We start from the raw sequence: 114732 nt of genomic DNA, 5'->3' as shown, positions 1-114732 counted from the left end.
CCTGACCGCGAATGAGAACTACGTGGGCGACCACAAGCCCGAGGTTGCCGAGATCACCGTGAGGTTCATCACGGATCCGCTCGCGGCAGTCCAGGCGCTCCAGAACGGTGAGGTCCAGGTCATCTCGCCCCAGGCGACGGCTGACGTGTCGGATGCGCTTGCTGCACTTGATGTGACCGTGATCGGTGGCTACGAGGGTACCTACGAGCACATCGACCTCCAGTTCGACCAGTCGAAGAGCGGGCACTTCAACAACCCCCTCATCCGCGAGGCGTTCATGAAGGTCATCCCGCGCCAGGAAATCGTCGACAAGCTCATCGTGCCGATCCAGGCCGACGCTGTCACTCGCGACTCGCAGGTCTTCCTGCCGGGTGCAGAGGGATACGACGAATCAGTCGCAGCGAACGGCTCCGCAGACTACGCGGAGGTCGACATCGCGGGCGCCACGGCGCTTCTCGCCGAAGCCGGCGTGACCAACCCCGAGGTCTGCATGCTCTTCTCGTCGACGAACCCTCGCCGTGCGAACGAGTTCCTGCTGATCCAGCAGTCTGCTGCTCAGGCTGGCTTCAACGTCACAGACTGCTCCAGCCCCGACTGGGGAGGCCTGCTGGGCACCCCTGGTGCTTACGACGCATCGCTGTTCGGATGGCAGTCGACGAGCCTTGGTGTGACCAACGGCCCGCCCCCCACCTTCAACTCGAAGGGCATCAACAACCTCAACTTCTACAGCAACCCCGAAATGGACAAGCTGACAGACGAGTTGGGCAAGGAATTCGACCTGGACGCTCAGATCGAGATCCAGAAGGAGATCGACAAGCTGCTGTGGGAAGACTTCTACGGCGTCACGATCTTCCAGTTCCCGGCGGTGACCGCGTTCGACCAGACGAAGATCGCGAACATCGCTCCGTCGACGCTCTCGCCGACGATCTTCTGGAACATTTGGGAATGGAGCCCGGTCAGCGAATAATCGAGAAGATTCGATTACTCACTACCGCTAGCTAATTCTGGGCGCTGGGACCGCGAGGTCCCAGCGCCCGCCATTCTGGAAGATGCAGTAAGGCAGGTCACGCTCGTGGCAACATTCATCGTCAGACGCCTCATCGCGTCGATTTTCATTCTTCTCGCAGCCACGTACCTCATGTACATCCTGACGGCGTTGTCAGGCGATCCCCTCGAGGATCTGCGAGTCAGCACCGCGCCGAACAAAGCGCAACTCATCGAGGCCAGAACAGAGCTGCTCAACCTCGATGTTCCGCCATTCCTCCGGTACTTCATCTGGCTCGCGGGAGTCGGAAAGTGCTTCATCGGCCAGTGCGACCTCGGTGTCACAGTGCAGAACCAGCCGGTGACGGTGCTCCTCGCGCAGGCAGCCGGCTCGACGCTGCAACTCGTGACGATCGCGAGCATCGTCGCGATCATCCTGGGCATCACGGTCGGCATCACGACCGCGCTTCGCCAGTACAGCGGATACGACTACGGCGTGACCTTCATCTCGTTCCTGTTCTTCTCACTGCCGATCTTCTGGGTCGCCGTGCTCCTGAAGCAGTACATCGCCATCGGGTTCAACGATTTCCTCGCTGATCCGAAGATCGAATACTGGATCATCCCGATCATCGCGGTGATCTCCGGGCTGATCTGGATGTCGATCATTCCGCGGAAGGGGCTGCAGAAGCTGCTGACCTTCGGTATCGCCGCGGTCGCGACCGCGGGCATCCTGTTCTACATGGACGTGACGGACTGGTTCTCGACACCCCACATCGGATTCGTCGGCATCATCATCTCGTCGGTCGGAATCGCCTTCGGCGTGACTCTGATCTCTACGGGCCTGAAACGCAGGAGGGCGCTGTACGCCTCCCTGACTGTCGCCGCCGTGGGTATCGCGATCTACTTCCCGTTCCTCTATGGATTCTCGTTCGGCCTCGAACTCTGGGGGCTCGTGCTCATCGCGCTGCTCACCATCGGGGTCAGTTTTGGAATCGGCTGGCTGTTCGGGGGCACGGACCGACTGCCGGTCGCGCGCACTGCCGCAATCACCGGATTCCTCGTGGCCGGGCTCATCGCTCTGGACCGGTTCATGTTCGTCTGGAACCAGTACGCGAACTCGGACAGGATCAAGGGGCGCCCGATCGCGACGGTCGGATCATCCACCCCCGGGCTCGAAGGGTCGCTCTGGGTCCAGGGCGTCGACCTGTTCACCCACCTGCTGCTGCCCACCATCGCCCTGATCCTGATCTCCTTTGCGAGCTACACGCGATACTCGCGAGCGAGTCTTCTCGAAGTGATGAACCAGGACTACATCCGCACGGCCAGGGCGAAAGGGCTCACCGAGCGCACCGTCGTGGTCCGCCACGCCTTCCGTAACGCGCTCATCCCGATCGCCACGATCGTCGCATTCGACATCGGAGGCATCATCGGCGGAGCAGTGATCACAGAGAGAGTGTTCGGCTTCGTCGGAATGGGGCAACTGTTCCAGAACGGCCTCGACAAGGTCGATCCGAACCCCGTGATGGCCTTCTTCCTCGTGACCGGCGGGCTCGCGATCCTGTTCAACCTGCTCGCAGACCTCGTGTATGCGGGGCTCGACCCACGAATCCGGGTGTCCTGATGACGAACCTCGAACCTCCGGTGCAGCGGCCCGGCCATAACACGCCCGGCGTGACCGACGACGAATCCTCCATCGAGCTGAAAGACATCGCAGGGCTCAGCCAGGGCCAGATCGTCCGCAAGCGGTTCTTCCGTCATCGCGGAGCCCTCGTCGCCATGGTCGTCCTGTTGTTCATCATCCTGTTGGCCTTCACCTCGGTCGGTCCGCAGTTCGGCGACTTTAAGCCGGGTGGATGGTGGCAGTACACCTGGAACATCGCTGTCACGGTCGAGAACGGCGGCCGGCCCACCTTCTCCCTCTTCCCGTTCACGTTCGGGAACCACCCGTTCGGCCAGGACGAGGTGGGCCGCGACATCTTCGCCGTCGTCATGCGAGGCACCCAACAGTCGCTCATGATCATGGTGATCGTCGGCGGCATCGCCACCATCATCGGCACCGTCGTCGGAGCCGTCTCCGGCTTCTACCGCGGCGCGACCGACGCGGTGCTGATGCGCTTCACCGACATCATCATCACCATCCCCGTGATCGTGATCGGTGCCGTTCTCGGTCGCCGCTTCGGCATCGCGGGGGCGCCCGTCCTGGCGCTGATCCTCGGCCTCGTGCTCTGGACGGGGCTTGCGCGACTGGTGCGCGGCGAGTTCCTGTCCCTGCGTGAGCGTGAGTTCGTGGATGCTGCCCGCGTGGCTGGAGCTCGCGATGCGCGCATCATCTTCCGCCACATCCTGCCCAATGCCATCGGCGTCATCATCGTAAACTCGACGCTGCTGATGGCGGCGGCGATCCTGATCGAAACCGGACTCAGCTTTCTCGGCTACGGCGTGCAGGCGCCCGACACCTCGCTCGGCAAGATCATCAGCGAGAACCAGGCCGCCTTCTCGACGCGACCGTGGCTGTTCTGGTGGCCCGGCCTCTTCATCATCGCCATCGCGCTGTGCATCAACTTCATCGGCGACGGACTCCGCGACGCCTTCGACCCGCGCCAGCGTCGCATGCCCACCGACAGGGCGCTCGCGAAGGCGAAGCGCGTCGGTCCCGGTGGCGGAAAGCCTGACGTCGTTCCGGCTGCTGCCGGCGACCTCGACCGCGCCGCGACTATCGTGTCGTCTCGAGGCGCGGGGATGCAGGGAGACGGCGGAGTGGGCCCCGTCCGCGGCTATGACGCCGATAAACCCGACACCAACGACCGACCCAGACTGGGCGATAACTGATGCGCGCTCTAGAGCACGATGCCCAGGATCGTCGCGATCGTCAGCGTGCCCAGCGCGATGATCGTCGGCCAGTGGATGTCGCGGCGAAGGCTGCCGGCTTCGACGCCGGCGTCGAGCAGGCCGTCGTCACGCAGCTCCTCCCAGTGTCGGCGGATGACAAAAGCCGCGGCACCGCTTCCCGTGGAGAGAAGGTCGCCGGGCCGCACCGCTCCCATCCCGTTGGACGCGAGCCGCGCATCCGAACTCGCGGCATTATGCGAGGCGTAGCGGTTCGGCGCGGGGCTGGCCCAGACCGAGATCGTCCCGCCGGTCGTGTAGAGCGTGAGAGCGTATTTCGTGTCGATGCGCTGGATCGCCGGCCACGGCACCGTGATGGTGCTGAAAACGTTGCGCACGGTGATGGCGTGCTCTTCTACCCGCAGGCTGGGGCTCCAGAACAGCGCGAACACGACGGCCACCAGCAGGAGCATGCCCCATCCGTAACGCACGAGGCCAGCGGGATCGCCCCCGATGATGAAGCCAGCGATGCCGGACACAGCGATGATCGCCACAACGACACCCAACACTCGACCGAAGACGGGGCGGAAGGTGGTCGGGGCGAATCGCATGCTCCCAGCTTCGCAGATCCCACGTCGACACCAGCAGGGAAGGTCAGCTGATGGCCACGATGACTCCATCCACCGGCACCGCCGAAACAGTGCTCGAGGTCAGCGGCCTCGGCGTCGACTTCTGGGTCGACGGCACGTTCTATCCCGCCGCCATCGACCTCGACTACTCGGTCAAGCGGGGTGAGGTGCTCGCCATCGTCGGCGAGTCGGGTTCGGGCAAGAGCTCCAGCTCGATGGCGCTTCTCGGACTTCTCCCGGCCAACGCGAAAGTGTCGGGGTCGATCAAGCTCCTCGGCAGGGAATTGCAGGGCATCCCCGAGCGCGAGCTCCGGCAGGTGCGAGGCAACCAGGTCGCCGTGATCTTCCAGGAGCCGATGACGGCGCTGAACCCGGTCTACACGATCGGTTTTCAGATCATGGAGGCCCTGCGCTCCCACTTCGACCTGACTCCTACCGAGGCGAAGGAACGGGCGATCGACCTTCTCACCAAGGTCGAGATGCCGGATCCGCCGACCTCCTTCAATAAGTACCCCCACCAGTTGTCCGGTGGCCAGCGCCAGCGAGCCATGATCGCCCAGTCGATCTCGTGCGATCCCGTGCTGCTGATCGCCGACGAGCCGACCACCGCGCTCGACGTGACAGTGCAGGCCGAGATCCTCGATCTGCTGCGCAGCCTGCGCACGCGACTCGACAGTGCGATCATCCTGATCACTCACGACATGGGCGTCGTGGCCGACCTCGCCGACCACATCATGGTCATGAAGGATGGGCTCGCCGTCGAGACCGGCACCGTCATCGACGTGTTCACCCGGCCGACCGCCGAGTACACCAAATCGCTGCTCGCGGCCGTGCCCCATCTGGGCGCGGCAACAGTCGAGACCTCCCTGCGCGTCACCGAGGCCCGCACCGATACCCGCGCGGCCGTGCTGAAATTCGAGAACGTCTCCATCGAATACCCCAAGCGCGGCCGGGTTCCGGCATTCCGGGCCGCCGAGAACATCAACCTCGAAGTCTTCCCGGGCGAAATCGTCGGGCTCGTGGGGGAGTCAGGGTCGGGCAAGACAACCCTCGGGCGCGCATCGGTCGGGCTGCTTCCCATCGCGGAGGGAACGCTGACGGTCGTCGGTTATGACATCTCCAACGCGAACCAGAAAGACTTGCGTCCGCTTCGCCAGAAGACGGGAATCGTCTTCCAGGACCCGGGATCGAGCCTCAATCCCCGGATGCCCATCGGCCAGTCGATCGGTGAGCCGCTGTTGCTCGCGGGCGAGGCCAAAGGCAAAGACCTCGACCGCCGGGTGCAGGAGCTGCTGACCTCCGTCGAACTCCCCACCAGCTACCGCAACCGCTACCCGCACGAGTTGAGCGGCGGCCAGCGCCAGCGCGTGGGCATCGCCAGGGCGCTCGCGCTGACCCCGAAACTGCTCGTCGCCGACGAACCGACGAGCGCGCTCGACGTCTCTGTGCAGGCTCGCTTCCTGGACCTGCTGCAGGAGCTCCAGCAACAACTCCAGTTCGCCTGCCTCTTCGTCAGCCACGACCTCGCTGTGGTGGATATCCTCGCGCACAGGATTGCGGTCATGCATCGCGGTAGACTAGTGGAGCAGGGAACTCGAGATGAGATCCTGCGACACCCCAAAGACCCCTACACACAGCGACTCATCGCTGCCGTGCCGTTGCCGGATCCGCTCGCTCAGCGTGAGCGGCGTGAGACCCGCGCAGCCTCCAAGGCCACAGAAGGCCAGAACTAAGAAGGAACACGTTTATGGCAATCGCCACACGCTCAGACCTGCGCAACGTGGCGATTGTCGCCCACGTCGACCACGGAAAGACCACCCTCGTCGACGCGATGCTGAGGCAGACCAACTCGTTCGCCGCGCACGCCCACCTCGAAGAGCGCGCGATGGACTCCAACGACCTCGAACGCGAAAAGGGCATCACGATCCTCGCCAAGAACACGGCGATCTCGTACAACGGCATCCATGCTGCTGCCAACGGCGACGGCGGACCGATCATCATCAACGTGATCGACACCCCGGGCCACGCCGACTTCGGTGGAGAGGTTGAGCGCGGCCTGTCCATGGTCGACGGCGTCGTGCTGCTCGTCGACGCCAGCGAGGGACCGCTGCCGCAGACGCGCTTCGTGCTGCGGAAGGCCCTCGAGGCCAAGCTTCCGGTCATCCTGCTCGTCAACAAAACCGACCGCCCCGATGCGCGCATCGACGAGGTCGTCACCGAGAGCCAGGACCTGCTCCTCGGTCTCGCGAGCGACATGCACGACGACTTCCCCGACCTCGACCTGGATGCCGTACTCGACGTTCCCGTCGTCTACGCTTCCGGCCGCAACGGTGCAGCAAGCTGGAACCGCCCCGAGAACGGCACACTGCCGGACAACGACGATCTCGAACCGCTGTTCGATGCCATCATCAAGCACATTCCGGCTCCGACCTACGACGACGAGCACCCCCTCCAGGCTCACGTCACCAACCTCGACGCTTCGCCGTTCCTCGGCCGGCTCGCCCTGCTGCGTGTCTTCAACGGCACCATCAAGAAGGGCCAGACCGTCGCCTGGGTCAAGCACGATGGCAGCGTTCACAACGTGCGCGTCACCGAGCTGCTCATCACGAAGGCACTCGACCGCTTCCCGACGGAGTCCGCTGGCCCCGGTGACATCGTCGCCGTCGCGGGCTTCGAAGACATCACCATCGGTGAGACCCTCGCCGATCCGGATGACGTGCGCCCGTTGCCGACCATCACGGTCGACGACCCCGCCATCTCGATGACCATCGGAACCAACACGTCCCCGATCATCGGCAAGGTCAAGGGCCATAAGCTCACCGCTCGCATGGTCAAGGACCGCCTCGACCGCGAACTCGTCGGTAACGTCTCCATCAAGCTCGTCGATATCGGTCGCCCCGATGCCTGGGAGATCCAGGGCCGTGGAGAGCTAGCGCTCGCCATCCTGGTGGAGCAGATGCGTCGCGAAGGCTACGAGCTGACCGTCGGCAAGCCGCAGGTCGTCACGAAGCACATCGACGGAAAGCTCAACGAGCCCTTCGAGCACCTCACCATCGACTCGCCGGAAGAGCACCTCGGCGCGATCACGCAGCTGCTCGCGTCCCGCAAGGGCCGCATGGAGACCATGCAGAACCACGGCACAGGCTGGGTTCGCATGGAGTTCATCGTTCCGTCGCGCGGCCTCATCGGATTCCGCACGGAGTTCCTGACGATCACCCGCGGTACCGGTATCGCGAACGCGATCTCGCACGGCTACGAGCCGTGGGCCGGCGCCATCGAGACCCGCACCAACGGCTCGATCGTCGCAGACCGTTCAGGTGTCGCCACTCCGTTCGCCATGACGGCACTGCAGGAGCGCATGTCGTTCTTCGTGGAGCCGACCCAGGAGGTCTACGAGGGAATGGTCGTCGGCGAGAACTCGCGCGCAGACGACATGGACGTGAACATCACCAAGGAGAAGCAGCTCACCAACATGCGCCAGTCGACGTCTGACACGTTCGAGCGCATGACCCCGTCGCGCAAGCTCACGCTCGAGGAATGCCTCGAGTTCGCCCGTGAAGACGAGTGCGTCGAGGTTACCCCCGAGGTGATCCGTATCCGCAAGGTCGAGCTCGACTCGAACGCTCGCGCTCGTGCGTACTCGCAGCGCAAGAAGCAGAACGCGTAACAACCTTTCATCGAAAGCTCGCCCAGCGCAGCCGCGCCGGGCGAGCTTTCGTGGTTTCCCGGCAAAACCGAGCATTCCCGTGGAGCCTCGAGCGCGCTACGATGTGCCCGTGAAGCTCTCCAGCGTGCGCGCACCCCTTGCCGTCATCGTCGTGCTCGCGCTGGCCCCTGTGCTCGCGGGCTGCTCCCTCAATCCCGTCGAATCGATCATCGAACAGGCAACGGGCGGTGACGTCGACCTCGGCGGGGCATCCATGCCGAAGGACTTCCCGAGCGACGTGCCCGTCGTCGACGGCGAGATCCAGTTCGGCGCAGGCTTCAAGACCGGTGACGACCAGGTCTGGAACGTCACGATCAAGGCCACCGATCCCGCCATCTTCGACACAGTCGCGGCCCAGCTGACCGACGCCGGGTTCACCTCGAGCGAGGTCGCCGGTGGCACCACCGAGACCGGATCCCTCGGCACCTTCACGAACGACAAGTACACGATCGCCGTGGTCGTGACCACGGAAGGCGGCGTCACCGTCAACTACACGGTCACCACGATCGCCGTCGCCCCGTAGCTCGCCCTGCGGGCCGCACCGCAGCAGCTCGTCTCTCGCAGCTGTCGCCCGTGTTCATAACTCCTGCGATTCGCGGCGCCCGTCGCGTCATAGCCCCAAGGCGGTGCGGATCTGCTGCGTTGCTCGACACACTTTGCAGGAGTTATGAACACGGGGCGGCGGCAGGGCGCGGCGGCGGGTGCAGCGGAAGGGTGCAGCGGAAGGGTGCGGCGGAAGGGTGCGGCGGCGGGGCGGCGGCAGTGCGCGGTGTCAGCCGAAGAGGCTGGCGCCGACGTAGCTTCCGGATGCCGCGCCCGGCGGTATCGCGAAGACGCCAGAGCTGACGTGCTTGATGTACTCGTTGAGCGCATCACGGCTCAGGCTCGACTGGACGTCGATGAACTGCTGCGGCGAGCGCTGGAACGAGATGAAGAAGAGTCCGGCATCCAGCCGCCCCAGCTCGTCATTGCCGTCGACGAAGTTGTAGCCGCGCCGGAGCAGTTGCGAGCCCTTCGTCATCGAGGAGTGCGCGAGCCTGACGTGCGCGTTCGACGCGATGAGCGGCTGGTCAGTGGCGCCGGTGGCCTCGAGGTCGATCGGCGAGAACTCGGTTCCGCCGGAGAGCGGGGCGCCCTGGCCCTTGCTGCGGCCGATGACCTGCTCCTGCTCGCCGAGCATGACCCGGTCCCAGGCCTCGATGATCATGCGGACCTTTCGGGTGACGAGGTAGCTGCCGCCGGCGAGCCAGGCCGCATCGTCGTTGCCGACCCAGACCTGGTCATTGACCGTCGACGGGTCTTCGGCCTTGATGTTGGCGGTTCCGTCCTTGAACCCGAAGAGGTTGCGCGGCGTCACCTGCGACGTGGAGGTTGACGACGTGCGGCCGAAGCCCAGTTGCGACCAGCGGATGGAGGCGCGACCGAACGCGATGCGCGTGAGGTTCCGGATGGCGTGCACCGCCACCTGCGGGTCGTCGGCGCAGGCCTGGATGCAGAGGTCGCCGCCGCCGTTTTCGGGCTTGAGCGCGTCCCCGGTAAATCGGGGGAGGTTAGTCAGGAGCGCTGGCTTCCTGCTGGCGATTCCGAAACGGTCGACGCCGTCGTCGGTGACGAAGAGGGTGGGGCCGAATCCGAACGTGATCGTCAGTCCACTGGCCGGCAGGTCGAGCGCTTCGCCGGTGTCGTCCGGCGGCGCCAACGGTGAGCCATTCACGGCACCGGATGCCGAGACATCCTGCCCCTGGGTCATGCGGGACGCCGCGAACGACCAGTCTTTCAACAACGCGACGAGGTCGCCCCGTGACGTGCCCGCTGAGAGGTCGAATGCCGCAAAATGGAGCCTGTCCTGGGCGGGAGTCGTGATGCCGGCCTGGTGCTCACCGAAGAACGGATACGTGGTCGAGACCCCGGCGGTGTTGGTCGCGCCCGCGCCGGTCACCACGGCGCCGACGGATGCCCCGCCGACAGCCACCCCGGCGACACCGGCTCCCGCCAGCCCGAAAAGCCCGCGGCGAGAGATCCCGGGGTGCGCGGACTCCGGCGATGCCGATGGGGTGATCTTCTTGCTCATGGGATTCTCGGAGTACGGAAGTCAGCCGGCGATGCCGAGCACGGTGTGGGTGAGCCTGGACAGCGGTTCGGCCAGCGCGTTGACTTGGTCGGAGATGGCTTTGCGCTCAGCATCCGACACGGTGTCGTAGCTCGTGAATCCGGATTCGATGCTGCCGTAAGTGCCGAGCAGCGCCTTCAGTGCGGTGAATTCGGTCTCGATGTCCTCGGCCAGCTCGGCACCCTCGGCGCTACTGGCGCTCGCAATGCCCTTGACCGTCACGAAGGCCACCTCCGCTCCCTCGACGTTTCCGTACACGTCGAAGAGGTCGGTATGCGACCACCAGTCCTCCTCGCCGGAGATCTTGCCGACCGCGACCTCGTCGAGCAGCGCGATGGCACCGTTGCTGATGTCCGCCAGGCTCACCGAGAAGTCATCGGCGTTGACGAGGTCTGACAACTCGCGCACGTTCTTGACGAGTCCGTCGGCGAACTGCTGGCGTTCATCCGGTGTGGATGGTGCCCAGTCGATGAGGGCGGACTGGCCATCGGAGTTGAGGTCTGACTCGCCCGGTGCCCACAGGTCTTTCTCCATGCGGTGGAAGCCGGTCCAGTCGATGCCCTCGGCGACGGCATCCACTTCGCGGTAATCGATTTGTGGATCGAGGTCACCGAAGGCCTCAGCCGTCGGCTCGATGCGCTCGTAGGAGAGGCGGGCCGTCGCGAAGAGGGACCTGGCGGTCTCGTCGTCGCCGGCGGCGTACGCATCAGCGAAAGCGGTGACTCGGGGCGTGAGTTCGGCGACCTGCTGCTGGATGTACGCGATGTAGTTCGTGACGGCCTGCTCCGACTGCGCCTGTTCGGCCTCGGTGCCGAGCGCTGCCTCCCCGGTCACGGTGAATTCGGCCAGCCCGATGGGGGAACCCACCTTCTCGAACCTGCACGCGGTGAAGTAGGTGCCGGGGTCGAGCTGGGCGACGAGGGAGACGGTCTGGCCGGGGGTGATGTTTTCCTTCTCCCCGACGATGCGCAGCTTGTCTTCGGCGTAGATGTAGAACTCGTTGACTCCGGTGCCCGCGTTGGTGATCGAGAACGGCACGGCTCCGGCAGCCGCGGTGGCTCCGGAGACGACGCACGTGTCGTCGGTGACATCCACCGTGAGGGCCGTCGCGGATGCCGCATTATTGGGCACGCAACCGGCCAGGGCCAGCACGAGGGCGGTGGCTCCGGCGGCGCCGATGAGTAGTCGTTGGGGCATGGCTGCGCTCCTGGGTCTGGGGTGTTCGAACACGGAAAGGGAGAGGGTCGTCAGGCGCGGCTGGGCGCGGGGACGACAGTGGTTTGGGGGCTGGGGCCAGTTGCGGCTGGGCCAGCGGCGGCTGCGCCGGCGGCGGCTGCGCCGGCGGCGACGGGGGCCGGTGTCGCTCGACCACCGCCGACCCTGCGCAGGAACAGCGGGGTGACCACGCCGACATAGGCGAGCCAGACCACGAGTCGCGCCCAGGTGGGTTCTGGCGTGAAATTGAAGAGGCCGCCGAGCACCGTGCCGTACCAGCTGGTCGGCGGGATGACCGTGGCGAGGCTGAACGCGATCTGGTTGTTGCCGGGGATCACACCGGCCTCCTGCAGGTCACCGACGCCGTAGGCGAGCACCCCGGCGGCCACGACGATCAGGAACAGGCCGGTCCAGGTGAAGAAGCGGGAGAGGTTGATGCGGACGAGCCCGCGGAAGATCAGGTAGGCGATGACGACAGACACGAGGATGCCGACGATCGCCGCCGTCGTGCCGAGCGCTGCGTTCGAGCCCGAGTTCACGCTGGCCCAGATGAACAGCGCCGTCTCGACGCCTTCGCGGGCGACGCTGACGAAGCCGACCACGACGATGCCGAGCCCAGCGCCCATGACGGCCGCGTCGAGCTTCGACTGCAGCTCGCCCTTGAGGTTGCGGGCGTGCGTGCCCATCCAGAAGATCATCCAGGTGACCAGGGCGACGGCGAGAATCGACAGGCTGCCCCCGAGGATCTCCTGCCCCTGGAAGCTCAGCCCATACGGCCCCCAGGTCAGGATCGCGCCGGTCAGCAGTGAGATCGCGATGGCGGCTCCGATGCCCATCCACAGTCGCGGCAGCACGTCGCGGCGACTGATCTTGTTGAGATAGGCGACGAGGATGCCGACGATGAGACCGGCCTCGAGGCCTTCGCGAAGGCCGATGAGGAAGTTGGAGAGCACAGGAAGCTTTCGATTCGAGAGTGTTGGTAAGGCTTACCTAACCAATGAGACGATACCCGCCTGTGCGTATCCTGTCTAGTCGGATGAATGAGCCTGTCTGGTTCGAGGAAAAAGGGGGACGCATGACTGAGCGTGTGCTGTTCGTGCATGCCCACCCGGATGACGAGACGATCGCTACGGGGGCCGCGATCGCCACTCTCATCGAGCGGGGAGCCATCGTGACGGTGCTCACCTGTACGCGCGGGGAACTGGGCGAGGTCATCCCGGCGGAACTTCGGCACCTCTCCGGAGTCGGGCTGGCATCGGAGCGTGAGCGCGAGCTCCGGGAGGCACTGGCCGCCCTCGGCGTCACCGATCACCTGTTCCTGGGGCTCGATGGCGCGCGGTGGGAGGGGCGGCCTCCTCGTCGCTACCTCGACTCCGGCATGCAGTGGGGGCCGAACGGCGCGCAAGCGCTCCAGCCGATGCATCCGGAATCCCTGTCCGCGGCCGAGTTGGGCGATGTCGCCGCAGACATCGCGACCGTGATCATCGACCGGGAGCCCGACGTCGTGGTGAGTTATGCCGCTGACGGCGGCTACGGGCATCCTGACCATGTGCGGGCCCACGATGCGACCCGTGCCGCCGCGGAAGTCGTGCGCGTGCCGTTCTATGTGGTCGACAGCCCGGGTTCGAAACCGGGACCGTTCCGGGTGGATGCCGAGCCCGTGCTCGAGCGGAAGCGCGCAGCTCTCGCGGCCCACCGCACCCAGGTCACGCTCGACGGCGATACGTTCTCACTCTCGTCCGGCGCCGCCCGCCCGATCGCGCAGGCGGAGACGTACACGAGGGTGCACCCCGCGGGAGTCTCAGGATTCCACGACCAGAGTCTCGTGAGCCGTGTGGCTGCGCTCGTGGTGGCGACGCTGCTCGGTGCTTTCGCCGGGGTGACGCTGACCGCGGCTCACCAGGCGACGATCGCCGTGGGCCCGCTGACCGTTCCGTGGGGTGTCGTCACGGCCGTCATCGTGACCGCCGCGATCCTCGTCGGGCTCCGCGTCGTGTTCGAGACCCGCATCGTCGCTGGGTGCGCCGCTATCGGCCTGCTCGGGGCCTCGGCGCTTCTCGCGATCCAGACTTCCGGCGGCAGCGTTCTCGTGCCTGCCAACCCGGCGGGATACACCTGGACGTACGCTCCGGTGATCATCGCCGCGATCGTGCTGGCGTGGCCGCGGTTCACGCGACCGGTTCCCAGCCTGAGACCCGGTAATATTGGATCCTCTGCTTCGAAAGGTTCCGATCTCCTGTGACGTACGTCATCGCCCAGCCCTGCGTCGATCTCAAGGACCGCGCCTGCATCGACGAGTGCCCGGTCGACTGCATCTACGAAGGTGACCGGATGCTGTACATCCATCCGGACGAATGCGTCGACTGCGGCGCCTGCGAACCGGTCTGCCCGGTCGAGGCGATCTACTACGAAGACGACCTCCCCGATAAGTGGGCTGCGTACTACAAGGCCAACGTCGAATTCTTCGACGACGTCGGCTCGCCCGGCGGAGCAGCCAAGGTCGGCGTCATCCACAAAGATCACGAACTCATCTCAGCACTGCCCGAAGGCGGCGGCTCGTCAGAATGAGCCTCGCGCTCCCCGACTTCCCCTGGGATTCCCTCGCGCCATACATCGAGCGTGCGAAAGCGCACCCGGGCGGAATGGTCGACCTGTCGATCGGTTCCCCGGTGGATGCCACGCCCGCTGTGGTTCGGGACGCCCTCGCGGCAGCGACCGACGCGCACGCCTACCCGCAGACGATGGGAACGCCCGCGCTTCGTGAAGCGATCGTGGAGTGGTTCGAGCGCCGCAGGGGAGTGAGCGGCCTGAGCGTCGACAACGTGCTGCCGACAATCGGCTCCAAGGAGCTGATCGCGCTCATGCCGATGCTGCTCGGGCTCGGCAAAGGCGACGTCGTCGTGCAGCCAGCGATCGCCTATCCCACGTACGCCATCGGAGCCGCTGTCGTCGGAGCGACGGTCGTGGCGTCGGACGACCCCGCGGAATGGCCGGAGAACACGAAGCTCATCTGGGTGAACAGCCCGGGCAACCCCGACGGCCGGGTGCTGTCGGTCGATGAGTTGCGCGCGGCCGTCAGCCGGGCGCGCGAACTGGGTGCGGTGATCGCCGGCGACGAGTGTTACGCCGAGCTGAGCTGGGAGACCGACTCGAGCACGCCATCCATCCTCGACCCACGGGTGATCGGTGACGATCGCTCCAACGTGCTCGCCGTCTACTCCCTGAGCAAGCAGTCCAACCTCGCCGGCTACCGCGCTGCTTTTGCCGCCGGTTGCAGCAGGATCATCGGGGAACTGCTCGCCGTGCGCAAACATCTCGGACTGATCCCGCCTGCGCCGGTGCAGCAGGCCATGATCGCCGCCCTCGCAGACGAGGAGCACGTGGCAGCGCAACGGGAGCTGTACCGGGCCCGCCGCGCGCGACTCCGTCCGGCTGTCGAGGCCGCCGGCTGGACGGTCGACCACAGCGAGGGCGGGCTGTACCTCTGGGTGACGAAGGGACAGGATTCCTGGGCATCCGTCGCCGAATTCGCCGAGCTAGGCATTCTGGTCGCCCCGGGTTCCTTCTACAACGAGGCTCCGGCGAAGCACGTGCGCATTGCCCTGACGGCAACGGATGCGGACATCGATACCGCCGTCGCGCGACTCGCTCTGTAGAACTTCTCTAAGCCACAGCGGCATCCTTTGGCCATGTGACAGTGGTCGGGGCTGCACCCTAAGCTGTAGAGGTGAATGCAGCCTCCCCAGACCCCGAGAAGGCCACCCTCCATTTTCCGGGCGGGAGTGCCGAGTTCCCGGTGATCCGCGGCACGGATGGCCATGACTCGATCGACATCTCCACGTTCATGAAGCAGACGGGGTACACGGCCCTCGACCAGGGTTTTGTGAATACCGCGTCGACGCGAAGCGCCATCACCTACATCGACGGCGATAAGGGCATCCTGCGCTATCGCGGTTATGCCATCGAGGACGTCGCCAAGAACTCAACGTATCTCGAGGTTGCGTGGCTGCTGATTTATGGCGAGCTGCCGACGGCCGACCAGCTCGGTGAGTTCGACGAGAAGGTGCGCCGCCACACTCTCCTGCACGAAGACCTGCGCCGCTTCTTCGACGCGCTTCCCCATAACGCCCACCCCATGTCTGTGCTCTCGAGCGCGGTGTCTGCGCTATCGACCTACTACGAAGACTCGCTCAACGTGCGCGATCCGGAGCAGGTCGAGATTTCGACGATCAGGCTGCTGGCGAAGCTGCCGGTGATCGCGGCCTATGCGCACAAGAAGAGCCTCGGCCAGGCGTTCCTCTACCCGGACAACAGCCTCAGCTTCGTGGACAACTTCCTCAAGCTGAACTTCGGCAACCACGCCGAGCCGTACGAGGTCAACCCTGTGCTGTCCAAGGCGCTCGACCGGCTGCTGATCCTTCACGAAGACCACGAGCAGAACGCGTCGACCTCGACCGTGCGACTCGTCGGTTCGACCGAGGCCAACATCTTCGCCTCGATCTCTGCCGGGATCAACGCACTCTATGGCCCGCTCCACGGTGGCGCGAACGAGGCTGTGCTCAAGATGCTCGCCGAGATCAAGGCCTCGGGCGAGGGCGTCGAGAAGTTCGTCGAACGCGTCAAGAACAAGGAAGACGGCATCCGCCTCATGGGCTTCGGCCACCGCGTGTACAAGAGCTTCGACCCGCGGGCGACGCTCGTGAAAGAGAGTGCCGACGAGGTGCTCGCCGCCCTCGGCGTGAAGGACGACCTCCTCGACATCGCCAAGGAACTCGAAGCCGTCGCGCTCGCCGACGACTACTTCATCGAGCGCAAGCTCTACCCGAACGTCGACTTCTACACCGGCGTCATCTACAAGGCGATGGGATTCCCGTCCCGCATGTTCACTGTGCTGTTCGCCATCGGTCGACTTCCCGGCTGGATCGCGAACTGGCGCGAGATGAACGAAGACCCGATGACGAAGATCGGCCGCCCCCAGCAGTTGTATACGGGCTCCGAGGTCAGGAACTGGCCGCAGCGCTAGTCGATGGGGGTGGCGTGCAGCTCTGCGTCCCGGAAGATCACGGTCAGCTGGCCGGTGCGATCCGGTGAGCAGCGCATGCCGAGCGTGAGTTCGGGCAGCTCGAAGTTCGCGTCGAACGCGAGGGTCGTCCATGTGCCGGCTTCGGCGCGCGTACGGCTCGCCTCGAAGAAGTCCAGCCGCCCGCTGGTATCCACCATGCCGCACCGGATGCCCGTCGACACGCCATTCGGAACGACGAGCACATCCACCGAATAACCGACCGCCGTGTGGCCCCCGTTGATCGTGAGATTCGTGACCCGGATGTCGCTGTCTGAGGTGTAGAAACCCGAGAACGTCTGCTCGCCGGGGTTGGCGCCGACGAACAGCAGTCGACCGAGCATCGCCACTGCCACGACCGCCGCCACCGCGGCGACCAGCAGCAGCGCCTGGCGAACCCTCATGGATGAACGCTACCCGTCCCTCGGGATGGTGGGCGCCACATCACACCTCACGGCACACCTCACGGCGGCGACCTGCGGGCTCCCGGTAGGAGGCAACAGGCTCCCCGGTAGGAGGCAACGGGTGCTCCCCTCGAAGAACGTATGGCACGACGCCATACGTCGAGTAAGTGCGGCCCTACCTTCCGAAACGACGGAGAAACTGGGTGCCGCGGGCCGCCGTGCCGCGGAACTTGGCCGCCGGGCATCCGGATCTCCGTCGATTCGGGAGGGGCGGAGAGGCGGAGAGGCGGAAGGCGGAAGGCCGCGGTCAGGCGTGCAGGGAGGTGTTGAGCTCGACGCCCTTGCCGGAGCGGGTGAGCACCTCGACCGCACCCGTCACCGAGTTGCGCCGGAACAGCAGCCCCGGCATCCCGCTCAGCTCGACGGCCTTGACCGTCGCCCCGTCGGCGAGGATGACCTTGGTGCCAGCTGTCACGTACAGCCCGGCCTCGACGACCGTGTCGTCTCCGATCGAGATGCCGACACCCGAGTTGGCGCCGAGCAGCGCGCGGGCCCCGATCGAGACGCGCTCTGTTCCGCCGCCGGAGAGGGTGCCCATGATGGATGCCCCGCCGCCGATATCCGCTCCGTCGCCGACCACGACGCCCTGTGAGATGCGGCCCTCGACCATGGAGGTGCCGAGGGTGCCCGCATTGAAGTTCACGAATCCTTCGTGCATGACCGTGGTACCGGGGGAGAGGTGGGCGCCGAGTCGCACGCGGGAAGCATCGGCGATGCGCACGCGAGTGGGTGACACGTAGTCGAGCAGTCGTGGGAACTTGTCGATGCCGGTGGCGGCGATCCCCGCCCGCTGCAGTCGGGGGCGCAGCCGGTCGAAATCGTCGGGATGCACGGGGCCGGCGTTGGTCCACACCACGATCGGCAGGTGCCCGAAGAGTCCGTCGAGGTTGATCGTGTTGGGCTGCACGAGCAGGTGGCTGAGCAGGTGCAGTCGCAGGTAGGCGTCTTCCGTGGAGGCCGGTGCGGCATCCAGATCGATCTCGACGGTGCGGAAGTCGATGGTCACATTGCGACGCTCGTCTGCGCTCTCGAGGTCTTCGAATTCGGCCGGAGCGATGTAGGGATCGGTGCCGTCTGGCAGTGCGCCGAGGGCGGGCCTGGGGAACCAGGTGTCGAGAACGGTTCCGTCTCCGGCAACGGTGGCAAGCCCGTAGCCCCATGCAGCGCGCGAAGTCATGCCTCAAGAGTACTTAAACTGGTCGGGTGACTGACACCGATCGTGCCATCCCCTTTCTCGACCTGACCGCAACCTCGGTCGAGCTCACTCGCCAGTTGTGCGACATCGAGTCGGTCTCGGGCGACGAGAAGCTCATCGCCGATGCGATCATGGCCGCGCTCGCCGGGTGCGAGCACCTCGAACTGGTGCGGGATGGCGACGCCATCGTGGCGCGGACCACACTCGGTCGCGGCCGCCGCGTCGTGATCGCCGGCCACATCGACACCGTTCCGATCAACGACAACCTGCCTGTGGTCGAGCAGGACGGTTACCTCGTTGGTCGCGGCACCGTCGACATGAAGGGCGGAGTTGCCGTCGCCCTCAAGCTGGCGGCCGAGCTCTCGGCGCCTCCCGTCGACCTCACGTGGATCTGGTACGACCACGAGGAGGTCGACAGCGCCCTGAACGGTCTCGGCCGGCTCGCACGCACGCGACCCGAGCTGCTCGAGGGTGACTTCGCGATTCTGGGTGAGCCCACCAGCGCGAAGATCGAGGGTGGATGCAACGGCACGGCCCGCGCGAACATCACGCTGCGCGGCCTGCGTGCGCACTCTGCGCGCTCATGGGTGGGCCACAACGCCATTCACGACGCCGCACCCGTGCTCGCGATCCTCGCGGCGTACGAGCCAGCCCAGCTGGAGGTGGACGGGCTGGTCTACCGTGAAGGCCTGAACGCTGTCGGCATCACCGGTGGCGTGGCGGGCAACGTCATCCCCGACCTCACGGTCATCAGCATCAACTATCGGTTCGCGCCGAGCCGCAGCGCCGCCGATGCCGAGGCTCACCTGCGGGAGGTCTTCGCGGGTTTCGAGATCGAGGTCACCGATATGGCCGAGGGCGCTCGCCCCGGGCTCGATGCTCCGCTGGCCCGCGACTTCCTCGCAGCGGTCGGGGGAGAGGCCGCTCCGAAGTACGGCTGGACCGACGTCGCACGCTTCTCCGCCCTCGGCATCCCCGCCGTGAACTACGGCCCGGGGGATCCCCTGAAAGCACACGCCGACGACGAACGCGTCGCGGTGGGCGAGATCCTGGAGTGCGAGCGGGGGCTGCGGGCGTGGCTGAGCGCTCCGTAGCACTGGCCGTCCGCTACCGGTTCACCCCGTGGTGGGTGAAGGTCATCGTGATCTTTGCCGCGTCGAGGGTTGTGACCACGGCCATCATGCTGTCGTTCGCCGGGCGGCAGGATGCGAACCCGTGGACGGGTCCGAAGCCAAGCTACTTCGACTTTGCCGCGATCTGGGACGGGCACTGGTACTACATCATCAGTGCCGTGGGATATCCGTGGACGCTCCCGATGACCGCCGACGGCCGCGTTGCCGAGAACGCCTGGGCCTTCATGCCCGCGTATCCGGCGGTCGTCAGGTTCTTCATGCAGCTGACCGGCCAGGGCTTCCCCGTCGTCGCCGTCTGCGTCTCTGTCGCGTTCTCCCTCGCGGCCGCGCTCATGTTCTACAAGCTCATGCACCTGGTGCTGCCCGGCGGCACGGCCCTGTTCGCCGTGGTGCTGTTCTGCGTTGCCCCGCTGTCGCCGATCCTGCAGGTGTCGTATGCGGAGTCGATGCACCTGCTGCTGCTCACCCTCGCGCTGTACCTGCTGGTGCAGCGCCGGTACTGGATGCTCATCCCCGTGGTCGCCGTCATGTCGCTGACCCGCCCCAGTGGCCTCGCGTTCGCGCTGACGATGCTGCTGCACGTCGGGTACCGGTGGTGGATGCAGCGACCCTCCGCACGCAACAGGGAGGAGTTCGCGCTGCGCGACCGCGTGGCATCCATCAGCGTCGGGTTGTTCAGCGCGTTCAGCGGAGTCGCCTGGCTGCTCATCGCATGGGCCGTCACGGGGTCGATGACGGCCTACACCGACACTGAGCTCGGGTGGCGCGCGGCCTACATCGGCTACGGCGAACTGGTGCCATTCACCGCCTGGGTGAGCGCCACGGAATTCTGGGCGCCCTGGTTCAGGATGCCTCAACCGGTGTTGCTCGTGCTGCTCGTGATCGTCGTCGCCGGGTTCTTCGCCGCGCTGCTGTCACCGTGGGCGCGCCGCATCGGCGTCGACCTGCGCTTCTGGATCGCGAGCTACGCCCTGTACCTGCTGGCCGTGTTCTTTCCGCAGTCGAGCCTGTTCCGCCTGCTGATGCCGCTGTTTCCCGCGCTGGGTGTGCTCGCGCTGCCGAAGTCGATCACCTATCGCGTGTTGCTGGTGGCGCTCTGCGTCGTGGGCCAGTGGGCGTGGGTGCAGTTCGGCTGGTGGGTCGACGGCGAGGACTGGACGCCGCCCTAACCCAGCGGCGGCCCTCGTTTTCTCGATACGCGAGGAATGAACGATAATAGAAGACGTATTCTTCGTGAAAGGGGAACCAATATGGCAGCCATGAAACCGAGGACCGGTGACGGGCCAATGGAGGCTGTCAAAGAAGGTCGCCTCATCATCGTTCGCGTTCCACTCGAGGGTGGGGGGCGACTTGTCGTCTCCGTCAACGATGCCGAGGCTAAAGAACTTCATGACGCGCTTGCCGGAGTAGTCGCGCCCGTCTGATTTACCACGGTCTACACAGACTACGTCGGGCGTCGCTTTCGGGCGGCGCCCGATTTTCACGCCCCGAAGCGGCTATTGTCCAGCCGCGTGCGCCTCAGTCGGTGAGTTTGGTGAGCTGGAGCAGGCCGTCACCCACGGGCGACAACGCCCCGATGACGTCGTCGGAACCGGCGATCTCGTTGAGCAGGAACCTGAAGTTCGCCACGACGTCGTCACGCTGGGCGGGATCCGCGACGCGGCCCTTCCAGAGCGCGTGCGCAACCACGACGGTCCCGCCGCGGCGGGCCAGTCGCAGGCCGTGCTCGACGTACTCGACCACGGACTGCGGGTCGCCGTCGATGAAGACCAGGTCGTAGCTGCCCTCGTTCATGCGGGGAAGCACGTCCAGCGCCCTGCCACAGATGAGCCGGATGCGGTTGGCCGGGATCCCAGCGTCACCGAAAGCCCTGCGCGCCTGCTGCTGGTAGTCGAGTTCGGAGTCGATGGTCGTGAGAACGGCCTCGGGTGCCCCGTGCATCAGCCACATGCTGCTGACGCCGAGTCCGGTGCCGATTTCGATCATGTTGGTGGGGGCGGTAGCAGCCGCGATCACGGCGAGTTGCGCACCCATCGACGGGGTGATCGGCTCGATTCCGAGTTCGAGGGAATGCAGTCGCGCCGCGAGCACATCTGGTCGCTCGACGGCAAACTCCTCGGCGAATTTCCAGCTCAACAACTTGTCTGACACGGGGTGCTCCTCACTGGGCCAACTCTAGGGTTACTCGCGACCGACTGCGGGTATCCTGAGCGAGTGTCCTTCGGTCTCACTTTCGAAAAACTTCTCGTGATTGGGATCATCGCTGTCTTCCTGCTCGGACCGGAGCGGCTGCCCTACTACGCGTCCCAACTCGCGAGGCTCGTGAAGTCGATCAGGGGAATGGCGGATGGCGCGAAGGAGCGCATGCGCGAAGAGATGGGCCCCGACTTCGACGACATCGACTGGAAGAAGATGGACCCGCGGCAGTACGACCCGCGCCGCATCATCCGGGAGGCCCTGCTCGAAGGTCCGGATGAGCCCGCGAAGCCAGCCGCCGTCGTGCGACCTCCCGCCGAATCAGCGTACGCCCAGCGGCAGCGGATGCTCAGGGAGAACCTGCCGACCCCGCACGACACTGAGTCGACCTAGCGCTGACGTCCAGGGGTGGGATGGCTCAGCGCACTGCGGCAAGGGCGGATCGACGTCCAATCGCAAGCCACGCCGCCGGCCCGACGACCGGCACGAAAATGGTCACGAGCGTCCAGATCAGGGCCTGCGTCGACGTCAGGCGGCTGGCAGTTCGAGCCACCGAGACAAGCGCTATGACGTGCAGGGCGATCAACAGAACGCTCACTGTGGCCCACGCGATGTCGAAACCGACGGGAAGGATGGGATTCACTGGCTCGACCATGTCGTCAGCCTAGGGTGGGGTTCTACGAGTGGCCATGCTTTGCGATCGCGCGGAGCTGCAGACGACCGCCTGAAACCGCTCATGGGTTACGAGGCATCTCACGTGCAGGTCATTTGCGCGTGCTCGTCGCCGGTTAATTGCGTCGAATCGTGAAATATGGCGCTTCAGTTGTCGCGCTGGAGAGAACCGGTGCGCTAGACCCTGCTTCGGGCACGGGAAACCTGCGATGACGACTCGTGGCGGGCCGAGCGCCTGGTGATGGCGGTGTCCGGAGGTTCCGCAAGTTGGCGCCGTAGAGCGACGCGCGCCCGAGCGATACGGCTGCGTGCCGTGGCGGGCTGGATGCGAAGAAGGATGGCCGCTTCGGCGAGCGTGAAGCCGTCCCAGTAGACAAGCCTGATGAGCTCCCGATCCTTGGGGGCAAGGGTCTCGATTGCATCGCGGACACTCTCGATGTCAGGCTGCTCGTTCGCCCACACGGAGATTTCCGCGAGACTTTCGCGCAACCTGTCAGTGAGTGAGTTCCGTCGTCGACGGGATCGCCAGTGGGTGGAGAGCACGCGGCGACCGACGCCATAAAGCCACATCCGGGCCTCGACGCTGTCGGACGGGATCGACTGGTGTCGGCGCCATGCGACGAGCAGCGTCTCGCTGACGAGGTCGGCAGCATCCTGAGTGTTGTCGACGCGTCTCGCGAAATACTGCAGCAGTCGCGACGATTCGAGCGTCACGAGGGCCTCGAGTCGAGCACCTGAGGTGTCGGTACTCAATGCAGGTCCCCGGTGCAGCTCGAGTCCGAGGCGGCCACCACGTCGTTCGCGGGGAGTAGCTCGGCAGGGACACTCCCTACGGTGAACTCGTCCGACGCGGCGAACCACTCCCAGCTCTCGCGTTCGACGGTGGAGTCGAAGCTGAGATCGTCGATGTTGGCGGCGAGAGATGCCGCGAGAGCATGGTCGTAGATGCGTTGGCCGACACCGTCCCAGTCGGTGGCCTGCAGATACGCGCGGAGCTCAGGGTCAGGTACCTCGAGATAGATGACACACTCGAAAGACTGGCCTGCGTCGGTCGTATAGGCAACAGGGACCAGAACGTCAGGCTGGACCGACGTCATCCACGCGGCCGCTGCTCCGGTCAAAGCGAGGGCACCGAGTGCTATCAGGGGGACGAAATTCTTTACCTGCTGCCGGGAGCGGTGGCTTTCGCGCTTCGCCTGCTGCGAAACCGCGAGCAGGCTATGCCGTACGCTGGCGTCCCCTTCCAGCGTGGTCTTGCCCGCAATGGTGAGCATGCGGTCGAACGATTCGTGGTTCATGACGGGTCCCATCTTGAAGTGTTGTTTTCCTGGTCATGACCGGCACACCGCAATCTGTTGCATCGTCTGTGACGCACGCCGATCGGGTTCTCATGACCGTAGACGTATGCGGTGTCTCCTGCGCATCGACGGCCGGGTGCGCCTGTGTTGCATCCCATGTGTTCGGCACTCTTTGATTTCGAGACACTTCAGCGGCACGACAAGGAACGTCATGCGGGCGCCCAAGCACCTGAATCGCCAAAAGCTACATCTTTTCGAGTGGGACGATCTCAACGGTTTCGCCAGCATTGGGGTTGCGTCCAAGCAACCGAATGAGCCCAGTTGTTCGCGGGCTCTGGAACCAGCGTTCTGGTTCCTCGTTCATCTCCACAAATACCTCGAAACGGCGTCCGGCCGCGTGCTCGTCCACCCACCGGAGTAATTCGGTGATGTTCTCAGCCTCTGTGAGGACGTAGGCGTTCAGATTCCACGCCTGCTCGGGTGAGAGTCGTTGCCAGAAGTTCACACGATAGGCAGGCAAGTCAATGGAGTCGCGCGGCGCGGCATGCACTGTTTCTGTTGCTCGCATGCTCAGTACTCTACGAGCCAGGGTCATTAGCAGGGGGACGATTTGCGGGATATTCGGACACGTCCGAAGACCAGACAGTTGGTGGAACGCGACCGACGAACCTTTCCGTCCCTTAACGGGTCAGGGTGTCTTTCCCCTTACCCGCTCTGCTAACCGTTTGATCGTGACCATCGCGTCTGACCACGTGGAGCGCATGTCGTCGGCCCACTCGTCGGGCATCTCGAGCTCGACGACGAGTGTCGTCACCCCGTCGGTCTCGCTGAATGAATAGCTCTCGTTCATCCCGACGGCGGGCCCATCACGGTTCTCGACGTTATTCTCAATCTCCCCGAGATAGCGGATCGACACGAACTCGTGGAGCCGATTCGTCACTATGGTGCCGAAAAGGCCACTCACCGTGCCATCGTCGTTCGGGCCGACGAAGCGGATGTCGTCGCCCGCGTTCCAGCCGCCCTCGTAGGTTGATCCCTCCTGGAAGGCACCTGTCCATTCGCGGTAGGTGTCCAGGTCGAGCATGATGTTCCAGACGTGCTGCGCGGGAGCGTCAACATCGACTCTCAATCGAAGATTCTCCATGCTTGCCTGTATAACCGAGACACATGGGTGGCGCAAGACCGCCCACCGAGCTAGTTCGTCGACACACTGCGTAACCCGGCGGCGTGGACGAGCAGATAACAGCGCCCGTACCCCGGCGCCGTTATGGTCCGACCGCCGCACCGACGAAGGGCCGCAGATGATCTAACGTCGAGGTCACTCACGAGACCTGAGCAAAGAGTTCACTCGTGTGTCGTCGTTCGATCCCCTCTGATGCGAACCTCCTCCCGGAGTATCGGTTCGCTGGCTAACGCTGCAAGTGCAAACCATGTGGGGGCATGGGGCAACAATGGTCGAAGCAGGATGATCGCGTTCGTCGCAGTAATGAAGCCGCCCCACAGAGGTGACTCAGAACGGGGCGCTCAACCATGAATCTCACCATGTCAATCCGGGTGAGCGTCAACGGCGTCATGCAGGCCAACGGAGCCAATAATGACAAGCTCGACCCCGGATTTATACGCGGCGGTTGGTCTCGGGGCAAGCCCGATCAGCAAGCCGCGGAATACATCGCCTCGACATGGGAGCGCGCGGACGCGTTCCTGCTCGGCCAAAGAACTTGCGGACTTTTCGAGGGATATTGGGGTGGTCAGGCCGACAACTCGAATCCGTTCGCGGGCGTGACGAATCCTCGGCCAAAGTACGTCGTGTCCCAGACGCTCAGCGAGCCGATATGGGAGAATACGACGGACATCTCAGAGAATATCTCGGGTGGCGTCAAGAACCTGAAGGCGCATCCCGGCGGCGAACTGGTGGTCGTGGGCAGCGGTGTGCTGGCGCGCTGGCTACTCGAAAAAGAGCTCGTCGACAAGCTCGACCTCATCGTGTTCCCCGTCATCGTAGGAGACGGCGTTCGGCTTTTCCCGCAGCAGGGCAAAGACTTCGGCCTCGACCTAGTCGAAACGCGAGCGTTCCCGACCGGAATACTTGCCCACACCTACCGACTTACCGGCCGCCCCGACTACGCCTGAGAGAATCGCGCAATCCACTATGTCGTCAAGATGATCGACCATCGGAGCGGATCGGGAACCGCCGCAGAATTGGCTGTGATCGTCGACTTCAACGAGAAGCTGGTCGCCGGCGCCCGTTCGGTGTTCGCCGACCAGTTGAGACCGCGGTCAGCGAACAATATCCTTCACTTGGACTGGCAGATCATCGGGTTCGTCGACAAGCCAACCTGATGCCCCTTTTCTCACGGAAATGATTCCGGGATCCGCCTAAACACCGCCGTGGTGGTGGGCGTCACCGATGCGGCGTGCATGACATGGTCGAATGATGGCCCGGTGTCGGTACCATTTGCGGCACCGTTTCCGTCATCCCGCACGGATCGCGTATCGCCCGGTCATCTCGTCGCCGTTGCGACCGCACCTGACGGTAGAAGCGCCGTTGTCTGGCGATGGTTCGACGTGGTGATCCTTGGCGGCGGAGATCCAGACTCTGTTCGCCTCTGGGAGCCAGGTCACGGTGCTGTCACCGCCCGCCAGAACGATCATCACCAGCTTCGCACCCCCGGCAGCCGCGCCTACGCCTTCGCCGGTCTCCAAGGTGACGAATGGTTGGTCGCGGGCCAGGTCGTCGATGATCCGAGCGAAGCGGAAGCCGAGCTTGATAAGGTTCGTGCGCTTTACGATGAGAACGAGATGTGGTCCTCAGTGTTCAGCGGGACCGTGTAACTCTGGACTTGTTTTGCGCACAATTGTTCGTCGGACCGACGATGACCTCCTTCGGATGACCTCAATGTGCGTCGACGTGCTTCTCGCCGGGCTTCTCTTCGATGAGCTGAATAAGTTTGGCTACGTCGAAGTCGGTGCTCCAGCCTTCTCGTATCCGTACAGTTGCGAGGTGTCTCATCGCGCCCACGCGGGTGAAGGTCCAGCCTGGTTGTGTTGACTCGCATGGGTTACGACACATGTAGGTTACGAGACACTGTGATGCCGCAGATCGCGCGAAAACCTCGCCGACTGATGTCGAGATCCCCGTTTCGGTTCCGTGTCTTATCTGAAGCGGCCAGAATGGGCCGTACCGAATGGGAGGCTCTCATGGCCAAATATCTGATGCTCAAGCACTACCGGGGCGGACGTCCCTCGGTGAACTCTGTCGCGATGGATCAGCTCACCCCGGACGAGTGGGCCGCGCACGTGCAGTACATGAAAGACATGGAGAAGCGGCTCATCGCGTCGGGTGAGATGGTCTCGTCGGAGGGCCTCTCGATAGATGGCGAGTGGATTCGCTTCGATGGCGAGGGGCGCCCACCCGTTGTCGACGGTCCTTTCGCCGAGACAAAAGACCTCATCGCGGGTTGGATGATGGTCGAGGTCGACTCCTACGAACGGGCTGTGGAGCTCGCCTCCGAACTGTCTGCTGCGCCATGGGCGGGTGGCACACCTCTGGGCGAGTGGCTGGAGGTGCGTGAGGTCATGAGCGCGCCGCCGTCCGACTTGGGTTGACGCAGGTAGATGCGACGGTATTCCGCCGCGCGATCCCTGAGGGGGTCGGCATCCTCGTCCGGCGTGGTGCGGATTTCGCGTCGGCCGAGGATGCTGTTCAGGCCGCCCTCGTGCGCGCACTTGAGAGATCGGATCTCGCGGGAGTGCGCGATATGCCTGCGTGGCTCGTCACGGTTGGGTGGCGCGTGTTCCCCCGACCAGGCGCGAAGCGACACGGCGCGCACTGCCCGGCAGGTGCGGCTTGGAACAGAGCCCGAACCTGGTTGTGTGCCTCCGCGTGACGACACGCTCGCGCCTTACTTGTTGTGCACGCACCCGGTCCTCACGTCGGCATCGGCGATCGCGATCGCGCTCACGCTGCGTGCAGTCGCAGGTCTAACCATGCGGCAGATTGCGCATGCCTTCCTCGTGCCGGAGGCAACAATGGCGCAGCGCATAAGTCGTGCGAAGCAGCGGCTTGTCGGCATTCCGCTGGATAACTCACCCGACCGGGCACTCTTCGCCGCCTATCTCCGCGACATCGTGCGACGGTGCAGCGCTGACCGGCACGTGTCACTCGACCTCTTCGGGCTGCGGCTAGAAGCCACACGAGACCCCGCAATCGCCGCAACTCTCGGGACGTGGCGGCGGAGAGCGTTCTAGGAGAATGTCCCATTCAAGGACGCCTCGGGCCTGCCCGGGGGCGAACCGAGATCGCCTGGTTCCTCTAGGCCATCGACGAATTGATGCTCGACCACGTCACCGCTCCACTCGACATCGGACTATTCGTCGACGCGAAACTTATCGAGTTGGTCGACCGCATCTTCAGTAGTCCCGGCCATGCTCTTGCGCCGAACGACACGGCCCACGTTCGTTCGTCCGCCCGGATGAGGACCATGCACCCGAAATATTCACGAGTCTGGGTTGTCCTGAATGAGGACTAAGACGTTGCCTGCGGGGTCGGCGAAGCTGAACATCGGGTTGTCGAAGTCGGTGTGCAGCACCTCGGTGTCGGGGATAGTGGCGGCTGCGGTCAGCGCTTCGTGGGCGGCGTCGGCGTCTTCGGTACCGAGCCGAATGCCGATGGGGAAGCCGCTGTCGCGCGGCAGTAGGACGATGCTCACCGATGATCCGGGGGGCGCTACCTCCAGCCAACGAGCGCCCGGCCATGCTTCCTCGTCGACGCGGACTTCCATGCCGAGAACGTCACGGTAGTAGTCCAACGCGGTGTTCTGGTCGTGCACGGGGACGGACACGCTCAGCAGGCGAGTCGCAAGGTTTTCATTCATTTTCTTCTCCTCATGAGATGGGGTGAGCCTTAATGTCAGCTAGCGGTGCCCTGTGCTTAATTGCCATGGCCACGGTCATCGCGTCCGAAGATCGCTCTGAGTCAAGGTCGACGGGGGGATCACGGGAACTTTCGCTGCGCCACGTTACCTGGATCGTTGCAGGCGGCGGCGAAACCACGAGTACCCGGTGCGAGCGTCCCGCTCGTCGAACCGGCAGCCTTTGCGGCGGCGCGACTGACCCCTAGACCTAAGCGGTTGGATATCGCGGTGAGAAATGTCACTCGAGACGTCGCGTTTCCACCGTTGCGTAGCGAGCTTCGACGAGCCGGGCGGCGATGCCGTGGACACGTTTCTCGTCTGCGACATTCACCAGGTAGTAGCCACTCACCCACTCTTCGGCACCGATATGCGGTCCGTCGACAATTGATAGGCCGTTTCTCGTGCTCACGATCTTCGCGCCAAGAACTGAGAGTTCGCGAGTCTCCACGAGCTCTCCCAATGCCGAGAGCTCGCTGATCACCGCGTTGTGTGTTTCTCGAAAGTCGTCGTGCGCCTCGGCATGAACTGCGGCCTCACTCGCTTGGCTCGAATAGATGAGGATCATGAATTGCATCGCGTCTGCTCGTTTCTCTTCGTTGTTGCCGGAATACTTGTACGACGCGCGAGGGTGCTCTCGGAGGACACCGGAGCATCTGAGTTGCGCCGAATCAGGGCACACATGGGGATGACGCCGTCCGTCCGCAGGGCGCGCATCTGATGGGAGCGCATCGATTTTCGCGTCCCGCATGGGCATGGTGTCCTGTAGACACAAACCGGATCGTCGTGGTTATGTCAGGAAGCCGAAAGAACTCGAAGGAGAGCGATGCGCTACGTACTTTTTATCTGCAATGATCCAACCGGGGAGCCCTACAACGCCGAGCAAGACAACGTCGCGGAATGGGTCGCGACGTTGCAGGCCTCCGGCTCGTACGTGCTGGGCGATCGTCTACGCCCGGTCGAGGACGCGACGACGGTCCGCGTGCGTAGCGGTGAACGCATCGTCGCAGACGGGCCATTCACCGAGAGTCGGGAGTGGATCGCCGGGTTTGACATCGTGGAAGCTGACGACCTCGACACGGCGATCGCCATTGCCGCGGGCCATCCAATGGCACGATTCGGTCTCGTGGAGGTTCGGCCGGTTTGGCCCTTTTAGTGGGCGTCGGTGGCGGCCCCGGTAGTGCCGGCGCGTCCGGGGCTGCGGTGGCCGCCGCGGTGGAAAGCGTCGCGTCGTCCGAGTATGGGCGAGTTGTTGCAAGCGTGATCGGCACGGTAAACGACTGGGCGATCGCGGAAGACGCGGTGCAGGACGCGTTGGCGCGCGCTCTCTATCGGTGGAAACAAGAAGGAGTGCCGACCAATCCGGCGGCATGGGTCACAACAGTCGCACGACGACGCGCCATCGACTTGGTGCGTCATGAACAGGCCGAGCGTCGCGCGTTGTCGCGTCTTGATTTCGAGATCGTCCCAGACGCTGAAGAATCCGTCTCGGATCTTGGATTTCCGCGTGGTGACGAACGGCTGCAGCTCATTTTCACTGCGTGTCACCCTGCGCTGACGCTCGAGGCGCGCGCAGCCTTGACCCTCCGGACCGTGTTGAACGTGTCAGTGGACGATCTCGCGACGCTCTTCGCGGTCACCGCGGACGCCATGCAAAAACGTCTCGTGAGAGCACGGGCCAAGATCAAACATGCAGGCATCCCTTACCGAGTGCCCGATTCATCACAGATGGCCGCGCGGAGCGAAAGCGTGTGCGAAGTCCTGTCGGGTCTGTTCACCATCGCCTACGCAGACCCGACAGGGCGAGCCCAGGCCGCCGAGGAAGCCATAAGGCTCGCGCGAGTGTGCTGCCAGTTGCTCCCGACCGACTCAACCGAACGGCTCGAGTTCGAGGGACTACTCGCGCTCCTTCTGTTGCAGCACTCCCGGCGCGCAGCACGAACATCCGAAGACGGCCAGGCGGTGCAGTTCGAACTTCAGGATCGAGCTCTCTGGGTTCAGGACGAGGTGGCCGAGGGTCTGTACGTCCTCGACACGGCGCTGAAGCGCGCCGCCTATGCCAAGGTCGCTGGCGGCAGGCAACTCGTACGCGCAGCAATCGCCGCAGAGTACGTGCGACCACTCCAGAGCGATGGGATTGACCATGAGCGGATCGCGGACATATACGAGGTACTCGAGCAGCTCGACCAATCGCCGTTTGTTACCCTCAACCGGGCCATCGCTGTCGCGAATGCCGGGCGGGTAGAAGATGCGCTTGGCCTTGTCGACACGATCGCAGTCGCTCTGCGTGGTCACCATCTCCACGCCGCCGTTCGCGGCGATCTGCTGAGACGGCTCCATCGCACAGAGGAGGCGGCCATCGAGTTCCGCGCCGCCGCAGATGCCGCGCCGTCGGACAGGGAGCGCCACACATATCTCTCCCAAGTCGCCCTACTCGGACCGGATGCAGCGCATGCGCATACTTGAGCACCACTCGAGCCGGATCGTCGTGCACGCAAGCGCACCGACCGACGCACTGGCATCGGTCGTGCTGTGGCTCGGCGGGACACCACACACGGGAGCGCTCCTGCAGCCAGTCGTCGCAGCGGGCACGAGCGTTGCACGTGACATCGTGAGCATCGCCCGGGCGGGCTACGGAGGCGCGCCGCGGCACGAGGGCAGAAACGTGGCCGACGCCGCTGACGAAATTGTGCAGGTGCTCGACCTTCTCGACCTCGACGACGTCATCGTCGCTGGATTCTCCGGCGGGGGGCCACATGCGATAGCGGTCGGCGCCGCAAGGCCCCAACGCACTCGCGCTGTACTGACGTTCGGGTGCATCGCACCTTACGGCACGACCGACGAATGGTTCGCAGGAATGGCAGATCCCTCGGGACTTCAAGCAGCCGCAAAAGGGCTTAATGCCCGCACCGCCCACCCGGACGAATTCGACCCGTCAAGCTTCATCCCCGCCGACCACGCAGCACTCGAGGGGACATGGAGGGACCTCGTACTCGACACGCAGGCGTCGGACCTCTATGGGCCCAGTGGTGCGATCGATGACGACATGGCGTTTGTCCGCCCGTGGGGGTTTTCGCTTGACGAGTGCACCACGCCCGTCGTCCTACTGCACGGGCAGAAGGATCGTATTGTGCCGGTCAGGCACGCGAACGTCATCGCGGAGCGCCTCCCTCGCGCCACCGTCTCGATCCATCCGAATGAGGGACACGTCTCCATTCTCCGAAGCCTCGACACGGAGCTACGTAAAATCGCCAAAGACGGCTAAGTTTCTTCACCACGACGCGGGGCAGCCGCGAAGGAGAGTGAGGGCGCGACGTTCTGTGACTCTGAATGCTCGTTCACCGCGCCTCGGTCAGGTCCGCGGTGGTACGCAATCGTCTACCCCAGTGAGTCTCGTATCCCTAGGGCGATATGGGGCGTCTCGCCTCGGTGACCTGCAATAGCTCACAATCGGCACACTTCCGCGGTGCGTCCTGTCTCACAACTATGTCGCGAAAGCTCTTGAGCTAATCGCGGTACACCTCGTTGGTTATTAGACGCCCCTGGCTGGCGGTCTCGGCCCGCAAGTCATTACCCGTCGGAAACAAGAAGACTTCGTGATACCGACGTCCCGATATGCGAAGAGCAGGGATCCCGTGCTTTTCGCGGTCGAAGCTGCGATCCAACACAGCGAAACCGACCAACCCACGACGCCGAATCGAGTCGGGTAACCCGCGACAGTGATCAGCGACGCCGCAGGGCCTTGAGCACCTTCAGTGACGCGGTCATGAGCCCGGTCATCCGCTCCCATTCCTCGCCGGTGCGGGGGAGGTTCACGATGCCGGTCGACTCCGCCACGGTGCGCGCTTCGACGAAACGCAGCAGCCCTTCGGCGCCGTTGCGCCTGCCCATGCCCGACTGCTTCATTCCGCCCATGGGTGCGTCTGTGCTGGAGAAGGATGCCCGGTAGCCCTCGTTGACGTTCACGCTGCCGGCGTCGAGGAGGTCGGCGACGCGTCGCCCGCGGGCGCGTGAGGCGGTGAACACCGAGGCGTTGAGTCCGAATTCGGAGTCGTTGGCTGCGGCGATAGCCTCGGCTTCGCTCTCGACTACGGTGATCGCCACGACCGGGCCGAACGTTTCGTGGGCGAAGCACTCCATGCCTTCCGTAACCCCGGTGAGCACCGTCGGTTCGAAAAAGTACGGGCCGAGGTCGGGGCGAGCCCGGCCCCCGGCAAGCACGGTGGCTCCCTTGGCGACGGCGTCATCCACATGCTTGGTGACGCGTTTGAGCTGGGCGGCCGAGGTGAGGGAGCCGACATCGGTGGAGAAGTTGAGCGCCGAACCCTGCCGCAGGCTCCTCGTGCGCTCCGCGAAGGCACTGGTGAATTCCTTCGCGATCGACCGGTCGACGTAGATGCGCTCGATCGACACGCACAGCTGGCCCATCGACGAGAAGACGGCGTACGCGGCGTTGGCTGCAGCCTCTATGGGCTTCGCATCGTCGAGCACGATCAGCGGATTCTTGCCGCCGAGCTCCAGGGAGGCCCCGGTGAGGGTCGCGGCGGCGCGCTCGCCGACCTTCGTACCGGTGGCGGTGGATCCGGTGAAGCACACGTAGTCCGAGGCATCCACCACCGCATTGCCGATCTCGGTGCCATCGCCGGCGACGACCGCCCACAGCGCTTCGGGAACCCCGGCATCGATGAAGGCACGGCGCGACGCGAGGATCGACAGCGCGCCCTGGTTGTCGGCTTTCTGGATGACGGCGTTGCCGGCGGCGAGGGCGGGAACCACATCCATGATCGAGAGTGCGATCGGGTAGTTCCAGGGGGTGATGACGCCGATGAGCCCCTTGGGCTTGTAGCTGACGCGGGTCTGGATGACGACGGGGATGCCGGCCCGGCGTCGACGGGTCTTCAGCACGCTGCGGGCAGAGACGGCATAGTAGCGGGAGACGCTCGCGGCTTCGAAGACCTCCTCGAAGGCCTGTCCGCGGGTCTTGCCACTCTCGGTCTGCAGCACGTCGAGCAGCTCTTTCGCGCGCTCCAGCAGCAGGTCGTGGGCCTTCAGCAGCACGGCGCGGCGGTGGGCGAAACCGGCGGCTCGCCATGCCTTCTGCGCGACGCGGGCGGCGGCGGCGGCATCCCGCACATCACCGGCATTCGCCAGGGGCAGGCTGTGCAGCACGGTGCCGGTGAACGGCGCGATGACCTCGGCGGTCGTGCCGCTCGTAGCCGTCAGATCAGCGGTGAGTTCGGCGATTCTGGCCTCGCTGATCGGGGCGGTTCGCATCGTTGCTGGCATGGCGCAAGCCTACGCGGGAGCGCTCGACTCCACCTGAGAAGTCGCGGCGCGCATCGGGCTCGTGAGTATTGGGCCGCGCAGTGGCTACACTCAAAAAATGACCGCAGCGCAGCGGGTTCTCACCCGAAGAACGATCGCAACGTACGCCATCGGCTCGCTCGGCACCGGTGGGTTCGCCACCCTGCCCGGCCTCGTGCTGGTCTTCTACCTGACCGACACGCTCGGCATCGCGGCGCTGGCGGCGGGATTCCTCGTCACTCTCGCCAAGGTGTGGGACGTGATCATCGACCCCGTGATCGGCGCGCACAGCGATCGGAGCCTGGCGGCGCGGGGGTCGAGGCGACCATTCATGGTGCTCGGATCGATCGCGCTGCCAGTGTTCTTCATCCTGACCTTCGCCGTGCCGGCGGGAATCGGTCCCGTCGCCTCTGGTCTCTGGGTGCTCATCGCGTTCCTCATCACTGCGACGGCGTTCAGCCTGTTCCAGGTGCCGTACATCGCGCTGCCGGCCGAACTCGCCGACGGCTACGACCAGCGCACGAAGCTCATCTCGGCGCGCGTCGTCGTGCTGACCATCGCGATCCTGCTGTTCGGCGCCGGTGCTCCCGAGATCAGGGACTCGTTCGCCGACGAGCACACCGGCTATCTCGTCATGGCGGTCGTCGCCGGGGTCGTCATCGGGCTCGGGATGCTCGTCTCCAGCTTCGTCGCACCGAGAGGGCTAACCGCGGAGGTCGCGAGGGTCTCCATCCTCGACACCTATCGTGCCGGTATCGCCGCGCTCCGGCGCAGCCAGCCGTTACGCGCGCTGCTGTTCACGTTCCTGCTGCAGGGCCTGGCGACAGGCATGATGCTCGCCGGTGCCCAGTACGTCGCCACCTGGGTGCTCGGCACGGGCGTCACGATCCTGTTCGTCGCACTCATCGCACCCGCGGTGATCTTCGCTCCGGGATGGGCGCTCGTCGCCGCTCGCGTCGGCAAGGAGCGCGCCTTCCGCCTCGCCTCGCTGCTGTTCGGCCTGGCAGCACTTGTCATGGTGCTGCAGGTGTGGATGCCCGGCGAATGGATCTACGCGCCCGTCGCGCTCGCGGGGGCCGCTTACGCGGGCATGCAGTCACTACCGATGTCGATGCTGCCCGACGTGATCTCGCACGATGCGCACGAGCAGGGGGTGGGCTCGGCAGGCACCTTCGGCGGGGTGTGGACCGCAGGGGAGACCACCGGCATGGCACTGGGCGCGACGGTGCTGACCATTGTGCTCGCGGCATCCGGTTACCTCGAATCTGTCGGTGGACAGGTTGTCGTGCAGCCTCCCGGCGCGATCGTAGGTATCGTTTTTAGCTTCAGCGTCGTGCCGGCCGTGATCATCGCGGCATCGCTCTGGTCTTTTTCGCGTTATCCGCTGCGAAGGGCGGACATCGATCAGCTGAGCGAAAGGATCAACTCATGAATTTGCAGGAACAGCCCTCAGACATCCTCGCCAGGCTGGCCGAACTGAGGGAAGCCGACGCTCCCACCCACGGCGGTCGTGTGCTGTCGTACGTCTACGACTCCGGTATCGCCGAGCTCGACCAGCTGGCCGCCGACGCCATCCGCATGGTGCAGCCGGTCAACGGGCTCGACCCCACCACCTTCACCTCGGTCGCCGTCATGGAGCGCGAGGTCGTCGCCTTCGCGCGAGACATGCTGAACGGCGACGACTCCGTGGTCGGCAGCGTCACCACCGGCGGCACCGAGAGCTGCATGCTCGCCGTCAAGACCGCGCGTGACAACTGGAAGGGCGAGGGTGAGCCGAGGCTCCTCGCTCCCGTCACCGTGCACGCCGCGTTCCAGAAGGCTGCGCACTACTTCGGCCTCGAACTCGATCTCGTCCCCGTGCTCTCCGACGGGATCGTCGACGCGGACGTCATGATCGAACGCATGGGGCCGGATGTCGCCCTCGTGGTCGTGTCAGCTCCGAGCTATCCGCACGCCGCCATCGACCCGATCGCCACGATTGCTGCCGCCGCGCTCGAACAGGGCATCGACTGCCATGTCGACGCCTGCATCGGCGGATGGGTGCTGCCGTTCTGGGACGGCCTCGAGCCCTGGGACTTCAGTGTCGAGGGCGTTACGAGCATGAGCGCCGACCTGCACAAGTTCGCGTATGCCCCGAAGGGCATATCGGTGCTGCTCACCCGCGGCCGTGATCGCCAGCGCGCACAGTATTTCGCGACGACACGGTGGCCCGGGTATCCGGTCGTCAACCCGACCATGCTCGGCTCGAAGTCGGCGGGAGCGCTCGCCGCGGGCTGGGCCATCACACGGGCGCTGGGTCGCGACGGGCTCGCCGAGCTCGCGGCATCCTGCGCCAGGTCCACGGCGTTCCTTGTGGAGCTCATCGGTTTCATCGAAGGGCTGCGTGTCGTCGGTTCGCCGGTCGGCCCGCTGCTGGCCATTGCAACCGACGAGAGCGTGCCCGAAGACCGCAGGGTCGACCCGCACCATTGGGCCGACGAGGTGCGGACGCACGGATGGATGCTGCAGCTGCAGCCCGGCCTCAACCAGAGTTTCGGCGTGACTCTGCCGCACACCACGCACCTCACGATCACCCCCGTGACCGAGAGCGTGATGGCCGGGTTGGCCGACGCCATGATGACCGCTGCTGGAGTGGTGCGCGGGGTTCCCCCGGTGTCGGCGGATGATGCTCTCGCCTCGCTGCCGGAGGGGTTGCTCGACTCGCTGACCGAGCCGCTGGATTCCGAGACCGCGCTGAGCGTGCTCAACGACGTCGGGCTTGCGTCTGCCGACGGTGGCGGCCTCCCCGAGAAGATGGCGCCGCTGCTCGCGCTCATCACGGCGCTCCCGGCCCCGGTCACGGAACGGTTGCTGACCGAGCTGATCGCCCGCACCGTCGAGTAGGGGAGCGGGTTCGGCCCTGGCCTCCGCCGTCCCGTGTTCGTAACTCCTGCAATTCGACGCGGGGCGCGGCCGCCCGGCCCGGAACTCCGGGCCGCGCCCGCTCCGCGCTCCGCGAATTGCAGGAGTTACGAACACGGCGAGCGTGGGCTCAGCCCTGGTGGCTCTGCTCGAACTCGGTCGCCTCGGCCTGGAATGCGGAGAGCACGGCACGCACCGAGGGCCGCTGTGCGCGGTCCGGCCGCACGAGTGCGCTGATCAGCCTCGATGATCGCACTCCGACCAGGGGTCGCGTGATCAGCCCGTTCTCCCGATCCCGGGTCGTGTACCGGGGAAGGATGCCGATGCCATGGCCCGCGGCGACGAGCGACTCCACTATGCGGTTGTCGGCGATGCGCTGGGCGACCCGTGCAGGCGCGGCGTTGGCGGCCTCGATCCCGCGCAGGATCCGGTCGAACGGGAGGTCCGACGGAACTCCGATCCAGTCCTGGTCGATCACATCGGCAGGGGTCAGCGACTTCTTCGCGCCGAGCGGATGACCTTCCGGCATGGCGACATCGAGCGGCTCACGCATGAGCGGGACGACGGTGAGGCCACGCTCGGTCCACGCGGGCAGGATGCCGGGGGCATCCGCTATGACGATGTCGAAGTCGGCCGTGAGGTCGGCGATGTCGGTCACGAAGCTATCGAGGTCGCTGCAGATCACGTGCAGGCCCGGCACTTCGGCCACGCGGTTGAGCAGGCCGGGCAGGAACATCTGCCCGGCGGTCGGGAAGATCGTGAGCGTGACCTCGCCCTGCGGCGCGGAGCGGAAGTCTGCCCACAGCGCCTCGGCGCGCTCTATGGCAGTGGCGACATCTGTCGCCGTGCGAGCAAGCGCCCGGCCCGCCGAGGTGAGCGCGACACCACGACCGGAGCGCTCCGTGAGCGGCACTCCGGCCTCCCGTTCGAGGATCTTGAGCTGCTGGGACACGGCCGAGGTCGTGCGGTGGGTCGCGAGCGCGACGGCGGTGATGCTGCCGCGGTCGGCGAGTTCTCGCAGCAGCTCGAGTCGACGAATATCCATGAAGTAAAACTACATGGTCACCTAAGCAAGATCATCTTGTTCTACAAGGTTGTAGGCACTGGAATAGGAACATGAACTTCGAACTGATCATCACAGCAGCGCTCCTCGCGGCGGCCATCTCCGGCACCTTCGTGGTCGCACTGCGCGACGGATACCGTCGCATGCCCACCCGTCGCGCGTAACGCCCGAGCCGGACATTCCGGTACCGCAACGCCCTGGTCACACGACCGGGGCGTTTTGCATCTAAGGCACGGGTCAGCGGGGGCTGAGGCCGAGCTTGCGGCCCGCGAGGCCGCGGGATCGGGTCGACAACGCCTCGGCGATGGACCGGATGACCGTGGCGGCGGGGTCGTCCGGCCGCGCCAGGACCACCGGCACGCCCGAATCCCCACCCTCGCGCAACTCGATGCTCAACGGGACAGACCCGAGCACGGGCACCGGCTGCTGTGGCGTGGAGAGCCTGGCCGCGGCATCCACCCCTCCACCGGAACCGAACAGCTCGAGAATGCTGCCATCGGGCTGCGCGAGGCCCGCCATGTTCTCGATCACTCCGATGACGGCCTGCCCGGTCTGGCGTGCCACGAGCCCGCTGCGCTCGGCTACCTCGGCGGCCGCCGCCTGCGGGGTGGTGACGACGATGACCTCGGCCTGCGGCAGTAACTGGCCGAGCGAGATAGCGATGTCGCCGGTGCCGGGCGGCAGGTCGAGCAGCAGCACGTCGAGGTCGCCGAAATAGACGTCGGTGAGGAACTGCTGGATTGTGCGGTGGAGCATCGGCCCGCGCCACGACACGGCAGTGTGGTCCTCCACGAACATGCCGATCGAGATCACCTTCACGCCGTGGGCGACCGGCGGGAGGATCATCTCTCCCACCTGGGTGGGCTTCGCGCCGGCGATGCCGAGCAGCCCAGGGATCGAGAATCCGAACACGTCGGCATCGACGAGCCCGACCCGCAGTCCGCGCTCAGCCATAGCGACGGCGAGGTTGGCGGTGAGTGTGGACTTGCCGACTCCACCCTTGCCGCTCGTGATCGCGTAGATGCGGGTCAGTGACTCCGGCCCGAACTGCATGGTTTTGGGGCGGCCGCCGCGCAGCTTCTCGGTGAGGGCGTCGCGTTCGGCGGGGGTCATGACGCCGACATTCACGGTCACGCCGGTCACGCCGGGCGTCGCGGCGGCGGCGTCGTGCACGTCGCGTTCGATGGTCCTGGCGGCGGGGCATCCGACGATCGTCAGGGACAGATCGATGGATGCCACACCGGCAGCATCGACCGAGACGTCACCGATCATGTCCAGCTCGGTCACCGGTCGGCGGATCTCCGGATCGATGACCCGCGCGAGTGATTGGCGAACCAGGGACTCGAGGGCCTCAGGCACCGGGCTTCTTCTCGTCGAGCTCCTCGAGCAGCGACCTGAGCTCAGACCGGATGAAGTCTTTCGACGCCAGGTCTTTCATCGCGAGCCGCAGTGCCACGACCTCACGGGCGAGGTACTCGGTGTCGTTGAGGTTGCGCTCGGCGCGCTGCCGATCCTGCTCGATGGTGACGCGGTCGCGGTCGTCCTGGCGGTTCTGGGCCAGCAGGATCAGCGGCGCGGCATACGAGGCCTGCAGTGACAGGATCAGGGTCAGGGCGGTGAACCCGATCGCGGCGGAGTCGAACCGAATGCCCTCGGGGGCGAGCGTGTTGTAGATCATCCAGAGGATGACGAAGATCGACAACCCGAACAGGAACCATGGCGTTCCCATTCCTCGCGCGATCGCCTCGGTGAACCGGCCGAACCTGTCGCGGCTCTGGAAGATCGAGGGGGTGCTGCGCAGGCCGCGGGGCGAGTCGAGGCGCGAGCCTGAACGGTTGGGGCGGGAGCTACGGTCGCGTGCCACGTGGTGCCCTCCTGCCTGATCGTGTCGGTTTTCTCAGCGTTACTGATGCGGTCGAAGTGTTGGTGAACACAGCCGGTTGTTCTTCGTCGTTCGTCGAACTTCGCCAGTCGTCCGGGAGCAGGTAGTCGAGCACATCATCAATGGTCACCACCCCTACGAGTCGGTGATTATCGTCGACGACGGGCACGGACACGAGGTTGTAACTGGCGAGGATACGCGAGACCTCCGCCGCGCTCGTGCCGGAGTGCACGGGCTCGAGTGTCGCGTCCACGATGGTGCCGAGCCGCTCGTTGGGCGGGTAGCGGAGCATGCGCTGGAAGTGCACCATGCCGAGGAACCGGCCGGTCGGGGGTTCGTACGGCGGCAGCGTCACGCAGATCGCGGCGCCGAGGGCTGGCGCGAGCTCGTGGCGACGGATCAGGGCCAGCCCTTCGGCGACTGTCGCATCCGCCGAGACGATGATCGGTTCGGTCGTCATCAACCCGCCCGCGGTGTCGGGCGCGTATGACAGCAGGAATCGCACGTCTTCGGCCTCTTCGGGCTCCATGAGGTCGAGCAGCATCTCGCCGCGCTCGTCGCTCAGGTGGGCGATGAGGTCGGCGGCGTCGTCGGGCTGCATCTGGTCGAGCACGTCAGCGGCGCGATCATCGGCGAGCTGGTTCATGATGTCGACCTGCTCGTTCTCGGGCATCTCCTCGAGAACATCGGCGAGTCGGTCGTCAGACAGCTCGTCGGCGACCTCGAGCATGCGCTGCTCCGGCAGGTCGAGCATGGCGGTGGCGAGGTCGGCCGGCAGCATGTCGGCGTAGCTCGCGACGAGCTGGGTCGCCGACTGTGTTTCACCGGTCTCGGTCTTCTCGATGATGTCCGACCAGGCGATGAAGAGGGTGGCGCCCTTCGTGAAGGTGGTCGTCTTGGGGCGCCGCAGGAACGCCTGCGTGACCTCCCACTCGCCGAGACCGGTCTCCTCGATGGCGACATCCTCGATGTTCGCCTCGCCCGATCCATCGCGGAGTCGCACGGAGCGGCCCAGGAGTTCGGACATCACCCTCACTTCGCCGCCGCGCTGCTCGAAGCGGCGCAGGTTGATGAGGCCGGTCGTGATGATCTGGCCGGATCCGATGCTCGTGATGCGGCCGATCGACAGGAAGACGCGGCGCTTGCCCGGCACCTCGAGCACCATTCCGACCACGCGGGGGCTGCCCTGCGAGCGGTAGACGACGAGCACATCGCGCACCTTGCCGACCCGGTCGCCATTGGGGTCGAAAACTGAACACCCGACCAGGCGGGCGGCGAATACTCTCGACGTGCTCACGGTAAAACCCTACCCCTGCGTGGCACAATGGCCCGGTGACCAACCAGAGCATGTTCGGCCGGCGCGGCCCCTCCCTTCCCAGCGTTCCCAAGGGCGATGTTCTGGGCACCTACGACACCTACCTCGAGGCGCAGTCTGTCGTCGATCGCCTCTCCAAGGCCGATTTCGAGGTCGCAAAGCTCTCGATCGTCGGCAACGACCTCAAGACCGTGGAGCGAGTCACCGGCAAGCAGACCTACGGCCGTGCCGCACTCGCGGGGGCGGCATCCGGCGCCTGGCTCGGCCTTTTTCTCGGCCTGATTCTCACCCTCTTCACCCCGCCGAGCACCCAGACGTTCGGCATCGTGGGCGCCGCGCTTCTCATGGGTGCAGGGTTCGGGATGATCTTCAGCATCGTCACGTACACGATCAGTCGCCGCCGCCGGGATTTCACCTCGACCCACCAGGTGCTGGCCAGCAACTATCAGATCATCATCGATCCCGCGCTGACGGCGAAGGCCCAGCAGGCACTGCAGGCTCACCCGGCGGCGTAATCATCGGTCGGAAGACCCTCGGTCGCAGGCTCCCTCGGCGCTGGGGTCGCGTCACCGCTGGCGCGGTTACCTAAGCTCCACCGCGCAACCACGCCTCGACGTCGTCGGCGGTGCGGGGGATGCCGACGGACAAATTCTCGGCGCCCGCCTCGGTGACGAGGATGTCGTCTTCGATGCGCACGCCGATGCCGCGGTATTCCTCGGGAACGCTCAGGTCATCCGGCTGGAAGTAGAGCCCGGGCTCGATCGTGAACACCATCCCTGGTTCGAGCACGCCGTCGAGGTAGAGCTCGCGGCGGGCGGCGGCGCAGTCGTGCACGTCGATGCCGAGGTGGTGGCTCGTTCCGTGGACCATGTAGCGGCGGTGGTACTGGTGGTCGGGCTCCAGCGACTCTTCGGCGCTGACCGGCAGCAGTCCCCACTCCGCGGTCTTCTTTGCGATGACCTTCATGGCCTCGGCGTGGATCTCGCGGAACGTCAGCCCCGGCTTCACGATGGCGAACGCGGCATCCGCTGCCTCCAGCACCGCGTCGTAGATGCGGCGCTGCACCTCTGTGAACGTGCCGTTCACGGGGAGGGTGCGTGTGATGTCGGCGGTGTAGTAGCTCTCGAGCTCGATGCCGGCGTCGATGAGGATCAGGTCACCCGGCACGACGGCTCCATCGTTGCGGGTCCAGTGCAGGATGCAGGCGTGGGGCCCGGATGCCGCGATCGTGTCATACCCGACGGTGTTCCCTTCGGCGCGCGCGCGTCGGTTGAACGTGCCTTCGACTATCCGTTCCCCCCGGGCATGGGCGACCACCTGCGGCAGGTCAGCGATCACGTCATCGAACCCGAGACCGGTGGCGGCGACGGCCGCGCGCATCTCGGCGATCTCGAAGGCGTCCTTGACGAGTCGCAGCTCGCTGAGGTCACGCGCGAGCTCGGTATCTCCGTCCGTCTCGAGCGACTCGCTGTCTGCGGCGAGCAGGCGGCGGCCGTCGATCTGGTCGGTGACGTCACGGTCGGCCTCACGCACGACGAGGGTCGCGGCATCCACGCTGTCGATGACGGCGGAGAACGCCGGGAGCCCGGCGGTTGCGAGGCCGAGGTCGGCGGCGACATGGGCGAGCGAGGGGCGGGGTCCGGTCCAGAACTCGCCCACCTCGGGGTTGGCGTAGAACTCGTCGGTGTCGCGACCGGCAGCTTCACGGAAGAACAGGGTCGCGGTGTGTCCGCCGTCGGTCGGCTCCATGACGAGCACGCTGCCGGGGACGGAATCGGAACCCCAGCCCGTGAGGTGGGCGAACGCGGAATGGGCGCGGTACGGGTAGTCGCAGTCGTTGGAGCGCACCTTGGCGGCACCGGCCGGGATGATGAGCCGCTTGCCGGGATGCGCGGCCGAGATGCGGGCGCGGCGGTCCGCGGCGAAGGCCGACTGTTCGCGCGGCGAAGGCGTGACATCGGGTCGGTCTGCCCACTGCGACGAAATGTAGTCGGTGAACGTGGACGACAGCGGAGTCGTCGAGCGGTTCGAGGTGGCGCGCGGAGCGGGGGAGGATGCGGTGTTGTCAGCCATGCCTCCATTCTCCACCCGGCTCCGACCGAGCATCGCCGGCGGGTGGGTCAGCGTCACCTGCCGGTGCGGTGCCGGCGTTGGCTACAGGGAGCGCGACTGAGCAGAACCGTGATGGCGACAACGCCGATCACGAACGTTAGTGATCCGAGGTGTTGCCCCGTTCCCCGCTCGTTTAGTTGAACTGGTCCGCAAACCCCGGCTCGGGCTCGATCGGCGTGATGACGTCGATGAGCACGCCATCCGGGCCATCCAGGATGAAGTGCCGTTGGCCGAACGGTTCACTGCGAAGGGGCAGCGCGATAGTGATGGCGCTCAACTGGGAGATTCGGTCGTACTGCGCGTCGACATCGGACACCTCGATGTTCACGACGACTCCGGATGCCACGGCTCCGCGGCGCGATTCGGGAACGGTTTCGTGGTGTGCGTCCAGGATCGCGAGTTCCCATCGGTCAAGGCGGAGGCTGACGTACCAGTCCGAGGTGAAGGTGTCCTCGAACGCGAAAGTCGCGCGGTAGAACTCGGCTGCGGTAGCAACGTCGTTGCTCATCAGAACCGGATAAATGCTGTTGACGGTCATGATCATCCTTTACATTCAGTATGTATGTATCTTTCATACAGTCTGCACGTAAAATGTCGAGGACGCAACGGGTGGGGAGAAAAGTTATGGCTCGATCGACTCGGGAGCAAGCGCGGGCAACAGCTGACGCGATTCTTGCTTCCGCTCATGAACTGTTCAGCTGCCGGAGTTACTCCTCTGTCTCCCTCGAAGACATTGCCGGGGCCGCAGGCGTCACACGCGGAGCGCTGTATCACCACTTTGGTTCGCGTGAGGGCTTGTTCTCTCGTGTTCATGATGATGTTCAGGCCGCGATCGCGGCAGCCATCGATGCGGCCACGCTCGACATCGACGATCCAGTCGAGGGACTCCGTGTCGGCTCGCGTGTGTTTCTCGCCGCCAGCGTTTCGACGGATGCTCGTCAGGTGCTGCTGCTTGACGCCCCCTCGGTACTCGGGTGGGATCGTTGGCGCGACAGCGACGCAGCCAACTCCGGACGCCAGCTCCTGTCGGTTCTCGTCGAGTTGAAGGCTGCGGGTCGCTTACGGTCTGGTGAACCGGAAGCAACCAGCGCACTTCTCTCCGGCGGGATGAATGAGCTCGCCCTGTGGGTTGCTCATTCCGACGATGTACCAGCCGCATTGGATCGAGCGCAAATAGCGTTAAGTTCCCTCGTCGATGGCGTAATTGAGTGATTCCGAGCACCCCACGCGACCTAGGGTGGGGCACATGGTAGATGGCGCACCGATGCCGACGGTTCTGTGGTGTGAGACGCGCGGACGTGGTCCGGAGATGGTGTTACTACACCCTGGCGGATCAGACTCGCGAGCACTCGATCCGCTGATCGCGGAGCTGGAGTCCACGTACACCTGTCTCGCTCCAGATCAGCGCGGACATGGGCGCACAAGCGATGTCACAGGACCGTTGACCTTCGAGGTCATGGCAGCGGACACCATTCGTTTTCTCGAGCATCACACTGAGGCGCCGGTTCACCTGTTCGGATACAGCGACGGTGCGATCCTGGCACTATTTGTAGCACTGGCCCGTCCAGACCTCCTTCGAAGTCTTGTGTTCTCAAGCGGTGTTTTTCATCATTCGGGGTGGTTACCGGGTGTCCTCGATGAAGAGCCCCCGCAGTTCATGGCCGACTCCTACGCTCAAGTTTCTCCCGACGGCGCCCGCTAAACCGCTGACAGCAATAGCTGCTGTCCGCTGATGCTAGCTCGGTCCGGTTGCACTACCGACGCGCTTTCGATAGTCCTGTGGGCTGTCACCACGCTCTCGCCGAAACGCGGTGCTGAGCGCAAACGGCGTGTCATATCCCACCGCGTTAGCGATGGCACCAATAGTGTGGTGCGGTTTCCTTAGGAGGTCGGCGGCGAGTTTCAACCGCCATTCTGTCAGGTAACTCATCGGAGGCTGGCTGACGAGGCTTCCGTGAAGATGTCGGCATCGCGGCCAGGGGTCAAACGTGAGCTCAGGCGTTCTTCGACAGATACGCATCCCGAGACATACACCTTGCACGCCGTCAGCACCCACCCATCAAGCTTAATGGGATGGTTGACACGTGACCTGATCCCACCCAGTTGACTGTCGATATAATGGATAATAATATCAGTAATATGAGAACTCAGGCACCGCTCCTTGCTCCGATCTTTCGGTCGGACGGTCAAGCGCGCCTGCTCTCCGCCTTGTTGCTCACGGGCGAAGAACTGAGTGTTACCGATCTGGCAAACCGGGCCGGCCTGGCCTACCCAACCACGCATCGCGAAGTTGCGCGCCTGGTAGACGCGGGCATCCTGAGCGAGCGACGCGTCGGCCGCACCAAGCTAGTACGCGCCAACGGCGAAAGCCCGCTCGTGAACCCGTTGCGCGAGATCCTCACAATAGCGACCGGCCCGGTGGTGATCCTGGCCGCCGAGTTCGCCCGGATCGACCGGATTGAATCCGCGTTCCTCTACGGCTCCTTCGCCGCGCGGATGCTCGGGGATGCTGGTCCGGCACCGCACGACATCGACATCATGGTGCTCGGTGAGCCCGACGTGGACGCGGTCTACGACGTATGCGCACGGATCGAGGCCGCGGTGCACCGTCCCGTGAACCCGACGATCCTCACCCCCAAGGAGTTTGCCGCGACATCCGGCTTCCTGGACAACGTGCGCCGCGGCCCGGCGGTCGCCGTAATCGGGGAGTTGCCATGGCGCTAATTCCACTCACCCGCGTACAGCAGGCGACAGTACTCGCCCTGGTCGAGGCGCGACGTCTCGACGGTGTGCCGGCTGACGTGTCGCGCGCATCCTCGTTCCTTCGACAGGCCGAGGAGCGCCTCACCCAACTTCCGTTGCTCACCAGTGTCGTCGTCCGGTACGGGATTGCCTACGACGCCTGTCACGACACGGGCGAGGCACTGCTGGCGGCGTACGGCTTTCGGACGACCAACGGCCCCGGCCAGCACGAGGCGCTCGGCCGCTATCTGCGTGCGGTCTTCGACAAGCCACCCGCGGAAAGAGCAGCGCAGGAGTTCGACCGTCTGCGACGCGCTCGTAATCAGGACCGCTATGAAGCGAAGCCGGTAGGTGTCGCGGCGACCGAGAAGGCCGCACAAGTCGCTCGGACGCTGTTCGAAGCCGCCCTCACCAGGGGGCTCTCGTTGTGACCCGGTAGTCCGCTAATAATTCGCACCTACCGGGAGATAACGGAGACGCCTGACCATCATCTCGACCGTGATTATCGGCGGGGCGAGCGGGACGGATGCTCCGGCGATCGTCGGCGGACTGTGTCGTGCGTGACCGTCCAAAGCCCGGATGGGGCGCCGAGGCAATTCAGAACCCACTCAGCCCACCGGGGTCAGCTGGGCGACGATCGGGCGGTGATCGCTGCCGGATTCGTCCTGGGTCTCGATCACGCGCATGCCGGTAGCCTGCCAGTTCGGCGTCGACATCACATGGTCGATCGGGGCGCCGAGCAGGGCCGGGATCGCGGACGGCCACGTGCCGACGGCGGCGTTATCGGTGGTGACCGCCGCTTCCACGCACTGTCCGACGGCAGCTCCCGGCGCCAGGCTCAACCCGGCGAAGTGGTCGAGGGTCGCGTTGAAGTCTCCGGCCATGATGACGTTGTCGCCGGCGCAGGCATCCTTCACCCATTGCAGGTCCGATCGCCAGTTCGCCATCTCCCCGGGGGTGGGGGCGACCGGATGCACGGCCACGATGGTGGGGCCGGCGCCGTCCGCGGGGGTGGCGACCACGGAGGGCAGCACGGTGGTCGTACGGGCCAGCTCATCCACGACGTAGTCACCGAGGCCGACACCGATGAGCAGCGTGGTCGAACGCGCTTTCGACACCTCGTCGTACGAGCTCGTGTGGGCGATCATGGGGAGCCCGGCATCGCCCATCAGGCTGGCGACCGCCTCTCCCGCGGCCCTGGATGTCTCGGGAAGCACGACCACGTCGGCGCGGGCCTCTATTGCGAGCCTCGCGATGGTGTCTGCGCCGGGAAGGTCGCCGAGGGTGTTCCAGCTCAGCACTGTCACGTCAGAATCGGTGCGCTCGGCGAATTGCGTGTCCCCAAAACCCCGCGCAGACAACACGATGAGGTTGACGAGGCAGAAGACGAGCATGATCGCCGCCATGGATGCCGCGAACCGGCGCACACGCCTCGACACGAGTGCCGCGATCACGAGTAACGCCACGATGCCGAGCCCCGCGCTGGTGGCAGCCCCCCGCAGCGACACGAGTTGCGCGAGAATCGGCAGTTGCGCCGCCCCGAACAGTTGCGGCCAGGCGACGACCAGGAGCGCCAGGGCGGTCACCACGATGATGATGGCTGCGAGGGTTCGACGAATCATTGCGGGCCGAGCCTATGCCAATAGGCTTTGAGAATGCCCGACCGACCCATCGATCTCCACACTCACAGCGCCGTATCAGATGGGACCGAGACTCCGACGCAGTTGGTGCGGGCCGCCGTCGCGGCCGGGCTCAGTACCGTGGCGATCACCGACCACGACTCCACGGCGGGCTGGCAGGAGGCCTTTGCCGCGGCATCCGGCACCGGGCTGACTGTTGTTCCCGGCATGGAACTCAGCACGAACTACGGGCCCGCGAGTGTGCACATGCTCGCCTACCTGTTCGACCCGCTCGACGCGGGAATCGTCTCTGAGACGGCGCGCATCCGCGATGGGCGTCTTCGCCGTGCCGAGAAAATCGTGGAGAAGATCGCGGCAGACTACGACCTCACCTGGGACGACGTGCTTGCCGAGTCGCAGGATGGCACGACCCTCGGTCGCCCGCACATCGCCGACGCCCTCGTGCGCAAGGGGTTCGTCGCCAACCGGAGTGCCGCGTTCGAGAGCATCCTGCACTGGCGCGGGGGTTACTACGAGAAGTACTACGCGCCGTCACCGCTCGAAGGGGTGCGGATGATCGTTGCGGCCGGGGGAGTTCCGGTGCTCGCGCATCCGGCAACGCACGGAAAGTACCGGTCGATGGATGATGCGGTCATCCGTGAACTCGTCGACAACGGGCTGTTCGGGCTCGAGGTGCACCACCGCGACAACACCGAGGACGGCAAGCTGTGGCTGCTCGCGCTCGCGGAGAAGTTCGGACTCGCGGTGACCGGGTCGAGCGACTACCACGGCGAGGGCAAGCCGAACCGGCTCGCCGAGAACTCGACAGCCCCTGAGGTGCTCGAGCGGATCATCGCCGCCGGCACCGGTTCGCAGCCGTTCCGCGGCTGAGAGCCGATGCAGAAGGGCTCAGCGCTGGGCGTCCTGTGAGGTGCCCCTCCGCAGTGTCTTTCCCTGGAAGAAGTCGGGATTCACCGCCCGCATGACGAACATCAGCACGATGCCAGCGACGAGCAGGAACACGGCGAGGATGAAGACCAGGCCGACACCACCGATGTTCGACCCGCTTCCGTATTCGGGGTTCATGGAGTCGATGAGCGTCGTGACGAAGATCACCGCGAGAATGACCCCGCCGACGAGAGGTGCCAGAAATTTGAGGAAGAACGAGCGCGCCGACGAGAACACCTCCCTGCGGAAATACCAGACACAGGCCAGCGCCGTGACCCCGTAGTAGAAGCAGATCATCATGCCGAGGGTCAGGATCGTGTCGGTGAGCACGTCAGTGCTCAGCACCCGCATGATCGCGTAGAACCCCCAGGCCACGACTGCCGCGATGATCGTGGCGAAGCCCGGCGACTTGAAGGTGGGGCTGATGGTCGCGAATCGCTTCGGGAAGGCACCGTAGTGACCCATGGCGAGCATCGTCCGCGCCGGGCCGACGAAGGTCGATTGCAGGGATGCCGCGGAGCTCGACAGCACAGCGAGAGACAGCAGGATGGCGAAGGGCCCCATCACCGGTCCGGCCAGTGCGGCGAAGACGTTTCCGGAGATGTCCTCGTTACCCAGCCCGAACTCCCCTGTGCCGATTCCGGAGAACATCAGGGTGGCGACGGCCACGAGGATGTACAGCAGGAAGATCACGACGACAGTGAGCGTCGCGGCCCGACCCGGTGTCGTCTCGGGGTTCTTCGTCTCCTCGTTCATGGTGAGCGTGACATCCCATCCCCAGAAGATGAAGATCGAGAGGGAGACGCCCGCGGCGAAGGCGGAGAACGACGGCACGGCGAACGGGTTGAACCAGCCTGCGTCGAAAGCGAGGGCATCGAAGGCCGTGCCGTTGGTGACGTGCACGATCGCCGAAATGGAGAACCACACGAGCACTATGAGCTGGAAGGCGACGAGAACGTACTGCACAGCTTTGGTCGTCTCCATGCCGCGGTATGAGACGTAGCAGGCGGCCACCATGAAGACCAGACAGGTGGCGATGTTGATCAGTACGTTGTTCGTGAGGTCGGCGATTCCGGGGTTACCAAAAAGCTGGGCGAGGGCGAGATAGAGGAAGTCGACGGCCACCCCCGCGAGATTCGACAGCACCACCACCGTCGCGACGATCAGGCCCCAGCCTCCGAGCCATCCAAGCCACGGGCCGAATGCGCGGGTCGCCCAGGTGAATGACGTTCCGCTGTCTGGCATTGCGTTGTTCAGTTCGCGGTAGCCGAGGGCCACAAGCAGCATGGGCAGGAAGCCGACCAGGAAGATTCCGGGCATCTGGGTGCCCACCGCGGCCGCGGTCGGGCCGAGCGAGGCCGTGAGCGTGTACGCGGGCGCGATGCACGAGATGCCGATCACCGTGGCGCCGAGAAGGCCGATCGACCCGGCGCTGAGGCCCTTGGAGGAGATTCCGGTCGACGTATCCGGCGACGTAGCGGCGGCCGGCGTGGTGGGTGTGGGTGAACTTGCCATGGGATCGATCCTTCGGGGGCCAGTAGCAGGGACGCTAGGAGGGGGAGTTGATCGCCGCGGCGGTCGGAACGACGATGAGCGGGACCGGGAGGGAATGCAGCATCCGGTTGGCCGTCACGCCCAGGAAGATCTTCGATGGCTGGGCGAGCCTGGACGAGCCCACGAGGGCGATCTCGTCGGCGCGCCAGTCCAGTTTCTCGACGGCATCCTCGACGGTGCGCCCCTCTGCCACCTCGGTGGTGACGGATCCACGGGAGCTGGAGTCCTTCTCGAAATGCTCCACGACACTCGCGAGGTGTGCTGCGCTGGCGGCCGATACGTCTGTTCCGGGGCCCGACCGGGCGGCATCCACCTCGACGAGGGTCACGAAGCGCAGGTCGACCGGAAGGCCTTCGGAGATGGCGACCATCGAGTCGAGCAGGGCGGTCCACCCCGGTCGTGTGCCGATCGCACAGGTGATCCTGGTGATCGCCGACGGGGCGACATACCCACGGGGAGCCAGCGCGACCGGAACCGGCGAGGCATGAAGCAGGGCGTTGGCAATGCTCCCGACGGTGAACCGCTGAAGCACTCCGGCGCTCGCCGCTCCCACGACGATCCGGTCGGAATCGAACTGGGTGGATGCCCGGATCAGGCCCTCGGAGGTCGACTCGGCCCACAGCAGGTGTGTGGTGGCCGTCACGTCCGGCGGCACGAGGTCGAGGGCCTCCCTGAGCCATGTGCCGCCCTGCTCCTCGAGCAACGACCCATAGTCGGAGGCGCCGGCGGGAACCTTCGCTGGAACCGCTGTCGAGGTGGGCAGGATGAGGCAGATGCGGAGTTCGGCCGCCGTGAGCCTGGCGAGGGCTACGCCGAGCTGCACGGCATCGCGGCCACGATCGGTCGCCTCGTATGCGACGACATAGTTGGCTGTTCGTGTCACAGGCGTGCTCCTTGCGTCGGGTGGACTTTCGATGGGTCAGTGGTGCTCGTGACCGGCGTGGTCGTGACCGGCATGGTCTCCACCGGGTGCGCAGTGTGCACTGTCGCTCGGTGCCACGTCGAGGGCGGGGTTCCGGTCGAAGAAGCTCGCGGGTTTCATCCAGAAGCTCACGACGTCCGCGGCCATGATGGGCCACTCTTCCGGGCGGGTGATGTGGTGGATGCCGAAGACGTACCAGACGACGACATCGGTGTTGCGCACGTTGCGGCCGGCTTTCTGCCACTCGGGCAGGCCGTGATCGACCGATGACTGGTTGACGAACTCGCCGCTGGGCCAGCGCTCTTCCGCGTCGTTCGGGGTGACCCACACCGTGTGACCGATGACCTGCGCTCGTTCGAGCACCGGAGCTCCCGCGGGGAAGAACGAGGGAATCGCGCCGCCCGGGACGAGCTTGTACGACACAGGTGTGCCGAGCGAGTTGGTGGAGTTCTCGTTGGTGATCTTCCAGGCGCGCTGGGTGTTCCAGTCGAAGTCGTCGTGACCCTCGACCTCCATGGGCGTGTTCACGACAGTGAGGCCCAGCCCGTGAGGGTTGGATTCGCTGATCGGCTGGATCTGCGTCTCGGAGCGGTAGACGGTGTTCTCCGGGCCGTCGATATCCAGGTCCATCCTTGCGACGATGAAGTGCTGGTGGAACGGCGCATACGTGCGGTTGTCGACGAGGGTGCCGTTGGGATGGGCCTGGCCTTCGGCGATGTGGGTGACGACCATGATGCCGGTCGCACGCACCTCGCACTCGATGTTGCCGTCTTCGTAAAAGCGCCAGTACACGAGGTATTCGTAGTTGGCGACCGTCACATGGAACGAGACGACGAGTCGGCGGGATCGGCGCACCTCTGCTCCGGTGTCGTGGTCGACGTGCTTCCAGAGCAGGGCGTTGTCTTCTTCGTGAATACAGAAGGCGTTGGGGATCTCGTACGGCTGGCCCTGCGAATCGTGCATGGTGGCATCGATGTAGCGGATCTCGCCCAGGCAGTCGCACCCGAGTTCGAGGGACGTCGTCATGAAGCCGAGGCCCCACTCGCCGATGTCGAAGGCCGTACGCCGGAAGTGGTCGACGCTCGGGTCGCGGTACGGCACCACCATTTCGGCGAACGAGAGCCTGTTCGCGATCGGGCGCACGCGATCGCCGTCCTGGTAGCTGACGGCGTGCAGGGTCATGCCCTCGCGGTAGTTGAACCCGATGCGCATGGACCAGTTCTGCCAGGTGACGAGGTGACCGTCGACCTCGAAGCCGGGGCCATCGGACTGCACGACATCGAGGGGTTTGCGCGGGGGGCGACGGGACGCATTTTTGATGCGCTCGGGGATCAGATGCGGAACGTATTCGCCCATGACCTCGGGCCGCTCGACGGAGAACGAGTCTTCGATCTCGAGCAGCTCCATGCTGTTCACGTCGATGACGAAGTGGAGCCCGTTCACGGGACCGGCGTAGGGGTTCGCGCCGGCTTGCGCCCGCACCCAGATGTCGCTCCAGCCGAGTCGCCGACCGGCGTACTTCTCGGGGATCAGGGCCGCGCCGTAGGTCCAGGTGTCGATGAACACGAGGTCGAGGTCGGTGACGCCGCGCTGGGCGAGGGCGGCGATGACATCCGGATGTGCGCGCAGCACCGCGTCGCACTCTTCCCATTCATCAACCGTGAAGTTCGCCTGGACGTCAGGGACGTGGGTCCAGCTGACAAGTGAATCCGTGGTGAGCGACACGACGGCGATGTAGGTCGCGTTCTCTGCCCGGTTGAGCACGACGATCCTGGCGGCACGGTCTGGCACCTCTCCGGAGAGGGAGAATGCTGCGATTGCTGCCTTCGACGGCTCGAGCATTTCGATCGACGCGAAGCGCCATCCCGCTGCAACGCCCTTGTCCCTGGCGAGGATCGAGGATGCGTGCGAGAACTCGGGAGAAGTGAGCGGGTCGAGCGGGTGAAAGGTCATGAGGGAATCCTGTCAGAAACGAACCACGGTGTTCGTCGGTGTCAGTATTGCACCGCGCGATGGCACGGGCAAACCCCCGGACCGGGCACGCACGGTGCCGGTCCGGGGGTTCATCGTGCGCGGGGGCAGGGACCCACGCTCGAGCCGTGTTTCTAGGCCGTCGGAGCCGCGTTTCCGGGCGTACCGGAGCCACCGCGGCGGGTGCGCGTGCGGCTGCGACGCGACGGAGCAGCTCCATCGTGGGTGCCGCCACCGGCGGCGCTGTCGCGAACCGCGTCGGTCGACCGCTCGCGGGGCGGGCGTGAGCCCGAACCCTGGGCAGGGCGACCCCCGCGGTCGCCACCGGAGCGCGGCGGGCGACCGTCCCGACCGGCGGATGACGGAGCTGCCTCGCGGGCGCGGGCGGGAGGGGCGCCGGGCAGGCGACCCTTCGTGCCCTCGGGGATGGCGAGATCGGTGAAGAGGTGCGGGCTCGACGAGTACGTCTCGACCGGCTCGGGGATTCCCATCTCCAGCGCGCGGTTGATGAGCGACCACTTGTGCATGTCGTCCCAGTCGACGAACGTCACGGCGATTCCGGTCTTGCCAGCGCGGCCGGTGCGGCCGGCGCGGTGCAGGTAGGTGTCGTGATCGTCCGGGATGGTGTGGTTGATGACGTGGGTCACGTCATTGACGTCGATGCCCCTGGCCGCGACATCCGTAGCGATCAGGATGTCTTTCTTGCCGGCCTTGAACGCCGCCATGGCGCGCTCGCGCTGTTCCTGGTTGAGGTCGCCGTGCACGGCAGCGGCGTTGAATCCGCGGTCGTTGAGTTCTTCGACGAGCTTGGCTGCAGCACGCTTGGTGCGCGTGAAGACCACGGTCTTGCCGCGGCCGTCAGACTGGAGGATGCGGGCGATGACCTCGTCTTTATCGAGGTTGTGCGCGCGGTAGACGACGTGCTTGATGTTCGCCTGCGTGAGGCCCTCGTTGGGGTCTGTCGCGCGGATGTGGATGGGCTTATTCATGAATCGACGCGCGAGGGCCACGATCGGGCCGGGCATCGTCGCCGAGAACAGCATGGTGTGACGCGTGGGGCTGGTCTGCGCGAACAGCTTTTCGATGTCGGCGAGGAAGCCGAGGTCGAGCATCTTGTCTGCCTCGTCGAGCACCATCACCTTGACGTCCTTGAGCGACAGCAGGCGCTGCGAGGCAAGGTCGAGCAGACGGCCGGGGGTTCCGACGACGACCTGCGCGCCGGCCTTGAGCTCTTCGACCTGGCCTTCGTAGGCCTTGCCACCGTAGATGGCGGCAATCTTGGTCTTGCGGTTGGATGCCGCGAGCACGAGGTCTTCGGCAACCTGCACGCACAGCTCGCGAGTGGGCACCACGACCAGGGCCTTGACGCCGGGCTCAGGGTCGGTTCCGAGTGACTGGAGCAGGGGAAGCCCGAATCCGAGGGTCTTACCCGTTCCGGTCTTGGCCTGCCCGATGATGTCCTGGCCTGCGAGCCCCATGGGGATCGTCTGGCTCTGGATGGGGAACGGCTCGATGATGCCCTTGGTGGCGAGAGCGTCGACCATGTCCTGGTCGATATTGAGTTCTGCGAATGTCAAAAGATATATGCCCTTACAGACAGTGCCTTCTCAGGCATTGAGCTACGCCCGTCTTGTCCTGGGGCGCAGGACCTCCGCCAGAATGGGAGGTATACAGCGAGTTTAGCGGGTCACCGCCTGATATCAGGCTGTGACCCCGAGGATGCGTGTCTTCGACAGGTCGACGGGGCCCTGAGTTGCTGGCCCGCACCATAAGCTGACTGCGTGGCCAACTGGTTTTCGCGATTCTCGCGCACCCCTCGCACCGTCGATACGCCACGCCTGCGTGCCCGCGGTGGCGAGCAGGCCACGACCAAGGTCGAACTCGTGGAGTTCACCCCGGACCTGATCGAATTCCTCGGCCGTTCTGCTTATGTGCAGCTGATGCTGTTCGAGAACCTCTCCAGGGCGATCTCGACCGCGCCGACGACGGCAGCCAAAACCGCCATCGGGCGAGCCGCCGAATTGTCAATGGCGAAGCACCGGCGCCTGGTGGATGAGATCGTCAGGGCTGGCAAGGATCCGTCGACCGTGATGCAGCCGTTCACGAGGATCGTCGACGATTTTGAGCGCGATACCCGAGGGGGCGACTGGTTCGAGACGATCGTCACCTGCTACCTCACCGCCGGATTTCTCGACGACTTCTTCGCGCGACTGGCCAGGGGCCTCCGCGATGACACCGGTAAACGAGTTGCCTCGATCTTCACGAGCGAGTCGGGGGAGGCTCTGCTGGCAGGCCTGCTGACGGCCGCAATCGAGGAGAATCCTCGGCTCTCGGCCCGACTAGCCATGTGGGGGCGCCGACTCGTCGGCGACACCATGCTCGTGTCGCGGTCGGCTTTGCGGTACAGCGAGGATCACATCTCCGACGAGGCGCGCATCGAGCCGGTCTTCACCGAGCTCATTGCAGCGCACACCCGGCGGATGGATGCGCTCGGCCTGATGGCCTAGCTTTCGCGACGCTGCGGGCGACTACGCCCTGGCGAGCCTCGCGAGTTTCGCGTCATCCGATTGGATGCGTTTCCCGGGCAGCACCAGCGCAATCACGACGCTGGCGATGGCGCCAGCGCCGATGCTGGCGACCCAGATCCACGTGCCGTCGAAGGTGAGCCCTGCCCACAGCAGCGCAACCCATACGGTGGCCGTGACGGCAGCGCCTGCCGCCGGCACCAGGAACGCACCGTAGGTTGCCCGCTTCGGCAGCGTGTAGCGCGCAATGGCACCGATGCAGGCACCGATCACGGTGACGAAAAGCAGTTCCATGCGTCGTTACGCGACGAAACCGACGCGACGCGACTCTTCAGAGCCGATCTCGAGGTAAGCGAAAGATTCGGTAGGAACGAGGTACACGTTTCCCTTATTGTCGACGAGCTTGACGAACTTCGAGTTCGATTCGAGAGCGTCTGAAACCGTCTTCTCGACCTCGCTCGAGGTCTGCGACGACTCGAAGTTGATCTCACGGGGGCTGTTGGTGATGCCGATGCGAATGTCCACGATCACAGGGTACGACACAACGACAGGCTCGATCCGCGACGTTCACTGTCAGCGCATCCCGCTACCGTGGGGGCATGGCGAACTTCGACACCGGGGGCACTGCGGCTCGCTGGGTTCCCGTCGAACTCGATCCATCCCAGCAGGCTGTCGTCGCGCTTCCTGATGACGCCTGCGCCGCCGTGATCGGGGCAGCGGGCAGCGGCAAAACGACGACGATGATCGAGCTGGTCGCCGACCGGGTGTTGGGGCGCGGGTGGTCTCCGGGCGAGATCGTCATCCTGAGTCCGAGCCGGGCCAGCGCCACCCTGCTGCGCGACAGGCTGGCCCAGCGTCTCGGAGTCCCGACTCCGGGGCCCATGGCACGTACCGCGAATTCGCTCGCCTTCGAGGTGGTGCGGGATGCCGTCGCCGGTGAGTCCGCGCCGACCCTGCTGACGGGTGCCGAACAGGACCAGATCATCGGCGAGCTTCTCGCGGGGGAGATCGAGGACGGCACCGCGTCATACTGGCCCGCCCACCTCGACGAGGAGGTACGACGGCTCAGGGGCTTCAGAACGGAATTGCGCGACCTCATGATGCGTGCCGTCGAGTTCGGCGTGAGCCCGGCCGAACTCGCGTCGCTCGGCCGCACCCACGGTCGGGACGAGTGGGTCGCGGCATCCGGCTTCATCGCTGTGTACGACGCGGTCAAGTCCAGCTACCGGGAACGGCATTTCGATTCGACCGAGCTGATCCGTGAGGCTGCGGCGATCATCGCCGAGGGCGCGCCCCTGAGCATCGACGGCCTCCGGCTCGTGATCGTGGATGACGCCCAGGAGTCCACGGAATCGACTGTGACACTGCTGCGTGCCCTCGTGGGCAGGGGCATCGCCGTCATGGCGTTCGGGGATCCGGATGTCACGACCGGAGGTTTCCGCGGAGCACGGCCGGACCTGCTCGGGCGCCTCTCCGTTGCCATCGGCAGCCCGGTGCAGTCTCTCTACCTCGGTCACGTGCACCGGCACGGCGACGCACTGCGGCAGGTGGTGTCCGGCATCACCGGTCGCATCGGTTCGGCGGGAGCCGGCCAGCAGCGGCAGGCGGCCGCGGTCGAAGACGCTGGTCCCGGCCAGGTTGCAGCGTTCAGGCTCGGGTCTCCCGCGGAAGAGGTCGCGTTCATCGCCCGCCGCTTGCGCGAGCGGCACCTGCTCGACGGCATCCCGTGGTCGCAGATGGCCGTCGTCGTGCGGTCGGGCAGTCTTGTGCCCTCCCTGGCTCGCGAACTGCGTGCCCTCGAAGTCGCGACGAGCGTGTCGAGCGCTCGCGCCGCGGTGAGGGACGAATACGCGGTCGAGGGGCTGATCCTTATGCTCGAACTGGCGCTCGGTCTCGCCGGAATACCTGCCGGTCGCGCGCTCGATCCGGCCGCAGCGATCGACGTGCTCGGTGGCGCCGTGGGCAGGCTGGACGCCGTGTCGCTGCGGCGCCTGAAAGCAGCACTCCGCCACGAGGAACTCGCCGGCGGTGGCGACCGCGCGGCCGACGAGCTCCTGGCCGAAGCGCTGTTGCATCCTGCCGGTCTCGTGACCATCGACACGAGGGTCGGCAGGAGCGCGCAGTCTGTCGCGAAGAACCTGCACGCCACGGCCGCCGCCGCGCTAGCAAGCGACAGCATCGAAGAGCTGCTCTGGGGCGTGTGGCAGCGCAGCGGGCTCGAAAAGACCTGGTTCGACCAGGCGCTCGGTTCCGGAATTGTTGCCGAAGAAGCCAATCGTCACCTCGATGCCGTCGTCGCGCTGTTCTCCGCGGCCAAGCGATTCGTGGAACGCACTCCGGATGCCCCGGCAGCCGTGTTCGTCGACTCCTGGCGCTCCGCCGATGTCGCGGAAGACACCCTCGCCCCCCGCGCGACCCTCGATTCCGTGACGGTGGGCACGCCGCCGGCGATGGTCGGCCGCGAGTTCGAAGTGGTCGTGGTCGCCGGCATGCAGGAGAACCAGTGGCCGAACCTGCGCATCCGCGGTTCCCTGCTTGGCTCCCAGGACCTGCCGCTCGTGGTGTCCGGCGGCGACCCTGCGGCCGTCGACAAGCGACTCGATGTGATGCACGACGAACTGCGGATGTTCGCCCAGGCGATCTCCCGTGCCCGCACGGAAGTCGTCGTGACCGCCGTCGCCGGCGACGATAATCTGCCGTCCCCCTTCCTGCGGCTCGTGCCCGAGGGCACCGTGGCGGGGCTGCCGCGGCACCCGCTCAGCCTGCGCGGGATGGTCGGACGGATGCGTCGCGAGCTCACCTCGACGGGGTCTGCGGAGGCGGCATCCGGAATCGCGAGGCTCGCCGCAGAAGGCGTGCCCGGCGCCAACCCCGGCCAGTGGTACGGGCTTGCCGAGCCGAGCACGACGGCTCCACTCGTTGACCTCGGTGATCCGGAAGCGACGGTGCGAGTGTCTCCGTCGCGCATGGAGGCGTTCGAGACCTGCGCGCTGCACTGGCTGATCGACGAGGTGGGCGGCGGCTCGTCGAGTGTTGCGGCGAACCTCGGCACGCTCATCCATTCCGTGGCAGAAACGGCGACCGACATCTCTCCGGATGCGCTCTTCGCCGCGGTTACCGACAGGTGGGGCGAGCTGAGCTTCGAGGCGAGCTGGCATTCTGACGTGGAAAAGGCTCGGGCCCGCGACCTCACCTCTCGGCTGTCTTCGTATCTCCGCGATTTCGATGCGACAGGGGGAACGGTGGCGAGCAGGGAAGGGTCGTTCGAACTGCAGGTCGGCCGAGCCACCCTCCGGGGAAAGATCGACAGGGTCGAAAGCTTTCCGGATGGCACGGCGGTCATCGTCGACCTCAAGACCGGCCGCAACGACCCGACCACCGACGACGGCGTCGCCGACCACGCGCAGCTCGGGGCCTACCAGCTCGCGTTCGCGTCCGCGGCGATCGAGGGAGTGCCCGAGGGGCTCGACAACGGGGGAGCGAAGCTCGTGATCGTGTCGAAGGGAACGAGAGGGTCCGACTATGCGGCTCCGCACCAGAAAGCGTTCACGGCTGAGCAACTCGAGCAGTTCAGGGCGCGCGTGATCGCCGATGCCGACGGGATGGCGAGCGCCGTGTTCGTGGCCCAGCTCGGCTCGCACTGCCTCGACCCGTGGAGTTTCGGTCGCTGCAAGATCCACGTCGTGCCGGCGGTGAGCTCGTGACGGTGTCATCGCTGCAACTCGCGGGCCTGCTCAGCCTGCCGGAGCCCACCACGCAACAGCAGGCCGTCATCGAGGCGCCCCTGGCGCCGGCGCTCGTCGTCGCAGGAGCCGGCAGCGGCAAGACCGAGACCATGGCTAACCGGGTCGTCTGGCTGCTCGCCAACAACCTGGTCTCTCCGGACCAGGTGCTCGGCCTGACGTTCACCAGGAAGGCCGCCGGAGGGCTTGCGGACCGGGCGGCCAGACGGATCACGCAGCTGCGGCTCATCCAGTCCCGCAGTCCCGAGCTGCTGGCGGCGCCGAATCGCGATCCGGAGCATGCGGAGTTCGACCAACCGACGGTGTCGACGTACAACTCGTTCGCGAGTGCGCTGTTCCGGGACAACGCGCTGCTGATCGGTCGGGAACCGGAATCCGCGCTGCTGAATGACGCGTCGTCGTGGCAACTCGCGAGGCAGGTCGTCACCCAGAGCACCGATGAGCGGCTCGTCGCGTTCGGCAGCAGCGTGGATGCGATCACCGAGAAGGTGCTCGAGCTCAGCCACCAGCTCAGCGACAACGTCGCGGATGCCTCGGCTGTCGGCAGCTACGCCGAACGGTTCCTCGGCCTCGCCGAGCTGCCGTACACGAGCGGCAAAGCGAAGGCGACCCCGTACGCGAGTGTGACGAAGGCTGTGGCGGATGTCGCCGCGCTCGGCCCGTTGCTCGTGCTCGCTGAGCAGTATGCGCTCGAGAAGCGCCGGCGCGGGCTGCTCGAGTTCAGCGACCAGGTCGCCCTCGCGCTCGCGATCTGCGGGCGTTCGCCCGCCACGGTCCAGGCCTATCGTGACCGGTACCGCGTGGTGCTGCTCGACGAATACCAGGACACGAGCGTCGTGCAGACCGAACTGCTGTCGGCCCTCTTTGCCGGTCACGGCGTCATGGCCGTGGGCGATCCACACCAGTCGATCTATGGATGGCGCGGCGCGAGTGCCGCGAACCTGGCCAGGTTTGCCGGCGACTTCGGCTCGGCCCGCGAGTACGCGCTGTCGACCAGCTGGCGCAACGCCACCACGATCCTCGACGCCGCCAACCTGCTCGTCGCGCCCCTGAGCGCGGCATCTCCCGTCACTGTGGAGTCGTTGCGCGCCCGACCGGCGGCCCCCGTCGGAACTCTCGTCGGCGCCTACTTCGACGACATCGTCATCGAATCCAGGGCCGTCGCGCAGTGGTTGAAGGCAGAGCTGGATTCGTCATCGGCAGACGGCGAGCCGAAGACCGCGGCCATCCTGTTCCGCCAGCGACGCCATATGGGACTGTTCGCGCGGGCGCTGGAAGAACTGAAGGTGCCGCATCACATCCTCGGGCTCGGTGGGTTGCTCTCCACCCCGGAGATCGTCGATCTCGTGAGTGCCCTGCGGGTCATCCACGATCCGACGGCCGGGTCTGAATTGATCAGGCTGCTGTCCGGCGCCCGCTGGGCGATCGGCCCTCGTGATCTCAAGGAGCTCGCCGGTGTGGCCGGCTGGCTGCACTCGCGCCACTGGTCGCAGGTCGCCCTGAGTGACGACGTGAAACAGCGGATGCGCGAATCCGTGGCCGCGGATGATGGCAGGTCGATCGTGGATGCTCTCGATTTCGTGGGGGAAGCTCCGGCCGACCACAGCCAGCTCGCCGGATTCAGCGAACTCGGGCTGGAGCGACTTCGCACCGTCGCACGCCAGCTCGCCTTCTTCCGGTCGCGCGCGGGGCTTGCTCTTCCCGACCTCGTGCGGCTCGTCGAGCAGGAGCTGCTGCTCGACATCGAGGTCGTCGCGAACGAGTCGTCGGGGCTCGGAGCCGCCAACCTCTATGCCTTCAGGGACGAACTGTCCGGCTTCCTGGCGAGCGACGAGCAGGCGACCCTCGGCGCGTTTCTCGGCTGGCTGGCTCGCGCGGAGCGCAACGACACCATGGGGCCTCGCAGCGACGATGCCGAGCGTGGCACCGTGCAACTTCTCACCATCCACGGCTCGAAGGGGCTCGAGTGGGAGGTCGTTGCTGTGCCGCGGATGTCGGCCGACGAGTTGCCCGCGTCCTCTCGCGAAGGCACGGGCTGGGTGCGGTTCGGTCAGCTTCCCTTCGAATTCAGGGGGGATGCCCGCGAGCTCCCCACCCTCGAGTGGGAGTCGGTCGAGAACCAGGCCGAGTTCGACACCGGGCTGAAAGTGTTCAAGTCCCAGCTCTCCGAACGCCACCAGGCAGAGGAGCGCAGGCTCGGTTACGTCGCCGTCACGAGGGCGCAGGATTCGCTGCTGCTCACGGGAGCGTTCTGGGGTGGGCAGGGTAAGCCGCGACCACCGTCGGTGTTCCTCGCCGAACTCGCCGACGGCGGACTCATCGATGCGCTGCCGACCGAGAGCGCCTTCGAAGAGAATCCGCTCATGGGGGAGGCCGAGGTGGAGCACTGGCCCATCGACCCGCTGGGCACCCGGCGCCGGGTGGTCGAGCGTGCGGCCGAACTCGTGCGCGGTGAACTGGAGAATCCACGGGCCGCCGGAATCTGGCAGCGTGATCTCGACCTGCTGCTGGCGGAGAGGGATGCCGCTGCACGCTCGGCTGCTGTCGTTCCGCTGCCAGAGCGCATTCCGGCATCCAGGTTCAAGGATTTCGTCACCGATCCGGCCGGCGTCGCACGATCGCTGCGGCGGCCCATGCCAGAGAAGCCGTATCGCGCGACGCGGCTCGGCACCCGCTTCCACGGCTGGGTGGAGGCGCGTTACGGTGCGTCATCGCCGGCGGAACTCGTGGATGCGGCGGCCTTCGATCTCGACGACGAACGGCAGGGCGACGACCTCGACCTCGTGGAGCTCACCCGACTGCAGGGCGTCTTCGAGAACTCCCGGTGGGCTCCGCTTCGGCCCGTCGATGTCGAGATCGAGATCCACCTGCCGTTCGACGGCCGCATCGTGATCTGCAAGATCGACGCGGTCTACGCCATCGACGACGAGCGGTTCGAGATCGTCGACTGGAAGACCGGAAAAGCCCCGAGCGGCGCCAAGGATCTCGAGGAGAAACAGCTGCAGCTCGCGCTGTACCGGCTCGCGTACGCGCGGTGGAAGGGCATCGACCCGTCGCAGATCGACGCCGTGTTCTATTACGTGTCTGACGACGCGATCATTCGGCCGCAGCGACTGTTCGACGAGACGGAGCTGCTCGCGGCCTGGCGGGCAGCTACAGCACCGGCCGACTCGTAATCGCGGCGCTCACTGCCTCGCCCGGCAAGCCCAGAGCCGGGTGACATCTGCCCGGGTGGTCATTCCGGCGCGACCTCTGACGTAGCGTTGAATGGTGACAATGACTCCGGAACAGGCTCCTGCGACGATGCCCATCGCCGTCGCGATGCAGCGACCGGCCTGGCGGGACACGTTCAGCGCCCTGAAAGTCCACAACTACCGGCTGTATGTCATCGCCCAGTTCATCTCGAACACGGCCGGCTGGGCCCAGCGCATCGCTGTCGACTGGCTGGTGCTCGAGATCACCGGAAGCGTCACGCTCGTCGGATTGACGATCGCCCTCCAGTTTCTGCCCACGCTTATCCTCGGCGCCTATGCCGGAGTGATCGCCGACCGCTACAAGAAGCGCTCTGTGCTCATCCTCTGCCAGCTGATCATCGCAGCGCTGAACCTCGTGCTCGCGATCATCGCCCTCTCCGGCAACGCCAACCTGTTTGCGGTCTACGCCCTCGTTCTTGCGGTCGGCACGCTTCAGGTATTCGACGGCCCGGCGCGATCGGTGTTCGTCAACGAGATGGTCGGGCCACGCCACATCCGCAATGCCATCAGCGTCAACGCCTCGATCTTCCATCTCGGCGCGCTCATCGGGCCGGCCCTCAGCGGGGTGCTGATTGTCGCGGTCGGCTCGGGCTGGGCGATCGGCGCGAACGTCGTCGCCGGGCTTATCGGCGTCGTCCTGCTGTTGTTCATGCGCACGGCCGACCTCCTGGTCGGCCCTCGGGCGCCCACCCATAAGGGCCAGATCCGCGAAGCGGGTCGCTACATCCTGAGCAAGCCGACCCTGTTCTGGACGCTCGTGATGGTCACCTTCGTCGCGATCTTCGGGATGCCGATGCCGGCGTTGCTCGCGGGCATGGCCGATCACGTGTACCTCACCGGGGCCACGGGGTACGGACTGTACAATTCGCTGGCCGCGATCGGCGCGCTGCTGGGAGCGCTCGCCTCAGCCCGCCGCGCCACGCTGCGGTTGCGCACCATCATGATCGGCGCGATCATCTACGGGCTCATGCTCGTGACGGCCGGGCTCGCCCCGTTCTACCCGATGTTCCTCCTGGTGCTGCCGATGATCGGGCTGTCCCGACTGCTCTACATGACTGCGAGCGAGACGATGATGCAGCTGTCGTCGAACCTCGCCATCCGGGGCCGCGTGATGGCCTTCTGGGTGATGGTGGTCGTCGGCGGGCAGGCGATCGGCGGGCCGGTGATGGGCTGGTTTGCCGAGAACCTCGGCGCGAAGACCGCGATGGTGATCTCGGGCGCGGTGCCGGCCGCAGCCGCGATCGTCATCGCCATCCTGCTGTCTCGCAGTGGCAGGCTGCGCGTAGCCGTGTCGGCGAAGCGCGGCAAATGGGTCGCGATCGTGCCCAAGCGTCGAGCTCAGGTTCGGCCGGCGCAGTCCCGGCCCGCGCAGGCTCGGTCCGCACAGTCCCCGCCCACCCAGTCCCGGCCCACACAGTCTTGGCCCACCCAGGCTCCGCCTGCCGATGGACATCCCACCACATAGCTCCGTCCGCCGAGGCGCACTCCACCCCGTCGTGTGTTCGTAACTCCTGCAATCTGCGTCGCTGAAGTCCGACGCCCCCGGAACTCCGGGAGTGCTGCGATAGACCGGCGTCGATCTGCAGGAGTTATGAACGCGACGCTGCTGCGAGCCCTGCACATGGGAAGAGTCAGAGCGGGTCAGACGGCTTTTTCGCTACGGGCCACGAACGCCTCGACCTCATCCACGGCCATGGTCGGCATCGTCTGGGTACCGATCGGGTTCATCACGTCATTGCGGATGTTGTCGACCAGCCCGGTCAGCATCTGCACTGCGTCGTCGACGACCTCGGTGTTTCGGGTCTCGGTGCCGTGCAGCAGCCACTTGGCCACCTCGAGCTCCGCGTAGAACATGGCACGCTGCCGCACCTGCCGGTCGGTGGCTCCGCGGGCGCGGGAGTATGCGTCGAACACGCTGTCTGCGACCGAGTTATTCGAGATCGCCCACTGCAGGTCGCGAGCGGGGTCGCCTACTCGCAGGTCCTGCCAGCCGAGCACACCGGTCACGGCGTCATCGGCGCTCAGGAAAGACGAAGCCGTGAGGGCACCATTGATCACGGTGGGCTGGAACTGCCAGAGTTTTGCATCCTCCGCGGCCTTCTCCCAACGCGCGGTGAGCGCGGCCGGAACCAGGGCGGTGGCGGCCGCGCGATCCATCACGGTTACTGCCGCACGCAGGCTCTCGCCCGCTGTCAGCACCGGGAGACCGGCGTCCGCCACAAAACTGGTCGGCAAGGAGTGGATGGCAGCGATCGCGGTTCCGATGGAAGCGGAAAGCGAATCCGGCCCGGCCTGCATCGCACCAAGTGAGACCTTTGCGCCATAGACGAATTCATACACGAACGCGCGCGTGTTGCCGAGCGGCGCCTGGCCCGCGAAGGTGGACACCGTGAACGGCAGGCGAGTGCGAACGCCGGCGCTCAGGGCGCGCAGCGCGACGAGGTCTGCCGACTGCTCCGTCTCGGCGCGAGCCGAGCGGGGAGCGCGGATAATCCAGTGCTTGCCGTCGCGGGCGGTGAGCAGGGCCGCGTCGAAGTCGCTACCCTCGCTCGTGCCGAAGTGGGCAACGCCGGCGACGTCAAGACCCGGCACGGCCGAGGTGGCGAGCGCGGCTAGAGTGAGATGGGATCTGGCCATACCAGACAGGGTAGGTCGATCACCCCACGCAATCGCTTCACGCCACGCACTTCTGACGGGGTCGCCTTCATACATGTCACAAACTTTCTCCTCGAGACTGCCGCTGTCCCGCTTCGAAATGGACAGGGACAACCTCGCCCGCGAACGCGAGAACCTCTTCGACGAGTTGTGGGCAGACCCAGCGACGCGCATCCTGCCGATCTTCCAGGGCTCGGCCCTGCTGTCGTCGCCGATGAGCCTCGCCCTCGTCCCCGTCGACGCGATTCCCCACGGGGAGCTCAGGGTCTATCTCGGTCGGTCCCTGTCGGCGACGAGCCCGGAACCCGTCGGAACTCCCGTCGTCGCGGTGCTGCTCGACGACGCCGGTCATCTCGCCGAGGCCGACTGGGGCAACCTGCGCACGCTGGGAAATAAGCTCAGCGACCGGGATGCCGGCATGCTCGTCGAGGCACTCGGAGTGCTGAACTGGCATGCGAGCCACGCCTTCTCCCCGCGCACGGGCGAGCCCACGGTCGTGGAGAAGGGTGGATGGGTGCGGCGCGATCCGATCTCCAACACCGAAGTCTTCCCGCGAACCGACGCCGCCATCATTGTCGGCATCACCGACGCGGATGACCGGATGCTCCTGGGCTCGAACGCGCTGTGGGAGAGCAACCGCTACTCGCTGCTCGCTGGTTTCGTGGAGCCGGGGGAGTCGCTCGAGACCGCCGTGCAACGCGAGGTGCTCGAGGAGTCCGGCATCCACGTGATCGATCCCGTCTATCTCGGAAGCCAGCCCTGGCCTTTTCCCGCGTCTCTCATGCTCGGCTTCACGGCTCGTGTCGACCCCGAGCACGGCACTGACACCACCCCGGACGGCACCGAGATCCTCGACCTCCGCTGGTTCAGCCGTGAGGAATTGGCGGCGGCGGTCGATGGTGTCAGCGCCCATCAGGTCAAGCTCCCCGGCCCCACGTCGATCGCCCGCGCGATCATCGAGGAGTGGTTCGGCGGCCCCATTGTCGACGGGCAGTAACGATGAATGAGCAGGCAGGCAACCAGTGACGGGCACGGCGGAGTCACTCCTGGACAGCCTGGATGACCAGCAGCGGATGGCGGCGGAGTCGCTGCTCGGGCCCGTCTGCCTGCTGGCGGGTGCCGGCACAGGCAAGACCCGCGCGATCACCCATCGCATCGCCTATGGCGTCGCGACCGGCGTCTACCCTCCCGGTCGCGTGATGGCGCTCACCTTCACCGCGCGCGCGGCGGGGGAGTTGCGCGGCAGGCTGCGGGCGCTGGGGGCCGGGGGAGTCTCGGCGCGCACGTTCCACGCATCCGCCCTCTCGCAATTGAATTTCTTCTGGCCGCAGGTGATCGGCGGCACGATGCCCAGGCTGCTCGAGGGCAAGGCGAAGGTCATCGCTCACGGCGCGGACGCACTGCGGCTGAAGCTCGACACGGCGACCCTGCGCGACGTCGCAGCGGAGATCGAGTGGCGCAAGACCTCGAGACTCTCGATCGAGGAGTACGCGGCGAAGAATCGGGCAGTGCCGCAGTCGCTGACGCAAGACAGGATGGTCGCGCTGCACTCCGCCTACGAGACCGTGAAAGACGAGCGTCGCCAGATCGACTTCGAGGATGTGCTGCTCGCCGCTGCCGGCATGATCGAAGCTGAGCCGCGGGTCGCCCAGCAGGTCCGCGAGCAGTACCGCTTCTTCGTGGTCGACGAGTACCAGGACGTGTCGCCCCTGCAGCACGACCTGCTGCAGCTCTGGCTGGGCCCGCGCAACGACGTGTGTGTCGTCGGCGACGTCAGCCAGACGATCTATTCATTCGCCGGTGCCAGCCCCGATTACCTGCTCGGCTTCGGTTCCGAGCATGAGGATGCCGTCGTGCTCAGGCTCGAGCAGAATTACAGGTCGACGCCCGCCATCGTCGCGACCGCGAACCGGCTCATGCGCGAGCGACCCGGTGCGCTTACGCTGCATTCCGCGAGCGAGCGCACGGGACCGGCTCCGGTCACCACCGCGTATGCCTCAGACAGCGCCGAGGCCAGGGCGGTGGCGAACGCTATCGCCGACGAGATCGCCAGCGGCACGAAGCCGGAATCCATCGCCGTCCTGTTCAGGATCAATGTGCAGTCCCAGGCTCTGGAGACGGCGCTCGCCGACGCCGGTGTTCCCTATCTCGTGCGCGGTTCCAGTCGCTTCTTCGACCAGCGTGAGGTGAAGGAGGCGCTCATGCTGTTGCGGGGAGCGACGGTGAATACGGCCGTCGAGCCCCTGTTCAAGACGATGAGCGATGTGCTCAGGTCCATCGGGTGGTCCCAGGATCCGCCCGAGACGCGCGGCGCCGTCCGCGACCGCTGGGATTCGCTGAACGCACTCATGCAGCTCGCCGAGGAGGCTGCTCCGGGCACGACCCTGCGCCAGTTCGTCGACGAGCTGTTCGAGCGCCAGGCGGGACAGCATGAGCCGACGATGGCGGCGGTGACGCTGGCCACCCTGCATTCGGCCAAGGGACTCGAGTGGGATTCGGTCTACCTCGTCGGTCTCGCCGAAGGTCTCGTGCCGATCAGCTACGCGAAGGATCCGACGGCGATCGACGAAGAGCGCAGGCTGCTGTATGTCGGCGTGACGCGTGCACGCCGGGCTCTCGCCCTCAGCTGGGCGTCGAGTACGCAGCAGGGGCGATCCGGGCAGCGCTCGCCCAGCCGGTTCCTGGCCGAGCTGGCCTGACCGGCAGGTCATCCTCGGGATCTTCCAGAGGCCGGATGCCGCGGCAGCCGCACTCCGGATGCACCTGCCACTCGATCCGCCGTCGCTCACCCGTGGCGGCGTCGATGCGCAGGGACTCTGCCGTACCGCCCGCGGTCGCGCCCCGGAGCCTGTCGATGACCAGGCGCGCTGCGGCCGCCGCGGTCTCCGCCACGAGGATCGCCGTCTCGACTCCGCTCACCCGCCCCAGCAGCTGCGAGGCTATCGCGGGCCAGGCCCGGTCGGCGTCCCGGTGGTGCAGCTCGAGGCAGAGCAGGCACGGGCCGGTTCCCGGCTCGATCATGGGCCCGACGACGGTGGCGGTGTCTCCGACGACGACGCCGAGGTGGGGAACATCGCGGCGCAGCCAGAGTGCGTGCAGCTTTGGGGCGAGCACGAAATGGCCGACGACGACCGCGAGATCCGGCCGGCGCTCTGCGAGGTCGGCAGCATCGTCGGCGATGAGCACGGTGACGCCGTGACCGGCGAGCAGCGCGGCGATGGCACCGACGAGCGTCGCGCTTCCGGAGATCGCTACGGTCCCGGGGTCGGCGCCGGGCGGCCGCTCAAGGGCCGGCGCCAGCAGTTTGAGCAGGTCATCCCTGGCCGCGGCGGCGTCAGGAGTACGACCACCGGCCATCACCGCGAGCCCGGGAGAGCTGGTTCCGACCGCGAGGGCTGCGAGCATGCGCTGCTGCGCGTCGGTCACGTCGTCGATGCGGACGACCACAGGATCGATCCCGACCTGCATGCCGAACGGTGACCGCCACACGAGGGGGAGTCTGGGGTCGAGCCTGAGCGTCATCGGCCCAGTGTGACCGGATCGCGCAGGCTACCGCGCGAACCGTCCACAGCTACTCTTCGCGCGGTCGCTCGCTCGAGTCGTCGTCGAGCAGGTCCCGGATGGCCTGGTCGATGTCGTCGGGCTCGGGCTCACCGGCGGTGATGCGAGCGATGAGCGCCGTCGGATCGTCGAGGTCTTCGGCGGTGGGGACCAGGTCGGGGTGTGACCACAGTTCGTCCCGCTTCTCGCTGCCGACGGCATCCGTCACCTTCTGCCACATCGCCGCAGCTTCACGGAGGCGACGGGGCCGAAGTTCGAGACCGACGAGCGTGGAGAAGGCGGATTCGGCCGGCCCGCCGGATGCACGCCTGCGGCGCACGGTCTCGGCGATGGCTGCACTCGACGGCAGGCGCCGCGTGGCCTCGGCCGTGACGACGTCGACCCAACCCTCGACGAGGGCCAGGGTCGTCTCGAGCCTGCCGAGAGCGGCGAGCTGGTCGTCGGTCTTGGGCGGGATCAGCGCGCCGGAGGTGAGCGCTTCGCGCAACTGTTCAGTGTTCTCCGGATCGAAATCGGAAGCGAGGCCCTGGATGCGGTCGGTGTCGATGCTGATGCCCCTGGCGAACTCCGTAATCGCGGTCAGCAACTGCAGCCTGAGCCACCTGGCGTGACGGAACAGCCGGGAATGGGCCAGCTCCCGCACCGCGAGGTAGAGCTGCACCTGGTCGATCGGGATGTCGAGCCCAGCGGCGAATCCCGACACATTCTGGGGAAGGATCGCGGCCTGGTCGCCGTCGAGCAGCGGGATACCGATGTCGCCTCCCGAGACGACCTCGCTCGACAACTGGCCGACGACCTGTCCGAACTGCATCGCGAAAAGCGTTCCTCCGACGTTGCGCATCATCTTGCTCGCGCCCTTGAGCATCTCGTCGAGTTCGCCGTCTTCCGGCGCGCTCTGCTCGAGCACGTCGGTGAGTGAGTCGGCGATGGAGTTGGCCACCGGCTCGGCGAGCTGCGTCCACACGGGCATCGTCGCGGCCACCCACTGCTGCCGGCTCATCAGCTTTGGTGTTCCGGACAGTTCAGAAATGGTGGTGGCTTCGTCGAGCCAGAGGGATGCCACGTGCAGGGCCTGCTCGAGCGCGGAACGTTCCGCGGGCAGCGACACGACGGTGCCGCGTTCCGCGATCCCCTTCGCCTGGTCGAGTGCAAGTTGCCAGTTGATGCCGTCGCCGCTGCTCCGCATAGCGGCCTGGAGCTGGCTGATCAGTTGCGCGATCATCGCCGGATCGTTGGGCAGCCCTGCCGCACCGGCGAGCTTGGCGGGGTCGATGTTGGTGTTGCCAGCCAGGAAGTCGTTGAGCATGTCGCGAAACTCGTCTTCAGGATTGCCTGCGTCACTGTCGTTCCGGGAATCTTCAGCCATGCAAACTACGCTAGCCGCTGGGCACTCGTACCGGCTGGGATTTCACCTAGGCTGGGCTTTTCGATCGTGCGCCCGTGGCGAACAGCCGATCTCAACCCTCGCGCGTAAGGACTACCGGTGGCCATCTTCACCGACATTTCACCGGATCCCCAGCCGAATCCCCGGCGGCGCTGGATCGGCTGGACGATCCTCGGCATCGGGCTCGTCGGTGTCGTCACCGTTGCCCTGATTCCCGCTCCGTTCGTCATCGAGCAGCCCGGGCCGGTCTACAACACCCTCGGTGACGTCACGATCGACGGCGAGGAGGTGCCGATGATCCAGATTCCGAACGAGACGACCTATGAGACCGGTGGCGCTCTCGACATGCTCACAGTGAGCATCCGGGGAAACCGGCAGGAGCTCCCGAGCTGGCTCGAGATCGCGTCCGCCTACTTCGACCCGAGCAAGGCTGTCGTGCCCGTCGACCTCATCTACCCCGCCGGAGTCTCCCTCGAGGATTCCAACACCCAGGGGAGGGTCGACATGGAGAACTCCCAGAAGGAGGCCGTCGCGGCAGCGCTGACGGAGTTGGGATACACCTTCGAGAGCACGGTCAGGGTAGTCGAATCATCCGAGGGCTCACCGTCAGATGGTGTGCTGGCTGCCGGTGACGTGCTGCTCAGCGTCAACGGAGTCAGTTTCTCGGATGTCACGGGGCTGCGCGCCCAGATCGCCGCGAACGGCGTCGATAAAGCTGCCATCGTCGACATCACCCGCGACGGGGAGCCGAAGACCGTGTCGATCACCCCGACTATGGCTGCCGGAGCAGACCCGGTGCCGATCATCGGGATCATCGCGGGTGGCGACTACGACTTCCCGATCGATGTGCGGATCCAGCTCGAGAATGTCGGCGGGCCGAGCGCCGGCATGATGTTCGCGCTCGGGATCATCGACAAACTCACCGAGGGCGAGCTGAACGGCGGCGAGAACATCGCGGGCACCGGCACGATCAGCGGATCCGGTGAGGTCGGCCCGATCGGAGGCATCCAGCAGAAGCTCTACGGCGCCAGGTCTGCAGGCGCCAGCTGGTTCCTCGCCCCGGCCTCGAATTGCAACGAGGTCACGGGTCATATCCCCGACGGGCTCACGGTGTTCTCGATCGCGACCCTGGATGAGGCTCTCGACGCGCTCACCGCGATCGAGTCCGGAACCTCGACCAGCTCGCTTCCCACCTGTCCGGTGTCATAACCTCACCATCGTCATGCCGGACCCGTGTCGGGCAGTTTTGCAGGCTTGCCCTTTAAGATGGATGCACGCCCCCCAACAGCAGGAGCAACAACACAGTGTCGACACAATCCGCACCGGCAGCAGCAAATCGAACGAGGGTCACCCTCACCATCACGGCGGTGATCATTGCCGTAGTGGTGATCGCATTCTTCGTGGTGTCCAACCTGTACACCGAAGTGCTCTGGTATGAGCAGCTCGGCTTCCTGAACGTTCTGACCACGCAGTGGTTCGCCGGGGCGATCATGTTCCTCGTCGGATTCTTCGCCATGGCTATCCCCGTGTACGTGAGCATCCTGGTCGCCTTCCGCGCCAGGCCCGTGTACGCGAAGCTCAACTCGCAGCTCGACCGCTACCAGCAGGTGATCGAGCCGCTTCGTCGACTCGCCATGATCGGCATCCCGGTGCTGCTGGGTGTCTTCGGCGGCGTCTCGACGGCCACCAACTGGCCGATCGTGCTCCAGTGGCTGAACAAGACGCCATTCGGTGAGACCGACCCGCAGTTCGGCCTCGACGTGTCGTTCTACTTCTACGACCTTCCGCTCTTCCACGGTGCGCTCGGATTCGCGTCAGCCGTCGTGCTGATCTCCGGTGTCGGCGCGCTCGCGACGAGCTACCTCTACGGCGCGCTCCGATTCAACGGCCGCGAGGTGCGGATCTCGCGCTCAGCGCGCGTCCAGATTTCCATCACCGCAGCGATCTTCATCGCGCTGCAGGCGGCGAGCATCTGGCTCGACCAGTACACGACGCTGTACTCCCCGGCTCAGGGCTTCCTGGTCACCGGAGCCGGCTACACGGAGGCGAACGCGACCATCCCCGGTCGCGCCATCCTCGCCGGAATCGCCGCGGTTGTCGCCGTGCTCTTCATCGTCACGGCCATCATCGGCCGCTGGCGCCTGCCGATCATCGGCACGGCTCTGCTGCTCGTCAGCGGGCTGGTCGTGGGTAGCCTCTACCCCTGGATCGTGCAGCGCTTCCAGGTCGAGCCGAGCGCCCAGACCTACGAAGCTCCGTATATCGAGAGAAACATCGACGCGACCCGCGAGGCCTATGGCGTTGCGGACGTCGAAGAGGTTCCGTACAGCGCAACCTCTGACGCCGAGCCCGGCGCGCTGCGTGCAGACGCCGAGACGACCGCCAACATCCGCATCCTCGACCCCGCGATCGCACCGAACGCGTTCAAGCAGCTCGAGCAGTTCAAGCAGTACTACGACTTCGCTCCCCATCTGGACGTCGACCGGTACGAGATCGACGGCCAGACCCAGGACACCGTGATCGCGGTTCGCGAGCTCAACCAGGCCGGTCTCGGCGATTCGCAGACCGACTACAGCAACACGTTCGTCTACACCCACGGCTACGGCCTGGTGGCGGCGTTCGGTAACCAGCGTTCGTCTGACGGTGAGCCCGTCTTCCTAGAGTCGGGTATCCCGAGCGTCGGAGCCCTCGGAGACTTCGAGCCGCGCGTGTACTTCGGCGAGCAGTCGCCCACGTACTCGATCGCGGGTGGGCCTGAGGGCAGCCGTCCGATCGAACTCGACTACCCCTCGGGTGGCGCAGAGAGTGACGCAAACGAGCAGACCACGTTCGCCGGTGACGGTGGGCCGAAGCTCGACAACGTGTTCAAGAAGCTCATCTACGCGATCAAGTTCCAGTCAGAGCAGATCTTCCTGTCGGATGCCGTCACCAACGAGTCCCAGGTGCTCTACGACCGCAACCCCCGCGATCGCGTACAGAAGGTCGCGCCGTACCTGACCCTCGACAACGACTCGTACCCGGCCGTGGTCGACGGAAAGATCGTCTGGGTCGTCGACGGATACACCACGGGAACCAACTACCCGTACTCCCGCGTCGAGCAGCTCAGCGACATGATCGCCGACACGTACCAGCCTCGCCCCGCGTTTGCTGTGGATGACGTGAACTACATCCGGAACTCGGTCAAGGCCACGGTCGACGCCTACGACGGCACCGTCACCCTCTACTCGTGGGATGACGAAGACCCCGTGCTGAAGACCTGGGAGAAGATCTTCCCGACGACGATCAAGCCGATGAGCGATATGAGCGACCAGTTGCTCGAGCACGTGCGCTACCCGGCAGACCTGTTCAAGGTGCAGCGCGCAATCCTCGGTTCGTACCACGTGACCGACCCCGGTTCGTTCTTCTCGAGCGACGACCAGTGGATCACCCCGGACGACCCGGTGAGTGCAGCAGCAGCTCAGACCCTGCAGCCGCCGTACTACCTCACGATGCAGGTGCCCGGCACGGATGCTCCGGCGTTCTCGCTGTACTCGACCTTCATCCCGAGGGCGAGTGCGGACTCCACGCGTAACGTGCTCACCGGATACCTCGCGGTGAACTCCGACGCAGGGCCCGACTACGGCAAGCTCACGTTGCTCACCCTGCCCAAGCAGACGACGCAGCCCGGCCCGGGCCAGGTGCAGAACAACTTCCGTACCGACACCGATGTAGCCAACCAGCTCGCGCTGCTGCAGCGCGGTGAGACCGAGGTCAGGCTGGGTAACCTCCTGACGCTCCCGGTCGGTGGTGGACTGCTCTATGTGCAGCCTGTGTACGTGCAGGCCACGAGTGGAACCCAGTACCCGCTGCTGCGCAAGGTGCTCGTCTCGTTCGGTGACCAGATCGCCTTCGAGGACACCCTCGACCAGGCGCTCGACACCCTCTTCGGAGGCGACTCGGGAGCAAACGCCGGCGATGGTGAAGTGGTTCCGACGGATGCGACCACGCCGGTCGACCCGACGGCGCCCGTCGACCCGACGACTCCGACGGAGCCGACGACACCCACCGACAACGCCGCTCTGAGCCAGGCGTTGTCTGACTACCAGTCGGCGCTGTCCGACCGCCAGGCGGCCTATGCGTCAGGCGACCTCGTCGCCGCTGCTGAGGCCGACGAGCGAATGGTGGCGGCCATCAACCAGGCCATCGCGGCGACCAGCTAGCGCCCCGTACGGCCTCCACCCCGCGCTGTGTTACGCTTGTAATACGCCGCGGGGTGGAGCAGTTCGGTAGCTCGCTGGGCTCATAACCCAGAGGTCGCAGGTTCAAATCCTGTCCCCGCAACGAAAAAGAAATGGCCCGGTCTTCAGACCGGGCCATTTCTGTTTGGTCTCCGAATTCGGACGCGAACCTGTTTGTGGGCCCCTACTGAGCCGCATCCGGGCGGCGAAGCGGTCTGGATGCGGCTCAGTAGGGGAGTCACATCCTGTCCCCGCAACGACACGGCCTCATCACCCACGAACTGCGGCAGATGTCGAGTTCTCCGCGGTTCTCGCGCAATGTGCCGCAGTTCGAGGTCTGTCGGGGCGGCAAACGGCCACGGAGAGCGACTCGGGTTGCGCAACACCGTCCGGGTCCGGGTCCAAGCGCCAGCGGTGGGGCGGATTCGCTCGCCACGCGCCGAGATTTTCAGTGAGCCGTGGTGCAACGGAGCGGTATATCGGCGGAATCCCGCGGGTCTCGAAATCCATGTATGCAAGCGCTTGCACAGTTGCCCCGAACTGCGCGATGATGAAACCGAGGTCGGCCCTCAGCGACGACGAAGTCGCTCCACCTCTTGGGGAGCATGTTCATGCAGATTCGAAGACGGCGTACGGCGGCGGGGGCTATCAGCCTCACGCTGGCGGTCATTGCCACTCTCATTGCCGGGCCCACCGCGGCCACAGCAGCCACCGCCACCAATAATCCGGACTTCACCGCCAACGTGATGTCGCCGCTCGAAGTCAGCGACTTCACGCAATTCGGCAACCAGCTGGCCACGGTCAAGGCCTATGGAGTCGACGCCGTCACGGTCGACGTCTGGTGGGGCAAGGTCGAGGCCGCCGGCGACAACCAGTTCAACTGGAGCTACTACGACCAGGTGTTCACCGCGATCACCAGCCGCGGGCTCGACATCGTGCCGATCTTCTCGTTCCACCAGTGTGGTGGCAACGTCGGCGACACGTGCAACATCCCGCTGCCGTCCTGGCTCTCGGGCAAGTACACCGGCGCGACGCTCAACGGGGTCACACTCGACGGCAACGGCCTGAAGCACCGCAGCGAGCAGGGCAACTTCTCGAACGAGACAGTGCAGGGGTGGGCCGACCAGCTCGTGCTGAACGAGTATCAGGCCTTCACGCAGTCCTTCGTTGCGCGCTACGGCGCGACGTACGCCACGCGCATGCAGGAGATCAACGTCTCGCTCGGCCCGGCCGGTGAGCTGAGGTATCCGTCATACAACGGTCACGATTCGGGCTCCGGATATCCCACCCGTGGTGCCCTCCAGTCGTACTCGCCGCTCGCGATCAAGAGCTTCCAGCAGTGGACGATCGCGAAGTACGGAACGATCGCCGGCGTGAATACTGCCTGGGGATCGAGCCTCACGGCGGCAACCCAGATCCAGCCCCCGAGCAATGCCGGCTTCTTCTTCTCCTCGGGTGACTACCGCAACATCAAGTACGGCAAAGACCTCATCGACTGGTACAACAAGAGCCTCGTCGATCATGGCGAGCGGATGCTCGACACCGTGCTCACGGCGCTTGGAACGTCATTCCCTGGTGCCGAGATCGGCTACAAAATCCCCGGGGTGCACTGGTCGATGACCGGGCCGACTCCGCGAGCTGCGGAGGTGGCCGCTGGCCTCATCCAGACCAGCGTCGACATGTATGCCGCGAACAAGGGTCGTGGCTACGCGAACATCGTCGGGCTCGCCAACCGTGTCTCCGACTCGGGCAGAGCAGCGATCCTGCACTTCACCTGCCTCGAATTCAACGACGAGAACTTCGCGCCGCAGTACTCCCAGGCGAAGACCCTCGTCGGGTGGGTGGGCGCTGAGGCTGGCCGTCAGAACGTCAAAATCAAAGGCGAGAACGCCCTCGCGGGTGGCATCACCTCCAACGGTGGGTGGGACAACGTCAACCAGGCGTTCGACAACTATCCATACCTCGGCATGACCGTGTTGCGCGTCGGGGAGGTGGCCTCGGGCACGGGGGCGACCCGCTACGCGCAATTCATCCAGAAGTATCGCCCGGCCGGCACCGCATGGTCATCCCTCTATCTGCGCGGCACCAACAACAACTGGGCACTCAGCACGCCCATGACGAAGTCGGGCAACGTCTGGACCGCAGCGAGCGTGACATTCGGTTCCGCAGCGAGCCAGCGGTTCAAGTTCGACGTCCGCGGTGACTGGAGCCTCAACTACGGTGGCGCCGGGCTCACGGGTACTGCCATGCAGAACGGCGGCGACATCGCAGTGAGCTCGAACGCGACCTACAGGATCACGTTCAACGAAACGACGAAGGCGTACACCGTGACGCGGCTGTAAAGATCGACGTTGACTGATGGCGTCCGGCCCCGATGGGTCGGGCGCCATTTTCGTAGAATCCTCATGTCGGGGTGCGATGGGTCCGTGCCCGTGGTTAGCTGGAAAACATGAGATTCGGACTTTTCGTACCCCAGGGCTGGCGTCATGACCTCGTCGGCATCGAGCCGGCCGACCAGTGGAAGGCCATGAGCGACCTCGCGTCGTACGCCGACCAGGGTCAGTGGGAATCCATCTGGGTCTACGACCACTTCCACACAGTGCCCGTGGCGACCGAGGAAGCCACCCACGAGGCCTGGACGCTCATGGCTGCCTTCGCGGCGTCGACGTCACGCGTTCGGCTCGGCCAGATGTGCACGTGCATGGGTTACCGGAATCCTGCCTATCTCGCCAAAGTGGCCGCGACTGTCGACATCATCTCGGGCGGTCGTGCCGAGATGGGGATCGGTGCCGGCTGGTACGAGCACGAGTGGAGGGCGTACGGTTACGGTTTCCCGACCGCGGGCAAGCGGCTCGCCCAGCTCCGTGAGGGGCTCGAGATCATGCGCCAGGCGTGGACGACCGGCACCGCAACCCTCGACGGCGAGCACTACCAGGTGGATGGCGCGATCGTGAGGCCGCTCCCTTTGCAGCAGGGTGGCCCGCCGATGTGGGTGGCCGGCGGAGGCGAGAAGGTCACGCTGCGCATCGCGGCGGAGTATGCGAAATACACGAACTTCGCCGGGGACCCCGAGACGTTCGACGCCAAGAGCGAGCTTTTGCGCCAGCACTGCGCCGATGCAGGAACAGACTTCGACGCGATAGTGCGATCCTCGAACTACAACACCATCATCGCGGCCACGGAGGCCGAGGTAACGGCGAAGATCGACGCCATCGAGGCCAGGGTGACCCCGTACCTAGGCGAGTCGAAAGCGGCCGAGTTCGTCGCCGACTACCGCAGCGGCAACGAGCTGGGCGTCGGCACCCCCGAGCAGCTCGTCGAGCGCTTCAGCGATATGGCGGCCAGGGGGCTGGGCTACCAGATCCACTATTTCCCGGAGGCTGCATACGACCGCAGCGGAATCGAGCTGTTCGAGCGAGAGGTCATGCCCGCGCTCGGGTGAGCTAACGCTTGGCGGTGACGGCAGCGAGCAGCGCGTCTTTGCCGAGTCGTGAGTAGCCCGTGAGACCGGTCGATCGAGCGTGAGCGCGAAGCTGGGCGACGGTCCAGCTGGCGCTCGGCGTGGTGGTGGTCCCCGTTGCCCGTGCGCGAGGTGCTACCAACGGCGTCTTCGTCACAGTCGGCTTTGACTTTTTGGCGGCCTTGCGATCGGTCTTCGCCTTCTTCTCGGCGGCCTTGGCAGCTTTCGCCGCGTCCGCTTTCGCCTGCGCCTTCGCAGCGGCTTTCGCCTTCGCAGCCTCTGCCTTTGAGGTGACCTTCTGCTTGTCGGCCTTCTTCGCGAGCTTCCTTGATGCCTTGCGCGCAATGGCTTCGGCTTCCGTTGCGAGCTTTTCGAGCTTCTTGTTCGTCTTCCGCGTGAGCTTCTCCGCGGCGGTGCGGTCGATCTTCGTCCCTGTCTTCCCCGAAACCGTCTTCTTCGACGCGGTTTTCTTCGGGGCTGTCTTCTTAGACGCTGTCTTCTTACCTGATGCCATGGGTCTCTCCCTGCGTTCGTAGCGAACCGGCGCCGGTTCACCACCCGTAGTGTCCCGCGAAATCGTCTGCGTGGCGAGGTGCGCCACGGATTAACGGCAGATGACCGGGTGGTTAACGTTGCCTGTGTCGGCGATACCGCCACGGGACCGAAACCCGTCACCGATAGTCTGGGGGCCCTATGCCCCAGGATGACCAACCGCCCAGTGGCCTGATGCTGGCGTCGCACCTCGCCCCCGGCCCACGCACGCTGCTCGACATCCTGCGCGAGACGACGGCGGCGCATCCCGAGGCTTCGGCGCTCGACGACGGCGGGGGAGCCCTCAGCTACCGCGAGCTGATGGCACGCGTCATCCAGGTCGCCGCCCGCCTGAATGGTGCAGGAGTCGCCCGCGGCGATCGTGTGGGGATCAGGATGCCGTCGGGCTCCCGTGAACTGTACGTCTCGATCCTCGCCGTGATTGCCGCCGGTGCCGCGTACGTCCCGGTCGACGCGGACGACCCCCAGGAGCGCGCCGATCTGGTGTTCGGAGAGGCCGGAGTCTGCGGCGTCATCACGGGCACCGGAACCTTCGCCCTCTCGAGCGAACCCGAGACCACCGTTGCCTTGTACGGCGGCAACCCGCCGCACGCGAGCCTTGCGATGGCGCAACTCGTCGCACCGCCGACCATCGACAACGACGCGTGGATCATCTTCACGTCGGGCTCCACGGGAACGCCGAAGGGCGTCGCGGTGAGCCACCGCTCTGCCGCTGCGTTCGTGGATGCCGAGCGCAGGCTCTTCCTCGCTGCCGAGCCGCTCGGCCCCGGCGACCGCGTGCTCGCCGGGCTTTCCGTGGCATTCGACGCTTCCTGTGAGGAAATGTGGCTCGCCTGGTCGAGCGGAGCCTGTCTCGTCCCGGCACCACGATCGCTCGTGCGCAGCGGAATGGATCTCGGCCCGTGGCTGACGTCCCGCGGCATCACCGTCGTCTCGACAGTCCCCACTCTTGCGGCGCTCTGGCCGGCGGATTCGCTCGAGAACGTGCGACTGCTGATTTTCGGCGGTGAGGCCTGCCCGCCCGAACTCGGTGAGCGGCTCGCGGTCGATGGTCGTGAGGTGTGGAACACCTACGGGCCCACCGAGGCCACCGTGGTCTCGTGCGCCGCCATCCTCGATGGCAGTGCACCAGTTCGCATCGGGTTGCCACTGGACGGCTGGGATCTCGCCGTCGTCGACGAACTCGGGACGCCAGTGGCCGAGGGTGAGGTGGGGGAGCTCGTCATCGGCGGCGTGGGCCTCGCGCGCTACCTCGACCCCGCGAAGGACGCCGAGAAATACGCCCAGCACGAGCAGTTGGGGTGGAGTCGGGCCTACCGGAGTGGAGACCTCGTGCGCTTCGAACGGGCTGGGCTCGTGTTCCAGGGTCGCGCAGACGACCAGGTGAAGGTCGGCGGTCGGCGCATCGAGCTGGGGGAGATCGAGGCGGCCCTGCAGGAGCTCCCGGGCGTCTCCGGCGCGGCCGCTGCCGTGAGGCAGACCGCTGCAGGAAACCAGATCATTGTCGGATACCTCGCGGTCGCGGCATCCATCGACTTCGACCGCACGGCAGCGATCGTGAGGCTGCGGGAGGAGCTGCCCGCGGCCCTCGTGCCGCTACTCGCGATCGTGGACGAGCTGCCCACCCGCACCTCCGGCAAGATCGACAGGGCCGCCCTGCCGTGGCCGCTTCCGGATGTCGCGGCAGACAGCGCGGGGCTCGACGACAACCAGCGCTCTCTCGCCGAGGCCTGGCAGTCCGTGCTCGGTGTCGGCGTGACCGACCTGTCGAGCAACTTCTTCGACCTCGGCGGTGGTTCGCTTGCCGCCGCCCAGCTCGTCGCCCGGATCAGGCAGCGCGCGCCCGAGTTCACGGTCGCGGAGATCTATGCGCATCCGACGCTCGGCGCGATGGCCGATGCGATGGCCGCGCAGGTGCCGGAGGCGCCCCGGGATGACTACCACCGGGTCACCCCGACACCGCTCCGCATGCAGGTGCTGCAGACCGTGCTCGGAGTGCCGCTGTATGTGCTGAGCGGCATGCGCTGGCTGGTCTACCTGCTGACCGCGAGCGAGATCCTGAACTGGTCGACAGGCTTCGAGGTGCTTCCGCGGATCGACCCGGTCGTGCTGGTGCCCGCCCTGCTTCTCTTCGCTACCCCGCTCGGTCGCATGGCCATTGCGGTGATCTGCGCGCGATTGCTGCTGGCCGGTGTGCGCGCCGGAGACTATCCCCGCGGCGGCAGCGTGCACCTCAGGCTCTGGCTGGCCGAGCAGGCCGCGCATCTCGTCGGCGCCGTGAGTCTCGCCGGCGCACCCTGGATCACCTATTACGCACGTGCGCTCGGCGCGAAAATCGATCACGACGTCGACCTGCACACCCTGCCCCCGGTGACAGGCATGCTCGAAATCGGATACGGGGCATCCATCGAGCCCGAAGTCGACCTCACCGGCTACTGGATCGACGGGGACACCCTGCGCATCGGCGCGATCCGCATCGGCGCCCACAGCTCGGTCGGTGCCCGCAGCACGCTTCTCGCCGGAACCCGGGTCGGCAAGCACGCCGAGATCGCGCCGGGTTCCGCGGTGTTCGGTCGCGTGCCCGCCGGCCAGCGCTGGGAGGGCTCACCCGCCCAGCGCGTCGGAGGGCACGCCGCATGGTGGCCGGAGCACCGACCGCCCCGCGGCCGCCGCTGGGTGTTCGCGTTCGGCCTGTCGTCGACGCTGCTCTCGCTGATCCCGATCGTGTCACTCGCCGCTGGCGGACTCGTGGTCGCTGCCGCCATCCGTGATGCACCAACCCTCGCCGATGCCGCCTGGCGCGCCGCAGCGGCAGTGGCGCCGGCCACCGTGCTCTCGGCCCTCGTGCTCGCCGCGTTCGTCGTCATCCTGACCAGGCTGCTGAGCATCGGCGTGACGCCCGGCATCTTCGGCGTGCGCAGCCGCACCGGCTGGCAGGTGTGGAGCATCGAACGCCTGCTCGACCTGTCGCGCACCCTGCTGTTCCCGCTCTACGCGAGTCTCTTCACCCCCGTCTGGCTCAGGATGCTCGGAGCGACAGTCGGGCGCAATGTCGAAGCCTCGACGGTGTTGCTGCTCCCGTCGATGACCACCATCCGTGATGGCGCGTTCCTCGCTGACGACACCATGATCGCCTCCTACGAACTCGGTGGCGGCTGGGTGCGCGTGGGCGAAGCGGATATCGGCAAGCGCGCGTTCATCGGCAATTCCGGCATGGCGGCCGGCGGACACAAGGTTCCCAAAGACGGCCTGGTGGCCGTGCTGTCGGCGGCACCCCGCAAATCCAAGGCCGGATCGTCGTGGCTCGGCTCGCCTCCGGTGCGCCTGCGCCGCACGGTCGCCGCCGCCGATGACAGCCGCACGTTCAGCCCACCGTTCAGGCTGCGCATCGCCCGGGCGCTCTGGGAGCTGCTGCGCGTGCTTCCCGTCATCGTCTCGTACGGCATCGGCCTCGGCGTGCTGTTCGCCCTCGCCGCGCTCACGGTCACGTTCGGGGCCATCGCCACGGCGCTGGTGAGCGGTATCGTCATGCTCGTCGCAGGGGCGGTGGCCGCCGCGGCCAGCACGGCGGCGAAGTGGATCTTCGTCGGGCGCATTCGGGTGGGGGAGCATCCACTCTGGTCATCGTTCGTCTGGCGCACCGAAGTGGCAGACACGTTCGTCGAGATGGTCGCGGCACCCTGGTTCGCACAGGCGGCAACCGGCACCCCGGCGCTCGTCTGGTGGCTGCGCAGCCTCGGTGCGAAGATCGGCCGCGGGGTCTGGTGCGAGACGTACTGGCTGCCCGAAGCCGACCTGGCACACCTCGGCGACGGCTCGACCGTCAACCGGGGCTGCGTTGTGCAGACCCACCTGTTTCATGATCGAATCATGAGTATGGATATTGTGACGCTGCACGACGGCGCGACTCTCGGCCCGCATAGCGTCATCCTTCCCGCCGCGACCATCGGCGACCACGGCACGGTCGGCCCGGCGTCACTCGTCATGCGAGGCGAACTGGTGCCGGTCGGCAGCCGTTGGAGCGGTAATCCCATCGGCCCGTGGCGAGAGGTGCGCTTCGCGGACTACCACGCGAAGGTCTCATGAAGTCGCTGCCGAGCATTGGGGCGGCGACCGCGGGCGACAGCTACCTCCCGGGCAACGGGAACGGTGGATACGGCGTCGACCGCTACGAACTCGACATCCGCTACCGCGTCGCGACCAACAGGCTGGATGGCACGGCCATCATCCGCGCGACCAGCACCCAGGTGCTCGAGAAGTTCAGCTTCGACCTCTCGCGCCTGCGCGTCGACAAGTTGCGCATCGAAGGCCAGCGTGGATCGACGTTCCGGCAGACGACCAACAAGCTCACCGTCACTCCTGCCACCCCGATCGCGGCTGACACGCCGTTCATCGTGGTCATCGAATATTCGGGTTCGCCCGTGCCGCGACCGAGCACGTGGGGTCCGGTGGGCTGGGAGGAGCTGGATGACGGCGTGCTCGTCGCCTCTCAGCCGTCGGGTTCGCCGAGCTGGTATCCCTGCAACGACGACGTCGCCGACAGGGCGAGTTACGGCATCCGGGTGGTGACTGAGCAGGGTTACACCGTCGTCGGCACCGGGGTGCAGACCCGCCACACCGTGTCGTCGGGCCGCGGATACTGGACGTTTGAGCAGGCAGAACCAACAGCCAGCTACCTCGTGACGCTGCAGATCGGCCGCTACGTCCGCACCCCGATTGAGCTCGGTTCAGTACCGGGAGCTCTCGTGTATCCGCAGGGCCTGCGTGAGGGCGTGCTCGCCGATTTCTCGAAACTGCCCGTCATGATGGAGCTGTTCGAGAGCTCCTTCGGCCCGTACCCGTTCCCGGCGTACACCGTGATCGTTACCGCCGATGAGCTCGAGATCCCGCTCGAAGCGCAAGCGATGGCCATCTTCGGCTCGAACCACGCTGGCGGCATCGGGCTGGTCGAGCGACTCGTCGCCCACGAACTCGCCCATCAGTGGTTCGGCAACAGTGTCGGTCTCGAATCGTGGAAGCACATCTGGCTCAACGAGGGCTTCGCCTGCTATGCAGAGTGGCTCTGGTCCGAACACCAGGGCGGCCAGTCGGCGGACTCGCTGGCCCGCCAGTTCCGCCGCGGCCTCGTGGGCCAGTCGACCGACATCATCGTCGGCGACCCCGGGCCCGTGCTCATGTTCGACGACAGGGTCTACAAGCGGGGTGCGCTCACGCTGCATGCGCTTCGGCGGACCATCGGTGACGAGAAGTTCTTCGACCTCGTGCGGGAGTGGACCAGGAAGAACCGGTTCGGCATCGTCGGCACCGACGACTTCAGGGCGCTCGCCGCCGGCTACTCCGAGACCCCGCTCGATGAGCTGTTCGACGCCTGGCTGTTCGACCGGCCAGTGCCTCGGCTGCCCTGACCAGCCTTTCAGCCCGCTTCCGCCGCGCCTCCGTTCCCGCTTCCGCTCCCACTCCCACTCCCGCTTCCGCTTCCGCTTCCGCTTGTCGAGTTGACGCCAATGGCGGCTACCGGGCTCCGATGGCAGCCGTTTGCGTCATCTCGACCTCAGTGTCGACGTCAGTCGGCGCGCCAGGCTACCGTCGCGTGCAGGTCGGTGGCCAGTGCAGGATGCCACAACTCATACCGCGCGTCGCCGAGAGTCGCGCTGTCGGAGGTGACCTCCACGTCCCGGGGGTCCACGCGCAACCCCCGTCCGTCGCACTTCAGCACGGCCTCCACCGAGGTCCATCGTCGGATGCCACCGGCCCCCGCCACCGAGGCGATCGCGGCCGCCCGCTCCGCGGAACCGGCGAGCGGCTCGACGTCGACCCCGAGGTTCCCCTCCACGGCGGCGACCGCGACCACGGCCGCGGCACAGTGCGACAGGCTCACGGTGAGACCGGGAATCCTCGGCTGGCCGTGCGGCCCCCCGCAATCCGCACAGGTCGCGCTGAGCGGCACGGCACGGGGGTCGAGACCCAGCAGTTCGCCCGCGAACGTGCGCAGCAGCATCCGTCCCTGCAGGAAGCTGTCACTGCTGGGCCTGGAGAGTTCAGCATCGCTGAGCATCGCCAGTGCCGTGTCGCGCTGAGCCGGCTCGAGCCCGGGGCGCTGCCACCTGACGTGGATGAACGGGGGCAGCATGGGCACCGCTCGATGGTATCGGCGCGACGATTGCTGGGGGATTGCTTAGCGATTAAACGACCGCGGTGAGGGGACGGTAGATTCTTACAATGACCCCCCTGCAGGCAAGAATCATCTACGACCTGAACGTGCAGCCGGTGATCGTCCCGGCAGACCAGGTGCGCATGCGCATCGACTTCCTCAAGGAATACCTCCGCGTCAGTGGCGCCGCAGGCTTCGTGCTCGGCATTAGTGGCGGGCAGGATTCCTCCCTCGCCGGTCGACTCTGCCAGCTCGCTGCCGAGGAGCTTCGCGCCGAAGGCACCGCCGCCGAATTCACCGCGGTGCGCCTGCCCTACAACGTCCAGGCCGACGAGGATGACGCCCAGCTCGCGCTCGCGTTCATCGTGCCGGACAAGCAGGTGACCTTCAACATCCACCGCGCCGTCGACGGGTTCGAGGCCGAATACCTCGACGCGACGGGAGCCGAGATGCTCGACTTCACCAAGGGCAACGTCAAGGCGCGCTCCAGGATGGTGGCGCAGTACGCGCTCGCCGGCCAGTCGAGCCTTCTCGTCGTGGGCACCGACCACGCCGCAGAAGCCGTCACCGGGTTCTTCACGAAGTTCGGGGACGGCGGTGCCGACATCCTGCCCCTGACCGGCCTGAGCAAGCGCCAGGGTCGCGCGCTGCTGGAGCACCTCGACGCGCCCGAGCGCCTGTACCTCAAGCTGCCGACGGCCGACCTGCTCGATGACACCCCCGGCCAGACCGATGAGGCGAACCTCGGCCTGAGCTACTCCGACATCGACGACTATCTCGAGGGCAAGGAAGTTCCGGAGTCCGTCGCCGTCGCCATCGAGACCCGCTACATCAACACCCGCCACAAGCGCACGGTGCCGGTGTCGCCGTTCGACGACTGGTGGCAGTCGGCGTGAGTTTCGCCGCGGTCTGCCAGTTCGCACCGGGCGCAGACGTCTCAGCGAATCTCGCGGTCATCCGGACGTTTTCCGAGAGCGCTGCAACACGGGGGGCGACGCTCGTGGTGTTTCCGGAATACTCGTCGTTCTTCGAACCGGCGCTCGGCGCGGCATCGCTCGCCGCCGCCGAGAGCCTCGACGGTACGTTCGTGAGTGCGCTGAAAGAGATCGCGTCGACACTGGGCATCCACCTGGTGGCGGGCATGCTCGAAACGATGGATGCCACGCACGTGAGCAACACGCTGGTCGCCGTGTCGCCGGCCGGGGCCGTGGTGGCCACGTACCGAAAGCTGCACCTCTACGACGCGTTCGGGCAGCGGGAGTCTGACCACGTACGTGCCGGGGATATTGCGCCGCCACAGACCTTCCCGTGGGAGGGCTTCACCGTGGGCATGCAGACGTGTTACGACATCCGGTTCCCCGAGGTGTCGCGCCAGCTCGTCGATGCCGGCGCCGACCTGCTGCTGGTGCCCGCCGAGTGGGTGCGCGGGCCGCTCAAGGAGCACCACTGGCGCACGCTCGTCACCGCACGTGCCCTCGAGAACACCGTCTACGTCGCCGCGGCCGATCACGCCCCGCCGATCGGCGTGGGCAACAGCATGGTCGTCGATCCCATGGGCGTCGAGCTTGTGACGATCGGCGAGGAGCAGGGCATCGCGGTGGCCGAGCTGTCGCCGGAGCGCGTCGCGGCCGTCCGTCGCGTCAACCCGGCGTTGACGCTGCGCAGGTTCGGCATCCACGCGCTCTAGCGCACGATTACGCCCGTGAAACTCCAGTTTCGACCGTTCCGGCTCACCTGCGCGCAGAAAGTGGAGTTTGGGCGGCCTTGGAGTACATCAGGTGAGGCGCAGCTCCGCGAGTTGGGCCGCAGCACGCTCGAGTACGTCGATTTTCTTGCAGAAAGCGAATCGCAGGAGCGTCTCGAATCCTTTACGGCGTTCGGGATGAACGAAAGCGCTCACGGGAACGGCGGCAACTCCCGCCAGGGACGGCAGAGCCCGGCAGAACTCGGCTGCATCGCTGACGCCGAGCGCCGAGGCATCCGCGATCACGAAGTATCCAGCCTGTGGCGTGCTGACGGTGAAGCCGGCCGAGGTGAGCCCGTCACTCAGGATCTCGCTCTTGCGTTTCAGAGTGGATGCCACGCCGCTGAAGAATTCGTCCGGAAGCCCGAGCCCCACCGCTATCGCCGGCTGGAAGGGTGCACCGTTCACGTAGGTGAGGTATTGCTTGACGGCGAGGATCGCCTGCAGGATCGGCTGCGGGGCAATAATCCAGCCGATCTTCCAGCCGGTGGTGCTGAACGTCTTGCCGCCGCTGGAGATGGTGATCGTGCGGTCGAAGCCGCCGGGGAGGCTCGAGATCGGGATGTGCTCCACCCCTGCTTCTCCCTGCCCGAACGTGAGGTGCTCGTAGACCTCGTCGGTGACGATCAGCGCGTCATGCTCGTACGCCAGCGCGATGATCAGCTCGAGCGTCTCCCGCGGAAGCACCGACCCGGTCGGGTTGTGCGGCGAGTTGATCAGGATGAGCCGGGTCCGGTCCGTGACGGCAGCACGCAGGTCATCGTGGTCGGGCAGGAACTCCGGCGCCCTCAGCGGCACCGTGACATGGGTGGATTTGCCGAAGGCGATCATCGCGCCGTAGGCGTCGTAGAACGGTTCGAGGGTGAGCACCTCGTCGCCCTCTTCCGTCAGCGCGAGGATGGTCGCCGCGAGAGCTTCTGTGGCGCCGGCGGTGACGAGCACCTGCCTGTCGGCATCCACGCGGAGTCCGTAGAACCTCTGCTGGTGGGCGGCGATCGCCTCGCGCAGCACCGGCATGCCCAGCGCCGGCGGGTACTGGTTGGCTCCGTCCCTGATGGCCTGGCGGGCGGCATCCAGCACCTCGATGGGGCCGTCTTCGTCAGGAAAACCCTGGCCGAGGTTGATCGCACCGGTGCTCGCGGCAAGGGCAGACATCTCGCCGAAGATGGTCTGGCGCAACTCACCGTCGCCCCCGAGAAGCATCGCACCCCTCGCGGCACGCTCCCAGGATCCACGAACACTCACACCCCGAGTTTACGGCTGGGCCGTGCGGTCGAGTTTGCGGTGTGGAAAGTTTCGGGCGCGCTGCTCGCCTGAGCGCTAGCGTGTGGTCATGCGCACAGCGTCGATGGTGGCCACAGTGGCTCTCGCTGCCGTGCTGCTGAGTGGATGCCTCCCGCAGCAGCCCACCGCAACGACACCGCCCGAACCTACCGCCGCGCCGATCTTCGCCACCGACGAGGAGGCGCTGGCCGCCGCCACGGCGGCCTATGCCGCGTACCTCGCAATGTCGGATCAGATCGCCGCTGACGGCGGTGCGAACCCCGAACGACTCGAGCCTTTTGTTACTGCTGATCAACAGGCGAACGCTGCCGAGTCCTTTGCTGTGTACCGAAAAATGGGACTTCGAGCGGAAGGTACTTCGACTTTTGACGAGGTAGGTCTGATTCAAGTCGACCAAGGTACAGATGCAGTGTTCATCGACCTTTACCTTTGTCTAGATGTTTCAAAGGTGCGCGCGCTCGATGAAGCTGGATTAGTCGTGACTCCGGACGATCGAACGGACCGACTTCCGCTCGAAATTGCTTTCGAGGCATATTTTTCGATGCCAATTGAGCTAAAACTGGCGAGGAGCGAGCCATGGTCCGGTACCAACTTCTGCTGACGGCGGCCATATCCGCGTCACTAGCCGTTACTGCGATTCCCGCCGCTTCATGGTCTGTTCTTTCTAATTGCTTACCTTCCGACGCGATAATTGGCTTGTGCGGGGGCGTAACCGCAGGCCTAGGCGACGACGACGTAACGATCGGCATCGACGTCAACCAGCCGGGTTCTCCACGGCAGCCGGGGGAGGGCATCGACGGGGGCGGTGTCAACGACCCCGTGCCGGAGGACGAGGTCTGCATAGCTCCGGCCCCCAGTGGGCCCTGCCAGGGATTCGGTGCGGGCCGCGACCCGTTTACGATCACCTCACCGGTGCTGCCCATCACCCTTTCCGACATCGCGAACTTCCGTCCGTCGGCAGATGTCGCGGGGATGGAGCCGAATGGCTGGATGATCGTCGGCCTCGACACCAACTTTTTCGCAGACTCGACTCGGCAGGTGGTGGATGGCGTGCTGCTGGGGCAGCCGGCGTCAGTCCGGTTCACGCCGGTGGCGTGGCGCTGGAACTACGGTGACGGCACCTCTAAGACCCTCAGCACCCCTGGAGCGTCGTGGGCGGCGTCGGGCGTCGCGGAGTTCAGCCCGACATCCGGAAGCCACATCTATCGGTCTCCCGGAACGTACGTGATCGACCTTTCGGTGTTGTATGCGCCCGAATACCGGTTCGGTGCCGGGGGATGGACCCCGATCAGTGGCACCCTGGCTGTGCCGTCCAACCGGCTCACCGCCACCGCGGGAAACGCGACGACGGTGCTGGTCGAGCGTGAATGTACAGTGAATCCGCGTGGTCCGGGCTGCTGACACTCCCTCATAAAGCTGCGGCGCGCTCACGGCGCGTCCAAATACAACGCTCAGGTTAGCGGTGGATGCTTACACCGTTGAAAGGAGCAGTTCCCATGACCGAAAACCCCCAGGTGCCCGCAGAAGATCACACCCCTGCTGACAACCACAACCCTGCTGAAGAGCCTGACGTGACGCAGCAGCCCGACCCGAGCGCCGGGGGAGGCGCCACACCGGAATCCGCTCCCGAAGCCGCTCGCCCCGACCAGCCGCTCGCTCCCACCCCGCCGCAGCCGCCCGCTGTGCCCGCATCGGCTCCTGTCGCCGCGCCCACGGCCGCGACCACCCAGCTCCCCCCAGTCGCCCAGCGGTCCGAGCTTACGCCGGCACCGCCCGTCTACCCGCAGGGGCCGCCGCCACCCCAGCACACCGGTGAGGCCTTCCGTGCCCCGGCCTCCAGCTCGCCCAAGCGCAAGGCTGCGGTAGGACTCGTCGCAGCGCTCGCCGTCGGCGCACTTATCGGTGGCGTGTCAGGCGCCGGAGCCACGATGTGGGCCATCTCCAACACCGCCTCAGCGCCCGTGGTCGGAAACGCGAGCCCCACCACCATCACGGTGAACGACACGAAGAGCGTCAACGAGATCACTGCTGTGGCAGCAAAGGCGTCTCCGTCTGTGGTGACCATCAGCGTGGCATCCAGCAACTCCGGGGGAACCGGCTCTGGGATCATCCTGAGCAAAGACGGCTACGTTCTGACCAACACCCACGTGGTCACCCTCGATGGTGCCGCGGGGGATACGTCGGTCAAGGTGACCACCAACGACGGTCGCCTGCTGAATGCGACCATCGTCGGCACGGATCCGATCTCCGACCTCGCCGTCCTCAAGATCGACGGCGTCGACGACCTCCAGCCTGCCGAATTCGCTGACTCCTCCGACCTCAATGTCGGCGACACCGCAATCGCGATCGGCGCACCGCTCGGCCTTGCCGGCACTGTTACTAACGGAATCGTCAGCGCCCTCAACCGCAGCATCACCATTGCTTCATCCGCGGTGCCCGACACCGGAGACCAGGCGCCGGACCCCCAGCAGGACCCGTATGGACTGTTCAACTTCGACCTTCCGGGCCAGACCCCGAACGCGTCGTCATCATCGACGATCGCCCTGTCGGTCATCCAGACGGATGCCGCGATCAACCCGGGTAACTCCGGTGGCGCGCTGCTGGACTCCGACGGCAAGATCATCGGGGTCAACGTGGCCATCGCGTCGGCCGGCGGTTCCAGCGCGAGCAGCCAGGCCGGCAGCATCGGCGTCGGGTTCGCTATCCCCGCCAACCTCGCGCAGCGCGTGGCAGACGAGATCATCGCCACCGGCTCTGCCACCCACGGCCTGCTGGGCGCTTCAGTCGGTGACGTGACGGATGAGGCCACCTCGAGCACCGAGAGCCAGGTCGTCGGAGCAGTCGTGAAGGAGATCTCGGCCGGCGGCGCGGCAGCCGCGGGCGGACTGCAGGTCGGCGACGTCATCACCAAGCTCGACGGCATTCCCGTCACCGGCAAGACCGACCTGACGGCTCAGGTTCGCGCGCTCGCCGCGGGTGCGTCAGCGACGGTCACCTATGTGCGTGACGGCAAGGCCGCGCAGGCAGACGTCACCCTGGGAGAGCTTCAGTAGGGTCCCTCCATCTGGAGCGGGATCGTCGGTGTACCGGCGGTCCCGCTCCATTTGCGTGTCGCTGCTAGGCTCGAAAGTCTTACCGAACTGACGTATTGGACCCCATGGCGCAGCAGTCCGACGCCCCTCCCGGCGTCTCATACGTGATGCCTGTGCTCAATGAGGTGGACCATATCGAGGCAGCCGTCGACAGCCTCATCGCGCAGGACTACGAGGGACCGTTCGAGGTCGTGCTCGCGCTCGGTCCGAGCGTCGATGGCACGAACGACGTCATAGCGGCCATGGCTGCGATCGATCCGAGGATCCGGCGCATCCCGAACGAACTGGGGTCGACGCCGGGCGGGCTCAACGCCGCGATCCGAGCATCCACCCATCCCGTCGTCGTCCGCGTCGACGCCCATTCGGTGCTGCCCCCTGACTACACGCGGATCGCTGTGGCCACTCTTCTCGCCACGGGCGCTGACAACGTCGGCGGCATCATGAAAGCCGTCGGCGACACCCCGTTCGAGAAGGCTGTGGCCCACGCCTACGGCTCGCCGGAAGGGCTCGGCGGAACGCAGCATCACGTGGGCGGCAAAGCCGGCCCGGCGGATACCGCGTACCTGGGGGTCTTCCGACGGGACAGGCTGGTCGAGGTCGGCCTGTTCGACGAGGGCATCAAGCGTGGCCAGGACTGGGAGCTCAACCGTCGCCTTCGCGCCACGGGCGGAACTGTGTGGTTCACGCCCGAGTTGACTGTCGTCTACCGTCCCCGCTCGAGTCTCCGCAAGCTCATCCGCCAGTTCGTGGCGACCGGAATGTGGCGGGGAGAGCTGGCCCGACGATTCGGAACGGCAAACAGTCTTCGCTATTTCGTGCCCCCAGCAGCCGTGCTCGGTATCGTCGCGACGCTCATCCTCGGAATCGTGGGCCTCGTCGCCGGGGTGCCGTTACTGGCTCTCGCGTTCGTGGTTCCCGCCCTCTATCTGCTCGTGGTAATCGCTGCCTCAGTGCGGGCGGCGAGCGGGGGTATCGTCACCGGGCTCTGGTATCTCATAGTCTTGCCGTGCATCCACTTCGGATGGGGTATCGGATTCCTCCTGGGCTTCCTGAAACTCACCAGGAATATCACCGAGCGCACGGGAAGGTGACCATGGACGGCCGCCCCACGTCGATCGAGCAGTTGCGTGAAGTGACTCAGCCTCCCGAGGTGCGCCTGCGCGCGAACGCTGAACACTGGACGGCGTCGCTGTACCTGCGCGATCTTTCGCCCTACCTGACCTGGATGCTCCTCAAGACCAGCATCAGCGCGAACGGCGTCACCGGCCTGATGATCCTCGTCGGATGGTCGACAGCGGCTGCGCTGCTGGTGCCCGGGATCGGGGGAGCCGCGCTCGCGCTCGTCCTCGGCCAGCTGCAGATGCTCGTGGACTGTTCCGACGGCGAAGTCGCACGCTGGCGCAACACGAAGTCTCCCGCCGGTGTGTTCCTCGATAAGGTCGGCCACTATTCGACCGAGGCGCTCATCCCGATCGCCCTGGGGATCCGCGCCGCGGGCTGGCCGCTCGAGTTCCCGCCCGACTTCGCCTGGACCACCGCGGGATTCGCCCTGGCGCTCGTCATCGTGCTCAACAAGGCGCTCAACGACATGGTGCACGTGGCCAGGGCCAACGCCGGTCTCGACAAGCTGAGCGACCGGAAGGGCGAAGCCGAGCCGAGCCAGCGACTCGTCGCCCGACTGCGCAGGCTGGCGCGATTCGTGCCATTCCACCGCCTCTACCATTCGGTCGAGCTCACGATGCTGGCGTTCGCGGCGGCCGTGGTCGGCCTCTTCCTTCCCGCCCTGGCGGCGGAGCGCGGGCTGCTTCTCATCCTTCTGCCGCTCGCGGTGCTGGCCCTGATCGGACATTTCGTCGCCATCATGGCGTCGAAGCGGGTGCGATCCTGAGTTCGCCAGTGGCCTCGCCCGCAGACCGCCCCACCATCGGCGTGGTCTCCCTGTCGATGGGCAAGCGACCGGATGACCTCGCCAGGGGTCTCGCCAGCCTCGCCGCCCAGACCGGAGTCACTCTCGACGTGGTCGTGGTCGGCAATTCCTGGCAGCCCACGGGGGTTCCCGCTGATGTCTCCACAGTGTTCCTACCCGAGAACCTGGGCATTCCGGCCGGACGCAACCGTGGAGCCGACCACGTCAGCGGCGAGTACATCTTCTTCCTCGACGATGACGCGAGCATCCCATCCCCGACGTTCCTGGCCGATGCCGTCGCAAAGCTCAGGGCGGATCCGAGCATAGGGCTGCTGCAGCCCCGGGTCGAGGATCCGACGGGAGTCGAGAACCCCCGACGCTGGATTCCCCGCATCAGGAAAGGGCTGGCGACCGAATCCGGCGATGTCTTCTCGGTGTGGGAAGGGGCGACCCTTCTGCCGCGAGCGGTGTTCGACGCGACGGGTGGGTGGGCCGATCCATTCTTCTATGCCCACGAGGGCATCGAGCTGGCCTGGCGAGTCTGGGACCAGGGGCTTCGTGTTCTGTACGCCGGCGACCTCGTGGCCAATCATCCGGCGATCGAGCCCACGCGACACGAATACTATTTCAGGCTCAACGCCCGCAACCGCGTGTGGCTGGCGAGGCGCAACCTGCCGTGGCCGATCGTGCCGTTCTACGTAGGAAGCTGGACGGGAATCCAGCTGATCAGGTCGGTGAAACGACCGCAGGGCCTCCGCGCCTGGTTCGGTGGATGGATGGCGGGCTGGCGTGAGAATCCGGGTGCACGTCGCCGCATCACGTGGGTCACGGTCTGGCGCATGGCACGTGCCGGTCGCCCACCCCTGATTTAATGGGATCGCACCTGATTTTCTGAGGATGCCTGGGAGGACTCAATGCCAATTGTTCGTGACATTCGACTGTTCGGACGCACGGTAGCAGACCTCGTCACCTCGCGGCGAGACAGGGCGCAGATCGCCCGAATGGCCAGGCTGCATCCGCAACCCGCGGCCGGCTCGGTCAGGATCGCCGTGTACTTCGCGGATTCCGTCGTCAACATGTACCAGATCAGGCAGTGGTACGCGCCGCTCGCAGAGCTCGCGGACACCTGGCCCGTCGCCATCATCGCGCGATCGCCAGCTACGGTGTTGAAGCTCTGGGAAGAGTCGCCGGTCGATGCGTTCTATCTGCGTAATGTCGTCGACCTCGAGTCGTTCGTGCACAGCCAGCAGATCCGCATCGTGTTCTATGTGAACCAGAACTCTCGCAACTTCCAGATGTTCCGCTACGGCCGCATGTGGCACGTGTTCATCAACCACGGTGAGAGCGACAAGATGTACATGTCGACGAACCAGTTCAAGGCCTACGACTACAGCTTCGTCGCGGGGGAAGCAGCCCTGGAACGGCTCAGCCATAAGCTGTGGGATTTCGACCTCGAGAAGCGCGCGATCATGATCGGGCGACCGCAGGCCGATCACCTGACCGGCGTTCTGCCCTTCACCCCGGATGACCGCACCGTCGTGTTGTACGCCCCGACGTGGGAGGGGGATCGCGCCGCGGCGGCCTACGGTTCCATCGCCAGCCACGGGGTCAGCATCGTCACCGCGCTGCTGGCTACCGGTGAGCACAGGGTGATCTACCGTCCGCACCCTCGCAGCGGCGTCATCGATCTCGAGTACAAAGCCGCGAATCTGGCGATCATCGCCGCCATCGCGAAGGCCAACGCGAATGACCCCAGTGCCCAGCACGTCTATGACGACAGCGCACAACTCGGATGGCAGCTCGGTGCTGCGGATGTCGCGATCACCGACATCTCAGCGATGGTCTACGACAGGCTTGCCACCGGCAAGCCGTTGCTTGTCACGAGACCGGTGTCGCCTGAGGCCGATGTCGACGAGAGTGGATATCTGGGTGCGGCCGAGTGGCTGTCCAGCTCGGATTCCGCCGATGTCGTGGCGATCGTCGAGCGTGTGCAGGTCGACGAGGAAGCCCACCGACGCTTGCTGTACTGGGTGGAGCGCCACTTCGGAGACACGTCGGAAGGTGTCGCCACCGAGCGGTTCCGAGCGGCGATCAGCAGGTTGATGACCGAGTGGGAGACGCACAACGCCATCCATGCCGAAGCTGACGATGATGACCCGTACGACCCCTTCGACGATCTCGCCACCGATGAGGGAGACCGGAACTGAGCTCGTGTTCCTGGCGGCTAGCGCGGGGGAGTGAGTGGATCAGTGCCGAGCGGATCAGTGCCGAGCGGATCCGGAGCAGCCAGCGGATCGATGGCTTCGGGGCGTGAGCGACGCTTCAGCCGAATCGTCGGCAGCGGCACGCGGATCTCCCGGCGCGCCCCAGGCTCGCGGGGAACTTTCGCGGGTTTCGGCGGCTTGACCGCTTTGGGCTCCTTCGGCAGCTTCACGACAGGTTCGAGCCCTCCCGGAAATACCGCGGGCGGTGGGCCGAATGCTTCACGGGAACTGCGCACGATCTGGCGACCCAGCATGTGATTCCCGCCGCCGCCGATGACCGCTCCGATGCCGAATGGGATCAGCCGCCCGACGACATTCGTGCCCTGGGCGACAGCGAATTTCTTCATGAACGTGACCTTGATGCGATCGGCGATCGGCCCCATGACCGCCTTCGGCATGCTCTTCGTGAGTGTCTCGCCCCAGAATGCCGACTTGGCTGCTCCATTTCCCGTTGCCTGCCCGGCCAGCTGCTTCACGAGATCGCTGCCGGCGGTTCCGAGCACCATCGTCATGACGAGAGCGCGAGCACGGTCGGGATCATCCACGACGATCCCGTGGATCTCGGTGACAGACTGCGCGAAGAGGGCGCTCGCTTCCAGAAACCCTGCGGTCTCCGCACCGGACAACGCGAGGGATGCGCCGGTTCCGATCGCCGGAATCGCCGCGCTGGCTCCCACCAGAGCCCCGCCCGTGGTCACGGCCGCGAGGTACCGGCGCTCGAGGATGCGGATGATCGCCTCAGGACTGTCGTTCGGTCGACCCCTGCGGATGCTCCGGATATGCGCCAGCACGACCGGCCGCTGCACGGTGAGCACACGGTCGATGCCTTTGACCACGAAGGGGCTCGAGACGTTCAACTCGGTGGATTTCGCCATGATCCCACCGTACCGCGGGGGTCGAATCGAAACTGGGGGTTCAGATTCCGTGGTCGTCGTTGTAGCGTGCCAGCACGTCGTCGATAGGGCCGTCGAGCACGAGGGCGCCTTTATCGAGATACAACCCGCGCGAGCAGAAGCGACTGAGGTCCCGCTCGTTGTGTGAGACGAAGAAGAGGGTGCGCCCGCCTGCGAGCAACTCCTCTATGCGTTTGTAGCATTTCTCGCGGAACGCCTTGTCTCCCACCGCAAGCACCTCGTCGACGAGCACGATCGGCTCTTCGAGCCGCGAGATCACGGCGAACGCGATGCGCACCTTCATTCCGCTCGACAGGTGCTTGTAGGGGGTATCGATGAAGTCGCCGATCTCGGCGAAGGCGATGATCTCGTCGAATTGCGACGTGATCTCGGAGCGCGACATCCCGTGGAGGCCGGCCGTGAGGAAGACGTTCTCGCGCACGGTGAGGTCGTCGACGAAGCCACCCGTGATCTCGATCAGGGGCGCGACTCCTCCTCTCACCGAGACGGAACCTTCGTCGGCGAGGATCACTTCGGCGACGAGCTTGAGCAGCGTGGACTTGCCCTGGCCGTTACGCCCGACCACGCCGATCGCCTCGCCCGCATAGACATCGAAGTCGACGTTCCTGAGCGCCCAGAATTCGTTGGAACGGGCGCGGCGCTTCCTGCTGGCGAACAGGTCCTTGAAATTGCGGCGTGAACGTCGGTTCCGGCGGAAACGGATGCCGGCACCCCGCACGCGGATGACCGGCTCGACCTGTTCGGGCATCAGATCTCCTTCAGCACGGCGCGCTCGGTGCGGGTGAACACGAGGATGCCGACGGCCAGGATGATCAGGCTCATCAGCGCGGCGATCACCACGGGATATCCATCCAACTGCTCGGGGAAATAGGCCGCACGGTACAGCGAGAAGATGCCGGCAAGGGGGTTGAACGACCCGATGAATTCGAGGCCGACGCGCTGCAGGTCGGGAAGCCCGTAGATGATCGGGCTCGCGTAGAAGAGGAACCGCAGGGTGAGCTTCGTGGCGCGCTCGAGGTCACGGAAGAACACGACGAGCGGAGCGACGATCAGCCCGACCCCCATGGTGAGGATGGTCTGCAGGATGATCGCGGGGATGAAGTAGACCGCCTGCCAGTGGAGCGTGGCTCCGGTGATGATCCCGAAGATGATGAGCACGGGCAGGCTCGCGACGAACTCGATCCCTTTGGACAGCACGAGCCGGGCCACCCAGATCGTGCGCGGGATCTTGGTGGAGCGGATGAGTTTCGCCTCACGGATGTACGCGCGCGTCGCGTCAGACACGGCGCCGTTGAACCACATCCAGGGCAGGAGCGCGCACAGCAGGAAGACGATGTAGGGCTGTGACCCGGCACCGCGAGAGAAAACCTGGGTGAAAATGAACCAGTAGATGCCCGCCATGACGAGCGGGTCGAGGATCGACCAGAAATAGCCGAGCACCGAGGTGGAGTACCGCACTCGCAGATCGCGAACGGTCAACAGCCACAACGACTGGCGGTATCGGGCAAACGGCGATCGCAGTCGACGTGGGGCCCCTTCGGCTGACACGCGCTCTATCGTATGGTGTCGCGGGGCTCCGCCAAGACTTCCGCGGATTGGACCTGCCGAGATCTCACCCACGCGTCGACAGCGGGTGAGGTCTCGGCACGCCCGACCCGCGGGTCTGGCCGGTGAAGGCTAGACGAAGAGGTTTGCTCGCTCGAGGTCTTCGGCGAAGTCGACCTCGACCGCGTACAGGTCTGAGATGTCGATGGGCTCGACGAGCATGCGATCCTGCTCGATAGCGAGCTCGATGCCGCGTTCGAAGTAGTCCTGGTCGCCGACGCGCTTGAGCTGGCGCAGCAGCACGGCCTTATCGTCGCGTGAGATGTAGTTGATGCCCACGGCTTCACCCAGGCCGCCCTTCACGGTCTTGGAGAGCTCGCGGATGTAGCCCTCGGCGTCGGTCGTGTACTTCACTTCTTCGTCGGAGACTCGATCCGTGTTGACCGACACGAACGACTGGTCGCGTGCGACGAGTCGTGCAGCCCGCTCGAGGGCGGTGGGGTCGAAGACTACGTCGCCGTTCATCCACAGGACACCACCGGGCGATGACGCCTGAAGTGCGCGCATGAGGCTCTTCGAAGTATTGGTCTGGTCGTACTGCTCGTTATAGACGAACGAGGCTTCGGGGAACGCTTCGATGATGTGCTCGAGCTTGTATCCCACGACGATGGTCACTTTGGCGGCATTGCCGAATGCGTGATGGATGTTGTCGAACTGCTGGCGCATGATGGTGCGACCGTCGGCCAATTCAGTGAGGGGCTTGGGGAGGGATCGACCGAGTCGACTGCCCATACCGGCCGCCAGGATGACGATCTGCGTGGTCACGTTGAGCTCCTAGGTTGTCTCTGGAAAAGAGTAGCAATTCCGGGTGGCATCAGTGTTTGCCTGATGTTCACCGGTGATTGTCAGTCAGGACACGCCGTTGTGCTTCTATCCACACTAACTGTGCAGACTGAAAGTGGTATGAGAAGTTCGCCTTCGTTGTGCGTTCGTGATCGCGACCAGAGGGGGACGAGGCTTGGTACGCTCGAGTTGTGGAAAATGCCTCAGAACCCGACGAGGGCGAAACGCCGCAGATTCCAGCATCTGAACCGGGTGCACAGCCCAATGCGCAGCCGGGTGCGCAGCCCAGTGCGACACCGCGTACCCCATCGCCGCGCAAGCCAGCGGCACCCCGTACGTCGGCTCCGCGCAAGCCTGCAGCCCCGCGCAAGCCGGCGGCTGCCCGATCGACAGCAGCGTCGCGCGCGGCTTCTGCCGCGGCATCCTCAGACTCTTCCCAAGAGGGTGTAACACCGGCTGCGGGGACGGACGATGCTCCTGCAGCGTCCAAGCCCGTTCGCAAGCCTGCCGCCCCGCGGGCAACAACGCCCCGCAAGCCCGCCGCGACATCGGCGGCTGCGTCCCCAGCCGTTGCCGACGGCGCTGTGGGAGATCCGGCCCCGACCGCGAAGGCCACGTCAGCGAAGGCTCCAACTGCAAAGGCTTCGGCCGAGAAGGCTTCGGCCGCGAAAACTCCTGCGGCGAAGCGCACGACTACTCCGCGGTCCTCGAGCGCTCGCACCACCCCGGCAGCTACACGCCCGGCAGCCGCGCGGTCGACGACGCCGCGCAAGACCCCGGCTCCTCGTAAGCCGGCCAGCGCGACGCCCGCCCCCGAGGCAACGGTGTCGCCGGTAGAGATGCCGCAGCTCGATGACGCCGTGGTCGAGAACACCGTCGCAGAGACACCGGTAGGGGAAACGCCTGGGCCAGAAGTGCCGGTTCTCGAGACACCGGTCGGCGAAGAAACTGCCGCTGATGACGCATCCGCTCGGGAGAGCGACACTGCTGCCGTGGAGCCGGTCGAGGCCGGCGACGCACCTAACGGCGACGCACCCGACGACGCCGCACCCGACCACCCAGTGGCCACGACCCCCGTCGACGAGCCCCTCGAGGAACCCACCTCCGTCATCGCGGCCGATGGGTCTGCCGAAGACGTGTCCGAACCCACCGGGGAGGTGGCATCGAAGCCTGACGGGCCGAGTGCAACCCAGGCCGCACTGGCCGGAGCCTCAGCATGGGCGAAGCGAGTGGGTTCTGCCTCACAGTCCCGCGTCTCGGAATTACGCGAGTCTCTCGCCGCCGCCAGGGCCACCAGGGCAGCAAAGGTGGCGGAAGCCGAGGCGATAGCCGAACTCGCGAAAACCTCGGAAGATCCCGATGTCGAGATCCCGTCAGACACCTCGATGCAGGTAACGGATTACATCGCGCCGGATGACATCGCGCCGGACGCCGCCGTCGAGCTGTCCGCCGAAGAAGCCCCGCACCGTGGGGCCCACGACATCGTGCTCTCTGTCACGGGTCTCTCCAAGCGTTTCGATGAGACCGTCGCCGTCGCATCGATCGATCTCGAGGTCAGGGCCGGGGACTTCTACGGAATTGTCGGCCCCAACGGAGCTGGTAAGACCACCACGTTGTCGATGATCACCGGTCTGCTCCGCCCGGACTCCGGCAGCGTCATCGTGCACGGAACCGATGTATGGGGTGACCCGGCCGCGGCGAAACGGCAAATGGGTGTCCTGCCCGACCGTTTGCGCCTGTTCGACCGTCTCACCGGAGCGCAGCTTCTCTATTACTCGGGAATCCTCCGCGGTCTCGACGCATCGGTGGTGCGCAAGCGCAGCGCCGACCTCGCCCAGGCTTTCGGCCTCGAGGAGTCGATGGGCCGACTCGTCACCGACTACTCCGCCGGAATGACGAAGAAGATCGCGCTCGCCGCGGCGATGATCCATTCCCCCCGCATGCTCGTGCTCGACGAGCCGTTCGAATCGGTCGATCCGGTATCGGCGGCGACGGTGACCGAGATCCTCAAGAACTATGCGGCGGCGGGCGGAACGGTCGTGCTGTCAAGCCACAGCATGGATATGGTGCAGCGCATGTGCGACCACGTCGCCGTGGTCGTGAACGGCCAGATCCTCGCCGATGGCACGATCGACGAGGTCAGGAACGGCAAGTCTCTCGAGGAGCGGTTCATCGAACTGACCGGCGGAGTCGAAGTGTCGGAGGGGCTGCAGTGGTTGCACAGTTTCTCCGACTGAAGCTGACCATCGTCGCGAACACCTTCAGGCGCGGCCCAGCGCAGCGCATCGGGATGGTGCTCTCCCTGCTGTGGGGAGTCGCGACGACGGTGATTCTCGCGGCCGGGCTCGTCGACCTGCGCTCCGCGACGCCGGATGTTGCGCGAGTCGTGGTCGTCGTCGTCGGGTCGGGCGTGGTTCTCGGTTTTCTGACGCTCCCTATGGCGTTCGGCATCGACGACACCATCGATCCCCGCCGATTTGCGCTGTTGGGAATCCCTGCGACGCCGCTCGCGCTGCGGCTGGCGGTCGCTGCGAGCCTGAGCGTGCCGGCTTTCGCTGCTGTCGTGCTCGCGATCGCTCAGATAGCGACCTGGAGTCGGGGGCCCCTTCCGGTGCTCGTGGCGATTCTCAGCGCGATCGTGATCGTCCCCACCTGTGTGCTCGCGGCGAGGGTCTCGACGGCTCTTTCCTCCACCTTTCTGTCGAGCAGTCGCGCCCGGGATGGTGTAGGCAACATCGCCGTCGGCGTGCTCGTCATCGGCGCCATCGCCATCGCGGCACTGGCGACCTTCGACTGGCAAAGCCAGGTGCTGCCGATCGTGCGTCGCATCGCTTCCGTTGCCGAGTGGACCCCACTCGGTTCGGCTCTCAGCGCTCCCGGCGACACAGCGCTCGGCCTTGGCGGCCAGGCGGCGGCAAAACTGCTCATTTCCGTCGTGTTCCTTGCAGTGCTCTGGTTCTCGTGGCGTGCTCTCGTCGCCGTCATGCTCGCCCGCCCGGATCACGATGTCAGCGTGCGGCCTCGCTCCAGCCTCGGCTGGTTCGCCCGACTGCCGGCCACTCCGGCCGGTGCAATCGCCGCCAGAAGCCTCACGTACTGGGGCCGCGATTCCCGCTACGGCGTCTCCCTTGCCGTGATTCCGATCATCCCGTTCGTGCTCGTGGCTGCCCTGCTCGTGGGCGGGGTGCCGGGCGAGTTCATCGTCTGGGTGCCGGTGCCCGTGATGTGCCTGTTCCTCGGATGGGCCGTGCACAACGACGTGGCACACGACAGTTCGGCGTTCTGGGTGCACGTCGCGTCGAACACCAGGGGAGTGGATGACCGGGGAGGCCGCATCGTCCCCGCCCTCTTCCTCGGCATCCCGCTCGTTGTCATCGGCAGTCTGGTCACGGTGACCATCTCCGGCGACCAGAGCACGCTGCCGGGACTCATCGGCCTGAGCGCGTGCCTGCTGCTGGCGGGTCTCGGAATCTCCAGCCTCGTCTCGGCAGCGTTCCCGTACGCGGCCGTGCACCCCGGGGACAGCCCGTTCGCGCAGCCCCAGGCCGTCGGTACGGCCGGCTCGGTCGTGCAGTCGCTGTCGTTTGTCTTCACGATCCTGCTGGCGGCCCCTGTTGTCTGGCTGATGGTGCTGTCGACGATCGAGCCCGACAATGACTGGCAACTCTGGGCGCTGGGAGCTGGACTCTCGATCGGCCTGGTCGTGCTCGTGTCCGGTATCGCCTGGGGTGGTCACATCGTCAGCAAGCGCGGTCCAGAGTTGCTCGCGTTCACGCTGCGCAGCTGACGTTCCGCCCTCCGCGATGGAGGCAGCGGACGTACAATCGACCCATGGTTGATTCTTTTCGCATGTCAGATCCTGGCGCGGGTGGCACCGGCGGTGGCACCGGCGGTGGCACCGACACCCTCGACCGCGAACTCGAGGAACTGATCCAGCAGGAGCAGGTCGAAGAGGGCGATCACGAACGCTTTTCGCACTACGCGCCCAAGAACAAGATCATGGAATCTGCGCTGTCGGGAAAGCCGGTGCTCGCGCTGTGCGGCAAGCTCTGGGTGCCCGGTCGTGATCCGCAGAAGTTCCCCGTCTGCCCCACCTGCAAAGAGATCTACGAGACCCTGAAGTAGCGCCTACCGGTAGACGGTCGGGATGACGGGCTCGCCCCGGCTGAGCCTGAGTGCGTCATCCGGCAGCTCGCCGATGGCCGTCGCGTGATGGATGCGCGCAAGCGCGGTGCCCGCGGCCCCGGTGTAGCGTTCGTCGGCGGTTCCCGCGGCCACGAGGGGTGCCAGCAGTGTGCGTTCGGTGGAGTCGGCGGCGGGAGCTGCATCCACATAGATGGTCTCGGCGACGGCAATTTCGTTGCTCAGCGACCTGACCGGGAACTTGCGCCCTCCCACTGTGGCCTTCGCGGCGGACTTCTTTTCGACGTTGACCCAGGTGCCCTCCGAATCGCGATGCGAGACGAGTTTGTAGACCATGCCAGACGCGGGATGACCGGATCCCGTCACGACCGAGGTGCCGACCCCGTACGAGTCGACCGGGGCGGCCCTGAGCGACGCGATCGTGTATTCGTCGAGGTCGTTGGTGACGGTGATGCGCGTGCCTGTCGCGCCGAGCGAGTCGAGCTGCGCCCGCACGGCCGCGACCTGCACGGGGAGGTCACCGGAGTCGATGCGCACAGCTCCGAGGGCGGTGCCGGCGATTTTCACCGCGAGCTCCACTCCGGCCGCGATGTCGTAGGTGTCGACGAGCAGGGTGGTCGAGGGTCCCAGAGCATCGACCTGGGCCTGGAACGCGGCCTCCTCGCTGTCGTGCAGCAGGGTGAACGAGTGCGCGGCGGTTCCCATGGTGGGGATGCCCCAGCGTCTGCCGGCCTCGAGGTTGCTCGTGGCACTGAAGCCGGCGATGAATGCGGCCCTCGCCGCAGCGATGGCCGAATGCTCGCCGGTGCGTCGCGACCCCATCTCCGCCAGCGGCCGGCCGGATGCGGCCGAGACCATCCTGGCCGCGGCAGAGGCGACAGCGGAGTCGTAGTTGAGCACGCTGAGGGTGAGGGTTTCGAGCAGCACGGCCTCGGCGAACGATCCGTCGACGACCAGGATGGGGGAGCCGGGGAAGAACAGCTCTCCTTCGCGGTATCCGCTGATATTGCCGGTGAACCTGTAGTCGGCCAGCCAGTCGATGGTCTCCGGCCGCACCACGGCGTTGTCGCGCAGCCAGCCGAGTTCAGCCTCGCCGAATCGGAACTCCTCGATCAGCGAGAGCAGGCGACCGGTGCCGGCGACGACCCCGTATCGGCGCGAATCCGGCAGCCGTCTCGTGAAGACCTCGAACACGCACTCCCTGTCGTGCGTGCCACTGCCGATCGCGGCATCCAGCATCGTGAGCTCGTAACGGTCTGTGAGGAGTGCTGTGCTCATGATTCGAGCATATGGTCGAGGGATGGATCGCACGCGCCTCACCTTCGCTGGACAACTCGGCGACACCTTCGACGATGGAGGCCCGATGCTGCTGGTCGAGGCGCGCTCGGTGTTCGGTCGACGCAGGATGCACCGGGCCAAAGCCCACGTCATCCTCTCCGCCATCCGCCACCGTGCCGCCGAGCTCGGCTCGAGAGTGGAGTTCCACCAGGCGGACACCTACGCCGAGGTCGTCGACGGTCGCACCGACCTCGAGGTCGTCGACCCGACCTCGTATGAGGCGCGCAGGTTCGTCAGGTCCCGGCCGATCGAAATCCTCCCGTCCCGGGGGTTCATCACCACCGAGGCCGAATTCGCCGAGTGGGCCAGCGGTCGCAAGGGACGCCTGCTCATGGAGGACTTCTACCGGAACGCGAGGGTGCGCTCGGGTCTGCTGATGGAAGGCAACGCGCCGGCGGGCGGGCAATGGAATTACGACCACGACAACCGCAAGTCTCCTCCGAAGGGCGCCGTCACCCTGGGGCTGCCCGAGCCGTGGTGGCCCGTCGAGGACGACATCGATGCAGAAGTCAGGGCCGACCTCGACCGCTGGCAGGCCGACGGCCTCGTCGATCTCGTCGGGCAGGATGAACCGCGCAGGTTCGCGGTCACGGGTGCCGAAGCCCAGCTCGCGCTCGACGACTTCGTGGAGAGCAGGCTCAACGACTTCGGCCCCTTCGAGGATGCGACGCTCACCGGTGACTGGACCATGGCCCATTCCCTGCTGAGTGTTCCGATGAATCTCGGTGTGCTGGATCCCCGCCACGTCGTCGACACCGTGGCCGCTGAGTACAACGCTGGTCGTGCTCCGCTCGCCAGCGTCGAAGGCTTCGTGCGCCAGGTGATGGGATGGCGCGACTACATGTGGCACCTGTACTGGCATCTCGGCGAGGGCTACCGCTATTCGAACAACCATCTCGAGGCGACTGTCGACCTGCCGCGGGAATTCCTCGAGCTCGACGCGGCATCCATCGAAGCCAATTGCCTGCATCACGCCATCGACGGGCTTGCCCGTCACGGCTGGGCCCACCACATCCAGCGGCTGATGATCATCGGGAACTGGGCGCTGCAACGTGGCTACGACCCCGGACAGCTCGACCGGTGGTTCACGGACATGTTCGTCGACGGCACACCATGGGTGATGCCCGCCAACGTCATCGGAATGTCACAGCACGCGGATGGCGGGATCGTGGCGACCAAGCCCTACACGTCCGGCGGCGCGTATATCAACAAAATGAGCGACCACTGCGGCGGTTGTCGCTTCGACCCGAAGGTGCGACTCGGGCCGGACGCCTGCCCATACACCGCGGGCTATTGGGCCTTCCTGGATCGTGCTGCCCCGAAGCTCGTGGGCAATCACAGGATGGCGCAGCCACTCGCTGGCCTGAGGCGACTGTCGGACCGCGAGCAGGTCGTGCACCAGGAGTCGCTGCGCGAAGGGCTCTGAGCGGGATGGCCTGTACCCTCGAACTGTGAACAACGCGCCGATCGGAGTCTTCGACAGCGGCGTGGGTGGGCTCACGGTGGCTCGCGCGATCATCGACCAGCTGCCGCGCGAATCGATCCTCTACGTCGGTGACACCGTGCATTCGCCGTACGGCCCGAAGCCCATCGCCGAGGTGCGCGGCTACGCACTCGAGGTCATGGATGGGCTGGTAGCCGATGGGGTGAAGCTGCTGGTCATCGCCTGCAATACGGCGTCGGCCGCCATGCTGCGGGACGCCAGGGAACGCTTCACCGATGGCTACGGCATTCCCGTGGTGGAGGTGATCCAGCCCGCGGTTCGAGCAGCGGTGCGCCAGACGCGCAACAATCGTGTCGGCGTGATCGGCACTGTCGGCACGGTCAAGTCCCAGGCCTACGAGGATGCGTTTGCCGCGGCATCCGGTCTCGAACTGTTCACGCAGGCGTGCCCGAGATTCGTCGAATTCGTGGAAGCCGGTGTCACCAGCGGCGCCGAACTGTTCGCGGTCGCCGAGGAGTATCTGGCGCCCTTGAAAGCCGCCGATGTCGACACCCTCGTGCTCGGGTGCACCCACTATCCGCTGATGTCGGCTGCGATCCAGTACGTCATGGGCGATTCCGTCGCACTCGTGTCGAGCGCCGAGGAGACGGCGTACGACGTCTACCGCACCCTGGTTGCACACGATCTCGAACGGCATTCTGCCGAAGTCCCGACCTACGCTTTCGAGGCGACGGGCCAGGACAAGGCCGCATTTCTCACCCTGGCGTCACGCTTCCTCGGCCCCGAGGTCGCCAGGGTCAACACTTTCGACACCGGGGCCATCCACATACCGAGAACGGAATACTCATGACCAGGATCGACGGCCGCGCCGCGAACGAATTGCGAAACGTCACCATCGAGCGCGGATGGAGCGACCAGGCCGAAGGCTCTGCGCTCGTCTCGTTCGGGCGAACGAAGGTGCTGTGCACGGCGTCATTCACCAACGGGGTTCCGAGGTGGCTGAATGGCAAGGGCAAGGGCTGGGTCACGGCCGAATATTCGATGCTGCCGCGCAGCACGAACGACCGCATGGATCGCGAATCGGTCAAGGGCAGGATCGGCGGGCGCACGCACGAGATCTCGAGGCTCATCGGTCGCTCGCTCCGTGCCGTCATCGACACCAAGGCGCTCGGTGAGAACACGATCGTGATCGATTGCGACGTGCTGCAGGCCGATGGTGGCACTCGCACCGCGGCGATCACGGGAGCGTATGTCGCTCTCGCCGATGCCGTCGAGTGGGGTCGTTCGAAGGGATTCATCGGTAAGAACGCCAAAGCGATCATCGACTCCGTCGCCGCCGTCAGCGTCGGGATCATCGATGGCGAACCGCTGCTCGACCTGGCCTACACCGAGGATGTCCGGGCCGAGACCGACATGAACGTCGTCGTGACCGGTCGTGGCCTGTTCGTCGAAGTGCAGGGCACGGCCGAAGGCGCGCCGTTCGATCGTCGTGAGCTGGATGTGCTGCTCGACCTCGCGCTCGGTGGAGCGGTCGACCTCACGGCCCTCCAGGTCGCTACTCTCGCCTGAAACGGAGGAATACAGTGAAACTCGTGCTCGCCACCCACAACGCTCATAAGGTCGAGGAGTTGCGCCGCATCCTCGGGGATGCCCTCGACGGCATCGAACTCGTCGGATACGAGGGGCCCGAGCCGGTCGAAGACGGCGACAGCTTCGAAGCGAATGCGCTGATCAAGGCGAGGGCCGCCTCAGCGTTCACCGGGCTGCCGGCCATCGCCGACGACTCGGGGATCTCGGTCGATGCGCTCGACGGGGCTCCGGGCATCCACTCCGCCCGCTATGCCGGAGGCCGGGATGACGCGGCCAACGTGGAGCTGCTGCTCGCCAACCTCGGCGCCGAAGCCAACCGCGCCGCCCACTTCACCTGCGCGGCCGCCCTCGTTGTGCCTCCGCCGGTCGGAGCCCTCGGTCCGGACGGCCCTGCCGAGGATGCTGAGACCCGGGAGTTCGTCGAGCTCGGCATCTGGCAGGGATCCGTGCTGCACGAACCAGCCGGTCCGAACGGATTCGGCTACGACCCCATCTTCAAGCCGGCGGGGCTGTCGGTGAGTTCGGCCGAACTCCGCTCCGAAGAGAAGAACGCGATCAGCCACCGAGCCCTCGCCTTCACGGCGATCATGCCGACGGTGCGCGCGCAGCTGCTCGGGGAGTAGCGGAGGCGGTCACGCTAGAACCCGAGCGGCCCCAGCGTGCCCTTCATCGCGTTCGCGGAGATCGTGAGCAACTCCAGCTCGCGCGGCGAGAATGGCGTGTCGATTACGTGGGTGATCCCGCGGGCACCCACCACGCTCGGGATGGAGAGCGCGACCCCGGAGATGCCGCGATAATCGGTGAGCATCGAGCTCACAGGAAGCACCGCGTGTTCGTCCCGCAGCACCGCTTCGGCAATCCGTGCTGCCGAAAGTCCGATGGCGTAGTTTGTGGCGCCCTTGCCCGCGATCACGCGGTACGCGGCGTTCTTGACATCAGCAGCAATGCGGTCCAACTCTTCGAGGTCGAGGGGTGCGACATCCTTCGTGCGCCATTCGAGAATCGGAACCGGACCCACGCTGGCCTGTGACCAGAGAGCAAACTCAGAGTCGCCATGCTCTCCCACGATCATGGCGTGAACGCTCGAGGCCGACACTCCCACTCGTTTGGCGAGTAGCCATCGCAGGCGGGAACTATCCAGCACGGTACCTGAGGCGAACACGCGTCCGTTCGGAAGCCCGCTGATCGCGAGCGCAGCCACGACCATCACGTCGCAGGGGTTGGTGACCAGCAGGTAGACGGCGTCGGGAGCCCGAGCGACGAGCTTCGGCATCAGGTCGCGAAGGATGTCGACGTTGGTGCTGGCCAGGTCGAGACGGGATTGTCCGGGATGCTGTTTAGCTCCGGCGGTAATCACGATCACGTGGGAGCCGATGACGATATCGAGGTCATCACCGCCACTGATAGAGGTGGACCCGGTAAACAGCGTTCCGTGGGCGAGATCGAGAGTCTCGGCGTCGACCCTGGCCGTGTTCACGTCGTAGAGCACCACCTCGCGCGCGGAGCCCCGGGTGATGGCGGCGTAGGCGATGGAGGTGCCCACCGCCCCTGCGCCGATGATGGCGAGTTTGGAGTTCTCTATCGCGGTCATGGGGCAATCATGCTGCATGGATTGGTATCGCCGGTATAGACCTCCGGCGCAGCAATAGAATTTCGGTATGCCGAAACCTGCGCAGCCGATCGCGGCACCGCCCCGGAAGGCGAGAGCGACCCTGCTTGCGCTCGGACCAGCCTTCGTCGCGGCGATCGCCTACGTCGACCCCGGGAACGTCGCAGCGAATCTCACAGCGGGCGCTCGGTATGGCTACCTGTTGCTCTGGGTGCTGGTTCTCGCGAATGCTATAGCGGTACTCGTCCAGTACCAGTCCGCCAAGGTGGGGATCGTCACCGGGCAGAGCCTGCCGGAGATCCTCGGCGAGCGGCTTCGGACCGGACCACGGCGCGTGTACTGGATCCAGGCCGAGCTCGTGGCGGGAGCCACTGACGTCGCCGAGGTGCTGGGAGGCGCCATAGCGCTCAACCTCCTGTTCGGCGTGCCGCTGCTGCTCGGCGGGTTGATCGTCGGCCTCGCATCGATGGGCCTGCTCCTGTTGCAGTCCCATCGCGGCCAGCGTTCCTTTGAGGCCGTGATCATTACCCTGCTCGGCGTCATCGTCGTCGGTTTCGTGAGCGGGCTCTTCTTGAGTGGCCTGGACCCCGCTGAGGCCGTCGCGGGAATAGTCCCTCGATTCGAGGGCACTGACTCAGTGCTGCTCGCGACGTCGATGCTCGGTGCCACGGTCATGCCCCACGTGATCTACCTGCACTCGGCGCTCGCACGTGACAGGCACGGCGTGACGAAGGATCGGGTGCGGATCCGGAGCCTGCTGTCGGCTACGCGCTGGGACGTCGGGGGAGCGCTGTTCGTGGCCGGTGCCGTGAACATCTCGATGCTGCTGCTGGCCGCCTCCGCCCTCAGGGGAATCGAGGGCACGGACTCGATCGAGGGTGCCCATGCTGCCGTCGTCGCGACCCTGGGCCCCGCCATCGGCGTGATCTTCGCCATCGGGCTGCTGGCCAGTGGTCTCGCCTCCACGAGCGTGGGAACCTATGCTGGCTCCGCGATCATGGGAGGGCTGCTGAAGGTGAAGGTTCCGCTGCTGCTGCGCAGGGCCATCACCCTGGTGCCGGCGCTCGTGGTGCTCGCCGTGGGTTTCGACCCCACTCGCGCGCTGGTTCTCAGCCAGGTCGTGCTGAGTTTCGGCATCCCGTTCGCCCTGGTCCCGCTGGTCTGGCTGGCGAGTTCGAAGACGGTGATGGGGAAGTTCGCGAACCGCCCGTGGCTGAGGTGGAGCGGGTGGATCTCGGCCGCGGCCATCACCGTGCTCAACGTGCTGCTGATCGTGCTCGTGGTGGTGGGTGACTGATGGCCGCGACTCCCACCGCCGTGGAGGACTACGTGAAGGTCATCTACGCGCACACCGAGTGGCAGCCGGTGCCGATCACCACGGGACTGCTGGCCTCCCGCCTGGGGTTGGCTGCATCATCCGTCACCGAAATGGTCAAGAAACTGGTGGCGCTGGGGCTCGCCGTGCACGAGCCGTACGGTGCGATCGACCTGACACCGGATGGCACGGCGCTTGCCCTGCGCATGCTGAGGCGTCACCGGCTTATCGAGACGTGGCTGGTTCAGCACGTCGGCTACGGCTGGGACGAGGTGCACGACGAAGCCGAAGTGCTCGAGCATGCGGTGAGCGACAGGCTGCTGGACGCGCTGGATGCCCAGCTCGGGTTTCCGTCACGCGACCCGCACGGCGATCCGATCCCCACCGCGGACGGCACCGTGACCGTTCCCGCCGCGCTGCTGCTGGCCGACGCCGCTGCCGGCGGCCGGGTGGTGCGCATCAGTGACAGAGACCCCGAGCTCCTCCGCACCCTTGAATCGGAGGGCATCGTCGTCGGAGCGGTGGTCGACGCGCGGCAACGGGCAGCACTCGGCGGCGACGCCCGCGTGTCGATCTGGGTCGAGGCACCGTAGGGTTGCAGGGTGCCTGATGAGACTCCCGCAGACCTTCCGATCGAAGCCCGCATCGCCACTGCGGTCGAGCAGCTCGGCGTCGACACCGTCGTGCTGCGCTCGCTGTCGTTGCTCGCGGGCAATAACGAGGGCGAGGAGTTCCTGCTCGTCGTGGGCGGCGAGCACGCCCGGGGCATTCTCGAGGGAGCCCCAGTGCTGTACTGGCCGGAGCTGTGGGGCACCCGAGCGCTGCTCTACGTCTGGAACGACAGCGCGATCGCCGGCGTGACCGCGGCACTCCAGAACCAGGCCTGGCGAGTCCGCGAGATGGCGACGAGGGTCGCCGCGACACGGGAGCTGGCCCTGCAGGCAGAGGTCGGCGCGCTGCTCACCGATGAGGTCGCGCGGGTTCGTGCGGCGGCGGCACGGGCACTGGGTGCCATCGGGGACGACCTGGAGGTCATCCAGCCACTGCTGAAAGACCCCGAGATCGAGGTGCGCCGCGGTGCCCAGCAGGGGATCGACGCGATCCGCAAGCGCAGGCCCGCCCCGGCGACTCCGGAAGAGGGCTAGTCGCCCAGCTTCTGGTCGAACTTCTTGTCGTCGAGCACCAGCTCGTCGGCCCGGGTGACGTTCACGGTCTGCGCGTTATGCTTTCGTGCCTTGACCACTGACTGGATGTAGTGGAAAACGGTGGGGATGACCGCTATGGCGACGGCCCCGAGCAGGATGATGTCGATGTAGTTGACGACGAAATCACGAACCGGCGGAATGTTGCCGATGAGGAAGCCGACGAACGTCAAGCCGGAGCCCCAGACCACTGCGCCGACCGCGTTGTAAAAGGAGTACTTCTTGTAGTTCATGTGGCCGACGCCGGCCGCCACCGGGGCGAAAGTCCTGACGATCGGTACGAACCTCGCGACGATCACCGCCAGGCCCCCGAACCGCTCGAAGAAGCCGTTGGTGCGCTTCACGTTCTCAATGCTGAAGAGCCCGGTTTCTTTGCGCTCGAAGATTCGTGGGCCGGCCTTATGGCCGATCAGATAGCCGACCTCTCCTCCGAGAAATGCTGCAAGGCTGATGGCGAGGCACACCCACCAGATCGGGATCTTGATCCCTGTCGGGTCGTCGACCATCGTGCCGGTGAAGGTGAGAAGCCCTGTGATGATCAAGAGCGTGTCGCCGGGGAGGAGGAATCCCAGCAAAAGGCCAGTCTCCGCGAACACGATCAGGCACACGCCGAGCAGAGCGAACGGGCCGAAACCCTCGATCAGGTTGGCCGGATCGAGCCACGGAATCAGTGCGGTATGGATCAAGGCGGGAACTCCAAAGTCGTCGGTTGCCGTAAACGTCAATCGGCGGCCGTCAGGTGGTGAACTCAGAGTACTCTTTCAGCCGTCGTCTGAAACTGGGGTGAACCCCCCAATCCGGCCGAATTCTCCATCGTCAACCCCTGTCGTTATACGGCGCGGACTTTTAGTGTGGTGCGCATGACAGACACAGAGAACACCACAGATTCAGACGCCGACACAGCCTCGGGCGGAGCTCCGGAAGAGCCGGACCACAGCACCGTAGGGCAGGGCGGGACCACGAAGGATGCCTCGGACGACAACGGCACGCCGGTCGAGAACCCCGCGGGCTGAATGGCGGAGGATCCAGCCGTCGATGATGAGCGCTGGTTCGTCATCGACGGTCGCCGGTGGCGCCGAACCGACCCGTCTCTTCCTGTCCCCGTCGTCGACGCTCTGACGTCGCATCTGGGGCGGGGCAGGTCCGCGGTCCGAGTGGCGAAAGCTCACCAGGACGAGGCCCGGCTGGCTGACGCACGACGTCGGGTTTCTCTCGCGAAACACGGTCTGGGAGAGCGCGGACCGCGCTGGTGGGAGGAGCCTGAGCAGGCTCGGCTCGCGCAGGCCGAAGACGCGCTGAAGAAACTCGACGCACTCGGGAACGATCAGGAGCAGTGAGCGGTTGACCACCAGTATGCGATCGATCATCTACTCCCAGCCCGGTTCGCCCGATGTTCTGCGGCTTGTCGAACGTGATATTCCTGAACCCGGACCCGGCGAGGTGCGGGTGCGTATCGCTGTGTCCGGCGTCAACCCGACTGACTGGAAATCTCGGGCCAACGGCCCACTCGAATTCCCCGAGGTCACGCCGAACCAGGATGGCGCCGGAACCGTCGACGCTGTCGGGGAGGGCGTCACGGCGCTCGCCGCGGGTGACCGGGTGTGGACGTACCTGTCAGCACGCAACCGCCCCACCGGAACGGCCCAGGAGTTCACAGTCCTTCCGGTCCAGCGGGTCGCAAAGCTGCCGGATTCCACAACTTTCGACATCGGCGCCACAATGGGTGTGCCGGCGCTGACGGCACATCGCGCCCTCACGGTGCTGGAGGGTGGGCCGACGAGGCTCCACCCTGGAGCGCTCGACGGCAAGACCGTGCTTGTCGCGGGTGGTGCCGGAGCGGTCGGTCACGCGGCCATCCAACTCGCCCGCTGGGCCGGTGCAACGGTGATCACGACGATCTCCAGCGATGAGAAGGCAACGCTCGCCCGGTCAGCCGGCGCGCACCACATCGTGAACTACCGCACCGAGGACGCCGCGGGCGCCATCACCGCGATCGCCCCGCAGGGCGTCGACATCGTCGTCGAGGTGTCAATCGTGCAGAACGCCGCGCTCGTTGCAGAGATCGCAGCGCCGCGCGCGGTCGTCTCGATGTACGCCGATGACGGCGGGGACACGGCGTCCATCGCGGTCCGCCCGAACATGGTGAAGAACATCCGGTACCAGTTCGTGCTGCTCTACACGGTCGGCGACGAGGCCATGGCTAACGCTGTCGACGACGTCACCGAGGCGCTCGTCGCTGGCGTGCTTCCCGTGGGTGAGGAGCACGGGTTGCCGCTCCTGCGCTTCACCCTTGCTGAGACGGCAGCGGCGCACCAGACAGTTCAGGATGGCGCCGTCGGCAAGGTGCTGATCGACGTCGCTGGCTGAGATTCCGCCGAACGATCCGTACAGTGCGGAAGGCGGGACTTGAACCCGCACGCCCTTTCGGGCACAGGAACCTAAATCCTGCGTGTCTGCCAATTTCACCACTCCCGCTGGCTGCTCGATTCTATCGCCGCCACGCCGCACCCCGGATCCCGTGAGGGCACCCTAACTCCCAGCGCGGAGGGTGTAATTTGGATCGAGCGCTTCTTGATCGGCGCAGTCCCACGATGAAGGAGAACGACATCAGCGTTCACGAGCTCCAGCCGAGCCTTTTCACTCTCGATACCGCCACCGCCGAAGCGATTCGCACCGCAGCGATCACCATCACCGCCGACGCGAACACCGAGCCGGATGAGTTCGGGCGCCAGGCTCTCGCCGCATCGTTCACACTTCCGGAGGATGTTCGAGCAGCGCTGCTGAACTTCTCGGACGTGGGCTCAGACACGGGCATCCTCGTCGTGCGCGGATTGATCGTCGACCCCGACCTCATCGACACTCCTCTCGACAACAAGTCGGGCATCAGCGCGAAAACCGTGTTCGCCAAGGAGATGGCTGTTCTCGCACACCTGCTCGGCAGCATGGTTGCTTACGAGGCCGAGGGCAACGGACACCTCATCCAGGACATGGTGCCCAACCCGAAGCTCGCCACCACCCAGCAGTCGCAGGGTTCCAAGGTGGAGCTCGAGGCCCACACCGAGCAGTGCTTCTCCGCGTTCAAGCCCGACTACGTGATCCTGGGCGCGCTTCGCGGCGACCCCGAGGCCTACACGTATGCGTTCTCAGGTCGAAAGATCACCGAGCTGATGTCCGACGACGAGGTCGCGATGCTGCGTCGCCCGTTGTGGGCGACCATGATCGACGAATCATTCCGTCCCTACATCCCGGACCCCGAGGCGATCCGCGGCCCGTTCGCGATCCTTAACGGACCGGAGGACGACCCGTACGTCCTCATCGACCAGGACCTCATGCACGGCATCACCGCCGAAGCGCAGGAGCTGCTGCAGAAGGTCGTGAAGGTCTACATCGAGCACCGTGACGGCCACAACCTGCAGGCCGGCGACCTTCTCATGCTCGACAATCTCCGCGCGATGCACGGTCGTTCCATGTACACGCCGCGCTTCGACGGCAAAGACCGGTTCATCGCTCGCGGCTTCGTGGTGCGCGACCGTCGCCGCCTGTGGCCGCAGCTCCTGGGCGACCGCCGCACCGTCGGCGCCGTCCACAGCTAGGTTCGTGTCCCGGTCACGCTCCGGCCGGGGTACGATTCGAAAATGAGCCCCGAAGACGCCGCCGCAGTGTTGGGCGTCTCGCTGGATGCGTCGGCCGCCGACATCGAGAGCGCGTACCGTCGGCGTGCCAGAACCACGCATCCTGACCGATTCGTGGATGCCACGCGCTCGCGTGAGGCAACCCGCGAGTTCATCGGGGTGGTCGAGGCTCACGACGTGCTCGTGTCGCGACTGGGAGCAGCGCCATCCGGCGCGATTCCGTTCGCGAGTGGACCTGTATTGCGCCCCATCCCTCGACCGCGGAGCCGACTTCTGCTCGGCACCTGGGCGGGAGTGACGCTCGTAGCGATCTTCGTCTCGATTTACGCCGGTGCGCCGGCGTGGGGCATCTGGGAGCCCCTCGCGCGCTATGGATTGATCTTCGTGTCACTGATGGCGTTCGCCCTGACGGGCAGGACGCCGTGGCTCGTGACAGCCCTGCTGGTGCTCGCTGTCACCGCGGTCATCACGCTCGTCGCCACCACCCTGGGCGCGCTGCTCGGGCTGTTCCTGCTGGTCGCCCCCATCTACGGGCTCGTGACCATCGGTCGCGAGGTCGCTGTTCGCCGTGCGCGACTGGGGCACGTCTAGTCCGTCAGATCGCCGCCCTGTGGATAACCGCAGACGCTCATCAC

At 65.7% G+C, this 114732-nt stretch carries 108 protein-coding genes and 2 tRNA genes (1 of these 110 running past the window's edge); 67 read left to right on the top strand and 43 right to left on the bottom strand.

The genetic code is table 11. From position 1 onward, the window contains the following. The 3 genes from IWX81_RS05920 to IWX81_RS05910 form a co-directional block, all read left to right on the top strand. Positions 1-967 carry the 3' portion of an ABC transporter family substrate-binding protein gene (locus IWX81_RS05920; protein WP_334593222.1) on the top strand. The gene continues 839 nt to the left of window position 1, outside the view, so 967 of the gene's 1806 nt are visible here — the last part of the coding sequence; its start codon lies off the left edge, out of view; it ends in the stop codon at positions 965-967. 105 nt (positions 968-1072) lie between these two features. Next, a complete protein-coding gene (locus IWX81_RS05915) occupies positions 1073-2605 on the top strand; it encodes an ABC transporter permease (RefSeq protein WP_199280268.1) in 1533 nt (510 codons plus the stop codon). Further along, complete coding sequence (locus IWX81_RS05910) at positions 2605-3813, top strand: ABC transporter permease (RefSeq protein WP_199280267.1); 1209 nt, start codon at positions 2605-2607, stop codon at positions 3811-3813. The genes IWX81_RS05915 and IWX81_RS05910 overlap by 1 nt, the downstream gene beginning before the upstream one ends. A gap of 8 nt (positions 3814-3821) precedes the next feature. Here the strand turns inward: IWX81_RS05910 and IWX81_RS05905 are convergent, their stop codons facing one another. Continuing rightward, positions 3822-4421, bottom strand: a complete 600-nt coding sequence (locus IWX81_RS05905; RefSeq protein ID WP_199280266.1) for a PH domain-containing protein — start codon at positions 4419-4421, stop codon at positions 3822-3824. A gap of 50 nt (positions 4422-4471) precedes the next feature. Here IWX81_RS05905 and IWX81_RS05900 point away from each other — a divergent pair, with 50 nt between their 5' ends. From IWX81_RS05900 to IWX81_RS05890, 3 genes are all read left to right on the top strand, one after another. Then, positions 4472-6172, top strand: coding sequence for a dipeptide ABC transporter ATP-binding protein (locus IWX81_RS05900; RefSeq protein WP_442977620.1), 1701 nt, complete (start codon positions 4472-4474; stop codon positions 6170-6172). A gap of 14 nt (positions 6173-6186) precedes the next feature. Next, positions 6187-8106 (top strand): translational GTPase TypA, encoded by a 1920-nt coding sequence (gene typA, locus IWX81_RS05895; RefSeq protein ID WP_199280265.1) that lies wholly within the window; start codon positions 6187-6189, stop codon positions 8104-8106. A gap of 109 nt (positions 8107-8215) precedes the next feature. Further along, positions 8216-8668 (top strand): hypothetical protein, encoded by a 453-nt coding sequence (locus IWX81_RS05890; RefSeq protein ID WP_199280264.1) that lies wholly within the window; start codon positions 8216-8218, stop codon positions 8666-8668. Between the two features lie 249 nt (positions 8669-8917). Here IWX81_RS05890 and efeB read toward each other — a convergent pair whose 3' ends face one another. From efeB to efeU, 3 genes are read right to left on the bottom strand one after another with little or no spacing between them, the layout of a single operon-like run. Next, a complete protein-coding gene (gene efeB / locus IWX81_RS05885; RefSeq protein WP_199280263.1) occupies positions 8918-10216 on the bottom strand; it encodes an iron uptake transporter deferrochelatase/peroxidase subunit in 1299 nt (432 codons plus the stop codon). Positions 10217-10237: 21 nt separating this feature from the next. Then, the gene (gene efeO, locus IWX81_RS05880) at positions 10238-11452 is read right to left on the bottom strand and encodes an iron uptake system protein EfeO (protein WP_199280262.1); all 1215 of its coding nucleotides are present in this window, start codon (positions 11450-11452) and stop codon (positions 10238-10240) included. A gap of 50 nt (positions 11453-11502) precedes the next feature. Beyond that, entirely contained in the window at positions 11503-12423 is a 921-nt protein-coding gene (gene efeU / locus IWX81_RS05875) for an iron uptake transporter permease EfeU (RefSeq protein ID WP_199280261.1), read from the bottom strand. 122 nt (positions 12424-12545) lie between these two features. On the opposite strand from efeU, the gene IWX81_RS05870 reads away from it, so the two are divergent. The 4 genes from IWX81_RS05870 to IWX81_RS05855 all read left to right on the top strand — a co-directional run bounded on the left by IWX81_RS05870 (position 12546) and on the right by IWX81_RS05855 (position 16493). After that, positions 12546-13712, top strand: a complete 1167-nt coding sequence (locus IWX81_RS05870) for a PIG-L family deacetylase (RefSeq protein ID WP_199280260.1) — start codon at positions 12546-12548, stop codon at positions 13710-13712. Further along, positions 13709-14038, top strand: a complete 330-nt coding sequence (gene fdxA / locus IWX81_RS05865) for a ferredoxin (RefSeq protein ID WP_199280259.1) — start codon at positions 13709-13711, stop codon at positions 14036-14038. Before IWX81_RS05870 ends, fdxA begins: the two co-directional genes overlap by 4 nt. After that, on the top strand, positions 14035-15126 hold the full coding sequence (gene dapC / locus IWX81_RS05860; protein ID WP_199280258.1) for a succinyldiaminopimelate transaminase: 1092 nt from the start codon (positions 14035-14037) through the stop codon (positions 15124-15126). The genes fdxA and dapC overlap by 4 nt, the downstream gene beginning before the upstream one ends. Before the next feature lie 71 nt (positions 15127-15197). After that, positions 15198-16493, top strand: a complete 1296-nt coding sequence (locus IWX81_RS05855; protein ID WP_199280257.1) for a citrate synthase — start codon at positions 15198-15200, stop codon at positions 16491-16493. Here the strand turns inward: IWX81_RS05855 and IWX81_RS05850 are convergent. After that, positions 16490-16933, bottom strand: coding sequence for a hypothetical protein (locus tag IWX81_RS05850; protein ID WP_199280256.1), 444 nt, complete (start codon positions 16931-16933; stop codon positions 16490-16492). The genes IWX81_RS05855 and IWX81_RS05850 overlap by 4 nt on opposite strands. Before the next feature lie 307 nt (positions 16934-17240). Next, positions 17241-18170 carry a 2,3,4,5-tetrahydropyridine-2,6-dicarboxylate N-succinyltransferase gene (gene dapD / locus IWX81_RS05845; protein WP_199280255.1) on the bottom strand — a complete coding sequence of 310 codons (930 nt, stop codon included), beginning with the start codon at positions 18168-18170 and terminating at the stop codon, positions 17241-17243. 47 nt (positions 18171-18217) lie between these two features. Here dapD and dapE point away from each other — a divergent pair, with 47 nt between their 5' ends. The 3 genes from dapE to IWX81_RS05830 all read left to right on the top strand — a co-directional run bounded on the left by dapE (position 18218) and on the right by IWX81_RS05830 (position 20745). After that, positions 18218-19282 (top strand): succinyl-diaminopimelate desuccinylase, encoded by a 1065-nt coding sequence (gene dapE, locus IWX81_RS05840; RefSeq protein WP_199280480.1) that lies wholly within the window; start codon positions 18218-18220, stop codon positions 19280-19282. Continuing rightward, complete coding sequence (locus IWX81_RS05835; RefSeq protein ID WP_334593210.1) at positions 19264-20490, top strand: hypothetical protein; 1227 nt, start codon at positions 19264-19266, stop codon at positions 20488-20490. The genes dapE and IWX81_RS05835 overlap by 19 nt, the downstream gene beginning before the upstream one ends. Positions 20491-20571: 81 nt before the next feature. Next, positions 20572-20745: a DUF3117 domain-containing protein gene (locus IWX81_RS05830; RefSeq protein ID WP_199280254.1), complete on the top strand. Its 174-nt coding sequence runs from the start codon at positions 20572-20574 to the stop codon at positions 20743-20745. Between the two features lie 94 nt (positions 20746-20839). On the opposite strand, the gene IWX81_RS05825 is transcribed toward IWX81_RS05830, so the two are convergent. Then, entirely contained in the window at positions 20840-21472 is a 633-nt protein-coding gene (locus IWX81_RS05825) for an O-methyltransferase (protein ID WP_199280253.1), read from the bottom strand. A gap of 63 nt (positions 21473-21535) precedes the next feature. Here IWX81_RS05825 and IWX81_RS05820 point away from each other — a divergent pair, with 63 nt between their 5' ends. After that, entirely contained in the window at positions 21536-21910 is a 375-nt protein-coding gene (locus IWX81_RS05820) for a Sec-independent protein translocase TatB (RefSeq protein WP_199280252.1), read from the top strand. 25 nt (positions 21911-21935) lie between these two features. On the opposite strand, the gene IWX81_RS05815 is transcribed toward IWX81_RS05820, so the two are convergent. The 5 genes from IWX81_RS05815 to IWX81_RS05795 all read right to left on the bottom strand — a co-directional run bounded on the left by IWX81_RS05815 (position 21936) and on the right by IWX81_RS05795 (position 24616). Beyond that, on the bottom strand, positions 21936-22172 hold the full coding sequence (locus IWX81_RS05815; RefSeq protein ID WP_199280251.1) for a PLDc N-terminal domain-containing protein: 237 nt from the start codon (positions 22170-22172) through the stop codon (positions 21936-21938). 194 nt (positions 22173-22366) lie between these two features. Continuing rightward, complete coding sequence (locus IWX81_RS05810) at positions 22367-22942, bottom strand: RNA polymerase sigma factor (protein WP_199280250.1); 576 nt, start codon at positions 22940-22942, stop codon at positions 22367-22369. Next, a complete protein-coding gene (locus IWX81_RS05805; protein ID WP_199280249.1) occupies positions 22939-23487 on the bottom strand; it encodes a hypothetical protein in 549 nt (182 codons plus the stop codon). The genes IWX81_RS05810 and IWX81_RS05805 overlap by 4 nt, the downstream gene beginning before the upstream one ends. 244 nt (positions 23488-23731) lie before the next feature. Next, a complete protein-coding gene (locus tag IWX81_RS05800) occupies positions 23732-24055 on the bottom strand; it encodes a hypothetical protein (RefSeq protein ID WP_199280248.1) in 324 nt (107 codons plus the stop codon). 120 nt (positions 24056-24175) lie between these two features. Then, on the bottom strand, positions 24176-24616 hold the full coding sequence (locus tag IWX81_RS05795; RefSeq protein ID WP_199280247.1) for a hypothetical protein: 441 nt from the start codon (positions 24614-24616) through the stop codon (positions 24176-24178). A gap of 401 nt (positions 24617-25017) precedes the next feature. On the opposite strand from IWX81_RS05795, the gene IWX81_RS05790 reads away from it, so the two are divergent. The 5 genes from IWX81_RS05790 (at position 25018) to IWX81_RS14955 (ending at position 27735) form a co-directional block, all read left to right on the top strand. Then, entirely contained in the window at positions 25018-25617 is a 600-nt protein-coding gene (locus IWX81_RS05790) for a dihydrofolate reductase family protein (RefSeq protein ID WP_199280246.1), read from the top strand. Between the two features lie 30 nt (positions 25618-25647). After that, the gene (locus tag IWX81_RS05785) at positions 25648-25827 is read left to right on the top strand and encodes a hypothetical protein (protein ID WP_199280245.1); all 180 of its coding nucleotides are present in this window, start codon (positions 25648-25650) and stop codon (positions 25825-25827) included. A 48-nt stretch (positions 25828-25875) separates the two neighbouring features. After that, complete coding sequence (locus IWX81_RS05780) at positions 25876-26319, top strand: hypothetical protein (RefSeq protein WP_199280244.1); 444 nt, start codon at positions 25876-25878, stop codon at positions 26317-26319. A 366-nt stretch (positions 26320-26685) separates the two neighbouring features. Beyond that, the gene (locus tag IWX81_RS05775) at positions 26686-27093 is read left to right on the top strand and encodes a YciI family protein (protein ID WP_199280243.1); all 408 of its coding nucleotides are present in this window, start codon (positions 26686-26688) and stop codon (positions 27091-27093) included. Between the two features lie 381 nt (positions 27094-27474). Then, on the top strand, positions 27475-27735 hold the full coding sequence (locus tag IWX81_RS14955; RefSeq protein WP_334593201.1) for a hypothetical protein: 261 nt from the start codon (positions 27475-27477) through the stop codon (positions 27733-27735). A gap of 248 nt (positions 27736-27983) precedes the next feature. On the opposite strand, the gene IWX81_RS05765 is transcribed toward IWX81_RS14955, so the two are convergent. Further along, positions 27984-28361, bottom strand: coding sequence for a VOC family protein (locus IWX81_RS05765; protein WP_199280242.1), 378 nt, complete (start codon positions 28359-28361; stop codon positions 27984-27986). Positions 28362-28638: 277 nt separating this feature from the next. After that, positions 28639-28974: a YciI family protein gene (locus IWX81_RS05760; RefSeq protein ID WP_334593199.1), complete on the bottom strand. Its 336-nt coding sequence runs from the start codon at positions 28972-28974 to the stop codon at positions 28639-28641. A 249-nt stretch (positions 28975-29223) separates the two neighbouring features. Between IWX81_RS05760 and IWX81_RS05755 the strand changes: the two genes are divergently transcribed. Genes IWX81_RS05755 through IWX81_RS05745 form a run of 3 tightly spaced genes read left to right on the top strand, consistent with a single transcriptional unit; the run spans position 29224 to position 31662 of the window. Then, positions 29224-29553 carry a YciI family protein gene (locus IWX81_RS05755; RefSeq protein ID WP_199280240.1) on the top strand — a complete coding sequence of 110 codons (330 nt, stop codon included), beginning with the start codon at positions 29224-29226 and terminating at the stop codon, positions 29551-29553. Between the two features lie 47 nt (positions 29554-29600). Continuing rightward, a complete protein-coding gene (locus tag IWX81_RS05750) occupies positions 29601-30863 on the top strand; it encodes an RNA polymerase sigma factor (RefSeq protein WP_199280239.1) in 1263 nt (420 codons plus the stop codon). Continuing rightward, positions 30850-31662, top strand: a complete 813-nt coding sequence (locus IWX81_RS05745; RefSeq protein ID WP_199280238.1) for an alpha/beta fold hydrolase — start codon at positions 30850-30852, stop codon at positions 31660-31662. Before IWX81_RS05750 ends, IWX81_RS05745 begins: the two co-directional genes overlap by 14 nt. A gap of 458 nt (positions 31663-32120) precedes the next feature. Here the strand turns inward: IWX81_RS05745 and IWX81_RS05740 are convergent, their stop codons facing one another. Continuing rightward, positions 32121-33683, bottom strand: a complete 1563-nt coding sequence (locus tag IWX81_RS05740) for a succinic semialdehyde dehydrogenase (protein ID WP_199280237.1) — start codon at positions 33681-33683, stop codon at positions 32121-32123. 97 nt (positions 33684-33780) lie between these two features. On the opposite strand from IWX81_RS05740, the gene IWX81_RS05735 reads away from it, so the two are divergent. Both IWX81_RS05735 and IWX81_RS05730 read left to right on the top strand, forming a co-directional pair. Further along, positions 33781-35133 carry an MFS transporter gene (locus IWX81_RS05735; protein WP_199280236.1) on the top strand — a complete coding sequence of 451 codons (1353 nt, stop codon included), beginning with the start codon at positions 33781-33783 and terminating at the stop codon, positions 35131-35133. After that, positions 35130-36584, top strand: coding sequence for a pyridoxal phosphate-dependent decarboxylase family protein (locus IWX81_RS05730; RefSeq protein ID WP_199280235.1), 1455 nt, complete (start codon positions 35130-35132; stop codon positions 36582-36584). The genes IWX81_RS05735 and IWX81_RS05730 overlap by 4 nt, the downstream gene beginning before the upstream one ends. A 148-nt stretch (positions 36585-36732) precedes the next feature. Here the strand turns inward: IWX81_RS05730 and IWX81_RS05725 are convergent, their stop codons facing one another. From IWX81_RS05725 to IWX81_RS05710, 4 genes are all read right to left on the bottom strand, one after another. Next, positions 36733-37647 carry a LysR family transcriptional regulator gene (locus IWX81_RS05725; RefSeq protein WP_199280234.1) on the bottom strand — a complete coding sequence of 305 codons (915 nt, stop codon included), beginning with the start codon at positions 37645-37647 and terminating at the stop codon, positions 36733-36735. Positions 37648-37902: 255 nt separating this feature from the next. Next, on the bottom strand, positions 37903-39024 hold the full coding sequence (locus IWX81_RS05720; protein WP_199280233.1) for an Mrp/NBP35 family ATP-binding protein: 1122 nt from the start codon (positions 39022-39024) through the stop codon (positions 37903-37905). After that, the gene (locus IWX81_RS05715) at positions 39017-39529 is read right to left on the bottom strand and encodes a DUF1003 domain-containing protein (protein ID WP_199280232.1); all 513 of its coding nucleotides are present in this window, start codon (positions 39527-39529) and stop codon (positions 39017-39019) included. Before IWX81_RS05715 ends, IWX81_RS05720 begins: the two co-directional genes overlap by 8 nt. Continuing rightward, entirely contained in the window at positions 39513-40844 is a 1332-nt protein-coding gene (locus IWX81_RS05710) for a magnesium transporter MgtE N-terminal domain-containing protein (RefSeq protein ID WP_199280231.1), read from the bottom strand. The genes IWX81_RS05715 and IWX81_RS05710 overlap by 17 nt, the downstream gene beginning before the upstream one ends. A 35-nt stretch (positions 40845-40879) precedes the next feature. On the opposite strand from IWX81_RS05710, the gene IWX81_RS05705 reads away from it, so the two are divergent. Next, positions 40880-41377 (top strand): general stress protein, encoded by a 498-nt coding sequence (locus tag IWX81_RS05705; RefSeq protein WP_334593191.1) that lies wholly within the window; start codon positions 40880-40882, stop codon positions 41375-41377. A 70-nt stretch (positions 41378-41447) separates the two neighbouring features. On the opposite strand, the gene IWX81_RS05700 is transcribed toward IWX81_RS05705, so the two are convergent. Then, the gene (locus IWX81_RS05700) at positions 41448-42935 is read right to left on the bottom strand and encodes an aminopeptidase P family protein (protein ID WP_199280230.1); all 1488 of its coding nucleotides are present in this window, start codon (positions 42933-42935) and stop codon (positions 41448-41450) included. A 172-nt stretch (positions 42936-43107) separates the two neighbouring features. Then, positions 43108-43512: a VOC family protein gene (locus IWX81_RS05695; RefSeq protein WP_199280229.1), complete on the bottom strand. Its 405-nt coding sequence runs from the start codon at positions 43510-43512 to the stop codon at positions 43108-43110. A 53-nt stretch (positions 43513-43565) separates the two neighbouring features. Between IWX81_RS05695 and IWX81_RS05690 the strand changes: the two genes are divergently transcribed. Both IWX81_RS05690 and IWX81_RS05685 read left to right on the top strand, forming a co-directional pair. Further along, the gene (locus IWX81_RS05690) at positions 43566-44186 is read left to right on the top strand and encodes a TetR family transcriptional regulator (protein ID WP_199280228.1); all 621 of its coding nucleotides are present in this window, start codon (positions 43566-43568) and stop codon (positions 44184-44186) included. 34 nt (positions 44187-44220) lie between these two features. Continuing rightward, entirely contained in the window at positions 44221-44676 is a 456-nt protein-coding gene (locus tag IWX81_RS05685) for an alpha/beta fold hydrolase (RefSeq protein WP_334593188.1), read from the top strand. Positions 44677-44709: 33 nt separating this feature from the next. Here IWX81_RS05685 and IWX81_RS05680 read toward each other — a convergent pair whose 3' ends face one another. After that, a complete protein-coding gene (locus IWX81_RS05680) occupies positions 44710-44994 on the bottom strand; it encodes a helix-turn-helix transcriptional regulator (protein WP_199280476.1) in 285 nt (94 codons plus the stop codon). Between the two features lie 119 nt (positions 44995-45113). Here IWX81_RS05680 and IWX81_RS05675 point away from each other — a divergent pair, with 119 nt between their 5' ends. After that, positions 45114-45698, top strand: coding sequence for a MarR family transcriptional regulator (locus tag IWX81_RS05675; RefSeq protein ID WP_199280227.1), 585 nt, complete (start codon positions 45114-45116; stop codon positions 45696-45698). Continuing rightward, complete coding sequence (locus IWX81_RS05670) at positions 45689-46147, top strand: HEPN domain-containing protein (RefSeq protein ID WP_199280226.1); 459 nt, start codon at positions 45689-45691, stop codon at positions 46145-46147. The genes IWX81_RS05675 and IWX81_RS05670 overlap by 10 nt, the downstream gene beginning before the upstream one ends. A 177-nt stretch (positions 46148-46324) precedes the next feature. Here IWX81_RS05670 and IWX81_RS05665 read toward each other — a convergent pair whose 3' ends face one another. Beyond that, positions 46325-47338, bottom strand: a complete 1014-nt coding sequence (locus IWX81_RS05665; RefSeq protein WP_199280225.1) for an endonuclease/exonuclease/phosphatase family protein — start codon at positions 47336-47338, stop codon at positions 46325-46327. Positions 47339-47371: 33 nt separating this feature from the next. On the opposite strand from IWX81_RS05665, the gene IWX81_RS05660 reads away from it, so the two are divergent. Then, positions 47372-48226: a PHP domain-containing protein gene (locus IWX81_RS05660; RefSeq protein ID WP_199280224.1), complete on the top strand. Its 855-nt coding sequence runs from the start codon at positions 47372-47374 to the stop codon at positions 48224-48226. An 18-nt stretch (positions 48227-48244) separates the two neighbouring features. On the opposite strand, the gene IWX81_RS05655 is transcribed toward IWX81_RS05660, so the two are convergent. The 4 genes from IWX81_RS05655 to IWX81_RS05640 all read right to left on the bottom strand — a co-directional run bounded on the left by IWX81_RS05655 (position 48245) and on the right by IWX81_RS05640 (position 54307). Beyond that, positions 48245-49798 carry an APC family permease gene (locus tag IWX81_RS05655; RefSeq protein ID WP_199280223.1) on the bottom strand — a complete coding sequence of 518 codons (1554 nt, stop codon included), beginning with the start codon at positions 49796-49798 and terminating at the stop codon, positions 48245-48247. 34 nt (positions 49799-49832) lie between these two features. Continuing rightward, complete coding sequence (locus IWX81_RS05650) at positions 49833-50720, bottom strand: universal stress protein (RefSeq protein ID WP_199280222.1); 888 nt, start codon at positions 50718-50720, stop codon at positions 49833-49835. Positions 50721-50756: 36 nt separating this feature from the next. Beyond that, positions 50757-52712 carry a primary-amine oxidase gene (locus tag IWX81_RS05645; protein ID WP_199280221.1) on the bottom strand — a complete coding sequence of 652 codons (1956 nt, stop codon included), beginning with the start codon at positions 52710-52712 and terminating at the stop codon, positions 50757-50759. Positions 52713-52864: 152 nt separating this feature from the next. Further along, positions 52865-54307 (bottom strand): DEAD/DEAH box helicase, encoded by a 1443-nt coding sequence (locus tag IWX81_RS05640; protein WP_199280220.1) that lies wholly within the window; start codon positions 54305-54307, stop codon positions 52865-52867. Between the two features lie 204 nt (positions 54308-54511). On the opposite strand from IWX81_RS05640, the gene IWX81_RS05635 reads away from it, so the two are divergent. After that, positions 54512-55237, top strand: a complete 726-nt coding sequence (locus tag IWX81_RS05635) for a ferritin-like fold-containing protein (protein WP_199280219.1) — start codon at positions 54512-54514, stop codon at positions 55235-55237. A gap of 21 nt (positions 55238-55258) precedes the next feature. Here the strand turns inward: IWX81_RS05635 and IWX81_RS05630 are convergent, their stop codons facing one another. Beyond that, on the bottom strand, positions 55259-55549 hold the full coding sequence (locus IWX81_RS05630) for a hypothetical protein (protein WP_199280218.1): 291 nt from the start codon (positions 55547-55549) through the stop codon (positions 55259-55261). A gap of 6 nt (positions 55550-55555) precedes the next feature. Next, on the bottom strand, positions 55556-55780 hold the full coding sequence (locus IWX81_RS05625; RefSeq protein WP_199280217.1) for a DUF3107 domain-containing protein: 225 nt from the start codon (positions 55778-55780) through the stop codon (positions 55556-55558). Between the two features lie 74 nt (positions 55781-55854). On the opposite strand from IWX81_RS05625, the gene IWX81_RS05620 reads away from it, so the two are divergent. From IWX81_RS05620 to IWX81_RS05610, 3 genes are all read left to right on the top strand, one after another. Beyond that, entirely contained in the window at positions 55855-58959 is a 3105-nt protein-coding gene (locus tag IWX81_RS05620; protein WP_199280216.1) for an ATP-dependent helicase, read from the top strand. After that, positions 58956-62174 carry an ATP-dependent DNA helicase gene (locus IWX81_RS05615; protein WP_334593180.1) on the top strand — a complete coding sequence of 1073 codons (3219 nt, stop codon included), beginning with the start codon at positions 58956-58958 and terminating at the stop codon, positions 62172-62174. The genes IWX81_RS05620 and IWX81_RS05615 overlap by 4 nt, the downstream gene beginning before the upstream one ends. Positions 62175-62274: 100 nt before the next feature. Next, positions 62275-63717, top strand: coding sequence for an MFS transporter (locus tag IWX81_RS05610; protein ID WP_334593337.1), 1443 nt, complete (start codon positions 62275-62277; stop codon positions 63715-63717). Between the two features lie 176 nt (positions 63718-63893). Here the strand turns inward: IWX81_RS05610 and IWX81_RS05605 are convergent, their stop codons facing one another. Next, entirely contained in the window at positions 63894-64889 is a 996-nt protein-coding gene (locus tag IWX81_RS05605; protein WP_199280214.1) for a phosphotransferase, read from the bottom strand. A 73-nt stretch (positions 64890-64962) separates the two neighbouring features. Between IWX81_RS05605 and nudC the strand changes: the two genes are divergently transcribed. Beyond that, positions 64963-65904, top strand: a complete 942-nt coding sequence (nudC, locus tag IWX81_RS05600) for an NAD(+) diphosphatase (RefSeq protein ID WP_199280213.1) — start codon at positions 64963-64965, stop codon at positions 65902-65904. Between the two features lie 76 nt (positions 65905-65980). Then, the gene (locus IWX81_RS05595) at positions 65981-67606 is read left to right on the top strand and encodes an ATP-dependent helicase (protein ID WP_199280474.1); all 1626 of its coding nucleotides are present in this window, start codon (positions 65981-65983) and stop codon (positions 67604-67606) included. Here IWX81_RS05595 and IWX81_RS05590 read toward each other — a convergent pair. Together IWX81_RS05590 and IWX81_RS05585 are read right to left on the bottom strand one after the other, a co-directional pair. Then, the gene (locus IWX81_RS05590; protein ID WP_199280212.1) at positions 67530-68429 is read right to left on the bottom strand and encodes a TOMM precursor leader peptide-binding protein; all 900 of its coding nucleotides are present in this window, start codon (positions 68427-68429) and stop codon (positions 67530-67532) included. The two genes, IWX81_RS05595 and IWX81_RS05590, sit on opposite strands and share 77 nt — an antisense overlap. A 49-nt stretch (positions 68430-68478) precedes the next feature. Continuing rightward, a complete protein-coding gene (locus IWX81_RS05585; RefSeq protein WP_199280211.1) occupies positions 68479-69834 on the bottom strand; it encodes a zinc-dependent metalloprotease in 1356 nt (451 codons plus the stop codon). A 117-nt stretch (positions 69835-69951) separates the two neighbouring features. Here IWX81_RS05585 and IWX81_RS05580 point away from each other — a divergent pair, with 117 nt between their 5' ends. The 5 genes from IWX81_RS05580 to IWX81_RS05560 all read left to right on the top strand — a co-directional run bounded on the left by IWX81_RS05580 (position 69952) and on the right by IWX81_RS05560 (position 77511). Further along, positions 69952-71061 carry a YlbL family protein gene (locus IWX81_RS05580; protein ID WP_199280210.1) on the top strand — a complete coding sequence of 370 codons (1110 nt, stop codon included), beginning with the start codon at positions 69952-69954 and terminating at the stop codon, positions 71059-71061. Positions 71062-71156: 95 nt separating this feature from the next. Then, a complete protein-coding gene (locus tag IWX81_RS05575; RefSeq protein WP_199280209.1) occupies positions 71157-74051 on the top strand; it encodes a UPF0182 family membrane protein in 2895 nt (964 codons plus the stop codon). A gap of 47 nt (positions 74052-74098) precedes the next feature. Then, positions 74099-74172 (top strand) — tRNA-Met (locus IWX81_RS05570). Between the two features lie 508 nt (positions 74173-74680). Continuing rightward, positions 74681-76411, top strand: coding sequence for a family 14 glycosylhydrolase (locus IWX81_RS05565; protein WP_199280208.1), 1731 nt, complete (start codon positions 74681-74683; stop codon positions 76409-76411). A 107-nt stretch (positions 76412-76518) separates the two neighbouring features. Beyond that, entirely contained in the window at positions 76519-77511 is a 993-nt protein-coding gene (locus IWX81_RS05560) for an LLM class F420-dependent oxidoreductase (RefSeq protein WP_199280207.1), read from the top strand. Position 77512: 1 nt separating this feature from the next. On the opposite strand, the gene IWX81_RS05555 is transcribed toward IWX81_RS05560, so the two are convergent. Next, positions 77513-78043 carry a hypothetical protein gene (locus IWX81_RS05555; RefSeq protein ID WP_199280206.1) on the bottom strand — a complete coding sequence of 177 codons (531 nt, stop codon included), beginning with the start codon at positions 78041-78043 and terminating at the stop codon, positions 77513-77515. Positions 78044-78222: 179 nt separating this feature from the next. On the opposite strand from IWX81_RS05555, the gene IWX81_RS05550 reads away from it, so the two are divergent. Continuing rightward, a complete protein-coding gene (locus tag IWX81_RS05550) occupies positions 78223-82167 on the top strand; it encodes a Pls/PosA family non-ribosomal peptide synthetase (protein ID WP_199280205.1) in 3945 nt (1314 codons plus the stop codon). After that, positions 82164-83486: a M1 family metallopeptidase gene (locus IWX81_RS05545; protein ID WP_199280204.1), complete on the top strand. Its 1323-nt coding sequence runs from the start codon at positions 82164-82166 to the stop codon at positions 83484-83486. Before IWX81_RS05550 ends, IWX81_RS05545 begins: the two co-directional genes overlap by 4 nt. A gap of 158 nt (positions 83487-83644) precedes the next feature. On the opposite strand, the gene IWX81_RS05540 is transcribed toward IWX81_RS05545, so the two are convergent. After that, entirely contained in the window at positions 83645-84217 is a 573-nt protein-coding gene (locus IWX81_RS05540; protein ID WP_199280203.1) for a 4'-phosphopantetheinyl transferase family protein, read from the bottom strand. Between the two features lie 83 nt (positions 84218-84300). On the opposite strand from IWX81_RS05540, the gene nadE reads away from it, so the two are divergent. Together nadE and IWX81_RS05530 are read left to right on the top strand one after the other, a co-directional pair. Continuing rightward, complete coding sequence (nadE, locus tag IWX81_RS05535; protein WP_199280202.1) at positions 84301-85128, top strand: ammonia-dependent NAD(+) synthetase; 828 nt, start codon at positions 84301-84303, stop codon at positions 85126-85128. Next, positions 85125-85919 carry a carbon-nitrogen hydrolase family protein gene (locus IWX81_RS05530; RefSeq protein WP_334593167.1) on the top strand — a complete coding sequence of 265 codons (795 nt, stop codon included), beginning with the start codon at positions 85125-85127 and terminating at the stop codon, positions 85917-85919. Before nadE ends, IWX81_RS05530 begins: the two co-directional genes overlap by 4 nt. 87 nt (positions 85920-86006) lie before the next feature. On the opposite strand, the gene IWX81_RS05525 is transcribed toward IWX81_RS05530, so the two are convergent. Continuing rightward, entirely contained in the window at positions 86007-87221 is a 1215-nt protein-coding gene (locus IWX81_RS05525) for an aminotransferase class I/II-fold pyridoxal phosphate-dependent enzyme (protein ID WP_199280200.1), read from the bottom strand. Positions 87222-87309: 88 nt separating this feature from the next. On the opposite strand from IWX81_RS05525, the gene IWX81_RS05520 reads away from it, so the two are divergent. The 7 genes from IWX81_RS05520 to IWX81_RS05490 all read left to right on the top strand — a co-directional run bounded on the left by IWX81_RS05520 (position 87310) and on the right by IWX81_RS05490 (position 94465). Further along, positions 87310-87861, top strand: coding sequence for a hypothetical protein (locus tag IWX81_RS05520; protein WP_199280199.1), 552 nt, complete (start codon positions 87310-87312; stop codon positions 87859-87861). A gap of 95 nt (positions 87862-87956) precedes the next feature. Then, on the top strand, positions 87957-88661 hold the full coding sequence (locus tag IWX81_RS05515; protein ID WP_199280198.1) for a PKD domain-containing protein: 705 nt from the start codon (positions 87957-87959) through the stop codon (positions 88659-88661). Between the two features lie 95 nt (positions 88662-88756). After that, entirely contained in the window at positions 88757-90313 is a 1557-nt protein-coding gene (locus tag IWX81_RS05510; RefSeq protein WP_334593164.1) for a S1C family serine protease, read from the top strand. Positions 90314-90417: 104 nt separating this feature from the next. After that, entirely contained in the window at positions 90418-91443 is a 1026-nt protein-coding gene (locus IWX81_RS05505; protein WP_199280196.1) for a glycosyltransferase family 2 protein, read from the top strand. Positions 91444-91445: 2 nt separating this feature from the next. After that, on the top strand, positions 91446-92240 hold the full coding sequence (locus tag IWX81_RS05500; protein WP_199280195.1) for a CDP-alcohol phosphatidyltransferase family protein: 795 nt from the start codon (positions 91446-91448) through the stop codon (positions 92238-92240). A gap of 56 nt (positions 92241-92296) precedes the next feature. Next, entirely contained in the window at positions 92297-93130 is an 834-nt protein-coding gene (locus IWX81_RS05495; protein ID WP_199280473.1) for a glycosyltransferase family 2 protein, read from the top strand. Positions 93131-93172: 42 nt separating this feature from the next. Continuing rightward, the gene (locus tag IWX81_RS05490) at positions 93173-94465 is read left to right on the top strand and encodes a CDP-glycerol glycerophosphotransferase family protein (RefSeq protein WP_199280194.1); all 1293 of its coding nucleotides are present in this window, start codon (positions 93173-93175) and stop codon (positions 94463-94465) included. 17 nt (positions 94466-94482) lie between these two features. On the opposite strand, the gene IWX81_RS05485 is transcribed toward IWX81_RS05490, so the two are convergent. From IWX81_RS05485 to IWX81_RS05470, 4 genes are all read right to left on the bottom strand, one after another. Continuing rightward, positions 94483-95397 (bottom strand): hypothetical protein, encoded by a 915-nt coding sequence (locus IWX81_RS05485; protein WP_199280193.1) that lies wholly within the window; start codon positions 95395-95397, stop codon positions 94483-94485. Between the two features lie 40 nt (positions 95398-95437). After that, complete coding sequence (locus IWX81_RS05480) at positions 95438-96184, bottom strand: ABC transporter ATP-binding protein (protein WP_199280192.1); 747 nt, start codon at positions 96182-96184, stop codon at positions 95438-95440. Then, complete coding sequence (locus IWX81_RS05475) at positions 96184-96984, bottom strand: ABC transporter permease (RefSeq protein ID WP_334593161.1); 801 nt, start codon at positions 96982-96984, stop codon at positions 96184-96186. The genes IWX81_RS05480 and IWX81_RS05475 overlap by 1 nt, the downstream gene beginning before the upstream one ends. A 129-nt stretch (positions 96985-97113) precedes the next feature. After that, positions 97114-97806, bottom strand: a complete 693-nt coding sequence (locus tag IWX81_RS05470) for a phosphocholine cytidylyltransferase family protein (protein WP_199280191.1) — start codon at positions 97804-97806, stop codon at positions 97114-97116. Between the two features lie 602 nt (positions 97807-98408). On the opposite strand from IWX81_RS05470, the gene IWX81_RS14950 reads away from it, so the two are divergent. The 3 genes from IWX81_RS14950 to IWX81_RS05455 are packed head-to-tail and all read left to right on the top strand — an operon-like array spanning position 98409 to position 101949. Further along, a complete protein-coding gene (locus IWX81_RS14950; protein WP_334593159.1) occupies positions 98409-100061 on the top strand; it encodes an ABC transporter ATP-binding protein in 1653 nt (550 codons plus the stop codon). Continuing rightward, positions 100037-101611 carry a hypothetical protein gene (locus tag IWX81_RS05460; RefSeq protein WP_334593157.1) on the top strand — a complete coding sequence of 525 codons (1575 nt, stop codon included), beginning with the start codon at positions 100037-100039 and terminating at the stop codon, positions 101609-101611. Before IWX81_RS14950 ends, IWX81_RS05460 begins: the two co-directional genes overlap by 25 nt. 44 nt (positions 101612-101655) lie before the next feature. Then, positions 101656-101949, top strand: a complete 294-nt coding sequence (locus tag IWX81_RS05455) for a DUF3039 domain-containing protein (protein ID WP_334593155.1) — start codon at positions 101656-101658, stop codon at positions 101947-101949. A 3-nt stretch (positions 101950-101952) separates the two neighbouring features. Here IWX81_RS05455 and IWX81_RS05450 read toward each other — a convergent pair whose 3' ends face one another. Further along, the gene (locus IWX81_RS05450; protein ID WP_199280190.1) at positions 101953-103245 is read right to left on the bottom strand and encodes a nicotinate phosphoribosyltransferase; all 1293 of its coding nucleotides are present in this window, start codon (positions 103243-103245) and stop codon (positions 101953-101955) included. 22 nt (positions 103246-103267) lie between these two features. Between IWX81_RS05450 and IWX81_RS05445 the strand changes: the two genes are divergently transcribed. From IWX81_RS05445 to rdgB, 4 genes are read left to right on the top strand one after another with little or no spacing between them, the layout of a single operon-like run. Next, on the top strand, positions 103268-104731 hold the full coding sequence (locus IWX81_RS05445) for a cryptochrome/photolyase family protein (RefSeq protein ID WP_199280189.1): 1464 nt from the start codon (positions 103268-103270) through the stop codon (positions 104729-104731). Positions 104732-104756: 25 nt separating this feature from the next. Then, positions 104757-105599: a glutamate racemase gene (gene murI / locus IWX81_RS05440; protein ID WP_199280188.1), complete on the top strand. Its 843-nt coding sequence runs from the start codon at positions 104757-104759 to the stop codon at positions 105597-105599. Continuing rightward, positions 105596-106318, top strand: coding sequence for a ribonuclease PH (rph, locus tag IWX81_RS05435; protein ID WP_199280187.1), 723 nt, complete (start codon positions 105596-105598; stop codon positions 106316-106318). Before murI ends, rph begins: the two co-directional genes overlap by 4 nt. Positions 106319-106332: 14 nt before the next feature. Next, positions 106333-106962, top strand: a complete 630-nt coding sequence (gene rdgB, locus IWX81_RS05430) for an RdgB/HAM1 family non-canonical purine NTP pyrophosphatase (RefSeq protein ID WP_199280186.1) — start codon at positions 106333-106335, stop codon at positions 106960-106962. 14 nt (positions 106963-106976) lie between these two features. Here rdgB and IWX81_RS05425 read toward each other — a convergent pair whose 3' ends face one another. After that, positions 106977-107930 carry an L-lactate dehydrogenase gene (locus IWX81_RS05425; protein WP_199280185.1) on the bottom strand — a complete coding sequence of 318 codons (954 nt, stop codon included), beginning with the start codon at positions 107928-107930 and terminating at the stop codon, positions 106977-106979. Positions 107931-107997: 67 nt separating this feature from the next. Here IWX81_RS05425 and IWX81_RS05420 point away from each other — a divergent pair, with 67 nt between their 5' ends. From IWX81_RS05420 to IWX81_RS05410, 3 genes are read left to right on the top strand one after another with little or no spacing between them, the layout of a single operon-like run. Then, positions 107998-109245, top strand: a complete 1248-nt coding sequence (locus IWX81_RS05420; protein ID WP_199280184.1) for an Nramp family divalent metal transporter — start codon at positions 107998-108000, stop codon at positions 109243-109245. After that, entirely contained in the window at positions 109245-109856 is a 612-nt protein-coding gene (locus IWX81_RS05415; RefSeq protein ID WP_442977619.1) for a metal-dependent transcriptional regulator, read from the top strand. The genes IWX81_RS05420 and IWX81_RS05415 overlap by 1 nt, the downstream gene beginning before the upstream one ends. Before the next feature lie 9 nt (positions 109857-109865). Continuing rightward, positions 109866-110408 carry a HEAT repeat domain-containing protein gene (locus IWX81_RS05410; protein ID WP_199280183.1) on the top strand — a complete coding sequence of 181 codons (543 nt, stop codon included), beginning with the start codon at positions 109866-109868 and terminating at the stop codon, positions 110406-110408. Here IWX81_RS05410 and IWX81_RS05405 read toward each other — a convergent pair. After that, positions 110405-111148, bottom strand: a complete 744-nt coding sequence (locus tag IWX81_RS05405) for a DedA family protein (RefSeq protein ID WP_442977631.1) — start codon at positions 111146-111148, stop codon at positions 110405-110407. The genes IWX81_RS05410 and IWX81_RS05405 overlap by 4 nt on opposite strands. 177 nt (positions 111149-111325) lie before the next feature. On the opposite strand from IWX81_RS05405, the gene IWX81_RS05400 reads away from it, so the two are divergent. From IWX81_RS05400 to IWX81_RS05390, 3 genes are read left to right on the top strand one after another with little or no spacing between them, the layout of a single operon-like run. Further along, positions 111326-111478, top strand: coding sequence for a hypothetical protein (locus IWX81_RS05400; RefSeq protein ID WP_199280181.1), 153 nt, complete (start codon positions 111326-111328; stop codon positions 111476-111478). Further along, complete coding sequence (locus IWX81_RS05395) at positions 111479-111802, top strand: biopolymer transporter Tol (protein ID WP_199280180.1); 324 nt, start codon at positions 111479-111481, stop codon at positions 111800-111802. A 16-nt stretch (positions 111803-111818) separates the two neighbouring features. Next, positions 111819-112832, top strand: coding sequence for an NADPH:quinone reductase (locus tag IWX81_RS05390; RefSeq protein WP_199280179.1), 1014 nt, complete (start codon positions 111819-111821; stop codon positions 112830-112832). Between the two features lie 24 nt (positions 112833-112856). On the opposite strand, the gene IWX81_RS05385 is transcribed toward IWX81_RS05390, so the two are convergent. Beyond that, positions 112857-112940, bottom strand: a tRNA-Leu gene (locus tag IWX81_RS05385). Positions 112941-113056: 116 nt separating this feature from the next. Here IWX81_RS05385 and IWX81_RS05380 point away from each other — a divergent pair. Together IWX81_RS05380 and IWX81_RS05375 are read left to right on the top strand one after the other, a co-directional pair. Continuing rightward, a complete protein-coding gene (locus IWX81_RS05380; RefSeq protein ID WP_199280178.1) occupies positions 113057-114058 on the top strand; it encodes a TauD/TfdA family dioxygenase in 1002 nt (333 codons plus the stop codon). Between the two features lie 42 nt (positions 114059-114100). Then, positions 114101-114688, top strand: coding sequence for a J domain-containing protein (locus IWX81_RS05375; RefSeq protein ID WP_199280177.1), 588 nt, complete (start codon positions 114101-114103; stop codon positions 114686-114688). Positions 114689-114732 lie beyond the last annotated feature (44 nt).

The sequence above is a fragment of the Salinibacterium sp. CAN_S4 genome (assembly GCF_015752305.1).
GTDB lineage: Bacteria > Actinomycetota > Actinomycetes > Actinomycetales > Microbacteriaceae > Rhodoglobus.
Note: the sequence above shows the minus strand (reverse complement) of the source record. Positions and strands in the feature narration are given on the sequence as shown.

Excerpts from the sequence above, each read along its gene's own strand:
- IWX81_RS05450 (WP_199280190.1), bottom strand. The coding sequence starts at position 103,245 with ATGAGCACAGCACTCCTCACAGACCGTTACGAGCTCACGATGCTGGAT.
- IWX81_RS05660 (WP_199280224.1), top strand. The coding sequence starts at position 47,372 with ATGCCCGACCGACCCATCGATCTCCACACTCACAGCGCCGTATCAGAT.
- IWX81_RS05690 (WP_199280228.1), top strand. The coding sequence starts at position 43,566 with ATGTCGAGGACGCAACGGGTGGGGAGAAAAGTTATGGCTCGATCGACT.
- IWX81_RS05745 (WP_199280238.1), top strand. The coding sequence starts at position 30,850 with ATGCGCATACTTGAGCACCACTCGAGCCGGATCGTCGTGCACGCAAGC.
- IWX81_RS05645 (WP_199280221.1), bottom strand. The coding sequence starts at position 52,712 with ATGACCTTTCACCCGCTCGACCCGCTCACTTCTCCCGAGTTCTCGCAC.
- IWX81_RS05445 (WP_199280189.1), top strand. The coding sequence starts at position 103,268 with ATGGATCGCACGCGCCTCACCTTCGCTGGACAACTCGGCGACACCTTC.
- IWX81_RS05480 (WP_199280192.1), bottom strand. The coding sequence starts at position 96,184 with ATGCCCGAACAGGTCGAGCCGGTCATCCGCGTGCGGGGTGCCGGCATC.
- dapC (WP_199280258.1), top strand. The coding sequence starts at position 14,035 with ATGAGCCTCGCGCTCCCCGACTTCCCCTGGGATTCCCTCGCGCCATAC.
- IWX81_RS05425 (WP_199280185.1), bottom strand. The coding sequence starts at position 107,930 with ATGACCGCGATAGAGAACTCCAAACTCGCCATCATCGGCGCAGGGGCG.
- IWX81_RS05850 (WP_199280256.1), bottom strand. The coding sequence starts at position 16,933 with ATGAGGGTTCGCCAGGCGCTGCTGCTGGTCGCCGCGGTGGCGGCGGTC.
- IWX81_RS05910 (WP_199280267.1), top strand. The coding sequence starts at position 2,605 with ATGACGAACCTCGAACCTCCGGTGCAGCGGCCCGGCCATAACACGCCC.
- IWX81_RS05760 (WP_334593199.1), bottom strand. The coding sequence starts at position 28,974 with ATGCAATTCATGATCCTCATCTATTCGAGCCAAGCGAGTGAGGCCGCA.
- IWX81_RS05490 (WP_199280194.1), top strand. The coding sequence starts at position 93,173 with ATGCCAATTGTTCGTGACATTCGACTGTTCGGACGCACGGTAGCAGAC.
- IWX81_RS05730 (WP_199280235.1), top strand. The coding sequence starts at position 35,130 with ATGAATTTGCAGGAACAGCCCTCAGACATCCTCGCCAGGCTGGCCGAA.
- IWX81_RS05595 (WP_199280474.1), top strand. The coding sequence starts at position 65,981 with ATGGCGGCGGAGTCGCTGCTCGGGCCCGTCTGCCTGCTGGCGGGTGCC.
- IWX81_RS05495 (WP_199280473.1), top strand. The coding sequence starts at position 92,297 with ATGGGCAAGCGACCGGATGACCTCGCCAGGGGTCTCGCCAGCCTCGCC.
- IWX81_RS05565 (WP_199280208.1), top strand. The coding sequence starts at position 74,681 with ATGCAGATTCGAAGACGGCGTACGGCGGCGGGGGCTATCAGCCTCACG.
- nudC (WP_199280213.1), top strand. The coding sequence starts at position 64,963 with ATGTCACAAACTTTCTCCTCGAGACTGCCGCTGTCCCGCTTCGAAATG.
- IWX81_RS05520 (WP_199280199.1), top strand. The coding sequence starts at position 87,310 with ATGCGCACAGCGTCGATGGTGGCCACAGTGGCTCTCGCTGCCGTGCTG.
- IWX81_RS05560 (WP_199280207.1), top strand. The coding sequence starts at position 76,519 with ATGAGATTCGGACTTTTCGTACCCCAGGGCTGGCGTCATGACCTCGTC.
- IWX81_RS05815 (WP_199280251.1), bottom strand. The coding sequence starts at position 22,172 with ATGGTCGAGCCAGTGAATCCCATCCTTCCCGTCGGTTTCGACATCGCG.
- IWX81_RS05415 (WP_442977619.1), top strand. The coding sequence starts at position 109,245 with ATGGCCGCGACTCCCACCGCCGTGGAGGACTACGTGAAGGTCATCTAC.
- IWX81_RS05590 (WP_199280212.1), bottom strand. The coding sequence starts at position 68,429 with ATGACGCTCAGGCTCGACCCCAGACTCCCCCTCGTGTGGCGGTCACCG.
- IWX81_RS05800 (WP_199280248.1), bottom strand. The coding sequence starts at position 24,055 with ATGCGAGCAACAGAAACAGTGCATGCCGCGCCGCGCGACTCCATTGAC.
- IWX81_RS05455 (WP_334593155.1), top strand. The coding sequence starts at position 101,656 with ATGGTTGATTCTTTTCGCATGTCAGATCCTGGCGCGGGTGGCACCGGC.
- IWX81_RS05420 (WP_199280184.1), top strand. The coding sequence starts at position 107,998 with ATGCCGAAACCTGCGCAGCCGATCGCGGCACCGCCCCGGAAGGCGAGA.
- IWX81_RS05665 (WP_199280225.1), bottom strand. The coding sequence starts at position 47,338 with ATGATTCGTCGAACCCTCGCAGCCATCATCATCGTGGTGACCGCCCTG.
- IWX81_RS05555 (WP_199280206.1), bottom strand. The coding sequence starts at position 78,043 with ATGGCATCAGGTAAGAAGACAGCGTCTAAGAAGACAGCCCCGAAGAAA.
- IWX81_RS05700 (WP_199280230.1), bottom strand. The coding sequence starts at position 42,935 with ATGGCTGACAACACCGCATCCTCCCCCGCTCCGCGCGCCACCTCGAAC.
- IWX81_RS05610 (WP_334593337.1), top strand. The coding sequence starts at position 62,275 with ATGACTCCGGAACAGGCTCCTGCGACGATGCCCATCGCCGTCGCGATG.
- IWX81_RS05740 (WP_199280237.1), bottom strand. The coding sequence starts at position 33,683 with ATGCCAGCAACGATGCGAACCGCCCCGATCAGCGAGGCCAGAATCGCC.
- IWX81_RS05390 (WP_199280179.1), top strand. The coding sequence starts at position 111,819 with ATGCGATCGATCATCTACTCCCAGCCCGGTTCGCCCGATGTTCTGCGG.
- IWX81_RS05670 (WP_199280226.1), top strand. The coding sequence starts at position 45,689 with ATGGCGCTAATTCCACTCACCCGCGTACAGCAGGCGACAGTACTCGCC.
- IWX81_RS05655 (WP_199280223.1), bottom strand. The coding sequence starts at position 49,798 with ATGGCAAGTTCACCCACACCCACCACGCCGGCCGCCGCTACGTCGCCG.
- IWX81_RS05400 (WP_199280181.1), top strand. The coding sequence starts at position 111,326 with ATGACAGACACAGAGAACACCACAGATTCAGACGCCGACACAGCCTCG.
- rph (WP_199280187.1), top strand. The coding sequence starts at position 105,596 with ATGACCAGGATCGACGGCCGCGCCGCGAACGAATTGCGAAACGTCACC.
- IWX81_RS05905 (WP_199280266.1), bottom strand. The coding sequence starts at position 4,421 with ATGCGATTCGCCCCGACCACCTTCCGCCCCGTCTTCGGTCGAGTGTTG.
- IWX81_RS05505 (WP_199280196.1), top strand. The coding sequence starts at position 90,418 with ATGGCGCAGCAGTCCGACGCCCCTCCCGGCGTCTCATACGTGATGCCT.
- IWX81_RS05775 (WP_199280243.1), top strand. The coding sequence starts at position 26,686 with ATGGCCAAATATCTGATGCTCAAGCACTACCGGGGCGGACGTCCCTCG.
- IWX81_RS05900 (WP_442977620.1), top strand. The coding sequence starts at position 4,472 with ATGGCCACGATGACTCCATCCACCGGCACCGCCGAAACAGTGCTCGAG.
- nadE (WP_199280202.1), top strand. The coding sequence starts at position 84,301 with ATGACCCCCCTGCAGGCAAGAATCATCTACGACCTGAACGTGCAGCCG.
- IWX81_RS05380 (WP_199280178.1), top strand. The coding sequence starts at position 113,057 with ATGAAGGAGAACGACATCAGCGTTCACGAGCTCCAGCCGAGCCTTTTC.
- IWX81_RS05605 (WP_199280214.1), bottom strand. The coding sequence starts at position 64,889 with ATGGCCAGATCCCATCTCACTCTAGCCGCGCTCGCCACCTCGGCCGTG.
- dapD (WP_199280255.1), bottom strand. The coding sequence starts at position 18,170 with ATGACTTCGCGCGCTGCATGGGGCTACGGGCTTGCCACCGTTGCCGGA.
- IWX81_RS05375 (WP_199280177.1), top strand. The coding sequence starts at position 114,101 with ATGAGCCCCGAAGACGCCGCCGCAGTGTTGGGCGTCTCGCTGGATGCG.
- IWX81_RS05735 (WP_199280236.1), top strand. The coding sequence starts at position 33,781 with ATGACCGCAGCGCAGCGGGTTCTCACCCGAAGAACGATCGCAACGTAC.
- IWX81_RS05755 (WP_199280240.1), top strand. The coding sequence starts at position 29,224 with ATGCGCTACGTACTTTTTATCTGCAATGATCCAACCGGGGAGCCCTAC.
- IWX81_RS05685 (WP_334593188.1), top strand. The coding sequence starts at position 44,221 with ATGGTAGATGGCGCACCGATGCCGACGGTTCTGTGGTGTGAGACGCGC.
- IWX81_RS05725 (WP_199280234.1), bottom strand. The coding sequence starts at position 37,647 with ATGGATATTCGTCGACTCGAGCTGCTGCGAGAACTCGCCGACCGCGGC.
- IWX81_RS14955 (WP_334593201.1), top strand. The coding sequence starts at position 27,475 with ATGCGGCAGATTGCGCATGCCTTCCTCGTGCCGGAGGCAACAATGGCG.
- typA (WP_199280265.1), top strand. The coding sequence starts at position 6,187 with ATGGCAATCGCCACACGCTCAGACCTGCGCAACGTGGCGATTGTCGCC.
- IWX81_RS05620 (WP_199280216.1), top strand. The coding sequence starts at position 55,855 with ATGGCGAACTTCGACACCGGGGGCACTGCGGCTCGCTGGGTTCCCGTC.
- IWX81_RS05830 (WP_199280254.1), top strand. The coding sequence starts at position 20,572 with ATGGCAGCCATGAAACCGAGGACCGGTGACGGGCCAATGGAGGCTGTC.
- IWX81_RS05805 (WP_199280249.1), bottom strand. The coding sequence starts at position 23,487 with ATGAACCACGAATCGTTCGACCGCATGCTCACCATTGCGGGCAAGACC.
- IWX81_RS05550 (WP_199280205.1), top strand. The coding sequence starts at position 78,223 with ATGCCCCAGGATGACCAACCGCCCAGTGGCCTGATGCTGGCGTCGCAC.
- IWX81_RS05675 (WP_199280227.1), top strand. The coding sequence starts at position 45,114 with ATGAGAACTCAGGCACCGCTCCTTGCTCCGATCTTTCGGTCGGACGGT.
- IWX81_RS05500 (WP_199280195.1), top strand. The coding sequence starts at position 91,446 with ATGGACGGCCGCCCCACGTCGATCGAGCAGTTGCGTGAAGTGACTCAG.
- IWX81_RS05680 (WP_199280476.1), bottom strand. The coding sequence starts at position 44,994 with ATGCGTATCTGTCGAAGAACGCCTGAGCTCACGTTTGACCCCTGGCCG.
- IWX81_RS05785 (WP_199280245.1), top strand. The coding sequence starts at position 25,648 with ATGATCGACCATCGGAGCGGATCGGGAACCGCCGCAGAATTGGCTGTG.
- IWX81_RS05765 (WP_199280242.1), bottom strand. The coding sequence starts at position 28,361 with ATGAATGAAAACCTTGCGACTCGCCTGCTGAGCGTGTCCGTCCCCGTG.
- IWX81_RS05510 (WP_334593164.1), top strand. The coding sequence starts at position 88,757 with ATGACCGAAAACCCCCAGGTGCCCGCAGAAGATCACACCCCTGCTGAC.
- IWX81_RS05695 (WP_199280229.1), bottom strand. The coding sequence starts at position 43,512 with ATGACCGTCAACAGCATTTATCCGGTTCTGATGAGCAACGACGTTGCT.
- efeO (WP_199280262.1), bottom strand. The coding sequence starts at position 11,452 with ATGCCCCAACGACTACTCATCGGCGCCGCCGGAGCCACCGCCCTCGTG.
- IWX81_RS05630 (WP_199280218.1), bottom strand. The coding sequence starts at position 55,549 with ATGGAACTGCTTTTCGTCACCGTGATCGGTGCCTGCATCGGTGCCATT.
- IWX81_RS05870 (WP_199280260.1), top strand. The coding sequence starts at position 12,546 with ATGACTGAGCGTGTGCTGTTCGTGCATGCCCACCCGGATGACGAGACG.
- IWX81_RS05585 (WP_199280211.1), bottom strand. The coding sequence starts at position 69,834 with ATGGCTGAAGATTCCCGGAACGACAGTGACGCAGGCAATCCTGAAGAC.
- IWX81_RS05485 (WP_199280193.1), bottom strand. The coding sequence starts at position 95,397 with ATGGCGAAATCCACCGAGTTGAACGTCTCGAGCCCCTTCGTGGTCAAA.
- IWX81_RS05545 (WP_199280204.1), top strand. The coding sequence starts at position 82,164 with ATGAAGTCGCTGCCGAGCATTGGGGCGGCGACCGCGGGCGACAGCTAC.
- IWX81_RS05790 (WP_199280246.1), top strand. The coding sequence starts at position 25,018 with ATGAATCTCACCATGTCAATCCGGGTGAGCGTCAACGGCGTCATGCAG.
- IWX81_RS05395 (WP_199280180.1), top strand. The coding sequence starts at position 111,479 with ATGGCGGAGGATCCAGCCGTCGATGATGAGCGCTGGTTCGTCATCGAC.
- efeB (WP_199280263.1), bottom strand. The coding sequence starts at position 10,216 with ATGAGCAAGAAGATCACCCCATCGGCATCGCCGGAGTCCGCGCACCCC.